Annotated in this window: 103 protein-coding genes and 1 riboswitch (1 of these 104 cut by a window edge); of the genes, 70 read left to right on the forward strand and 33 right to left on the reverse strand. The window is 49.3% G+C overall.

The window, feature by feature from the left end:
• On the forward strand, positions 1 to 314 hold the end of the coding sequence (locus MHH48_RS07350; protein ID WP_076322947.1) for a GntR family transcriptional regulator. 361 nt of this gene lie to the left of the window's left edge; only the last 314 of its 675 coding nucleotides appear in the window; its start codon lies beyond the left edge, outside the window; its stop codon occupies positions 312 to 314.
• A gap of 83 nt (positions 315 to 397) precedes the next feature.
• Here the strand turns inward: MHH48_RS07350 and MHH48_RS07355 are convergent, their stop codons facing one another.
• Entirely contained in the window at positions 398 to 1,171 is a 774-nt protein-coding gene (locus MHH48_RS07355) for a sporulation protein (RefSeq protein ID WP_076322948.1), read from the reverse strand.
• A gap of 25 nt (positions 1,172 to 1,196) precedes the next feature.
• On the opposite strand from MHH48_RS07355, the gene MHH48_RS07360 reads away from it, so the two are divergent.
• The 6 genes from MHH48_RS07360 to MHH48_RS07385 all read left to right on the forward strand — a co-directional run bounded on the left by MHH48_RS07360 (position 1,197) and on the right by MHH48_RS07385 (position 6,047).
• Complete coding sequence (locus MHH48_RS07360; protein ID WP_144023454.1) at positions 1,197 to 1,406, forward strand: hypothetical protein; 210 nt, start codon at positions 1,197 to 1,199, stop codon at positions 1,404 to 1,406.
• Entirely contained in the window at positions 1,403 to 3,001 is a 1,599-nt protein-coding gene (rlmD, locus tag MHH48_RS07365; protein ID WP_076322950.1) for a 23S rRNA (uracil(1939)-C(5))-methyltransferase RlmD, read from the forward strand. The genes MHH48_RS07360 and rlmD overlap by 4 nt, the downstream gene beginning before the upstream one ends.
• 75 nt (positions 3,002 to 3,076) lie before the next feature.
• Positions 3,077 to 3,634 (forward strand): DUF4256 domain-containing protein, encoded by a 558-nt coding sequence (locus MHH48_RS07370; RefSeq protein WP_076322951.1) that lies wholly within the window; start codon positions 3,077 to 3,079, stop codon positions 3,632 to 3,634.
• Between the two features lie 380 nt (positions 3,635 to 4,014).
• A complete protein-coding gene (locus MHH48_RS07375; protein ID WP_076322952.1) occupies positions 4,015 to 4,590 on the forward strand; it encodes a 50S ribosomal protein L25 in 576 nt (191 codons plus the stop codon).
• Positions 4,591 to 4,798: 208 nt separating this feature from the next.
• On the forward strand, positions 4,799 to 5,503 hold the full coding sequence (locus MHH48_RS07380; RefSeq protein WP_076322953.1) for a DNA alkylation repair protein: 705 nt from the start codon (positions 4,799 to 4,801) through the stop codon (positions 5,501 to 5,503).
• 142 nt (positions 5,504 to 5,645) lie between these two features.
• Positions 5,646 to 6,047 carry a DUF1801 domain-containing protein gene (locus MHH48_RS07385; RefSeq protein ID WP_076322954.1) on the forward strand — a complete coding sequence of 134 codons (402 nt, stop codon included), beginning with the start codon at positions 5,646 to 5,648 and terminating at the stop codon, positions 6,045 to 6,047.
• Between the two features lie 37 nt (positions 6,048 to 6,084).
• Here MHH48_RS07385 and MHH48_RS07390 read toward each other — a convergent pair whose 3' ends face one another.
• Positions 6,085 to 6,513 carry a GNAT family N-acetyltransferase gene (locus MHH48_RS07390; protein WP_076322955.1) on the reverse strand — a complete coding sequence of 143 codons (429 nt, stop codon included), beginning with the start codon at positions 6,511 to 6,513 and terminating at the stop codon, positions 6,085 to 6,087.
• Positions 6,514 to 6,860: 347 nt separating this feature from the next.
• Between MHH48_RS07390 and erm the strand changes: the two genes are divergently transcribed.
• From erm to MHH48_RS07425, 7 genes are all read left to right on the forward strand, one after another.
• Positions 6,861 to 7,727, forward strand: coding sequence for a 23S ribosomal RNA methyltransferase Erm (gene erm / locus MHH48_RS07395; protein WP_083659674.1), 867 nt, complete (start codon positions 6,861 to 6,863; stop codon positions 7,725 to 7,727).
• A gap of 128 nt (positions 7,728 to 7,855) precedes the next feature.
• A complete protein-coding gene (locus MHH48_RS07400) occupies positions 7,856 to 8,233 on the forward strand; it encodes a MerR family transcriptional regulator (RefSeq protein WP_076322957.1) in 378 nt (125 codons plus the stop codon).
• Positions 8,230 to 8,550 carry a thioredoxin family protein gene (locus tag MHH48_RS07405; protein ID WP_076322958.1) on the forward strand — a complete coding sequence of 107 codons (321 nt, stop codon included), beginning with the start codon at positions 8,230 to 8,232 and terminating at the stop codon, positions 8,548 to 8,550. Before MHH48_RS07400 ends, MHH48_RS07405 begins: the two co-directional genes overlap by 4 nt.
• Before the next feature lie 213 nt (positions 8,551 to 8,763).
• The gene (locus MHH48_RS07410; RefSeq protein WP_306024463.1) at positions 8,764 to 9,786 is read left to right on the forward strand and encodes an aminoglycoside phosphotransferase family protein; all 1,023 of its coding nucleotides are present in this window, start codon (positions 8,764 to 8,766) and stop codon (positions 9,784 to 9,786) included.
• A 297-nt stretch (positions 9,787 to 10,083) separates the two neighbouring features.
• Positions 10,084 to 10,470, forward strand: coding sequence for a MerR family transcriptional regulator (locus MHH48_RS07415; RefSeq protein ID WP_076322960.1), 387 nt, complete (start codon positions 10,084 to 10,086; stop codon positions 10,468 to 10,470).
• Entirely contained in the window at positions 10,457 to 11,197 is a 741-nt protein-coding gene (locus MHH48_RS07420; RefSeq protein ID WP_076322961.1) for an SDR family oxidoreductase, read from the forward strand. Before MHH48_RS07415 ends, MHH48_RS07420 begins: the two co-directional genes overlap by 14 nt.
• A gap of 150 nt (positions 11,198 to 11,347) precedes the next feature.
• Positions 11,348 to 13,276 (forward strand): PAS domain S-box protein, encoded by a 1,929-nt coding sequence (locus MHH48_RS07425; protein WP_076322962.1) that lies wholly within the window; start codon positions 11,348 to 11,350, stop codon positions 13,274 to 13,276.
• 380 nt (positions 13,277 to 13,656) lie between these two features.
• Here MHH48_RS07425 and MHH48_RS07430 read toward each other — a convergent pair whose 3' ends face one another.
• Positions 13,657 to 17,484, reverse strand: a complete 3,828-nt coding sequence (locus MHH48_RS07430; RefSeq protein WP_076322963.1) for a copper amine oxidase N-terminal domain-containing protein — start codon at positions 17,482 to 17,484, stop codon at positions 13,657 to 13,659.
• Between the two features lie 466 nt (positions 17,485 to 17,950).
• Here MHH48_RS07430 and MHH48_RS07435 point away from each other — a divergent pair, with 466 nt between their 5' ends.
• The 7 genes from MHH48_RS07435 to MHH48_RS07465 all read left to right on the forward strand — a co-directional run bounded on the left by MHH48_RS07435 (position 17,951) and on the right by MHH48_RS07465 (position 28,216).
• Positions 17,951 to 18,268, forward strand: coding sequence for a metalloregulator ArsR/SmtB family transcription factor (locus MHH48_RS07435; RefSeq protein ID WP_076323170.1), 318 nt, complete (start codon positions 17,951 to 17,953; stop codon positions 18,266 to 18,268).
• 65 nt (positions 18,269 to 18,333) lie between these two features.
• Positions 18,334 to 18,816: an SRPBCC family protein gene (locus MHH48_RS07440; RefSeq protein WP_076322965.1), complete on the forward strand. Its 483-nt coding sequence runs from the start codon at positions 18,334 to 18,336 to the stop codon at positions 18,814 to 18,816.
• A gap of 129 nt (positions 18,817 to 18,945) precedes the next feature.
• Positions 18,946 to 19,953 carry a C45 family peptidase gene (locus MHH48_RS07445; RefSeq protein WP_076322966.1) on the forward strand — a complete coding sequence of 336 codons (1,008 nt, stop codon included), beginning with the start codon at positions 18,946 to 18,948 and terminating at the stop codon, positions 19,951 to 19,953.
• Positions 19,954 to 20,325: 372 nt separating this feature from the next.
• Positions 20,326 to 21,027, forward strand: a complete 702-nt coding sequence (locus tag MHH48_RS07450; protein WP_076322967.1) for an ABC transporter ATP-binding protein — start codon at positions 20,326 to 20,328, stop codon at positions 21,025 to 21,027.
• Positions 21,028 to 21,040: 13 nt separating this feature from the next.
• Complete coding sequence (locus tag MHH48_RS07455; protein WP_256720550.1) at positions 21,041 to 24,355, forward strand: FtsX-like permease family protein; 3,315 nt, start codon at positions 21,041 to 21,043, stop codon at positions 24,353 to 24,355.
• 278 nt (positions 24,356 to 24,633) lie between these two features.
• Positions 24,634 to 26,376, forward strand: coding sequence for an ABC transporter ATP-binding protein (locus tag MHH48_RS07460; RefSeq protein ID WP_076322969.1), 1,743 nt, complete (start codon positions 24,634 to 24,636; stop codon positions 26,374 to 26,376).
• Positions 26,357 to 28,216, forward strand: coding sequence for an ABC transporter ATP-binding protein (locus MHH48_RS07465; RefSeq protein WP_076322970.1), 1,860 nt, complete (start codon positions 26,357 to 26,359; stop codon positions 28,214 to 28,216). The genes MHH48_RS07460 and MHH48_RS07465 overlap by 20 nt, the downstream gene beginning before the upstream one ends.
• A 232-nt stretch (positions 28,217 to 28,448) precedes the next feature.
• Here the strand turns inward: MHH48_RS07465 and MHH48_RS07470 are convergent, their stop codons facing one another.
• Positions 28,449 to 29,840 (reverse strand): MFS transporter, encoded by a 1,392-nt coding sequence (locus MHH48_RS07470; protein WP_076322971.1) that lies wholly within the window; start codon positions 29,838 to 29,840, stop codon positions 28,449 to 28,451.
• Between the two features lie 118 nt (positions 29,841 to 29,958).
• Between MHH48_RS07470 and MHH48_RS07475 the strand changes: the two genes are divergently transcribed.
• The 10 genes from MHH48_RS07475 (at position 29,959) to pepT (ending at position 40,389) form a co-directional block, all read left to right on the forward strand.
• Positions 29,959 to 30,870 carry a LysR family transcriptional regulator gene (locus MHH48_RS07475; RefSeq protein ID WP_076322972.1) on the forward strand — a complete coding sequence of 304 codons (912 nt, stop codon included), beginning with the start codon at positions 29,959 to 29,961 and terminating at the stop codon, positions 30,868 to 30,870.
• Positions 30,871 to 31,173: 303 nt separating this feature from the next.
• Entirely contained in the window at positions 31,174 to 31,950 is a 777-nt protein-coding gene (locus tag MHH48_RS07480) for an ABC-2 family transporter protein (RefSeq protein WP_076322973.1), read from the forward strand.
• Positions 31,947 to 32,747, forward strand: coding sequence for an ABC-2 family transporter protein (locus tag MHH48_RS07485; RefSeq protein ID WP_076322974.1), 801 nt, complete (start codon positions 31,947 to 31,949; stop codon positions 32,745 to 32,747). The genes MHH48_RS07480 and MHH48_RS07485 overlap by 4 nt, the downstream gene beginning before the upstream one ends.
• 16 nt (positions 32,748 to 32,763) lie before the next feature.
• Positions 32,764 to 33,750 (forward strand): ATP-binding cassette domain-containing protein, encoded by a 987-nt coding sequence (locus MHH48_RS07490; protein ID WP_076322975.1) that lies wholly within the window; start codon positions 32,764 to 32,766, stop codon positions 33,748 to 33,750.
• Positions 33,751 to 33,850: 100 nt separating this feature from the next.
• Complete coding sequence (locus MHH48_RS07495; RefSeq protein WP_076322976.1) at positions 33,851 to 34,351, forward strand: DUF3995 domain-containing protein; 501 nt, start codon at positions 33,851 to 33,853, stop codon at positions 34,349 to 34,351.
• 205 nt (positions 34,352 to 34,556) lie between these two features.
• Entirely contained in the window at positions 34,557 to 36,527 is a 1,971-nt protein-coding gene (locus tag MHH48_RS07500) for a tetratricopeptide repeat protein (RefSeq protein WP_076322977.1), read from the forward strand.
• Positions 36,528 to 36,669: 142 nt separating this feature from the next.
• The gene (locus tag MHH48_RS07505; protein WP_076323171.1) at positions 36,670 to 37,419 is read left to right on the forward strand and encodes a methionine ABC transporter ATP-binding protein; all 750 of its coding nucleotides are present in this window, start codon (positions 36,670 to 36,672) and stop codon (positions 37,417 to 37,419) included.
• Between the two features lie 4 nt (positions 37,420 to 37,423).
• Complete coding sequence (locus tag MHH48_RS07510) at positions 37,424 to 38,122, forward strand: methionine ABC transporter permease (RefSeq protein ID WP_076322978.1); 699 nt, start codon at positions 37,424 to 37,426, stop codon at positions 38,120 to 38,122.
• 54 nt (positions 38,123 to 38,176) lie between these two features.
• A complete protein-coding gene (locus tag MHH48_RS07515) occupies positions 38,177 to 39,013 on the forward strand; it encodes a MetQ/NlpA family ABC transporter substrate-binding protein (RefSeq protein WP_076322979.1) in 837 nt (278 codons plus the stop codon).
• 143 nt (positions 39,014 to 39,156) lie between these two features.
• Positions 39,157 to 40,389 (forward strand): peptidase T, encoded by a 1,233-nt coding sequence (gene pepT, locus MHH48_RS07520; protein ID WP_076322980.1) that lies wholly within the window; start codon positions 39,157 to 39,159, stop codon positions 40,387 to 40,389.
• Positions 40,390 to 40,486: 97 nt separating this feature from the next.
• Here the strand turns inward: pepT and MHH48_RS07525 are convergent, their stop codons facing one another.
• Positions 40,487 to 41,371 carry an AraC family transcriptional regulator gene (locus tag MHH48_RS07525; protein WP_076322981.1) on the reverse strand — a complete coding sequence of 295 codons (885 nt, stop codon included), beginning with the start codon at positions 41,369 to 41,371 and terminating at the stop codon, positions 40,487 to 40,489.
• A gap of 191 nt (positions 41,372 to 41,562) precedes the next feature.
• Between MHH48_RS07525 and MHH48_RS07530 the strand changes: the two genes are divergently transcribed.
• Positions 41,563 to 42,861: an alpha-glucosidase/alpha-galactosidase gene (locus MHH48_RS07530; protein ID WP_076322982.1), complete on the forward strand. Its 1,299-nt coding sequence runs from the start codon at positions 41,563 to 41,565 to the stop codon at positions 42,859 to 42,861.
• Between the two features lie 141 nt (positions 42,862 to 43,002).
• Here the strand turns inward: MHH48_RS07530 and MHH48_RS07535 are convergent, their stop codons facing one another.
• A complete protein-coding gene (locus tag MHH48_RS07535) occupies positions 43,003 to 44,310 on the reverse strand; it encodes a HAMP domain-containing sensor histidine kinase (protein WP_083659686.1) in 1,308 nt (435 codons plus the stop codon).
• A 189-nt stretch (positions 44,311 to 44,499) separates the two neighbouring features.
• Here MHH48_RS07535 and MHH48_RS07540 point away from each other — a divergent pair, with 189 nt between their 5' ends.
• From MHH48_RS07540 to ald, 12 genes are all read left to right on the forward strand, one after another.
• Entirely contained in the window at positions 44,500 to 46,323 is a 1,824-nt protein-coding gene (locus MHH48_RS07540) for an ABC transporter substrate-binding protein (RefSeq protein ID WP_076322983.1), read from the forward strand.
• A 103-nt stretch (positions 46,324 to 46,426) separates the two neighbouring features.
• Positions 46,427 to 47,437, forward strand: coding sequence for an ABC transporter permease (locus MHH48_RS07545; protein ID WP_076322984.1), 1,011 nt, complete (start codon positions 46,427 to 46,429; stop codon positions 47,435 to 47,437).
• A gap of 1 nt (position 47,438) precedes the next feature.
• Complete coding sequence (locus MHH48_RS07550; protein ID WP_076322985.1) at positions 47,439 to 48,275, forward strand: ABC transporter permease; 837 nt, start codon at positions 47,439 to 47,441, stop codon at positions 48,273 to 48,275.
• An 8-nt stretch (positions 48,276 to 48,283) separates the two neighbouring features.
• A complete protein-coding gene (locus MHH48_RS07555) occupies positions 48,284 to 49,294 on the forward strand; it encodes an ABC transporter ATP-binding protein (protein WP_076323173.1) in 1,011 nt (336 codons plus the stop codon).
• Complete coding sequence (locus MHH48_RS07560) at positions 49,281 to 50,081, forward strand: ABC transporter ATP-binding protein (RefSeq protein WP_076322986.1); 801 nt, start codon at positions 49,281 to 49,283, stop codon at positions 50,079 to 50,081. Before MHH48_RS07555 ends, MHH48_RS07560 begins: the two co-directional genes overlap by 14 nt.
• A 309-nt stretch (positions 50,082 to 50,390) precedes the next feature.
• Positions 50,391 to 52,793: a PAS domain S-box protein gene (locus tag MHH48_RS07565; RefSeq protein WP_256720553.1), complete on the forward strand. Its 2,403-nt coding sequence runs from the start codon at positions 50,391 to 50,393 to the stop codon at positions 52,791 to 52,793.
• A 57-nt stretch (positions 52,794 to 52,850) separates the two neighbouring features.
• Positions 52,851 to 53,516 (forward strand): response regulator transcription factor, encoded by a 666-nt coding sequence (locus MHH48_RS07570; RefSeq protein ID WP_076322988.1) that lies wholly within the window; start codon positions 52,851 to 52,853, stop codon positions 53,514 to 53,516.
• Between the two features lie 216 nt (positions 53,517 to 53,732).
• Positions 53,733 to 53,855, forward strand: a complete 123-nt coding sequence (locus MHH48_RS07575; protein WP_256720554.1) for a hypothetical protein — start codon at positions 53,733 to 53,735, stop codon at positions 53,853 to 53,855.
• Between the two features lie 6 nt (positions 53,856 to 53,861).
• On the forward strand, positions 53,862 to 55,859 hold the full coding sequence (locus MHH48_RS07580; RefSeq protein WP_179090638.1) for a methyl-accepting chemotaxis protein: 1,998 nt from the start codon (positions 53,862 to 53,864) through the stop codon (positions 55,857 to 55,859).
• A 199-nt stretch (positions 55,860 to 56,058) separates the two neighbouring features.
• Positions 56,059 to 56,979, forward strand: a complete 921-nt coding sequence (locus MHH48_RS07585) for an AraC family transcriptional regulator (RefSeq protein ID WP_076322989.1) — start codon at positions 56,059 to 56,061, stop codon at positions 56,977 to 56,979.
• A 107-nt stretch (positions 56,980 to 57,086) separates the two neighbouring features.
• Positions 57,087 to 58,586 (forward strand): alpha-glucosidase/alpha-galactosidase, encoded by a 1,500-nt coding sequence (locus tag MHH48_RS07590; RefSeq protein WP_076322990.1) that lies wholly within the window; start codon positions 57,087 to 57,089, stop codon positions 58,584 to 58,586.
• Between the two features lie 291 nt (positions 58,587 to 58,877).
• Positions 58,878 to 59,996 carry an alanine dehydrogenase gene (gene ald / locus MHH48_RS07595; RefSeq protein WP_076322991.1) on the forward strand — a complete coding sequence of 373 codons (1,119 nt, stop codon included), beginning with the start codon at positions 58,878 to 58,880 and terminating at the stop codon, positions 59,994 to 59,996.
• A 162-nt stretch (positions 59,997 to 60,158) separates the two neighbouring features.
• Here ald and MHH48_RS07600 read toward each other — a convergent pair whose 3' ends face one another.
• A complete protein-coding gene (locus tag MHH48_RS07600) occupies positions 60,159 to 60,851 on the reverse strand; it encodes a pseudouridine synthase (RefSeq protein ID WP_076322992.1) in 693 nt (230 codons plus the stop codon).
• Positions 60,852 to 61,113: 262 nt separating this feature from the next.
• On the reverse strand, positions 61,114 to 61,674 hold the full coding sequence (locus MHH48_RS07605) for a DUF1273 domain-containing protein (RefSeq protein ID WP_076322993.1): 561 nt from the start codon (positions 61,672 to 61,674) through the stop codon (positions 61,114 to 61,116).
• A 127-nt stretch (positions 61,675 to 61,801) separates the two neighbouring features.
• On the opposite strand from MHH48_RS07605, the gene MHH48_RS07610 reads away from it, so the two are divergent.
• Positions 61,802 to 62,671, forward strand: a complete 870-nt coding sequence (locus MHH48_RS07610; RefSeq protein WP_076322994.1) for a DUF6612 family protein — start codon at positions 61,802 to 61,804, stop codon at positions 62,669 to 62,671.
• A gap of 156 nt (positions 62,672 to 62,827) precedes the next feature.
• Here the strand turns inward: MHH48_RS07610 and MHH48_RS07615 are convergent, their stop codons facing one another.
• Together MHH48_RS07615 and MHH48_RS07620 are read right to left on the reverse strand one after the other, a co-directional pair.
• Entirely contained in the window at positions 62,828 to 63,808 is a 981-nt protein-coding gene (locus tag MHH48_RS07615) for a DUF4871 domain-containing protein (protein WP_076322995.1), read from the reverse strand.
• A complete protein-coding gene (locus MHH48_RS07620) occupies positions 63,805 to 64,323 on the reverse strand; it encodes a sigma-70 family RNA polymerase sigma factor (RefSeq protein WP_076322996.1) in 519 nt (172 codons plus the stop codon). The genes MHH48_RS07615 and MHH48_RS07620 overlap by 4 nt, the downstream gene beginning before the upstream one ends.
• 155 nt (positions 64,324 to 64,478) lie before the next feature.
• On the opposite strand from MHH48_RS07620, the gene MHH48_RS07625 reads away from it, so the two are divergent.
• Positions 64,479 to 64,982, forward strand: a complete 504-nt coding sequence (locus MHH48_RS07625) for a hypothetical protein (protein WP_076322997.1) — start codon at positions 64,479 to 64,481, stop codon at positions 64,980 to 64,982.
• A 46-nt stretch (positions 64,983 to 65,028) separates the two neighbouring features.
• The gene (locus MHH48_RS07630) at positions 65,029 to 65,544 is read left to right on the forward strand and encodes a mismatch-specific DNA-glycosylase (RefSeq protein WP_076322998.1); all 516 of its coding nucleotides are present in this window, start codon (positions 65,029 to 65,031) and stop codon (positions 65,542 to 65,544) included.
• Between the two features lie 221 nt (positions 65,545 to 65,765).
• Here MHH48_RS07630 and MHH48_RS07635 read toward each other — a convergent pair whose 3' ends face one another.
• Both MHH48_RS07635 and MHH48_RS07640 read right to left on the reverse strand, forming a co-directional pair.
• Positions 65,766 to 66,620 (reverse strand): 1,4-dihydroxy-6-naphthoate synthase, encoded by an 855-nt coding sequence (locus MHH48_RS07635; RefSeq protein WP_076322999.1) that lies wholly within the window; start codon positions 66,618 to 66,620, stop codon positions 65,766 to 65,768.
• Positions 66,617 to 67,327, reverse strand: coding sequence for a futalosine hydrolase (locus MHH48_RS07640; RefSeq protein WP_076323175.1), 711 nt, complete (start codon positions 67,325 to 67,327; stop codon positions 66,617 to 66,619). The genes MHH48_RS07635 and MHH48_RS07640 overlap by 4 nt, the downstream gene beginning before the upstream one ends.
• A gap of 187 nt (positions 67,328 to 67,514) precedes the next feature.
• Between MHH48_RS07640 and MHH48_RS07645 the strand changes: the two genes are divergently transcribed.
• The 4 genes from MHH48_RS07645 to MHH48_RS07660 all read left to right on the forward strand — a co-directional run bounded on the left by MHH48_RS07645 (position 67,515) and on the right by MHH48_RS07660 (position 72,484).
• On the forward strand, positions 67,515 to 68,114 hold the full coding sequence (locus MHH48_RS07645; protein WP_076323000.1) for a TetR/AcrR family transcriptional regulator: 600 nt from the start codon (positions 67,515 to 67,517) through the stop codon (positions 68,112 to 68,114).
• Between the two features lie 227 nt (positions 68,115 to 68,341).
• Entirely contained in the window at positions 68,342 to 69,349 is a 1,008-nt protein-coding gene (locus MHH48_RS07650; protein WP_076323001.1) for a substrate-binding domain-containing protein, read from the forward strand.
• On the forward strand, positions 69,339 to 71,273 hold the full coding sequence (locus MHH48_RS07655; RefSeq protein ID WP_076323176.1) for a sensor histidine kinase: 1,935 nt from the start codon (positions 69,339 to 69,341) through the stop codon (positions 71,271 to 71,273). The genes MHH48_RS07650 and MHH48_RS07655 overlap by 11 nt, the downstream gene beginning before the upstream one ends.
• Positions 71,270 to 72,484, forward strand: a complete 1,215-nt coding sequence (locus tag MHH48_RS07660) for a response regulator (protein WP_076323002.1) — start codon at positions 71,270 to 71,272, stop codon at positions 72,482 to 72,484. The genes MHH48_RS07655 and MHH48_RS07660 overlap by 4 nt, the downstream gene beginning before the upstream one ends.
• A gap of 252 nt (positions 72,485 to 72,736) precedes the next feature.
• On the opposite strand, the gene MHH48_RS07665 is transcribed toward MHH48_RS07660, so the two are convergent.
• Positions 72,737 to 72,871: a transposase gene (locus tag MHH48_RS07665; protein ID WP_256720555.1), complete on the reverse strand. Its 135-nt coding sequence runs from the start codon at positions 72,869 to 72,871 to the stop codon at positions 72,737 to 72,739.
• Positions 72,872 to 73,385: 514 nt separating this feature from the next.
• Here MHH48_RS07665 and chvE point away from each other — a divergent pair.
• Genes chvE through mmsB form a run of 3 tightly spaced genes read left to right on the forward strand, consistent with a single transcriptional unit; the run spans position 73,386 to position 77,215 of the window.
• Positions 73,386 to 74,471: a multiple monosaccharide ABC transporter substrate-binding protein gene (chvE, locus tag MHH48_RS07670; RefSeq protein ID WP_076323003.1), complete on the forward strand. Its 1,086-nt coding sequence runs from the start codon at positions 73,386 to 73,388 to the stop codon at positions 74,469 to 74,471.
• Positions 74,472 to 74,513: 42 nt separating this feature from the next.
• On the forward strand, positions 74,514 to 76,046 hold the full coding sequence (mmsA, locus tag MHH48_RS07675; RefSeq protein WP_076323004.1) for a multiple monosaccharide ABC transporter ATP-binding protein: 1,533 nt from the start codon (positions 74,514 to 74,516) through the stop codon (positions 76,044 to 76,046).
• 2 nt (positions 76,047 to 76,048) lie between these two features.
• On the forward strand, positions 76,049 to 77,215 hold the full coding sequence (gene mmsB / locus MHH48_RS07680) for a multiple monosaccharide ABC transporter permease (RefSeq protein ID WP_076323005.1): 1,167 nt from the start codon (positions 76,049 to 76,051) through the stop codon (positions 77,213 to 77,215).
• An 84-nt stretch (positions 77,216 to 77,299) separates the two neighbouring features.
• Here mmsB and MHH48_RS07685 read toward each other — a convergent pair whose 3' ends face one another.
• The 4 genes from MHH48_RS07685 to MHH48_RS07700 form a co-directional block, all read right to left on the reverse strand.
• On the reverse strand, positions 77,300 to 78,028 hold the full coding sequence (locus MHH48_RS07685) for a Tat pathway signal protein (protein ID WP_076323006.1): 729 nt from the start codon (positions 78,026 to 78,028) through the stop codon (positions 77,300 to 77,302).
• Positions 78,025 to 78,903: an ABC transporter ATP-binding protein gene (locus MHH48_RS07690; RefSeq protein WP_076323007.1), complete on the reverse strand. Its 879-nt coding sequence runs from the start codon at positions 78,901 to 78,903 to the stop codon at positions 78,025 to 78,027. The genes MHH48_RS07685 and MHH48_RS07690 overlap by 4 nt, the downstream gene beginning before the upstream one ends.
• The gene (locus MHH48_RS07695) at positions 78,893 to 79,279 is read right to left on the reverse strand and encodes a GntR family transcriptional regulator (RefSeq protein WP_071223518.1); all 387 of its coding nucleotides are present in this window, start codon (positions 79,277 to 79,279) and stop codon (positions 78,893 to 78,895) included. The genes MHH48_RS07690 and MHH48_RS07695 overlap by 11 nt, the downstream gene beginning before the upstream one ends.
• 400 nt (positions 79,280 to 79,679) lie before the next feature.
• Positions 79,680 to 80,267, reverse strand: coding sequence for a M15 family metallopeptidase (locus MHH48_RS07700; RefSeq protein WP_076323008.1), 588 nt, complete (start codon positions 80,265 to 80,267; stop codon positions 79,680 to 79,682).
• A 177-nt stretch (positions 80,268 to 80,444) separates the two neighbouring features.
• Here MHH48_RS07700 and MHH48_RS07705 point away from each other — a divergent pair, with 177 nt between their 5' ends.
• The 3 genes from MHH48_RS07705 (at position 80,445) to MHH48_RS07715 (ending at position 83,193) form a co-directional block, all read left to right on the forward strand.
• Complete coding sequence (locus tag MHH48_RS07705) at positions 80,445 to 80,972, forward strand: hypothetical protein (RefSeq protein WP_076323009.1); 528 nt, start codon at positions 80,445 to 80,447, stop codon at positions 80,970 to 80,972.
• A gap of 292 nt (positions 80,973 to 81,264) precedes the next feature.
• A complete protein-coding gene (locus tag MHH48_RS07710; RefSeq protein ID WP_076323010.1) occupies positions 81,265 to 82,134 on the forward strand; it encodes a MurR/RpiR family transcriptional regulator in 870 nt (289 codons plus the stop codon).
• Positions 82,135 to 82,239: 105 nt separating this feature from the next.
• Complete coding sequence (locus MHH48_RS07715; protein WP_076323011.1) at positions 82,240 to 83,193, forward strand: ROK family protein; 954 nt, start codon at positions 82,240 to 82,242, stop codon at positions 83,191 to 83,193.
• 359 nt (positions 83,194 to 83,552) lie between these two features.
• On the opposite strand, the gene MHH48_RS07720 is transcribed toward MHH48_RS07715, so the two are convergent.
• The 3 genes from MHH48_RS07720 to MHH48_RS07730 all read right to left on the reverse strand — a co-directional run bounded on the left by MHH48_RS07720 (position 83,553) and on the right by MHH48_RS07730 (position 86,658).
• Positions 83,553 to 84,734, reverse strand: coding sequence for a PatB family C-S lyase (locus MHH48_RS07720; RefSeq protein ID WP_076323013.1), 1,182 nt, complete (start codon positions 84,732 to 84,734; stop codon positions 83,553 to 83,555).
• Between the two features lie 33 nt (positions 84,735 to 84,767).
• Positions 84,768 to 85,691 carry an AEC family transporter gene (locus tag MHH48_RS07725; RefSeq protein WP_076323014.1) on the reverse strand — a complete coding sequence of 308 codons (924 nt, stop codon included), beginning with the start codon at positions 85,689 to 85,691 and terminating at the stop codon, positions 84,768 to 84,770.
• A 247-nt stretch (positions 85,692 to 85,938) separates the two neighbouring features.
• Positions 85,939 to 86,658 (reverse strand): 3-ketoacyl-ACP reductase, encoded by a 720-nt coding sequence (locus tag MHH48_RS07730; RefSeq protein WP_076323015.1) that lies wholly within the window; start codon positions 86,656 to 86,658, stop codon positions 85,939 to 85,941.
• 172 nt (positions 86,659 to 86,830) lie between these two features.
• Between MHH48_RS07730 and MHH48_RS07735 the strand changes: the two genes are divergently transcribed.
• Complete coding sequence (locus MHH48_RS07735; protein WP_076323016.1) at positions 86,831 to 88,963, forward strand: class I SAM-dependent methyltransferase; 2,133 nt, start codon at positions 86,831 to 86,833, stop codon at positions 88,961 to 88,963.
• A gap of 159 nt (positions 88,964 to 89,122) precedes the next feature.
• On the opposite strand, the gene MHH48_RS07740 is transcribed toward MHH48_RS07735, so the two are convergent.
• From MHH48_RS07740 to MHH48_RS07750, 3 genes are all read right to left on the reverse strand, one after another.
• Positions 89,123 to 89,845, reverse strand: a complete 723-nt coding sequence (locus MHH48_RS07740; RefSeq protein WP_076323017.1) for a peptidylprolyl isomerase — start codon at positions 89,843 to 89,845, stop codon at positions 89,123 to 89,125.
• A 275-nt stretch (positions 89,846 to 90,120) separates the two neighbouring features.
• Complete coding sequence (locus tag MHH48_RS07745; protein WP_076323018.1) at positions 90,121 to 90,513, reverse strand: hypothetical protein; 393 nt, start codon at positions 90,511 to 90,513, stop codon at positions 90,121 to 90,123.
• Positions 90,514 to 91,063: 550 nt separating this feature from the next.
• On the reverse strand, positions 91,064 to 91,768 hold the full coding sequence (locus tag MHH48_RS07750) for a hypothetical protein (protein WP_076323019.1): 705 nt from the start codon (positions 91,766 to 91,768) through the stop codon (positions 91,064 to 91,066).
• Positions 91,769 to 92,121: 353 nt separating this feature from the next.
• On the opposite strand from MHH48_RS07750, the gene MHH48_RS07755 reads away from it, so the two are divergent.
• From MHH48_RS07755 to MHH48_RS07765, 3 genes are all read left to right on the forward strand, one after another.
• Positions 92,122 to 93,573 (forward strand): SulP family inorganic anion transporter, encoded by a 1,452-nt coding sequence (locus MHH48_RS07755; RefSeq protein ID WP_076323020.1) that lies wholly within the window; start codon positions 92,122 to 92,124, stop codon positions 93,571 to 93,573.
• Between the two features lie 198 nt (positions 93,574 to 93,771).
• Entirely contained in the window at positions 93,772 to 95,688 is a 1,917-nt protein-coding gene (locus MHH48_RS07760) for a HAMP domain-containing sensor histidine kinase (protein WP_076323021.1), read from the forward strand.
• Positions 95,689 to 95,837: 149 nt separating this feature from the next.
• Positions 95,838 to 97,727: a sensor histidine kinase gene (locus tag MHH48_RS07765; protein ID WP_179090639.1), complete on the forward strand. Its 1,890-nt coding sequence runs from the start codon at positions 95,838 to 95,840 to the stop codon at positions 97,725 to 97,727.
• 92 nt (positions 97,728 to 97,819) lie between these two features.
• Here the strand turns inward: MHH48_RS07765 and MHH48_RS07770 are convergent, their stop codons facing one another.
• The gene (locus tag MHH48_RS07770) at positions 97,820 to 98,059 is read right to left on the reverse strand and encodes an NHLP leader peptide family RiPP precursor (RefSeq protein ID WP_076323022.1); all 240 of its coding nucleotides are present in this window, start codon (positions 98,057 to 98,059) and stop codon (positions 97,820 to 97,822) included.
• Positions 98,060 to 98,131: 72 nt separating this feature from the next.
• Entirely contained in the window at positions 98,132 to 99,085 is a 954-nt protein-coding gene (locus tag MHH48_RS07775; RefSeq protein WP_076323023.1) for a hypothetical protein, read from the reverse strand.
• Between the two features lie 236 nt (positions 99,086 to 99,321).
• Between MHH48_RS07775 and MHH48_RS07780 the strand changes: the two genes are divergently transcribed.
• Positions 99,322 to 99,984, forward strand: coding sequence for a general stress protein (locus tag MHH48_RS07780; RefSeq protein ID WP_076323024.1), 663 nt, complete (start codon positions 99,322 to 99,324; stop codon positions 99,982 to 99,984).
• Positions 99,985 to 100,437: 453 nt separating this feature from the next.
• Here the strand turns inward: MHH48_RS07780 and MHH48_RS07785 are convergent, their stop codons facing one another.
• Positions 100,438 to 101,547: a GNAT family N-acetyltransferase gene (locus MHH48_RS07785; RefSeq protein ID WP_076323025.1), complete on the reverse strand. Its 1,110-nt coding sequence runs from the start codon at positions 101,545 to 101,547 to the stop codon at positions 100,438 to 100,440.
• Positions 101,548 to 101,738: 191 nt separating this feature from the next.
• On the opposite strand from MHH48_RS07785, the gene MHH48_RS07790 reads away from it, so the two are divergent.
• The 3 genes from MHH48_RS07790 (at position 101,739) to MHH48_RS07800 (ending at position 104,971) form a co-directional block, all read left to right on the forward strand.
• Complete coding sequence (locus MHH48_RS07790; protein WP_076323026.1) at positions 101,739 to 103,187, forward strand: potassium/proton antiporter; 1,449 nt, start codon at positions 101,739 to 101,741, stop codon at positions 103,185 to 103,187.
• Positions 103,188 to 103,393: 206 nt separating this feature from the next.
• Positions 103,394 to 103,867 (forward strand): DNA starvation/stationary phase protection protein, encoded by a 474-nt coding sequence (locus MHH48_RS07795; RefSeq protein WP_076323027.1) that lies wholly within the window; start codon positions 103,394 to 103,396, stop codon positions 103,865 to 103,867.
• Positions 103,868 to 104,068: 201 nt separating this feature from the next.
• Complete coding sequence (locus MHH48_RS07800) at positions 104,069 to 104,971, forward strand: EcsC family protein (protein WP_076323028.1); 903 nt, start codon at positions 104,069 to 104,071, stop codon at positions 104,969 to 104,971.
• A 114-nt stretch (positions 104,972 to 105,085) separates the two neighbouring features.
• Here MHH48_RS07800 and queF read toward each other — a convergent pair whose 3' ends face one another.
• The 6 genes from queF to MHH48_RS07830 all read right to left on the reverse strand — a co-directional run bounded on the left by queF (position 105,086) and on the right by MHH48_RS07830 (position 109,093).
• Positions 105,086 to 105,583: a preQ(1) synthase gene (gene queF, locus MHH48_RS07805; RefSeq protein WP_009591586.1), complete on the reverse strand. Its 498-nt coding sequence runs from the start codon at positions 105,581 to 105,583 to the stop codon at positions 105,086 to 105,088.
• A 70-nt stretch (positions 105,584 to 105,653) separates the two neighbouring features.
• Positions 105,654 to 106,364, reverse strand: coding sequence for a 7-carboxy-7-deazaguanine synthase QueE (queE, locus tag MHH48_RS07810; RefSeq protein ID WP_256720566.1), 711 nt, complete (start codon positions 106,362 to 106,364; stop codon positions 105,654 to 105,656).
• A 73-nt stretch (positions 106,365 to 106,437) separates the two neighbouring features.
• A complete protein-coding gene (gene queD, locus MHH48_RS07815; protein ID WP_076323030.1) occupies positions 106,438 to 106,929 on the reverse strand; it encodes a 6-carboxytetrahydropterin synthase QueD in 492 nt (163 codons plus the stop codon).
• A complete protein-coding gene (gene queC / locus MHH48_RS07820; protein WP_076323031.1) occupies positions 106,926 to 107,603 on the reverse strand; it encodes a 7-cyano-7-deazaguanine synthase QueC in 678 nt (225 codons plus the stop codon). Before queC ends, queD begins: the two co-directional genes overlap by 4 nt.
• A gap of 134 nt (positions 107,604 to 107,737) precedes the next feature.
• Positions 107,738 to 107,769, reverse strand: a riboswitch (PreQ1 riboswitch).
• 111 nt (positions 107,770 to 107,880) lie between these two features.
• Positions 107,881 to 108,585, reverse strand: a complete 705-nt coding sequence (locus MHH48_RS07825) for an AIM24 family protein (protein ID WP_076323032.1) — start codon at positions 108,583 to 108,585, stop codon at positions 107,881 to 107,883.
• A gap of 55 nt (positions 108,586 to 108,640) precedes the next feature.
• Entirely contained in the window at positions 108,641 to 109,093 is a 453-nt protein-coding gene (locus MHH48_RS07830) for a hypothetical protein (RefSeq protein WP_076323033.1), read from the reverse strand.
• 220 nt (positions 109,094 to 109,313) lie between these two features.
• Between MHH48_RS07830 and MHH48_RS07835 the strand changes: the two genes are divergently transcribed.
• Positions 109,314 to 109,472 (forward strand): hypothetical protein, encoded by a 159-nt coding sequence (locus MHH48_RS07835; protein ID WP_179090640.1) that lies wholly within the window; start codon positions 109,314 to 109,316, stop codon positions 109,470 to 109,472.
• Positions 109,473 to 109,674: 202 nt separating this feature from the next.
• Positions 109,675 to 110,409 (forward strand): hypothetical protein, encoded by a 735-nt coding sequence (locus tag MHH48_RS07840; RefSeq protein WP_076323034.1) that lies wholly within the window; start codon positions 109,675 to 109,677, stop codon positions 110,407 to 110,409.
• Positions 110,410 to 110,528: 119 nt separating this feature from the next.
• Here the strand turns inward: MHH48_RS07840 and MHH48_RS07845 are convergent.
• Positions 110,529 to 111,886 (reverse strand): IS3 family transposase gene (locus MHH48_RS07845; protein ID WP_144023455.1). Its coding sequence is split into 2 segments (ribosomal slippage): positions 110,529 to 111,433 and positions 111,433 to 111,886, totalling 1,359 coding nucleotides; the frame shifts between segments, so codons are not numbered across the junction.
• Positions 111,887 to 112,153: 267 nt separating this feature from the next.
• Between MHH48_RS07845 and MHH48_RS07850 the strand changes: the two genes are divergently transcribed.
• The 3 genes from MHH48_RS07850 (at position 112,154) to MHH48_RS07860 (ending at position 114,815) form a co-directional block, all read left to right on the forward strand.
• A complete protein-coding gene (locus MHH48_RS07850; RefSeq protein ID WP_340390668.1) occupies positions 112,154 to 112,777 on the forward strand; it encodes a hypothetical protein in 624 nt (207 codons plus the stop codon).
• A gap of 114 nt (positions 112,778 to 112,891) precedes the next feature.
• A complete protein-coding gene (locus tag MHH48_RS07855; RefSeq protein ID WP_076323038.1) occupies positions 112,892 to 113,290 on the forward strand; it encodes an HTH domain-containing protein in 399 nt (132 codons plus the stop codon).
• A 325-nt stretch (positions 113,291 to 113,615) separates the two neighbouring features.
• Entirely contained in the window at positions 113,616 to 114,815 is a 1,200-nt protein-coding gene (locus tag MHH48_RS07860) for an S-layer homology domain-containing protein (RefSeq protein WP_076323039.1), read from the forward strand.
• Positions 114,816 to 115,343 lie beyond the last annotated feature (528 nt).

The following is a 115,343-nucleotide window of genomic DNA, read 5'->3' on the forward strand; positions in this document are numbered from 1 at the left end:
GCGCGGGCAACCATAATTTCTATAAGCTGTTTGAGCTGGACGAGGAGTTCCATCAAATTCTGTTTGAGGGTACGGGCAAAGAACGGACCTGGAAGATGCTGCAGCAATTGAATATTCATTTCAACCGTCTGCGGCTGCTTCGCCTGTCCAAGGATTCAAACTGGGAGCATATCATCTCGCAGCATAAGGAAATATATCAGCTGATCGTCCATAAACAAGCGGAGCAGGCCATGAACGTGATGGAGCGTCATCTGCGTCTTGTCGTTGTGGAGCAGGATATTTTACGCGAGAAGTACCCGCATTATTTTATTTGACAAGCGATATCATTCATTAAAAAACAATGACCCGCAGGAGTGTCACAGAGGAGCAAGCGACCTGCCTTGCGGGCCATTTTTCATTAAATCGATCTGCGGATGACACGGTCAAGCATTTGGGCCACGTGGGATGGACCTTGATCCAGATCCTGTTGATCCAGGGTTACCCAGGAATGCTGTTCATCCATATCGAGTGATCGCTGGAGCCAGCCTGAAACGCCTCTGCCTCTGCGGTCGACTTCGACCAGAATGGAAATGCCGTCCTGCTCCGGATAGAGGATCAATTCAAGCTCTGTGATATGGCCGGCATAGGAGGAGCCAGGATAAAATTCAATTTCTTGCACAAATGGAACACCCCGGCCTAATCTAGGATGATATTCGCATGTTGCTATTTTGAAGCTGAAGCCAAGGGCTTCCACGGCGTCAAACACAACGGATGCGTCCGCGTTCGGTTCAACGTCGATGAAATCACGATCCTTCGGATCGATGGCATTATCGATATCGAGTCCGGTATGGATCCATACCGGCTGCCGTGAAATGGTGAGCGGTGTTTCTAACGGCAGGGGAAAAGAGAATGGTATTTCCTGTTGATCGCCAGGCTTCAACGTGAGGCGGCTGGAGACATTGATTTTGGCAAGGGTATAGGATTCTATGTATTTCTTGTCGTCGCTTTCCTTGGTATATTCCGTCATCACTTTCAAGTAAATGCGGTCGACTGTCTGCTCTACGTTCCCTCCCTTAATGTGAATAATGCCGCGTACCTCTTCACCCGGATAATAGGAGGATTTCTCGAGATGCGTATCGATCTGGGCTGCTCCGATTCCTACACTGGCTAGCATTTTGTTGAAAAACGACATAAAAGATACCTCCATATGAGAATGTATGATAATGGAATTATACGCCGGGGGATCTCCTCTGGTTTCCGAATTGCAAAAATATTTTTTTGCGGTTTTACGCGGTGAAGATGTTGACGGCAAGGAAGCAGAAGAACACCGGCGAAATCGGGAAAAAGAACACGGCCCGTTAGCATTCGCAGGTTCGGCATGGTATATTGGACACGATACCATTAAGGATGGAGAAATCAAGGCATGAGTGAACAACGACGTTCTGGACAAGGAACCAAAAACAACAAATCAACGGCATACGGGAATAAGCCGGGTGAGCGGACTGCAGCGAACCAAGCTGGGGCCAAGCCGGCTTTTAAGCGTGAACATAGGAAGAACAAGGATTCGTTATTGTCTTCATCGTATTCGAAGGCGAAACCATCCGATAAACATAAGCAAGAAGTACGCGGGCCAAGGCCTTCATCTGGACGTGAGCACGCAGATGAGCTGCAAGCCGGTGACATTATAGTCGTTACGATCAAACGGCTTGGGATCAACGGCGAAGGAGTCGGCTATTACCGCCGCAAGGCAGTGTTTATTGACGGAGCGATCACGAACGAAGTCGTCAAAGCCGAGGTAAAAGAGGTCCAGCCTAAATTTATTAAGGCACAGCTGGTAGAAGTGGAGAAGCGTTCGCCTCACCGTATTGAGCCTCCTTGCCCGGTGTTTGGTATTTGCGGCGGATGCCAAATTCAGCATATCTCTTATGAGGGACAGTTGCATGCCAAGACGGATATCGTGCGTGAAGCATTCAGCCGATACGCAGGACGTGACGACGTGAAGTTTAAGCCGATTCTCGGCATGGAGCACCAATGGGATTACCGGAATAAAGCACAGCTGCAGCTGAAACGAAAGGGCCATGAAGTGATCGCAGGGCTCTATGAAGCGGACAGCCATACGATTGTGGACATTAGCGGTTGCCCGATTCAGCACCCGAAGGTGAATGACGCGGTGGAGAAGGTCAAATCCGTCCTCGAAGAATTGCGGATTCCGCTGCACAAAGAGAATGGAAACAAGGACGGCGTACGGACGATTGTGGTTCGCCACGGCTTCCAATCCGGGGAGATTCAGGTGACACTGGTCACGGCCGGAAGCAAGCTGCCAAGGCAGGACGATCTCGTTCGTCTGCTGCGCCTTACCATTCCGGAGGTGAGCGGGATTTCACTCAATATCAATCCGAAGAAAACCTCGCTCATCTTCGGAGACCGGACGATCTCGCTGTGGGGAGCCGAAAGCATGCAGGAATCGCTGAGCGACCTGCAATTCTCGCTGTCGCCCAGAGCGTTCTTCCAGCTGAATCCGCAGCAGACGGTCAAGCTGTATGAGTCGGTCCGGGGAGCAGCCGGATTGACGGGGAAGGAAACCGTCATCGACGCCTACTGCGGAACCGGTACGATCGGGCTGTGGCTTGCGCCTTATGCCCAGGAGGTGCGCGGGATCGAGGCGATCCCTGAAGCCGTCGAGGATGCCAAGGCCAATGCGCAGCGAAATGGACGTGCTAACGCGAGCTTTCACGTCGGCCAGGCAGAGGAACTGCTGCCGCGCTGGGTCAAGGAGGGCATGAAGCCGGACGTCATCATTGCCGACCCACCGCGCACCGGCCTGGACCCGCGCTTCTTGGAGACAGTGCTCCGCACCAAGCCGAAGCGGTTTGTGTACGTTTCTTGCAATCCTTCAACCCTGGCGAAAGATTGCAAGATTTTGCTGGAGGGCGGCTATGAGATCGAATGGGCGCAGCCGGTCGATATGTTCCCGCAGACAAGCCATGTGGAAGCGGTAACGTTGTTGGTGAGGAAAGAATAGATGAGATGTGATAGTGTTGCTTAAAGTTATACGGCGTGGTGGGTATCGTAATAATTGTATGAGGGGGAGTCTAACTTGGCAAAGGAATTGTCAACAGAACAACGTGAAGAACTACTCACAACATTGAAAGCTCGTTTTGAGAAAAACATGTACCGCCATATAGGCCTGGAATGGGATGACGTACAAGCAAAGCTCGTAGCAAATCCTGAAAAACTGTGGTCACTCCATGAAATGGAGATAACTGGCGGAGAGCCGGATGTTGTAGGTCATGACAACAAGACGGGCGAATACATTTTTTATGATTGTTCAGCTGAGAGTCCAAAAGGCCGCCGAAGTATTTGTTACGACCGTGAAGCGCTGGAATCAAGAAAAGAACACAAACCGAAGAATAGTGCTGTTGAAATGGCAACCGCTATGGGCATAGAGTTGCTATCGGAAGAACAATACCGGGAATTTCAAAAACTTGGAAATTTCGATTTGAAAACATCGAGCTGGGTGGTAACACCTGCCAGTATTAGAAAACTCGGCGGAGCCATTTTTTGTGATCGCCGCTATGACACTGTCTTCGTGTACCACAATGGAGCGGAATCATACTATGCTGCCAGGGGATTCCGTGGCTCGCTAAGGGTCTGAATTTTGAAGGGGTTTTCGATAAATGTACGGTAGGACAAAAAGATGAGATGTTTTGATGGAACTACACAGAGGGGCGGAAAGCTCCTCTTTTTCGTATAATCATAACCACTCGGAATTCCTTCCTGTAATGGCCCCCCCATACCACCGCGGTCGACAACCCCCCTTTTCTATGATATGGTAGCAAGTAATTAGGCATTTCGTTCCCATGGGACGAGGTGCCTTCTCGCATATATAAAAGCGTTTTACATTAAATGTCTATCTGGAGGTGATGCAATGGTGCTCCTACTTTCCCCGCTACGGGGGGAGAAATCCGTAGTTCATTATGGATGATTGATGGTGAGTACACCCAAAATAACGATAATCTGAGGAGTGTTGTTGAGATGAGAGTAAATTTACGAGCAGAAACGCGCGCCGCGATGAACAAAACCGGACTTAAGCAGCTTCGTCTTTCGGGGCGAATTCCGGCAATTGTATTTGGCACAGGGGAAGAGAATATGATGATTCAACTGTCCGCCAAAGAATTCGGCAAATGGGCAAGGAACGGCAAAGGAGGAATCCTTGAGCTTCGTTTTGACGATCGGGAGCCGCTTCCGGTTTTGCTGGAGTCGGTTCAGCGTGATCCAATCACTCGTGAATACATCCATGTCGACTTTTTACGTATTAATATAAATGAAGTTGTGCGCACGAGAGTGAATCTCGATTACATCGGTGCCGCCAAGGGAGCCAAACTTGGAGGAGTCGTCCAAATACAAAGCACGTTCATCGAGATTGAGTCCTTCCCGGACCGTATTCCTGCCACCATTCCTGTTGAAATCAGCGAACTGGAGATTGGGCATTCTTTACATGTCGGGGACCTTAAACTGCCTGACGGCGTCGTGCTGATCTCTTCGGCAAACGAACTGCTCGTGTCAGTGGTGACACCGAAAGTCCAGTTGGAAGAACCGGAGGCTATGTAACTTCTGCTGCCGGCGATTGCTTCCCGATATTCCATCGGGAAGTAATCGCCGTTTTTTTTTGCTTAAAACCTTGAACAGAATCCGGAACTTTCCATCAAGAGAGACTAGGCTTGGCCGTCATTATTATTGTACACTCAAGTCATGTGGAGTGCGGCCTGCCGCCTTACCCGGCAGTTGCATACTAAGCCAATGAAGGAAGTGTCGAACCATGAATGTGGAATCCGTAATGTCGGAGCTTGAAGCACTCGGCAAGGAACGGCTCAAGAAAATGTACCTGTCCAATGGGGCGCGTGAACCGCTCTTTGGCGTAGCAACAGGCGCCATGAAGCCGATTGCCAAGAAAATCAAAATCAATCAGCCTTTGGCTGAGCAGCTTTACGCCACCGGAAACTATGACGCCATGTACTTTGCCGGCATCATTGCAGACCCTAAAGGGATGACGGCAGCGGATTATGATCGTTGGATGGATACGGCCTATTTTTATATGCTGTCCGATTATGTGGTTGCCGTAACGTTGGCAGAGGCGGATATCGCGCAAGACGTTGCTGATCAATGGATCGCAAGCGGCGAAGAGCTTAGAATGTCGGCGGGGTGGAGCTGTTACTGCTGGCTGCTCGGAAGCAGACCCGATCGTGAGTTCCCGGAAAGTAAAATCTCGGCCATGCTCGAACTGGTGGAAAAGACCATCCATGAGTCTCCGGACCGAACGAAATCCGCGATGAATAATTTCATGTACACTGTAGCCGTATCTTATTTGCCGCTCCATGATAAGGCGGTTGAGACCGCAAAGGCCGTAGGACCGGTAGAGATGAAGCGGGGCGATAAGAGCAAGATCCTGAACGCTTCCGAAAATATTAGAAAAGAAGTCGAGAGAGGGAAGCTTGGTTTCAAACGCAAGTATGTGAGATGTTAAACCATTCGTTCGTTTTATTTGGCGAGGCAAGCGGGATTCTGACGGACGTTTCGATTGGTGTGCGATACAGGCGATAAACGGCTGGAAATGAACGCTGATCTCGTTTATGAAACCTATTAACCTGTGAAAGGGACGTTATTCCATGAAAGAGGATAAAATCGTTTACGGGTCGATCGACGAATATATTTCAAGCTGCACTCCCGAAGTTCAAAGCATTCTCCAGACATTAAGACAAGTGATCAAGGAGATGGCCCCGGAAGCGAAGGAAAAAATCAGCTATCAGATGCTGACCTTCGATTTTCACGGAAATTTGGTGCATTTTGCGGCATTTAAGAAGCATATCGGTTTTTACCCGGCCCCTAGCGGTATTGAGGCGTTCCAAGATGAGTTAAAGGAATATCATAAGTCCAAAGGTACCTTGCAATTTCCCATCGATAAGCCTTTGCCCTATGACCTGATACGCCGAATCGTTCAATATCGGGTCGAGCAAAACCTGCAAAAGGCAAACAGCAAATCAAAAGGGAAGAAGTCGGTGGAGAGCTGAGATGGAAGACCAGAGAAGGCGGTTTTACTGCCTTCTTTTAAAGTTCCTTTTTCAAATAGTAATGCGTATGCCGTCCGGCATTCTCGATCTTGCCATATACCTCATAACCCTGCTTGATGTAAAAATCCAAGGCTTGAAAGCTCAGTGTATCCAACTTTGCGAACTCGCATTGCTTCCCTATGGCTATTTTTTCCGCCTCGTTCAACAGCTTGGCTCCGTACCCCGATTTACGGTATGGTTCATCCACGAATAAGTAGTGGATCTCCAGCCAGTTCCAGCATATTTCCCCCACAATTCCACCCAAAATCTGACCGTCCGCATTCCTCAACAATAAATTGATTTCCTGGTACCGGCCTTTTAAGTCGTCTGGGAAGTGCTTGAGATTATACGCAATCATTTGGTTTCTTACGTAATTGTTATCGGCACTGTTTGATTCTACAGTTTCATTCGTAAAATAGATTTGCATATCGGTTTGCTCCTTCTAGTATGCCGGTTCACTGATATTCATTAGGATTCGGAACCATTGAACCCTATCTTCCTCAACATACCATACCCAGCCCATGGACCGACGGTAAAAAATCTTTTTAAAAGAATATGCCCGTGAGGCAGGGGAATGCCTATGCTATACTGTGGTTGTTATTTTATCCGTTTCATCTAAGGGAGGATTGTCCTAACATGTGTTGCATCGCATTCATACGTATTCGTTAATGAAGGTACAGAACATCTAAATCCATCCATTTTCATGTAAAAATGCGAAGGATTATTTGTGCTGTGCCTTTTTCATTACTATACGAATGAATGAGGTGCTTTTTTGTGTCCAAAAATAATAAAAATCATCGGGAAAAGTTGAAGAAACCGTCTAACTTTTCCGCGCAGCATTTATTAATCAGTAAACGGCTGATTCATGATATGATCGATTTGGCCCAGATCCGATCCACCGATACCGTTCTCGATATCGGAGCAGGGACAGGGGCATTAACCTTTCCGCTGGCAGAGAAGGCTGCACATGTGCTTGCGATCGAGACAGATCCGGCGTTTGTGGATAAACTGTTCAGCAAGATAAAAGATGGAAGCAACATTCGCGTCAAGCAGTCTGATTTCCTGGAGGTTCCTCTTCCGAAAAGTCCGTTTGCCGTCGTGGCGAATATTCCGTATTCGATCACCACGCCGATCATGGCGAGGCTGCTGGATTATCCCGGCGTGCCGCTGCAGCGAGCCGTGCTGCTTGTGGAAAAGGGTGCAGCCAAACGTTTTACGGCAGTTCCTGTTCAAGATCCGCGTATCTTAAGCTGGAGGATGCATTACGACATTCGGCTCGTGCGAACCATATCGCCTCAACATTTTGCGCCGCCTCCCAAAGTGGAGTCCGCTATTCTAGCTATCAACCGGAGGAAGAAGCCGCTCATTGCCACGCAGCATCAGCCGAAGTTTACAGCGCTGGCAGCCTACGGATTGCGGGACTCGAGGCTGCCGTTATTCGTGGCCCTGGCGGGCGTGTTCACGCCTCCCCAGATTACGAAGCTGGTCCGATTGCTGGGGGTGGATCGAGAGCTCCCCATCAGTAGGCTGAACGAAGAGCAGTGGGGAACTGTATTCCATACGATGCTCCAGCATGTGCCGTCAAGTCGTTGGCCCAAACTTTCTACAAGCTCCAAAGGCAAATCCAAGAAAAGAAAATAACATTCGATGGAGATCTCCGTCGTTTCTAATACGATCACTTTTAAAATATTCGCAGAATTTGCTTGACCCTGACACTAGTGTCAGGGTTTACAATGAAATCGAATCGTTCATCTAGGAGGCGTAGAAGCATGAAAATCGGAGAACTTGCAGCCCGTACCGGAGTCAGCATCCGTTCGCTTCGATACTACGAACAGCAAGGACTGCTTATGCCGGTTCGCAACGAGAACGGATACCGGGAGTATTCGAGCCTCGCAGAAGAACAGGTGCGTACTATCCAGTTGTATTTGAATCTGGGGTTGTCCACCGAGCAGATCGCTGGTTTCCTGCATTGCGTCTTGAAAAATAAAGAGGCGTTTTGCGCGGAGGTGTTCCCGATTTTCCGTCAAAAAATTGCCGAGATCGAGGCGCAAATTCACCAGCTGAATCATATCAAGATGAATCTGGAGGAACGCATGCAATCGATTCTGGATGAACGAGAATCGGAAGAAGCGGAGGAATGCAAATGAGTTTATCACAAATAGATGCAGCCAGCTTTCAAAGCGCGATTAAACAGAATGGAGTCACTCTTGTTGAATTTGGAGCCAAGTGGTGCCCGCCGTGCAAAGTGCTGCTTCCCATCCTGGATGAGCTGAGTCAGGAAGAAGCGGGTCGCCTGGATGTCTATCAGGTGGATTGTGACGAATCCCCGGAGCTTGCCGCTCAATTCGGCATTATGTCCATGCCGACGGTGATTGTGTTTCATAACGGAGAACCGGCAGACAAACTTATTGGACTTCGGCCTAAGAGTGCGTATCAAGCGGCGATAGGCCGTTATGTATCATAGAATTGAATAATCGATGAATGAGCGAAAACGCCTCTGATGTTTGATGACACAGAGGCGTTTTCTATTGATGTAGAGGGCATTATTCGCCGTGTATCGAATTCTTATATAGCAACCGTAACAAGCTGCTGAAGCTGTTTGGGATCATCTGGTGATAGGATTTTTTGTGAATAAATATATGTCTGGCAAGGCGCAGAAGCGAAAATTTTTAAGGAGGTGCTTCAATTGACAACAGAGATCTTTTTCTCAACGAACTCCATCGGTCATGTAACGAATGAGCAGCTTCAAGCTATGCTGAACAGACACCATCTAGGGAACCTCATTTCAGCTGAGAAAACGTCTGAGGGAGTAGGAAATCAGACGTTGTTCATTAACTCGAGCCAAGGAAGCTATGTATTAAAGGGAAATCCCCTTTATACAGGGCAGTTGGTTGAAGAGAAATTTTATACGGACTATTTGCAAGAGTATACATCACTGCCTTTATCGGCCCCATATCTGTTGGATGAATCCATCGATATATTCGGCTGGTGCTACGCGATCATGCCTCGTCTTCATGGCGTGCATATGAATGAACCACAACTTAGAGCAGGGCTTGGTGCAGCGGATCGAATAGATATTGCCTCTTCAGCAGCTAACATTTTAAATGAAATGCACGGCTGGAAAGTGGATCAGTATGGCGAGCTCGATCCGAAAACGCGAAGAATTCGCCCGTTTGAGGGATCTTATAAAGAGTGGCTCTACCATCGAATTCGGTTTTGGTTGCAGGATGCCAAACAATATTCCCAGATCACTCCAACCGATACGGAATGGGTGGAAGAGGTGCTGCGTGACTCGGCGGATGAGTTCGATAAGCATGGCTCACCCACTTTTGTTATGGGGGATTTTAAGGCGGAAAATATGCTGGTAGCGTATGATACGGCTTGTCAGGAGTGGCGAATCAGCGGCATTTTTGATTTTACAACCGGATATTTTGGGGATGGAACAGCGGATTTGCCTAAGATGGTGATTATGTACTGGGATTTCGAGGAACAGGAAGTAGCGCGGCATTTTATACAGATGTACTTGCAGGGCTCTGCAAATAAGGAAGGCTTTGTTGATCGATTTAGGGTACATATGCTCCATCAGCGTATATTGGATTGGGGATGTGCCAAAGCGATGGGTGCAGTCACTTGGGATCCGCAACTAACCTTTTCCGAATGGGCAAAAGATTATGTTTATGCCATGGACTACTTGAGATAGTGGGATTGCATCATGTACTGAGTAGAATAACTTGAACGATGTTGTCAGGTCTCGGATAAAGGACAGTGCAGTCTTTACAGACTTAAGCTCTGTTCTTTTTTTTAGATATCAGAAAGTATAAACTTCGAAGCATGGCCTACCTGATATCGCAAGAAAAACAACATCTAAACGCGGTCTGTCTTCTTTGAGAGTACGTCGATAGACGTTTTTCTTATATGCTTGTGGAATTCCGGATTGACCTTCACATGATGTGATGGTTTACAATGCGGTTAACCGAATGAGAAGGAGCTGCTGCGTGTGCATATTAGTGAATTGTCACGTAAAACGGGCGTAAGTTTGCGTTCCTTGCGTTATTACGAGGAGAAGGAGCTATTGTCTCCGGACCGTCAGGATAATGGCTATCGTGAATATAGGGAGACGGATATTGAGCGGGTTCGGCTGATCCAGATGTATTTTAGCCTGGGATTGACGGTGAAGGAGATTAGGGGCTTTTTCCAATGTGCGTTTGATGAGCAGCCCAAAATCGAATGTCTCCCGAATGCGGTTGAGGTAGGTAAACGGAAGCTGGATGAAATCCAGCTGCAGATCGAACTGCTGAAACAGGCGGAAATCCATTTGCAGGAGAACATTACGGCATGGGAAGCTATTTTAGACAAGGGGGGGCGGTGTAATGAACAAGGTTGATGGACAGGAAGTGAAGCGAGTGGCTGTCGTGACGGGGGGCAACCGCGGAATTGGAAAAGAGATTGCAAGACAGCTTGCTGCCAATGGACTTCATGTGGTCATTACATCCCGGGACGAAGAGAAGGGGAGGCTGGCTGTTCAAGAATTGCTTGCAGATGGGCTCCTTGTGAAGCTGTACGTGGCGGATGTCCATGAAATCAACGATGTGGCACGGATGATGGAGCGAATACAGTCAGATTACGGCCGCCTGGACGTGCTGGTGAACAATGCCGGGGTGATTTTAGACCGGGGGGTTTCTGTGCTGGATGTAGAGGAGTCGGTCGTGCACGCAACGCTGGAAACGAATTTTTTTGGTGTTTTGCGTATGACGCAGGCAGCGATTCCTTTGATGAAGCTGCATCATTACGGGCGCATCGTAAACATCTCTTCCGGTCTTGGAGCCTTCGAAGTGATACAGGGAGGATACGGTTTAAAAGGGTCATCCTCTGCTTACCGCATCTCCAAAACGATGCTGAATGCATTAACCTGCCTCGTGTCGCAGGACGTAGCCGGCACCGGGATAAAGGTAAACGCGGTTTGCCCGGGCCGGGTTCAGACCGACATGGGCGGTGCGGACGCTCCGCTAACCGTTGCCGAAGGGGCTGATACGGCTGTATGGCTGGCGACGATGGAGGATGATGGACCGAGCGGGGAGTATTTTCGTGAACGAGAGCGAATCGCTTGGTAATGTGGTGGGATTTTCACTATGCAGGGGATGACGTCTCTTGTTTGATTTACCGATATGACGCTGCTAATGATTAGCAGTATAAAAATACTCTGAAAAAGCCCCATTTCGAAGATGCTGATGTATAATAATCGGTATCAGGAGGTGCAGAGTATGAGTGATATCAACATTTTTGGCCATCAGGCTTTGTTTGAACATGTCTACAAAAGTGCTCCAATTGGCATTGCCCTGGTTACGATAGAAGGAAATTGGATCAGCGTAAATCCTGCGGCTTGCAAAATGTTTGGCTTCACGGAAGAAGAATTGATGTCACAGCCGGCAACCGATTATATTTATTCTGATTGCATTAACAATAAAGATAAATTGTATCAGTCTTTGGACGAGTCGTCCTCGACTATTGCGGTGGAAAAACAATTCGTACATAGAGACGGCCATGGCATCTGGGCATCGATGCATGTTTCTCTAGTTCGTGACGAAAAGGATCAAACCCCATTATTTTTCATTTCGCAAATTGTTGATATTACCCAGAGCAAGATAGCCGAGCGAAAGCTCCAAGAGAGTATTGAACGCTACACTTCGCTGAAGAAGTATAACCATGATGCGATCATCTCCTTCAATCTGGAGGGGAGGATCATTAACGGGAACCAGATGGCAGAGCAGTTGACTGGTTATAAGATTCCGGAATTAATTGGAACCAAGATCTCGAATTTGATCGGTGAACGTAACCTTACCCGCGTACTTTCTGTTTCAGCTGATTATGTTGCTGTCGAGAAGGGCATTAACGTCATCCATCACAAAGACGGACATACGGTTGAAGTGCTCGCTACACTGGCACCCATTGTCATTCATAACAAGAATGTGGGTTTTTACATCATTGCCAAGGACATGACGGAGCAGAAGAGGCTCATCATCGAGAAGGAAGCAGCCGAGAAGACAAATAAAGCCAAGAGCGAGTTTCTGGCGATGATGAGCCATGAGATCCGTACGCCGATGAATGGTGTTATCGGGATGACGGACCTGATACTTGAGACGGAGCTTGATGAGGAGCAGCGGGACTATGTACAGATCATTAAGAAAAGCGGGACAACCCTTCTGAACATCATCAATGATATTTTAGACTTTTCAAAAATCGAATCGGGCAGAACAGAGCTGGTGGAGGAAACATTTAACCTAAGAACGGCTTTGTCCGAGACATTGAACCTGATTCTTCCGAAGGCGCTGGAGAAAAATATTGAGGTGACCACTTCTGTAGCTTCTGACGTGCCGAATCAAGTGTATGGGGATGTGACGAAGCTGAGGCAGGTCTTAATGAACCTGCTTAGTAATGCCATTAAATTTACACCTAATGGCGCCGTCTCCATCTCTGTGCAGTGTGTCGAGAACCAAGGGAACTCGGCCCTTATCCAATTCTCCGTTATGGATACGGGCATAGGTGTGTCGAGTGAGAAGGTTGCGCAGCTATTTGAACCCTTTTATCAAGTGGACCATTATATGACCCGCAAGGTGGAAGGAACGGGACTGGGGCTGGCGATCTGTAAAAAACTCGTTCAGTTGATGGGCGGAGATATCTGGTATGAGAAGAATCAGAACCAGCCGGGGTCTGTCTTTACGTTTACGGTTGCTTTTTCGTTTGAGTCGAATGCTGGCAATAAACAGGAGAATGAGGCCGTTCACGAGAATCACTCCTTAGGAAACGATCTGAAAATTTTAATTGCCGAGGATAATGAGGTGAATCAGTTAGTCCTCAAGAAAATGATTGAGAAGCTGGGATACAATTCGACCACCGTCCAGAATGGACTTGAGGCGGTTGAAGCCCTCGAGCGTTACTCGTATGACATCGTGTTCATGGACATTCAGATGCCCTTCATGGATGGAACGGAAGCGGTCCGCGCCATAAAAGAATCGGCATCATCCGAAAAAGAGCCTTATATCGTGGCCGTCACGGCCCATGCGATCAAAGGCGATCGCGAGAAATATTTAGGGATGGGCATGGACGAGTATGTAAGCAAGCCTGTCAGCATGAATGTTATTTCGGCCATTATTGATAAGTTTCTGGCTGAGCGAAATATGTCTCAAGCCTAAACAGATGAAAACTCAAGTGATATCGCTTGAGTTTTTGTTTATTTCACTGCGGAATAAATATAGTAACCAAAACGTATGCAGTATATAGCTGCTCATCTTCCGACGCGTGTATGATGGCCCAGGGGGAAGAATGCATAACAGCCTGCGGGAATAATCCCGACAGGCTGTTAATGTTATAGGGTGTCCTAAGAGGCATTGCTGGTTACGCTGCTTTCGCTTTTCGTAAGATTATGATTCATGCAGTTAGTCAGAAAAGGGTTTGATGGGTGGATGGGGTAGAAAAGCTGTTGCTCCTGTCAAATCTGAACAGGAGCAACAGCTTTTGTTGAGAACTGATGCATTTGATGTTTTGATTGAAAACTTCTACACTATAACTCGCGTTATGGAGTTTTTGTAGGTAATTTCAAGATGTTAGATGGTTTAGAGAGCAGGGTAGTTGTCTGCACACTTGTTTGGTCTTTTAATTCCGATAAAACAAATACAGCGAATTCCGTATCACTTTGAATAACTTGATTTACCGCATCGATGTCGATAATTTCTGAGATGTCTTTACCCTTTGGTGTTATCGTTGCTTTTGCATTTTCTACCGCAGCAGCTTTCGTTGCTTTTGGAAGATCGAAGGTTGTGATTTCTTCTTTTGGCACAAACAACAATCGATAATGCTTGATGCTTGCCTCGTTGATCGCTTTCGTGAAATCGACTTGAAGCTTCCCGTCTTTATTCAAACTGGCTTTAACGGCCGAAGTTTGGAGTGGGGCAGGGATGGTGAAATTCTCGGATGCTGGAGATAAGCCGTTAGAATTTTGCGTTTTTCCATCCGCAACGACTAGAACGTTAACTTTATATTCCTTACCCTCTGATATGGGAACATTGTTCACGTCTTTCAAGTTGGTTAATTTTTGCACTATTTCGCTTTTTACTGGCTTAACTACAGTGTATTGACTGCTATCTGTTATTGCTTCAGCATCTTTTAAGATCAAGATTTTATCTTTATCTGAAGGAACAACCATGATTCGATATTCCTTAATCCCTGTAGTTGATCCCTTGAACTTGACAGCAACATCACTGGCATTGCCATTTCCGCTTACAATTTCTGCTTTTACAGTGGAGGGAATCTCCATAGGTGTTTCGTTTTTCAATGTTACTGAATTGGAAGCTTCTGAGAGCTTGTTTTTAATATTCCTGTTGTTGCTGACAGATAATACAAACACACGGTATGTTTGTTGATTAACAATTTGCTTTCCGAATGCATCAAGGGTTCCATCTATGAGTTTATCATTATAGTTAGCACCAGGAAAGACGGTAAGATAGCTTTCTGCTGCTAAACCATTAGCAACATCTAGATTAAATTTGCTTAAATCTGATTCATTTACAACGATGATTCGGTATTGACTAATGTTTTGTTCGTTTGCAGATTTGGTGAAGGATACTTTCAGGTCACTAGCGTTACCTCGGTCACCATCATCAATCACTCGAACATTATTTGCTTCTCCTACCTGACTTACTCCTTGCAACTTGATTTCGCCGGATGGAGCGGATAGAGCATCGCTGTAATTAGAGGATCTGTTGCTTACCGATAAGACATACACACGATAGCCTTGATCATTCCGAATCAGTTCACCGTCTGTGTCTCGGGCATCAGCGCCTAAATTTTGACTATAACTGTTCGCTTTATACACTTGTGTGTAATAACTGTTTGATTGTGCTTGGGATAATGTCAGATTCTTGGATGATTTGACTGCAAAAATGCGATAGTGATCAATATTACCTTCTCCGCTGGCATGGGAGAAAGTTACTTTCAGATCACTTCCGTTGCCTTCATTGCCCACAACCGCTGCCGTGACGTTCGTAGCTTTCCCAACTTCCGTCACGCCTTGAATCGTTACGTCACGAGAGACCGATGAAAGCGCCCTGCCGTAATTCGAGTAGCCTACCGACAAGACATACACGCGGTAGCTTGAACCTCTTTGAATGAGATCCCCGTCGCTGTCCCGAGTCGTGTTAGTCAAATCCCGAGTGATAGTGCCGCCGGTTTTGTAAACTGTGGTGAAATTCTTGTTGTCATAAGCTTGGGACACGGTCAGGCTCATGGAAGATTTTACAACGAGAATTCGGTAATGATCGATAAAGTTTTCGCCATTTGCTGGATTGAAGGAAACTTTCAGATCACTTCCGTTACCATTATTGCCATTAATGGACAAGGTTGGCGTGGAAACAGGGTTTACATTGCCCTGATTGTTGTTTCCAAGCGTAATCGATGAGTAATTGGATAATGCATTGTTATTGCCGCCCGAATATCCTACGGACAGGACGTATACGCGATAGCTGACACCATTGCGAATCAGCTCTCCATCGATATCACGGCTGTTGGAATTCAGGGTTTGAGTAATGTAGTTGCTGTTGTTATTCTTATTGATTTGAGTGTAATAATTGCTGTTGTTTAAGTTATTGGCTCTATTCAGATCAAAATAACTATCAGATGATTTTACAACGAATACCTGGTAATAGCTGATGTTAGAACGATCAGACGGCTGGGTGAATGACACCTGCAGATCGCGTCCGTCATTGTAGTTGTTCACGTCAGTGACGGACAGATTGGTAACTGCGCCCAGATTGGTGCTGGAACTCAAGATGATGGAGCTCGATGGAGCGGACAGCACGTTGTTATTGGAGTTATTGTAGTCCACGGCCATGACGAATACGCGATAGTACACACCGTTGCGAATCGTTGCTCCGTCTACGTCTCTAGCACCCGACGCCAGCGTCAAGTTGTTGATGTTATTCCCGGTTTTGTTGACTAGGGTGTAGTTGTAGCTGGACACAGCATTGGCTTTGCTCAAGTTGAAGCTGCTGTAATTGCTGTCCTTTACGACAAACACGCGATAAGAGTGAATGTTGGATTCGTTGGATACCTTGTTAAAGCTTACCCGAAGGTCGCGGCCATCACCATAATCGCTGATATCCGTCACTTGCGTAATGGATGGAACCGTTGCGGTTCCCGTGTTGAGCGTGATGGAAGACGAACCTGAAGACAGGTTGCTTGCAAGCACACTCTCGTTGCTGCTGACAGATAGGACAAACACAGTGTAAGCGACACCGCTGCGGATGAGCTCGTTTGAAGTATCGCGAGCAGAAGAACTCAGCGTCGTGGACAGCGTTGTATTCGTCGTACTGGTTTTGCTCACCGTCGTATAATTCTGGCTTGGGACGGATTTGGCTGCCGCCAGATTAAAGTTGGCAACATCCTTCGTTTTTACCGCAAATACGCGATAGTTGGTTACATTGCTCTCGTTCTGGGCACGCGTGAAGCTGACCTGCAGATCACGGCCATCGCCGTAGTCGCTCACATCGCTTGCCTTCACGTTGGTTGCTCCGTTCACCGAATTGGTGTTGGTCAGCGTCAACGACGGCGAAGCCGAGGAAAGGGCATATGTGCCGCCTGTGTTGCTAACTGCCAATACGTAAGCTTTATAAGACTGGTTATCGCGGATAAGATCATTATCCACATCCCTTGAACCCGACGTGAGGGTCAGAGTCTGATCCGAGCCGGACGGGTACACCGATGTGTAAGCTGCGGAGGACACGCGCTGTGCTTCTGATTGGTTTAACGTCTTGGACTGCTTCACAATCATCACGCGGTAATGCGAAATTAATGATTCGGTCGACGATTTGGAGAAGCTGACCTGCAGATCGCGGCCGTCGCCGGCGTTGCCGATGTCCCGAAGGGTCACATAATTCACCGGTACGATACCGGTATTATTTCCGCCGCCGCCTGAATTGTTCGTTGTTTTGACGGTGACCGTTTTCGTTTTGGAATTCCAGCCGATTTTTTGGCCGAGGGCTTCACTTACGAAGCGCACTGGAACCATGGTATTTCCTTTTAAGTTTTTCGCCGGAACATCCAGCGCTACCGTCTTGTTATTGATGGTGGCCGTCTTGGAGTTGATTTTTAGAATGACGGTTGTGCCATTCTTGGTCGCTGTGACGGTTTTCGTTTTTTGATTCCACTTGACCGATGCATCCAAGGCTTCGAAGATGGATCTCATCGGAAGCATGACGCGTCCTTGGATCATGATAGGTGCTTGAGGCGTATACAGCTTGACACCGTCAATCAAGACGCTGATGTTCACTGCCGCCTGTGCCTGCGATTGGAATGTCATGGGGATTAACAGTATAGCTGCTAGCAAGGCAGTCCATATTCTTTTCACACACTCAACCTCCTGAAATTTAGCTTTGTTATTATTTTCCTCTACAATATGACGCATTGGCCTTGAATAAAGTTTCAACTATAACATCGGCAATGCAAAAATATTTTTTAGTATCTGATCATAAAGAAGGGAAGAAACAGCAGAAGTTTGCTGTTTCTTCCCTTTATTGAAAGCAGTGTCCTGCAGGAATGGATAAGATGCCGGGATCGTTCGTTTTGATATTTCGGATGCAGGATGGGCATATGGGTTGATGGGAATTGGAATCAAAGTCCGAAGGGGGGCACCCAGCCACCGGGGATGGATAAAAATCATCGAGTACTTCCAGTCGGCGGGATTCTCGGGATGGCAGGCGTGAGGGAGCAGCGGCGGATAGGTTCAATATAAGGAAGGTGTTATGTTTGTTCAAAGATCGTGTTGTTTTTTATATAACTTTACAGAAATATAACTGTTTAGTAATATAATGAACATGTTGAACGATAACCTTTTTGAAGTATTGGCAGAACCGAACCGCAGGATGATATTGGACCACCTGCGCGTAAAAGAGTACACGGTGGGCGAGATGGTAGATCTCGTGCAGCTCAGTCAACCCGGCGTATCAAAGCATTTACGCATCTTGAGGGAGGCTGGTCTAGTCTCTCTGCGGAAAGAGGCTCAAAGGCATGTGTACAGCCTGAATGCCAAGCCTCTGGAGGAAATCCATGACTGGCTGGAGCCTTATCGTCAATTCTGGACGAACAAGCTGGATGATCTGGAGAGACTGCTGGATGAGGATGAAGCTCCTTGAACATCGGAATGTAATTTGATTGAAAGAACCCATGTTGAATAATACATTCTTGAGGAGGATGAAAAATGCTGGCAGTTGTACAGCAAGACGAGTTCGGAACGACCGTCCGATTTGAACGCCGTCTGAAGCATTCGGTTGAGAAGGCGTGGTCTTATCTGACGGATAATGGCAAGCTGACGCAGTGGTTTTCGGAGCTGAAGGTGGAAGATTTGCGCCAAGGCGGCAGAATTACATTTGACATGCAGGACGGAACGTTTGAAGAATTTGAAATTACGGATTATCGGGAATTTGCAGTATTGGAATACACGTGGGGAGAGGACCGGGTACGTTTTGAGCTGCATCCCAAGGCCGAAGGCTGTCGTCTGGTATTGATCGAGATGATAACGAAAATTACGGATCATACACCGAAGGATATTGCCGGTTGGGACGTATGTCTGGACGTCATTGGGGCTCTCCTGGATGGCAGGACGCTGGAGTCGCGCAAAGAGGCCTGGTCCGAAAAATATGAGCAATACGTTCAAGTATTTGAACAATTGCCCCGCGTATAATAATCTGCTCCTTCCTAGCATGTAAACAAGCCGGGTCGGAGCTTTTTTATTGGAAGATGGATGAATTGCATCTATAATCGGTTAAGGGATATATTCCCATATGGAAACCGCCGGGGTGGAGGGGTTAAAATGCCGGATTACACGGTACACATCATGCAGCTTAGAGAAGATAACTATCATAACGGACTTAAGCTGGGTCGTAGTCTGCGAAATCAACCGATATTGAAAGCATTCGAAGCAGTCACCAAACCGAATATCGACACGGAACAATTGAAGAGCATCTACAACGAGTTTGCCCCACAGCTGCTATCGGAGCTTGAAGGACTGGCGGAAGGCTTGGAAATGCCGTTTCCCAAAGCCGCCGCTCTCCTAGGGGGATACGATGTTCCAAAGATCGCGGCCATGGGCTGTTCGGCGATGATTACCCCTTCGTATTACGTAAGAAATTACGATTTTACGCCTGCGTTTTACGATGGTTATTTTACCGCGGCTCAACCCGAACAAGGCTTGGCGACCGTAGGTTATAATTTGCAGGCCATAGGTCGGCATGACGGGGTTAATGAAAAGGGACTTGCCGCCGGGCTGCACTTTGTGAGCTTTGACGGATACCGGACGGGCCTGTCGCCATGGGTCAGCGTTCGGATGATATTGGAATCATGCGCTACCTTAGAAGAAGCGTCTTATATGCTGCGCCATATTCCCCATGCGGCTTGCTATAACTTTTCAATAGGAGATGCACGAGGGAACATGGCCGTTGTCGAAGCAAGTCCGGATCAAGTCATTACCCGTGCGGGCTGGGAGGCGGCAATCGCCTGCGTTAACCATTACGAAGCGTTGACGGGTAAGAACAGGCCTTCCATCGAGCATTCCCTTGGGCGTAAACGTTACATTGATGGCCTGGATGCCACACAGTTGACCCAAACCGAAGCATTCGGTTTGTTTAAGGAGCGAGAGTCCCCGTTGTTTTTTACGGATTACGACGATTTGTTCGGAACGCTGCATACCTTTTCGTACGCCTTCGAAGAAGGAAGAGTCATGACTTCGCTTGCTCAGGGCAGTGCGCTTGATTTTTCGTTCAGGGATTGGGTCGAGGGCAAGGATATCCCGGCAGCGGAGCTGACCGGACATATCGATTGACTTTAAATCCATCAGAGAAGCGCTTCTTCGCAGGTGAAGAAGCGCTTTTTTTGTGCTGCTCGGGCTATTTGGAATTTGGAACATTCTGTGACATTGCCATCGCGGAGGCTGTTGCGTTTTCTTTGGCCGATTTGTTTATGCTACACTGGATTAAAGAACCATTTCATTGAATGAACGCTATAACAAGGAATCTAACAACGGAAAATGTACAGATACGAGGCATAGCACAATGATTGCGGCAGATGCCGAAGGACGTATCAATACACGTGAACAGCCCTACGCTAGAGCTCCGGTTAAGCCTCCATTTGGGTTACATAAGTTTACATAACGATTCAAGCCGAAATTGCAACCATGAGTTGGGAGTGGAGTAACATGGCTTTTGTGAGCATGAAGGATGAATATAAGCGCTACCGGATGGGAGAGACCACCATTGTAGCCAATGATGGAATCAACCTGGAGATCGAAAAAGGCGAGTTTGCGATCATAGTCGGTCCCAGCGGCGCAGGCAAATCCACGGTGCTGAATATATTGGGCGGCATGGATACCGCGGATGAGGGACAAGTGCTGGTGGATGGAACGGATATTGCCAGGTTTAACAGCAAGGAGTTGACCGGCTATCGGCGCAATGACGTCGGATTTGTGTTTCAATTTTATAACCTGGTTCCCAATCTGACGACCAAAGAAAATGTGGAACTGGCTTCGCAGATTTCTCCCCGGGCTTTGGACGCCGAACAAGTACTACGGGATGTCGGCCTTGGTAATCGTCTGAACAATTTTCCGGCACAGCTGTCCGGCGGGGAACAGCAGCGGGTAGCGATTGCCAGAGCACTCGCCAAGCAGCCGAAGCTGCTTCTCTGCGATGAACCCACGGGTGCGCTTGATTACCATACCGGAAAGCAGGTGTTGAAGCTGCTCCAAGACACCTGCCGCCATACCGGAACGACGGTTATCGTCATTACGCATAATTCTGCCCTGACGCCGATGGCGGATCGGGTCATCGAGATCAACAATGCCAAGGTCCGGAATATGGTTTTGAATCCGGCCCCCGTTTCTGTAGACAACATCGAGTGGTAGGGAGATACATATCATGAAGAAAAGAGCGCTGTGGACTGATATTTTCCGGGAAATATCGCGGACAAAAGCTCGGTTTCTGTCCATTTTTGCCATTATTATGCTCGGCGTCGGTTTTTTTGCGGGGATCAAAGGCACGGGTCCTGACATGCTGGATACAGCGGATCACTACTATAACGATTTTAAGCTGATGGATCTTAAGGTTCAGTCCACCTTGGGTCTCGAACAAAGCGATATCGAGAAGCTGAAGTTGGTTGCCGGAGTGGATGAGGTTCAACCTGGCTATAGCACAGACGTATTCCTCGGTGACAGCGGGCGGATCGCGAAGGTCCTCTCCTATGACCCAGGAAATAATCTGAATCAATATGTGCTTACAGAAGGCCGAATGCCGGAGGCCACAGGGGAAATCGTCATCGACGCAGGAGACCGCGGAAATGAATTTAAACTGGGGGATCAGATTACCTTTACCAATCCGAATCAGGAAGTCAACCTCAAGAAAAAGTTTGACCACCTAACTTACACGGTTGTGGGAAGAGCGAAGAGTCCGCTGCTCATCAGCAGCATGAGCCGGGGAACGAGCGGCATCGGCAAGGGGACAGCGGATGTGTTCGCCGTTATACCGGAGAAGGACTTTAAACTATCTGTATATACGGAAGCCTACCTGACCTTTCAAGACACCGCTGAATCAGCTCCCTATACGCCTGAGTATGACGAGAAGATCAAACGGCACAAAGAAGCGGTAGAACTGGCACTGGAGACCATGCCGCAGGAGCGGCTGACAGAGATTCGTGTCAACGGTCAGAAGAAGCTGGATGAGGCCATGGACAAAATCGAGGATGCCAAGAAACAGCTGGCCGAGGCGGAGCAGAAGTTAAATGATGCGAAGGTCAAGCTGAATGAAGGCGAGCAATCCTACCGCGATGGCGTCAACAAGCTTCAAACCGAGCTGGACCAGGGGCAAGCCAAGCTGGATTCCGCGGCCAAAAAGCTTGCCCAAGGCAGAGCGGAGCTGAAGCGGAATCGGCAGCAGTTGGAGCAAGGACAATCCCAGCTTAAGATGGGTCAAAGTCAACTGGATCAACAAAAGTCGGAGCTGGCACCAAAGCTGGTACAAGGACAGCAATTAGCGAAGGCGCTGCAGCAAATCTCCGGTTTAGATCCGGAGGGCATACCGGAAGAGCAGAGGCGAGAACTGCTCTCGGCGTCTCAGGCGGCCGATCCGAAACTAGGAGCAGCTACTGCGGGTTTTATGGAAGGCGCATTGGATGGCGCTGCTTTGCAAAAGGCTGTCAATGCGTTCCAGAGCGGTTTAAACGAAGCTTCCCTGCAGCTGGTTAACGCTCAGCAGAAGCTGCATGCAAGCCGAGCAGAGCTGAAAGAAGGACAAGCCAAGCTTCGGGAAGCCGAGCGTCAGCTTGTGCAGGGTGAAGCTTCGTTGAAGCAAGGAACGGAGGAGCTTGCTGCGGCTAAACAGGCAGGGGAAGCCAAGCTCGCGGATGCGAAAGCGGAGCTTATCGAAGGGCAGGAGGAGTACCAGGAGGGCCTAAAGAAATTTAATGAAGAAAAAGTAAAAGCTGAACGGGAAATCGCCGATGGCGAGAAGGAAGTGGCTGAGGGACAGAAGGAGCTGGATCAGCTCGAGCTGCCCAAAGTCTACGTTATGGACCGCAGCGTCAATCCGGGGTATACCGAGTACAGCGATAATGCAGACCGCTTATCTTCCATTGCAACGGCATTCCCGGTGTTCTTTTTCCTGATCGCCGCCCTCGTCAGCCTGACAACGATGACTCGGATGGTTGAGGAGCAGCGGCTGCAGATCGGAACCTTGAAAGCACTTGGATACAGCAACCGGGATGTGATGAAAAAATTTCTGGTCTATTCGACGCTGGCCAGTGTTGCGGCCTCAGCAGCCGGACTGGCTATCGGCTTCACCTTGTTTCCTGCCATTATCTATGATGCTTACGGCGCTTTATATAATCTGCCGGATGTGCGAACCCGTTTTTATCTCAGCTACAGCATTATCTCGATTGTCGTGGCTGTGCTCTGTACGACCATGACAGCTTATGTGGCAACGCGAGTGGAACTTCGAAGCAACGCTTCGGTCCTGATGCGTCCCAGAGCGCCTAAGAACGGATCCCGCATATGGCTGGAGCGAGTGCCTTGGGTGTGGAACCGACTCGGTTTTATTGGAAAAGTAACCGCCCGCAATCTGTTCCGCTACAAGCAGCGGATGTTTATGACTGTCTGCGGCGTTGCCGGTTGCACGGCTCTGATTCTGACCGGTTTCGGTCTCAAGGATTCCATCGGGGATATCGCGCCGCTGCAATACGGAAAGATCATGCAGCATCAAGCGACGGTTGTATTTCAAGACGATAACGGCGATAGCAGCATGCTGGAGGATTATAACAAGCGCATTGCGGATACGCCGGAGATTACGGGGATTTTGAATGTGACCCAAGAGGCGATGACCGCGACCGCCCCCGGGGTGAACGCCCAGGATGTGAGTTTGTTCGTGCCGCAATCGCCGGAGGAGATCGATTCCTTTATCGTCCTGAAATCCCGTGGGCAAGAGAAGAAACTGTCACTGACGGATGACGGTGCGATCATTACCGAGAAGCTCGCCAAGCTGTTTGATCTCAAGATCGGCAGTACTTTCACCGTCCAGAACAGCGACAACGATCCTTATGAGATACGTGTAGCCGGGATAACGGAGAACTATGCTATGCACTACGTCTATATGACGCCGCTGTATTACGAAGAGATTTTTGATGGGACGCCGGAAGTGAACAGTCAATTGCTGACGTATGACAACAATCACGATCCGGAGTGGGAGGACCAGCTTGGAGAAACGTTAACCGCAAGCCAGCGGGTGGCGATGGTCAGCTTCACGAGTGGAGTAAGCAATGCCTTTAGTGATACGATGGACAGCATGAACGTCGTGGTGGTTGTCCTGATAGTATCTGCAGCAGCGCTCGCGTTTGTCGTCCTGTACAATCTGACGAATATTAACGTATCTGAGCGGATACGGGAGCTGTCAACGATCAAGGTGCTTGGCTTCTATGATAAGGAAGTAACCATGTACATTTATCGCGAAAATATGATTCTGACCGTGCTGGGGATCATAGCGGGCAGTCTGGGAGGCGTGTTCCTGCACCGGTTCGTTCTCCTGACCGCGGAAGTGGACGCGATGATGTTCAGTCCCGCCATCCATGGAATCAGTTACGGCTATGCGGCACTGCTGACACTGTTGTTCTCGGCCATTGTCATGGCCTCCATGCATTACAAACTGAAGCGGATTGATATGATTGAAGCGCTGAAATCAGTGGAATAGATATATGTTTCAACAAGAGAGCCCTATTCGAGAGGAGACAATCCTGAAGAATGGGCTCTCTTTTTCATCTCCGGTGTACAGCTCCCTACACATGTCAACCATTGCGTTTTGAAATGTGAATTCCCGTGATATTTTTAATCAGCCGGTAAGTTATAGGAGAAAATATATTATAATAGACATATCCAGCTCTTGTACGAACTAATATTGCTACTACATGAAGACCAGTGGGTAATTGATGATAGAACATGATAAAGGTCTTCAGCCTCGGAGGAATGCATATGGGAATGGTCTTCTCGATCTTGAAAAAGTACCGCGTAGCAGCGATTGCGGCACTGGTCATGATGCTGATTGAGCTCACCGTTGAGCTGATTCAGCCGCTGCTCATCTCTAAAATCATTGACGACGGCATTCAGAAACAGGATTTGTCCGTCGTATGGATGTGGGGAGCCGTTTTAACTGGAAGCGCTATTATTGCCTTTATAGCGGGGATATCCAGCTCTTTTTTTGCGGCGCATACGAGTCAGGGACTCGGCTATGATCTGCGTGATCAGCTGTATGAAAAGGTGCAGTCCTTCTCCTATTCGGTTTTTAACCGGTTTGCTACCTCATCATTGATTACCAGACTTACGGGTGACGTCACCCAGATTCAGGATACGGTGTTCATGGGTTTACGGTTTATGACGCGTGTTCCGCTAGTTGTGCTGGGAAGCATTATCATGGCATTGGTCGTGAATGTGAAGCTGGGCATGCTGCTTGTCCTTACCGTGCCGTTGTTGTTTATTTTTATCGCTTGGATTATGAAGCGGGCAGCGGATGCGTTCCGCAATGTACAGCAGCGACTGGATGCGGTAAACGGCGTCATCCAGGAGAATTTGACCGGGATTCGGTTGATTCGCGTATTCGTACGCATGGGTCACGAGATTGAACGCTTTGCCCGTACCTCTGGCAAGCTGATGAGCACTACGATCTCGACCTTGCGATTAACGGAAACGACGATGCCGTTTATTCTTCTCATTATGAATGCCGGGATTATGGCGGTCCTGTGGTTTGGCCGCAAAGACATCGCGTCCGGCAGTGCCAGCGTCGGCGAAGTGGTTGCGGTAGTCAATTATTCCCTGCGCTGTATTGGCGCCATGTCCGCCCTGTCCTGGGTTGTCGTTGCCTTCTCCCGGGGGCGCGCTTCCGCCCAGCGGACGCAGGAAGTGTTAAAGACCGAAGAGGATGCAGCAAGCGCGGGTAAGGATAAAAATAAAAAGGTTGAAATTCAAGGGGGCGTGAAGTTCGAGCAAGTGAGCTTCAGCTACCCGGGCAGCGACATCGACGTGCTGACGGATATTTCCTTTGAAGCGAGGCCCGGAGAGCGGATCGCGATTATGGGAGCAACAGGTTCCGGCAAATCTTCGTTAGTACAGCTGATTCCACGGCTTTACGAGGAAGAGAAGGGGACCGTGCTCGTAGACGGAATGGATGCCGGATCGATCGATGAGGTGAATCTGCGCAGCAGCATCGGGTATGTGCCGCAGGAAGTGCTGCTCTTCTCCGGTACGGTCCGGGAGAACATTGCCTGGGGACGCGAGGATGCTTCCATGGAGGAAATTAAAGAAGCGGCGCGCAGAGCCCAAATCCATGATACCATCGAGCATTTGCCTAAGGGCTATGACACGATGCTGGGCCAGCGGGGAGTCAACTTGTCCGGTGGGCAGAAGCAGCGCTTGTCCATTGCACGAGCACTCGTACGAAAGCCCGCCATCCTTATTCTGGACGACAGCACCAGCGCCCTTGACGTCCGTACGGAAGGTGCTCTGCTGGATGCCCTGAAGGATTTGTCCTGCACGACGTTTTTGATCACGCAGAAGATCAGCTCGACCACTTCGGCTGATTTGATTCTGCTGCTGGATGATGGGCGTTTGATTGGAAAAGGGAACCACGACGCTTTGATGGAAAGTTCCGCTCTGTATCGACGCATCTATGAATCCCAATACGGAGAGGAGGCGCAGCAGCATGCTCAAGGCATTCACTGAACCGTTTCGTCATCCAAGACCGAAGATCGATCTTGGCAACAATAAGGATGGCGGCAAGGGCGGTAAGCCAAAAGCCAAGGCCAAAAACTGGTCGGCTACCCTCTCCAGAATATGGGCTTATCTTGCCCGCCGCAAAGGGAAGCTCGCACTTGTACTGCTGATGGTGATGTTCAGTTCGGGCCTGGCGCTGCTCGGTCCCTATCTGCTCGGCGTCGGGGTGGACAAATTTCTGGATGATGTACGTAATCCGGACAGCTCCATCGACTCGACCTGGTTGTATTTTCTCGTTGGCCTAGCCGCCGTCTATGTCCTTCAGGCTTTAACCACCTGGCTGCACAACGTCTGGATGATCGGCATCGCTCAAGAAACGGTGTACCGGATGCGGATGGATCTGTTCACGCATCTGCACAGGCTCCCGATACCGTTCTATGGCAAGCGCCAACAGGGTGAGATCATGAGCCGTCTGACAAACGATATCGAGAACGTGAGCTCAACGCTGAACAGCTCGGCCATTCAAATCTTCTCGAGCGCGCTGACCTTAATCGGCACGTTATCCGTCATGTTATGGCTTAGCCCCCTCCTTACGCTGCTAACCTTCCTGGTTGTGCCGCTGATGATGATGGGGATGCGCTGGATCACCCGACGGACAGGCCCCTTGTTCAAAGAGCGTCAACGCAACCTGGGGGATCTGAACGGGTATATTGAAGAAACGCTGTCAGGACAGCGGATTATTAAGGCTTTTTCCCAGGAAGAACGGGTTGTCCGCGAATTCGATGAGCGCAATCAACGGATTCGCCTTTCGGGCTTCTGGGCGCAGAGCATCTCAGGCTTTATTCCGAAACTGATGAACGGGCTCAACAACTTGAGCTTTGCGATCGTAGCGGGAATTGGCGGCATCATGGCGATCCAGGGACATATTACGATCGGCGTCATCATTATATTTGAGAGTTACGCGCGACAGTTTACGAGACCGCTGAACGATCTGGCGAACCAATGGAATACGCTGCTATCAGCCATCGCGGGTGCGGAACGCGTATTCGAAGTGCTGGATGAAGAGGTTGAAGCGAAGGATGAAGGGGCTGCTGTCACGCTGAAAAGCGTGGAGGGTGCGGTGAAGTTCGACAACGTATCGTTTTCTTATGAAAAAGACGGAGACACGCTGGAAGGAATCAGCTTTGAAGCGAAACCCGGCGAGATGATTGCGCTGGTCGGTCCGACCGGTGCAGGGAAAACGACCTTAATTCAGCTTCTCTCCCGGTTCTACGATCCGAACAGCGGAAGCATAACCCTCGACGGGCGGGATATTTCTTCGATTCGCAGGGAGAGCCTGCGCTCGCAGATGGCTTTTGTGCTGCAGGATTCCTTCCTCTTCCAGGGCACGATCCGGGAGAATATCCGCTTCGGACGGCTGGATGCCACCGATGAGGAAGTGGAAGAAGCCGCGAAGCTGGCCAATGCCCACTCGTTTATCGTGCGGATGAAGGACGGTTATGACAAGAAACTCAAGCCTGACGGCAGTGGCATCAGCCAAGGCCAGAAGCAGCTGCTAGCGATTGCGAGGGCGATTCTGGCCAACCCTTCCATGCTGGTGCTGGATGAAGCGACAAGCAGCATCGATACGGTAACGGAGATCAAGATCCAGGAAGGATTGCAGCGGTTAATGAAGGGAAGGACGAGCTTCGTGATTGCCCATCGTCTAAATACGATCCGCTCGGCGGACCGCATCCTGGTGCTGAAGGATGGGCGCCTGCTGGAGCAAGGCTCTCATGATGAACTGCTGAAGCAGGGAGGGTTCTACAGCGACCTGTATTACGGCCAGCTGAAACGAGCAGCTATGTAATATTGCACCAGTGCCAAGGTAGAGGAGTATACCATCAACGTCCAGCATCACTTTGCTGCCGCGGTTTCCGCAATGAGGTTTTACCCGGCATAGACTATGGTTGTCTGTTGAGGGCATCATGCCATATTGGAACACGCATTAAAATAGAATCAAAACCACCGGAGAGGCTTGAAGAAGCCTATTGTTACTCCGGTGGTTTTTCTATTGACCTGGTTAATCTGTTGTTCTCTCCTTACTTAGAAACTGGGGGTTGAACCTGCAGCTTACGCTGTCCCGCTCTGCCAAATTGCAGCATAAACAGCAGGAGAACTCCAGCTTGTAAGGCAAACAGGACGATATAGATGTTGCTGTAGGTGGAGGCTCCCTGGAACAGATTCAGCGGATTCCAGGAACTTCCGGCGCCAAGATCGACGGCTTTGCCGTATACCCCTGTGGCGATCGCACCTGACAGGAAGTTGAGCAGAGAGAACAATCCCATACCGACGCCGGTTTGTTCTTTGGGCAGCGACAAGGAAATCGTCTTGGAGAGCGAGATTTGCATAAACATTTGCCCCACATTGCCGAAGATCAGAAACAGCGCAATGAGGAATGGCGATATGCCCGCGAAGGTGGACAACAGAGCGAAACAGACCAGAAGCAGGGTGGACGCTATATAGAATAGATAACGTGTTCCCTTGGTATCCGCGAGCTTACCGCCTCTTCCGCCAAGCATGGCCGTGACGATGGCTCCCGGCACCATGACAAATCCGATCCACCCCGGAGCCAAACCGTTAATATTCGCCAACAGCTGTGGAGTTAGAAAGGGCAGGGCGTAACCGACACTCACGATGAATATGGCGAGCATTAGTCCGACTGAGTAGCTTTTGTTGCTGAATAAACGGGGCTGAACAAAAGGCACTTTAGCCGATCGAATGCGCAGGAGGAATAACAGGAACAACATGAAGCTGCCAAAACCATATATCCAGCTTCCCTGTGTCACCGCAAGGAGCAGCAGCGCAACCGTCCCTGCCAGAAGACCGCCGCCGAGCCAATCGATCCGTCCGCCCTGGCCTTGTTCATTGCCCAAATATTTGCGGTACAAGGGCAAGGTGACGAGGATCAACACCGGGATGCAGAAGAGCCATCTCCAGTGGAACACACTGACGATCAAAGCCGAGACCACCGGCCCAATTGCGCTTCCGATCGCGAGTCCGGTAGCGGTTATGCCAAGCGCGCGGCCCCGGCTTTCTGCCGGGAAGTAACGGACGGGTATGATCATGGCTGTTGCCGGAATGACGGCTGCCCCCGCAGCCTGAAGTATCCGGCCCAGCAGGACCATCCAGTAGGCTTGTGCCGATAAGCCTGTAATGGAACCGACAAAGAAGAGGAGCAAACCGAAGGTGAGCAGATTTTTGAGTTTATAGGTGTCAGCCAATTTTCCGTATATGACAGAGCCTATGGCATATATCAGCATGTAAATCGAAGATACCCAACTGACTTGGGCAAAGGAAAGCTGGAATTGCTTGCTGATTTCCGGAAGTACGATATTAAACATGGTTGCGCTCATCGATGAGAGAATCATTGTAAAAGCCAGAATGCGTATTAATTTTTCAGCCGATGGTGGTTGTTGCTGATGTTCGTTCATGTTATTTCCCCCTTTCCTTTGGTTACGATTTATTCTACAATCGATAGTTAATAAATAAAAATATATATTATGACATGCATTCATATACTTTAGGTTATCAATAAAGGAGGAAGATACCGTGGAACTGCTTCAGCTGCATTATTTTCAGACGGTGGCTAGAATGGAGCATATGACCAAAGCTGCAAAGGAACTTCGAATTGCCCAACCTGCGCTCAGCAAGACGATTGCCCGGTTGGAGGAAGATTTGGGAGTACAACTGTTTGATCGGCAGAATCGCCAAATCAAGCTCAATTCATTCGGAAAGGCTTTTTTGAAAAGCGTAGATACGGCACTTTCGGCCATTGAGGAAGGCAAGAGAGAGGTGTCGGATTTGGCAGGTATGGAGAGGGGAAGCATACGTATTGCAACGACGGCGCTAAGCCGGCTGTCCAGAGCACTGGGTGCTTTCCGCACACGGTATCCTGAAGTGAATTTCCGCATTGTCCAGATTGCGCCCGACTCGATGATGGAGATGGTTCAGATGTTGGAGAACGGAGAGGTCGATCTATGCTTTACCGCAGCAGCATTGGATGAAGACAACATTCGGGAGATCCCGGTCCTCCATGCCGAGGTGTTCTTGGCGGTGCCTCACGGTCATCGATTGGCGGGACGGACCAGCATAACCCTTCAGGAGGTAGCGGGGGAAGCATTCATCGAATACAAAGCAGGCCACCCGTTTCGAAAAATGAACGAGGAGTTCTGCCGTTTGGCCGGGATCAGCCGGAATGTCGTCTGTGAAGTGGATGAACCTGCAGCTTTGGCCAGCCTCGTATCCGCCGGACTTGGAGCGGCATTTGTACCCGGTTGCAAAGGGGATGAACAGCCATCCTTTGCGATGGTGCGCATCGAGAAGCCTTCCTGCTACCGCACCTTCACCGTAGCTTGGCTGGAGCGGCGATATCTGTCTAAGGCAGCAAGGGAGTTCCAGTCTTTCCTGATAGAGTATTTCGGCGAGTTTCAGGGGCCGATGAAGCATAGGGACGTGATCTGACAACGTGTACCAGCGTATATGATGATGACGTCGGAGCAATTTCATGCTCCAACAACGAAGTCTTCAAACTCCCTTGGTGGTTTCTTTCGAAACTGGCCTGGGAGGAGAAGGCTTCTTTCGTACTATCAGGTTAGCCAGAATCTTCTGGTTGACCTTTTTGTATGCCGAATCCCTTCACGATTTACCTTCCGAAAAAAGTCTTGCCTGAAATGGAACGTTCTGGTATGCTATTGTCCTTCTCTCATTTTCGCCTTGTCTGAAGTGGATGGGTCTGCCATCTAAAATGCTTATCGGAGGTGCTTCATGCTTTATTTTACATTGGCTTCCAAAGCCTATGCCCGCAATTTGCAGTACCGCGGCGCACACATGGTGCACAATATCGCCAGCGCGATGTTCGGCTTCATGTATGCCTGTATCTGGATCGGTCTCGGTGCAGACTACGCGCTCGGAGATTACGGAACGCAGGGAATGGTCGGTTATATCGCCTTTACGCAAGCTGCGCTCTGGGTTTCCAGTTTCGTCACGAATGGTCTCGGCATTCCCCAAGCCGTGCGAACCGGCCATATCTCTCTGGATTTGATGCGCCCCGTTCATTTGTTCAGTCATTTGATGGCCAAGGAATGGGGGCAAATCGCCTACCAATTCGTTTATAAATCGATCCCGATCTACCTGGTGTATTATTTTGCCTTCTCGCTGCATTTACCCGGAAAAGCATCTACCTTCCTCTATGTTGCTATTGCGCTTGCAGGTGCCGCCTACTTATCGATCTGCATCAACTATCTTATCGGCGCATCCGCATTATGGACAACGGAATCGTCTTGGTTGTATTGGGGCAACCATGCGATGATCAATCTTCTTGCAGGCTTCTTCATTCCGATTGAATGGCTGCCAGGCTGGCTTCAGACGCTGGCCTGGTGGTCGCCGTATCCTTATCTGCTCTATGTGCCGACTCGAATTTATCTGGGCTTTGATGACGTTTCCTATCTATGGGGTACGCTCCTATGGTGCGTGCTGCTCACGCTGGCTAGCCTGCTGGCAACAGGCTTCCTAAGACGGAAAGTGGAGGTGCAAGGAGGATGACCACAAGATCCTGGCTCTCTCTGTACGCGCTTCTGATCCGTACCAGCATCAAAAGCCGCATGCAGTACAAATTTAATTTTATCCTGGCTTCGTTTCTCGCCGCCTTGATTCAAATTTCCGAATTCCTTATGGTCGCTATCGTGCTCTACAAGTTTGGGGCCATACAGGGATGGTCCATGCATGAAATCGGGTATTTGTTTGCCGTGATGACCTTATCGAAGACGCTCTACCGGACGTTTGCGGATGAAGTGCACCATCTTGAACACTACCTGGTTAACGGTGAGCTTGATCAGCTGCTGACCCGTCCCATGCCGGTACTGCTGGCGCTCATGCCGCAGAAATTCCGGATTATGTTGGGGGAAGTGCTTCAGGGCGGTTTTCTGCTCTGGTGGTCGCTGCATGGCATGATGGCGGCAGGGCAAGTCGGATGGAGCGCGGTGCCACAATCGCTTTATATTATCGTCACGGGGGCCGTCATCCTGTTCTCAATCGGACTCGCTACCGCAACGTTCGGTTTTTGGACGACCCGGATCACCGAGCTTCAAAATATTACGGAGGACGCTGCCCGGACAGCAGCCCAGTATCCACTCACGCTGTATCCCAAATGGATGTCGTCGATCCTGCTGATCGTGGTTCCGGTCGGTTTAGTTAATTACATCCCGTCATTATACATACTGCGGGGCGAGCTCGGAGCCTGGGTGCTGCCTGCGTTGGCTGGAGCGGCTCTGGTATGCCTCTACTTAAGTCTAAAATTCTGGCAGTTTGGTTTGACCAAATATCAAAGTACAGGGAGCTAAAAGGAGGAACGCGTCAATGATTGAAGTCCACAACATACGCAAGGAATTCAAAACGCCGGTTGTGAAGGAGGGGCGCTTCTCCGGTGTGCGAACCCTGTTTACGAGAGAATATCGGACGAAGGAAGCCGTGAAGGGAATCAGCTTTCAAGTGGAGCAGGGGGAATTCGTCGGTTACATCGGACCAAATGGGGCCGGGAAATCCACAACCATCAAAATGCTGACCGGCATTCTCCACCCGACCTCGGGTCATGTATCCATCGGAGGCATGAATCCGCACAAGGAACGGCGCAGCGTCGTGAACAATCTGGGCGTCGTATTCGGTCAACGGAGCCAGCTGTGGTGGGATTTGCCGGTGAAGGATTCCTACGATATTTTGGCTAAAATGTACAGCGTGGATCAGACGGACAAGGAGCGCAGGCTCGGTCAGTTTGCTGAACTGCTGGATTTACAGGCGTTCTGGGAAACGCCTGTGCGTAAGCTGTCGCTCGGGCAGCGCATGCGCGCCGACCTCGCCGCCGCGATGCTGCATGATCCGGACGTGCTGTTCCTGGATGAGCCGACGATCGGCCTGGACGTGAACGCCAAGCGGAACATCCGCCATTTTCTTAAGCTGATCAACGAGCAATTCGGCAAGACCATACTGCTCACGACGCATGACATGGATGATATCGAACAGCTGTGCAATCGGGTGATGGTCATTAACAACGGCGAGCTGTCTTATGATGGAACGGTACAGTCTTTACGCGACACCATCGGGCTGCCTACCGTGATCACCGTCACTTTCCGCGGTCCTTTTGTTATTCCCGATCAATCTTTACGCGAAGGCGATCTTTCCGTCCCAATTCGGGTGACAAGCACGCTAGATAACACCGTCACCATTGAGGTGAACCGCCGCGAGATGAACACGCTTGATATTTTTAAAGAGCTGGGCCGCTGGGGCGAGCTGGATGATATCGATATGGAAGATCCCGATTTCGAAGATGTGATTCATAAGGTGTACTGAACAAAGTCGCGCAGGCTCCACCGCATATTTAAACGAAACTTAAACTTCAAGTCATCTAAATGCTCTTTTCGTTAAGTATGATGAGCTTGAGGTGATTGATATGAATAATTCAAGAATGAAAAAAGCCGGGTATACGGCTTGCATAGCCGCTGTTCTGTATGGCCTCCCCCATTATTGGTGGGGACTTGGCATCGGGTTTGCATTCCCGGGGGATTTCCAGGAAGCGCCTGATGAATTTTGGACGCACGTGATCGGTTACTGGGGAATGGGTACCCTGGCCTTATTGGCAGCCGTATTCGCGCTTGCTTTTGCCAGACCGTGGGGGTTACGCTTACCGAAATGGTTGCTAATTATACCTGCTGCCATCGGTTCTGTTTTGTTGTCATTATGGGGATTTACTTACTTCGTCATGCAGTATTTGTTAGCGGTCGGCCGAGTTCAGTCGGCCCCCATGTATGCCACTCAAGATGCAAGCCCCATGGCGGTGTGGGGATACTTCTGGTACGCACTCTTTCTGATCTGGGGAATTTCATTGGGTGCAGCAGCATACTATGCTGGAAAAGTCCGTAAGCAGAATAAAGGAAATCATTTCACTAAATAACGCATGTATTCCTTTTGATTGGACATTTTTGGTAACCTCGTACAATATAATAGGATACACACCTAAAGAGGAGCCTGCAGGGTTCCTCTTTAATTTGGGTGCAAATGGACATAGAGGAAGTATAATATAGAGATGAGAGGAAGGAATCCTCTGCTCTAATTATACGAGCCCAAGAATAACATCTACATACAAAGGATGAGCCACCATGAAGTTGATGAAGCGGATCTGGTTCCGTATCGGTAACCATTACAGGAAGAAGCGGGATTTTGAACAAGCCCTTAAATATATGAGAAAAGGCGAAAGTGCCATTACCAGTTTCAATGATAAGCTGCACTATGCGGAACTGCTGCACAACAGCGGCCATTCGGAAGAGGCCGTAGCTTATTTGGGGCGCGTGATCGATACGAGCGGAAGCCATCGCGCTTATGAGCGGCGCGCTCATATTTTGCGTGAGCTGAACCGGGAGCGCGAGGCCATTGAGGATCTAAATGAAGCGATTCGGTTGAATGCCGACAATTATATGAATTGGTATACCCGGGGGATTGCCTACAAGGATTTGAACCAATATGATGAGGCGATCCGGGATCTGAAGGAAAGCATCAAGAGAGAGGACGACAGCACGGTTATTTCGACTTACTATGAGCTGGGCATGACCTTCTATGAGAGCGGCAACCCGGCGGAGGCGGCGCACTATTTTCGCTTAAGCATCGAGAAGCCGGAACGCGCCATCCCGATGTATTATTACATGCTGTCCGTATCCCTGGATCTGATGGATCATGTGCAGGAAGCCGTGGGTGTGCTGCAGGAGGGGATCCAGCTGGCTGATCGGTATGAGGCGGAAGCGGATGGCGGATATGCGTTGTTCGCAGACAGCACCAATTACAGCTATGGCGCATTTCAGACGTTTCAGCGGCAAGTGCGGGAGGCGTATTCCTTTCGGAAGCCCATGGCGGACCTGTACGTGCAGCTTGGGGACATGGGACAGGCCGAACACTATTTATCGGAGGCCATCGAGCGGTATCCGGATTCATACGAGCTTTACTTAAAGAGAGCGGAGGTCTTCAACCGGTCTGATAACAAAAATGCAGCCAAAGCGGATTTGGAGTGGGCCATTGAAGCGGAGCCGGACGATTACCGTGCGTATTTCGACTTGGCTCGGATCTATCGCGAGGATGGCCTAGAAGAGCAAGCCTACGAGCTGATTTCGAAACTGTATGCAAGACAGCCGGACTCCCCGCTGGCCTGTTATTGGATGGCCGATTGTTACTACCGGCTGGGTCGTCAGGAGGAGGCGCTGGCGATCAATGACAAGCTGCTTAAGCTTGAGAATGATGATGCCCCCAACTATGTACAGCGCGCCGATATTTATATGGAGATGAATGATCTGCCGTCTGCGGAGCAGGCTCTGAAGGAAGCGGCTGCGCTCCAGGACGGGACCGAGATCCGCAACAAGCTGAGTTATGTGCTCTATCTTCAAGGACGTAACGAGGAAGCGCTGCTTGAGCTGCAGGAAGCGGTTAAGCAGGAGGAGTCCTTCTCCGAGCATCCGACTTATCTGGCGGCCAGTGGTCATATATATAAGGAGATGGGTATGTGGGACCTCGCTATCGACGCTTATTCCCAGGCGATTCAGGCGCATCCGTCGAATCCGAGATTTTACGAGTTTCGTGCGGTTTGCTTTGTGGAGACCGGACAGCTGGAACGGGGATTGGCGGACTGCGCTCAAGGGCTCAGCTTGAACCCGGGGCAAGTCAGCCTGTACAGCCTGCGAAGTGGAATCTATTATACGATGGCGGATTACGCACAGGCGAAGGAAGATACGCTGCAAGTGCTGGAGCTTTCACCGGGTCATCCGGGCGCTTATTTCAGACTGGGACAGATCTATTACAAGGATCAGGATGAGGATGCGGCATTAGCTGCTTTTGACGAGGTATTGAAGCTGGTTCCCGAGCATGCCGACAGTTATCTGTACAAAGCACATATCTATTACGGCCAGTTCGAGCATGAGGATGCCGTACAGGCCATCGTGAACTGGAGCTTGCATCTTCAGAAGGAGATGTCGCCAGCTGATAAAATCCAAGCCATCGAAGGCTTGGAGGGCTTTGAGGAGAGTTTGCTGAATAAGGCGGTAGAACGGTTAACGGGCATGTATGGGCATCAGCTTTATTTGTCCTGAGAACTTGCACTTTCTGGCAGCGAATAAGTGGTGTCACATTTTGTCCAAAATTGTGGTATGATTCAATAGTTGTTGCAGCATAACATGCTCGCAGGCTGTATAGCCAAGCGGGCTTTCTTCATGTGCAAGGAGGGGGATTATGATGATCTCACTGCAAGAGGTCAGTAAAAGCTTTGGCAGCGGCGGTGACCGTTATCAGGCGATAGACACTGTCTCTCTTCATATTGAGGAGGGAAGCATACACGGAATCATCGGCACGAGCGGAGCCGGGAAATCGACGCTGCTGCGCCTCATGAATGTACTGGAGCGACCGGATTCCGGCCGAGTCGTGGTGAATGGTCACGAGTTGACTTCGCTTGGCGGCAGGGAGCTTCGGGAGGCAAGAAGATCGATTGGCATGATCTTTCAGCTATTCCAACTGGTCAGCAACCGGACGGTATGGGGCAATGTGTCGATGCCGCTTGAGCTGGCGAAGGTACCGAAGGCCCAGCGGGCGAAGCGTGTCCTGGAGGTCCTGCGTTTTGTTGGGCTTGAGGATAAAGCGAAGTCGTATCCCGCTCAGCTAAGCGGCGGGCAGAAGCAGCGGGTAGCGATTGCCAGAGCGTTAGCCAATTCGCCGACCGTCCTGTTGTGCGATGAGCCGACCTCATCCCTGGATCCGCAGACAACTGCGGACATTCTGGAGGTGCTCCGGCATATCAACCGAACGCTGGGGGTAACCATCGTGATCGTTTCCCACGAGATGGACGTGGTGAACGGCATTTGCGACCATGTATCCGTAATGGAGAACGGGCGTCTGAGCAGAACGTACCGTAATCAGCTAAGCAATGGAGAGGCTTCTCGGGGTTCAGAATCTTCAACGGACGGTGCAGGGAAAGTGGGGGATTGTTAGTTCCATGAATGACATCATTTCATATTTGAGTGATTATTTTGCCTATGTTCTGCAATATCAGAATGAAATATGGCGGGCGATTGGCGAGACGTTCATCATGGTGGGCATATCGATTGCTGCCGCCATAATACTGGGTCTTCCGGTCGGAACACTTCTATTTTTGTGCCGAAAAGGCCAGCAGTATGAGAATCGCCTGTTATTCTCCATTCTGAATGCCCTGGTTAACGTCATACGCTCCTTCCCGTTCCTGCTTCTGGTTGTCATTATGATTCCGGTCACGAGGTGGATTGTCGGCACATCCCTCGGGACGCTGGCTGCTGCCGTACCTTTATCCGTCGTTGCGGTAGCTTACTATTCAAGACTGGTCGAGCAATCCTTGCTGGAGGTACCGAAGGAAGTGATGGAGGCTGCCGCTTCCATGGGGGCATCCACACTTCAGATGATATACAAATTCCTGTATGTGGAGGCCCGATCGGGCCTTGTGCTCGGGCTGACAACATCCACGATCAGCTTTATCTCGTACTCCACGGTGATGGGAATCGTGGGCGGGGGCGGCGTTGGGGATTTCGCGATCCGCTACGGGTACCAGCGATTTGAGGGAGAGCTGATGTCCTTTACGATCATCATTATGATCATTCTGGTACAGTCGATTCAGTTCGGCGGGAACCTGGCATCTAGATTGCTGGATAAGAGAAAAGTTTAATTATGTTTTTGAACGCATGTACACCAATTATATTTTACCTGGAGGTAACCTACGATGAATAAGAAATTAATGCTGCTGATGCTGACCCTCTTGCTGGTACTGGCAGGCTGCGGACAGCAATCTGCTAAGGACAAAGCTTCGGAGAGCGCTGCACCCGATACCACGAAAGAAGTTACATTAAAAGTCGCAACGCTCATTCCGCCAATGACCGAGGTGCTTGACCTAGTGAAGCCGATGCTGAAAGAAGAAGGCATCAATCTGGATATCCGGATCTTGTCCGATAACGTGCAGCCGAACAATGCGCTGGCCCATAAAGAGGTGGATGCAAATTTCTTCCAGCATGTACCGTACATGGAAGAATACAATGCGAACAACGGCTCGGAATTGGTTCCGGTCACGCCGATCTATAATGCCGTGTTTGGGGCTTACTCCAAAAAATATAAGACCATCGAAGAGCTTCCGGACGGTGCGACGATCGCGATTGCTAACGACCCTTCCAACATCGGCCGATCGCTGGTGATGTTCGAGAAGAACGGCCTGATTAAGCTGAAGGAAGGCGTTGGCATTAAAGCGACCCAGGCGGATATCGTGGAGAATCCGCACCAATACAAGTTCACCGAGGTTGATCTGCTCATGCTGGCCCGTACGCTCGACGACGTCGATATGGTTGCCATGACGCCAGCATACGCGAAACCGCTGGGGCTTACCCCTAAGAAAGATGCTCTCGTAACAGAAGGCAACGACTCCGATTTCACCATTACGCTGGTGGCTCGTAAAGATAATGTGGATTCCGAGCCGATCCAGAAGCTTGCCAAGGCGATGACCAGCCCGGAAGTAAAGAAGTTCTTCGAGGATAACTATTCCGAGAGTGTGCTGCCGGCTTTTGAATAAAGCGCGAATTTTAGGGTTCGCATTAACCGTTCTTCGAGGTTTTGGGGAACGGTTATTTTTTTGCTCGCGGCCAAATATGGTATACTCTTGATGGATTTGAGAGGTGCATCTTACATACCCATACGTATTGGAGTTGAGAATTTATGAAAAAAGAAGTAATCGACAGACTCATTACCTATGCACAAGTGGATACGCAGTCAGACGAGAACAGTAATACCTGCCCTTCGACACCGGGACAACTGACGCTGGGTCAACTGCTGGTGGACGAGCTGAAGGAAATTGGTATGCAGGACGTAACGATGGATGAGAATGGTTATGTGATGGCTACACTTCCGGCAAACTCGGATAAACCAATCCCGACCATCGGCTTTTTGGCACATATCGATACGGCTACCGATTTTACGGGTGCCGGTGTCAAGCCGCAGATCGTCGAACAATATGACGGACAAGACATCATTCTGAACAGGGCGCAGAATGTGGTGCTCTCCCCGCGGGATTTTCCGGAGCTGAATGGCTACAAGGGGCATACACTCATAACAACGGATGGCACCACCTTGCTTGGAGCTGACGATAAAGCGGGAATTGCCGAGATTATGACGGCGATGGCGTATTTGATTCAACACCCGGAACTGAAGCATGGTAAAATCCGGGTTGCTTTTACGCCGGACGAGGAGATCGGGAGAGGACCGCACAAATTCGACGTGGAGGCCTTTGGGGCCAAGTATGCGTATACGATGGATGGCGGACCGCTCGGGGAGCTTCAATACGAAAGCTTTAATGCGGCAGCGGCGCTTGTCACCTGCAAAGGGAAGAATGTCCATCCCGGAACGGCCAAAGGTAAAATGGTCAACGCGGCGAAAATCGCCATGGAGCTGAACAGCTTGCTCCCTGCGGAAGAAGCGCCTGAGCATACGGAAGGGTATGAAGGCTTCTATCATCTTTCCTCCATTGAGGGCGATGTGGAGCTGACCGAGCTCCGTTATATTATCCGCGATCATGACCGGGAGCTGTTCGAAGGAAGAAAGGCCAAGCTGGCCTCCATCGTAGAAGAGCTTCAAAACAAGTATGGAGCCGAGCGGATCATCCTTCAGATGAAAGATCAATATTACAATATGCGCGAAAAAATCGAGCCGGTCAAAGAAGTGGTTGACATCGCCCAGACAGCCATGGAGAAGCTGGGAATCACGCCGATTATCGAACCGATTCGTGGGGGCACCGACGGTTCTCAACTGTCGTACATGGGCCTGCCGACACCCAATATTTTCACGGGCGGGGAGAACTACCACGGGCGGTATGAGTATGTATCCGCCGACAATATGGTATTGGCCGTTCAAACAATTATTGAGATCGTGCAGCTGTATGAGGCGCGGGCTTAAGTTAAATCGTTTCAAAAAGAGCTGCCGGCAGGAGTGCCGGCGGCTTTTTCGTCTGCTCTTGTTCGACCCACACACTACGTCCTTGCCCGTATATAAATCATGCTTTATTAGAGCTTTTCTCCAGACTGTATTTAAACTCGCTTGGGGTCGTGCCTGTCCATTTGCGGAACTGCTTGGAGAAATAGAGTGCATCATTGAAACCGACAGAGGAGGCAATCTCATGAATGGAGAAGGAGGATTTCATGAGCGACTTGGCTTTTTCGATACGTACCTTCATGAGATACTGCATGGGTGACAGGCCAGTATGCTGTTTGAACATTTTGGACAGATGTGCCCGGTGATAACCAAGTGTCTTGGCCATCTGATCAATGGACAGCTGTTGGTGATACTGGGTCGAGATCCAGCGCTCGGTCTGCCTTACGCCTCGCTCGATATCAGGCACGTCATTGGAGTTCGACGGAAGATGCTCACGGTTTAACATCGCCAGCTTATGGAGCAGCAATCGGAGCCATCCGGAAGCCTGGAGATCCTCAAGCCAAGGGTGATCCGATCGGTTAAAGCCCAGACGGAGATGACGGTACATCTCGACCAGGGAGCTTAACTCAGCTTCATCCGTACAGTGGATAATTGGTTTAGCCGGCGTAACACCCATGTCGGCCAGCAGCATCTTGGTGCCTTTTTCTTGTAAAGCTACCCAGTTATAGTGCCAGGGATTCCGATCATCAGCTTCATAGCTGAAAAGAACACCGGGAAGGATCACGAAGGTATCGCCTGCCTGGCAATGATGTACGATGCCGGCACATTCAAATATGCCTTGGCCTGTCAAGACGGTATGAATGAGGCAGTAATCATGAATGATCGGACCTATTTTGTGGCGCGGTACGGGAGTCCCCTCACCGCTGAACAGGATGTTCAGATCATGACCGCCCGGCGAAGGATTCATACCAATCGTGTACAGTGTATGGTCCGGCAAAATGGACATGCGTTAGTCCTCCTTAAACGTGTGCGATATCAATCGATGAAGTGGATACTGTGTTAGGGTTAGCTTACCTAATGATACAACAAATGTCCATATCGCCCTTGTTTTGCTCCATATTCAAAAAAGACCGATTATCATATAGTTAGTCTTGAGAAAGCGTATTAATTCATGGAGCTTAGGGAGGGAATTTATTGATGTCTAAGATTACATTTATCGGAGCAGGAAGTACCGTATTTGCCAAGAACGTTCTGGGGGATTGCATGCAGACACCAGCTTTGCAGGGATTTGAACTTGCTTTGTATGATATTGACCCGATCCGTTTGAAAGACTCGGAGAACATGCTGAATAATATTAAGAAAACCAGCGGCAGCACCTGTGTCGTCAAATCATACAGTGATCGCAAGGAAGCCCTTCGTGGAGCAAAATATGTCATCAATGCCATCCAGGTCGGAGGATACGATCCGTGTACGATTACGGATTTTGAAATTCCGAAGAAGTATGGACTCAGACAGACAATTGCCGATACCGTGGGGATTGGTGGGATTTTCCGTAATCTCCGTACCATCCCGGCCATGCTGGATTTTGCGGCCGATATGAGGGAAGTTTGCCCACAGGCGCTGTTCTTGAATTATACGAACCCGATGGCGGTGCTGACCAATGCCATGAACACGCTGGGCGGCGTGCAAACAGTAGGTCTGTGCCACAGCGTACAGGCTTGCATTCCGCATCTGTTCGATAATCTGGGGATGGATAAGGAAGGCGTGCAGGCTAAAATCGCTGGCATCAACCATATGGCATGGCTGCTTGAGGTAACGAAGGATGGCGTGGACCTGTATCCGGAAATTAAGAAGCGCGCGGCCGAGAAGCAGAAGGAGAAACATCATGATATGGTTCGTCTCGAGATGATGCTGAACTTCGGTTACTACATCACGGAGTCATCCGAGCATAACGCTGAATACCATCCGTATTTCATTAAGCGCAACTATCCGGAGCTGATCGAGCGCTTTAACATCCCGCTGGATGAATATCCACGTCGCTGTGTGAACCAAATCGAGGGGTGGAAAGCGATGCGCGAGGATCTGGTCAACAACCAGGATCTGATGCACAACCGTTCCCATGAATATGCCTCCTACATTTTAGAAGCGATTGAGACCAATGTGCCGTTCAAAATCGGGGGCAACGTAATGAATACGGGGCTGATTACGAATCTTCCGAAGGAAGCCTGCGTTGAGGTTCCGTGTCTGGTCGATGCCAGCGGCGTAACCCCGACCTATGTCGGTGATCTGCCTCCGCAATGTGCCGCACTGAACCGCACCAATATCAATACCCAACTGCTAACGCTGGAAGCGGCAGCAACCGGCAAGAAGGAGCATATCTATCATGCAGCGATGCTCGACCCGCATACGGCTGCTGAGTTGTCCATCGATGACATCAAGAGCCTGTGCGACGACCTGATCGAGGCGCATGGAGACTGGCTCCCTAAATACCAATAAGGCTGATACAGCTTAAGCAAAAATAACAGAAGTTTTGCAGCAAAAGAAATTGTATAACTGCAAGCACAATAAAAGAGAGAGACGCTCTGGTAACAACAGGGGCGTCTCTCTTTTTCGTTAAAGGACTTCGTGCGTCATCGCCTACGGATTCAGATTCGCACGCGGGAGCGTGATGAGAAACACCGTCCCTGATCGTGGCGAGCTCCGTACCGAGACACTCCCATTCATGGCGCGAATGGCTTGATAGGAGAAGGTGAGCCCAAGTCCGGTGCCACTCATTTTAGTGGAATAGTAGATCGAACCAAGACGGCTCAATTGCTCGGGAGTCATGCCGATCCCGTTATCCTTAATTTCGATGGACACCTGCTCTGCTTCTTCATAGATGGTGATGTCGACCGTGCCTCTGTCGACGTCTTTACTGGCCTCAATCGCATTCTTAATAAAGTTGACCAACAGCTGCTTGAGCTCCGCCGGACTGCCTAAAATGTGGATGGGGAGCGAAGGGTAGTCAGCGCTGAGGGTCACGTTGCTCATATTAGCATATGAAGTCATGAGCTCGACGACCGACTTGATCTGGGCGGAGAGCTCGATTCTTTGCTGAAACGGCAAGTGAGGTTTGCTGATGGAGAGGTATTCGGACAAGATTTGCTCGGTCCGGCGGATTTCCTCCATGCTGATTTCCAGAAAACGTTCGGTTTTTTCCTGAGGAAACGTACCGCTCTTAATCAATTGCAGGAATCCAAGCACGGTGGTCAGCGGATTGCGGACCTCATGGGCAAGGGATGCAGCGACATGATTGACGGCTTCGGCTTTCTCATTTTGGATATATCGCAGATAAAGTTCTTTGTCGGATACGGATTTGTTAAACAGAGTAACGAGAAGCCATATCCCAAGCGAGTTATGAACAGGCATAGCAAAAATATTAAATATGATGTAATTCGTGATGTAGTCGGGTTTGGTTATATAGAGTACCAGGAGCGGAAGGACAGAGAAGCTGATACCGGCTATAAAAATGATCCATAATTTGTGTTTGCTTCGGTGATACAGGAATGACAGCAGAATCGACAGCGGAAAAGTGAAGATCAAAATAATGATGGCGTCGATCATGCCGGCTCCGCCAATGTACAGCCGATAAATTAGAAATTCCACAAGCAGGATTATCCCTGTCGTGAACCCTCCAAATAACATGCCGAAGAACATAATGACATACCGTACGTCAAAGATCACCCCACTTTGAACAGTCGAAGCAAAGGTCATGGACAACAGCATGCACAGCGAACAAATGACAATGATGAAATTACGGGAATAGTTGACTGTCAGTTTTCTGTAATAGATGTTGTATGCGACAAAAGGCATCAACGCAAACAATAGCTGCAGCAGAACATCTTTAATCACAGGCAGTAGGCCCACCCCTTTGAAGGATATCGAATCGTTCGCTAGATTAACCATGTCATTCAAGTTCGACGTCCATTTGGAAAAATCCTTGAAGCTTGAATAAAAACAACAAAATTTATTCGTACTCAGATTGTAGGGAAGAACATATAAATCCATCAAGAAAGCGCTTGCAGACAACCGATGTTTGACTCGGATACTCAGCACTTAAGTGAGAACACATTTCCATGAATGGAGGGTTCACAAGTGAAGCTGAAAACAGTTTTGAGACCCATGTTCATTCTATTGTTGGCCGCGTCTTTTTTTGTCGCCGGATGCCAAAGCGTAACGCCGCCACCGACAGCATCAGATCCGCCGCCGCCTAAAGAAGATGTAAAGACACCCGGAGGCAGTGATGAGCCAGCACCGCAGGGCGATGCGAAAGCGACGCCGAGAAATGAAACGCTTTACGTGAACGGTTTGCAATGGGGGGCACCTACGAATTTTAACCTGCTTAGCGGAAACCCGGCGTTTCCGATTAATTACGGAAACTCCAGGGAACTCGTCTATGAAACCTTGTTTATGGTCAATCAGCTGACAGGCGAGTTAGAGCCGCTGCTGGGTACCAAGTATGAATGGACCGACGATCTGACCCTGAAGATTGAACTGAACAAGGATGCCAAATGGAGCGACGGCAAGCCGTTCACTTCCGATGATGTCGTCTATACCTACCAGCTCGGCAAAAAGTATGACATCAACTGGAGCAGCTTCTGGACCTACATCGAGGACGTAACGGCAGACGGAGCGCAAACGGTGAACATCAAGCTGAATAAAGACAATCCGAACAAATTGACGGTGCTCGACAGCATCGAGGTCATGCCGATGCTGCCTAAACATGTATGGGAAGAGGTCGAGAAGAAAGCCAATAACGACCTTGCCACCATTCGTAAAGAAGTCAACGAGGACCCGATCGGAACAGGACCTTACAAAATGTATTTTTACAATGATCAGAAGATCACGATTGTACGGGACGATAACTACTGGGGTCAGGCACTCTTTGGCAAGCTGCCGGCTCCAAAATATATCACCCATGTCATCTATAAAGACAATGCAGCGGGCGATTTGGCATTCAAGAGCGGTCAGGTAGACGTATCGCAGCAGTTTATTCCGCAGGTATGGAAAATGTGGGAGGGCGGGGCTCCGGTTAAAACCTACATCAAAGACGCTCCGTATTATGTGCCAGGCTCCATGCCATCGATCTTCTTCAACTTGTCGAAGGAAGGACTCAACAATGCGGATGTCCGAAGAGCGATCGCCATGGCGATTGATTACGGCAAAATTTCGGAGCTGGCCATCAGCGGCTACTCGGCTCCAATGGAGCCGTCGTTGACGTTGAATACGGAGGCCGAAGCGAAATATGTAGACCAGGCGGCTATCAAACCGCTCCAATGGACAACGGACGTAGATGCGGCCAATGCACTCCTCGATTCCATCGGCGCCGCGAAGGGGAAAGACGGAATCCGCGTCCTGAACGGAACCCGCCTCGGCCCGTTTGAAATCGAATGTCCATACGGCTGGTCGGATTGGAATGCGGCGCTTGAGATTGTCGCTCAGAACGCGAAGGCAATTGGTATCGAGATTCGAACCAAATTCCCGGAAGCGCCGGTATGGACCAATGATTTACAGACCGGTAAGTTCGATATCATCATGAACACGCCTGCTGGCGGGGTCAGCCCAAGCCAGCCGTGGAACCGCGCCATGACCATCATGTACTCCAAGGGCGTTGCGCCAATGGGCGAAATGGCATTCTACAACTGGGGCCGGTATAAGAACGATCAAGCAGATGCCATCATTGAGAAGATTCCAACCATCACGGACGAGGCTGAATTGAAAGCGCTCTACACCGAATTGACCCAAATCTGGTTGAAGGAGATCCCATCGGTTCCGCTCATGTATCGTCCATGGGTATTCGATACGGTCAATGAATCTGTATGGAAGGGATTTCCGACCGAAGGGGACGGCAGCAACATCCCGCCTCAAATTTCGATGGATGGAGCTGGCATCAAGTCGCTGTATCAGATTCATAACTGATGGATATAACGCAATGAACCAAGACCTATATTGGCGGATTTGCACCCCTGATATAGGTCTCTTTTCCACCAAATTCAGGGTGTGATCCTTGGGGGTGAACTGCTTGAGCGTTTACGGAAAATATATCGTCAAGAAGTTCTTCTGGTACTTTCTGACGCTGGTGATTGCGGTCACGCTGAATTTCCTGTTGCCTCGGATGATTGAGGGAAATCCGGTGAGCATGATTGTGTCTGAGATGACGCAGGGGATGACCGACAGCGATACGATCAAACGGGTCTATGAGACGTTTCTCGTTGAGTTCGGAATCGACAAGCCTTTATGGGAACAGTTCATCATCTATCTGAAAAATTTGGCGACCGGTAACCTGGGCACTTCATTCGGGCTCTATCCGAAACCGGTAACGGAGATTCTGGCCTCAGCAGTTCCCTGGACGATCGGGCTCCAGCTTCCGGCCATCCTGGTTGGCTGGATCATCGGCAACGTGCTGGGCGCCGTGGCGGCCTACCGAAAAGGCGTGTTCGATAAAGTGATATTCCCGGTGGCCTTGTTCGTGAATTCCATTCCGTTCTTTACCCTAGCCATTATTATGCTGTATGTGTTCGCCCTGTCCCTGAACTGGTTTCCGCTGCATGGGGGCTACGATTATCAGATGGTGCCGTCACTCAGTTTTGAATTCTTCGCTTCCGTACTTCGGCATCACACGCTTCCGTTTCTATCGATCGTGCTGGTTACGATTGGCGGCCAAGCCATTGGCATGCGGGAGATGTCCATCTATGAGCTGAATTCGGATTATGTGCTGTACAGCAAGCTTCTCGGAATACGGGATTCCAAAATCGCGAGGTATGTATTCCGGAATGCGATGCTGCCCCAGATCACGGGATTGGCGTTATCCATCGGTACGATGGTAGGCGGTTCGCTGATTTGTGAGATCGTATTCAGTTATCCGGGAATCGGAACCTGGATGTTCACGGCGATCCGTCAGCTGGATTATCCGTTAATATCGGGCTGCACCCTCTTGATCGCCCTGGCTGTGCTGCTGGCCAACTTTACGATTGACCTAATCTACGGCTGGATTGATCCAAGAATTAAGGCCGCTCAGATGGAGGATCAATAATATGAACAGTTCCTTTCGCATATTGATCAAATCGCCAAAGTTTATGTTCGGAGCCTGCATGCTGCTGGCTATGATCGGCGTGGTGCTGATCTACCCGCTCTTTAACCGCAATGACCCGCTGGAGATGATCGCCCTGGCGTACCAGCCGCCGGATTCGAAGCTGCTGCTGGGGTCGGATAACTTCGGCAGGGATTTATTTCTGGAACTGATCTACGGCATTCGGACCTCTTTGCAGGTGGGCCTCATTGCCGGCGTATTTGCTACCGTGATCGGTCTTGTGATCGGTTTAGCTTCAGGTTACATCGGAGGCATGATCGATAATCTGCTGACCGCGATCACCAACATCTTCATCGTGATTCCTTCCTTTGTCATCCTCATTCTGATCTCGGTAAGCATCGATTCGCGCAGCTCATTTGTCACGGCGGTCATCATCGGCATTACCAGCTGGCCCTGGACGGCCAGGGCCGTGCGTGCGCAGACATCCTCGCTCCGCAACCGGGATCACGTGAATATCGCGAAAATATCCGGGTACAGCACGCCGCGCATTATCATCTCGGAGATTTTGCCGTACATCGCTTCCTATGTTGTCATGGCCTTCGTGCTGCAGACGGCATCGGGCATTCTGTCCGAGGCTTCCATCTCGATGCTGGGGCTGGGACCGTATAACACGATCTCCCTTGGCATCATCATGAACTGGGCGCTCGTATTTGAAGCACCGGTTGCTGGCGCTTGGTGGGCCTTCATTCCGGCGGCGATCTCCATCGCCATCATCACCTTCTCCTTGTACATGATGAACACCGGCATGGATGAAATATTCAATCCGAAGATTAGGAGCTGATGGGTGTTGTGAGCACAAATATACTGGAAGTTAACGAATTGAAAACCTATTACCGTACCCGGTTGAAGGAGCATGTATATGCCGTAGACGGCGTGAGCTTCTCACTCGAGAAGGGGAAGACGCTTGGCATTGCCGGTGAATCCGGCTGCGGCAAATCGACTCTTGCGCTCAGCCTGATGGGATTCTATTTTCCACCACTTCATTTTGGCAGCGGCTCGATTGTCATCAACGGTACGGACATTATGAAGCTTGGCAAGGAACAGCTCCGTTCCCAGGTGTCGGGAAGAGAGATTTCGTATATCCCGCAAGCAGCTATGAATGCCCTGAATCCTACGCTCAAAATCATTCATTTTGTCGAGGATATTATGAAGGAGCATCGCCCTGAACTGAACAAGAAGCAGGTGTGGGATATGGCGGCGGAACGGTTCGAAACCTTGAATTTGTCGACCAAGGTACTGAACTCCTATCCGAACGAGCTGTCAGGCGGCATGAAGCAGCGGACGGTTATCGCAATCTCCACCATTCTGAATCCCAAAGTGCTGATTGCGGACGAACCGACCTCAGCGCTGGACGTAACCTCGCAGAAAGCGGTGATCAAGCTGCTGAAGAGTCTGCTGGATCGGGGCTATATTCAGTCTCTGGTATTCATCACGCACGAGCTGCCGCTGCTTTATCACGTAACGGATGACATCATCGTCATGTATGCAGGGGAGATCGTGGAGCGCGGTACCGCAGAGCAAATGATTTTTGACCCGATACACCCATATACAAAAAAGCTGATGGGTTCCATCATTGTGCCCGAGGAAGGTATGAAAGGCCATAAGCTGGCCGCCATCCCGGGGACCCCGCCTAATTTGAAGAACGTGCCGGAGGGCTGCCGGTTCGCGGATCGCTGTTCCTATGTGCAAGACGCCTGCCGAAAGGGAAAGATTGTGAGCCAGACCGTGGAGGATCGAATGTATCGCTGCATCGTAGAACCGGGTGTGCTTAAGGAGTGGTATGCGAATGAAGAAGAATGATGTCCTGATTCGGGGAGAGCATCTTACCAAGGTATTCGGTTACGGAAAGCAGAAGACAACCGCCGTGGAGGATGTCAGCTTTACCTTCCATGAAGGCGAAATCATATCGATTGTCGGCGAGAGCGGAAGCGGCAAAACGACACTGGCCAAAATGATCATGGGCCTGCTGAAGGAGAGCAGCGGTAAGATTGAGTATATGGGCAAGCCAAGACAATTGAATCGGCACAGAGACCGCAAGCGTTATTGGAAAAACATCCAGGCGATCTTCCAGGACCCGTTCTCTTCGTTCAATCTGTTCTACAAAGTCGAGAAGCTGCTGCTCGACTGCATCAAGCTGCAGGGTGATAAACTGTCGAAGGAGGAGCAATTCCGCAAAATGAAGGAAGCGTGCTCCTTCGTCAATCTGAAATTTGAAGAGCTGCATAATAAATACCCGTTCGAACTGTCCGGCGGGCAAATGCAGCGCCTGATGATTGCCCGGATCTTCATGCTTCATCCGAAGCTGTTGATTGCGGATGAACCGACCTCCATGGTTGACGCATGCTCACGATCCACGATACTGGATATGCTCTTGAAGCTGCGGGATGAGAACAACATGACAATTATTTTCATTACCCATGACGTAGGGCTTGCTTATTATGTAAGCGATACGCTGTATATTATGGAACAGGGGAAAGTTGTGGAGCGGGGACCAGCGGAAGAGGTGATCTTGAATCCGCAGCATCCTTATACCCAGCAGTTAATTTCAGATGTGCCCAAGATCCACTCCGAGTGGGATTTGGCATGAGCGATGTGTACGATGGAAATGTCATGATGGAAATGCCCGAAGCGAAACGCCGCTTTGGGCTTTATTTTGTTTAGAGCCCCTTTTGCTTCGTTTATTTTCGTGGATATGACACTCCGAATCGTTACGCAAAATTTCTCTGTACTTGATCTTCGCATTTGTGAAGGATCTGCCGATAAATGATATGGCTGCCATTTGCTTCATCCCGCAGTTCGCATTCGGTATACCGCAAAGCATCTGACGTGACTGCGTGTATGCTTCATAAGGAGACCATCAAACATCATGTGTATTTACTTCTTAGGGGCAACCATCTTGGTATTAGTCGCCCTCACCATCACATTCTGGATTTTCTTGTTCAAAAGCGCATATCAGCGAAAGTTAAACCATCAGGCCTTGGATACGGCCGAAGGCAGATTCCGACTGCTTGATGATATGCTGCTTACGCTTGATGTTGGCATTTGGTCATACGATTTCGGCACAAGGAGTATCCAAAATACTTCTTTGGCTTTTCATAAAATTACAGGTTATTCACATCGTGATTTCACGGACGGTCTTTCCTGGGAAGAGCTGATCCATCCAGAGGATATGACGTTGTTTCGATCATTGGTCGACAGAACTCGACAAGGTGAGACCGTTCATACTGAATTCCGGATTATTCATGCAGAGGGCGATGTTCGCTGGGTCCAAGTGAAGATGATTCCGATGATGAATGAATCCGGGCAAATGATCCGTACAGATGGTATTGCCGTTGATATTAGCACACGTTTCCGCATGGAGGAGGCGCTGTATGATATTACGGAGTGCAAGAAGATGGAGCAAGCGCTCAAGGAAAGCATGAACCGGTATCGCAGGCTGGTAGAGCTATCTCCTATTGCCATTGCCGTTTGTAAGGACCGCAAGCTGATGTATGTAAATCCCGCTGGACTTCGGATCATTGGAGCGGCTGGGCCTGAGAACATCCTGGGTACCGATCCTTGGGACTGGGTGCTGGATCCCTACGAGGAGTGGGAACGCAAACGGCTCATGCAGCTTATTCGATCAGGGCAGGTCGTTCCCGAGGAATTATCCATAAAGCGGGTTGACGGAGAGCGGGTCGATGTCGTGACAACGGCCTTGTATGATGCGGAATCTGACGCGATTGAGATTTTCTTCGAGGATATCACCGCCCGCAAATCCGCGGAACGGGCCCTTATGGAAAGCGACCGAATCAACCGTCATATCCTGGATATCGCTCCTGTTGCGATGTTCCTGCACTCCGATTTTTCTTATGTTTATGCGAATCCCGCGGGCCTTTCCTTATTGGGTATAGCGGATATCGTACAATTAGCGGGAACTTCACTCCAGGACGTAATCCCCTCGGATCAGGTCGAGTTCGTGATTGCAGAGGTTGAGCATGTGTACGAAAGCGGGAATACCTCGGAGCTCACCGGGAACAAACTGGTCCAACTGGATGGAACGATCATCGATATAGAGGCAATTACGACACCTATCCCTTATATAGGTCATAACACGGCGCTTACCATTATTCGCGATGTTACGCAGCAGAAGCAGGCTGAACGGGAGCGCATTGCGGCAGAAAGGCTAGTTCGGGAGAGCGAGGACCGTTATTTTAGGCTGCAAATGAGCCTGGATCAATTCTCTTCCGACCTTTTTGGGATGGTGAAGATCAGTGAATTGAACGCCCGTATCGTGCGGGAAATCAAGAAGGTGCTGGTGGCGGATCGGGTGAGCCTCATCCAGATCAACCACCACAGCCTGCATATCAAAATCCAAGGGGGCCATAAAGTTCTGCCGCAAGGTGTGCTTCATGCGATCCATACATGCGGTCCCGAGCATATTCCATTCTGTAAACTGTTTGAGATGTCCGACGGATATTTTGTCAAGATTGGAGAAATGAACGGGGATAGCAGCATTGTCTGCATTGGCGGAGAGGTTCCCTTGCTAATGATTCAGGCCAAAAAAATATGGCTGGAGACCATTACGCGCTATGCAAGTGTCCTGTACGATAACTTCCGCGTCATTGAGGATTTGACGAGGGAGCTGGAGAAGCTGGATTCATCCCAGCAGATCATGCCCTTGTGGCTGCTGCGACTGATGCTGCATTTATCTGAAAATGAGCGGAAGCGATTGTCCCAAGATCTTCACGATGCTGCGCTCCAGGAACAGATTATATGGTATAGGAAATTAAATCAGATTACATCGGATCATGAGCTGCCGGAGCAACTTCGCCCACAGCTGGAGGAAATCGAGCAGGGGCTTCTGGATGTCATATATCAGATTCGAATTACGTGCAACGAGCTTCGCCCCCCGCTGCTCAAGGAGGAGGGTTTGGAACGTTCGCTGGAGGCATTGTTTGAATTTACCCAGCTCCGCACCAATTATTCTATACAGTTCGACTGCTCGAACTTCGATGATGATATCAGTGACGATCACTTGATCGGACTGTACAGAATTGTCCAGGAGCTGCTAGCCAATGCCACGAAGCATTCCAACGCGACCGAGGTAAAGCTCCGTTTGTCCACTCATTGTGATGAAGTCAATCTTAGCTATGAAGATAACGGGATTGGGATCGATTTGAACCAGAAACCGGATCAATTCAATCATATGGGGATCGGCGGCATGAAGGAAAGGGTGAGAAGCATGAACGGTAAAATCCAGTTCGACTCATCGAAGAGCGGGGGGACGGCTGTCTATATATCCATAACAGCAAAGTAAACATTCCACCGGCAGTGAAGTAATCAAGATACCAGATTGAAGGAGCCATGAGTGACCATGATCGAAATTTTATTAGTGGATGACCATCCCTCGGTAATGGAGGGAACCAAGGTGCTGCTTGAGCAGGAAAAGGATATGTTCGTGAAGCTTGCGAATACGCCGGAGCAGGCGCTGGAGCTGGTGAGAACGTTGCATTTTGACGTAATGCTGATTGATATGCATATGCCGGGCATGAGCGGAATTGATTTGGCCAAGCAGATCCTCCTAATCGTTCCGAACGCGGTGATGCTGGTTTATACGGGTTTTGAAGTCAGCAATCATTTTAATTTGATTATGGAGGCCGGACTGGCTGGTTTTGTCTCGAAAACGTCGGGCAAAGAGCAGTTGGTAACGGCTGTTCGATGTGCGCTGCGAGGGGAAGTAGTTCTGCCGTTAACACTTGTGAAGCAGCTCCGGCGTGTTACCGCAAATGGTCCGGAACGGACAGCAGGGGCGCCGGCAGCCCAGTCTATAACCGATAAAGAATATAGTATTCTCAAGGAAATCGCTCGCGGAAAGAGTAACAAGGAGATTGCGGGAATGGTGATCATGAGCCAGCGTTCACTGGAGTACTGCTTAACCAATCTGTTTCAAAAGTTGAATGTGAAGTCACGCATAGAAGCTGCACTGAAGGCAAAGCAGATGGGAATCCTCTCGGATTCGGATTTTGTTCAGCTGGGCTGACCGGCTAGCTCTCTTTAACGTTTCAGATCATAAAGTATGTTTACCTCGACATGACACGAGAAAGATTCGCCGTTATTCGACAATATCCGCAAGGTGATCCGCAAAATTCTTGCGTGAGCACGCAAGAGAATTTCGGTTACGAACGGTAAGTAAGTGTATATGCTTATGTTACTGGATGGATGTAGTCTGTAAGTAGGAAGGGTGGTAACCTGCGGCATGACAAAGGACCTATTTGAATATGGTGTCGATGACCTCTTGTCACCGGAAGAGATTGAGGAAGTTTTGGCGCAGCTTGAAGAAGAGTGGAATGAATTTAACAGCCGGAAGAAGCGAGGGTGACTCATAATGAAACGATTGAAGTCTTTGAAATCTCTGTTTGCAATGAAACTCCAGAGTCGTATGCTGTTTATTATTTTGGGGTCGATTACGATTTTTCTAGCTGGCATGATGACGTATATCAGTATGACTACAACGGAGGAAGCTCTGGATTCGGCCAAGACGCTTGCGGTGACAACGAGTGAGAAGATTGGCACGCTGGTACAAGCAGAGCTTGACGATGTCATGAGCTCCGCACGTACATTAGCTGTAAGCTTTGTTGGAATGAAAGGGACCGATACCACGAATCGCGCAGCCGTTAATGAAATACTGAGAAGAAATCTGGAAGACAATCCGTCCTGGAAAGGGATCTGGACCTTATGGGAGCCGGATGCCTTTGATGGCCGGGACAACGAATACAGAAACAAACAGGGCAGTGATCAAACGGGGCGATTGATGTCCTACTGGGCAAGAACGGAATCCGGCCTGGAACGCTCCGTAATCGAGGATTACGAGCACGAAGGGGAAGGTGACTTCTATCTCCTGGCGAAGAACAGCGGAAAAGAAATCATTATGGATCCGTACGTCTTCAAAGTAGGCAACGAAGATGTCATGATGACATCGCTCGTTGTTCCGATTATCGATAACGGAAAGACTGTCGGCGTGGTTGGCGTCGATATTTCCCTGGCACATTTGCAAAGCGTAATGGAGCAATTCCGATTGTTCGACACTGGGTATGCGCATATTTTTTCGAATACCGGCGTGATCGTAACGTCGCCGGAGGACGGGGTGATGGGGCAGACGTTGGAGGAGGCCTATCCTGGCAAGACGGTTCCCCTTATCCTTGATGCGATTCGGGAAGGAGATGTCTATACTGAGGAAGATTCCGAGCTGTACAAGCTGTATACCCCGATTAAGACCGGATTGACCGAAACGCCATGGTCTGCTGCTATCATTATCCCGATGGATGAGATTACGGCAAATTCGGATGCGTTGATTATCTCCATTATCGTTGCCGGACTGACCACTCTGGTGGCCATGGCGGCTGTCGTGGTCCTGTTAACGAGATCCATCGTGAAACCATTGGGCATTTCCGTTTCCATCGGAGAGTTCATGTCGAAGGGAGACTTCACGCAGGAGGTGCCTGCGGCTTATCTCCGCAGAGCCGATGAAATCGGCACGTTGTCCAGAGTATTCGCGCAGCTGCTGGAGAGCATGAGGGAGATGATCGGCAAAGTGAACCTGAACGCATCATCGGTAGCCGCCGCTTCACAGCAGCTATCGGCTGGTGCCGAGGAACTTGCGGTTGGAAGCAGCAGTCAGGCTGAATCCGTGCAAACGGTCAGTGAATTGTTCCATGAATGGTCAAATGCCATCAATTCTGTTGCGAGCGATGCATCAGCAGCATCCGAGCTTGTAAACCAGACCTCCGGCATTGCAACGGAAGGCAGCGGTATCGTCCAGCAGTCGGTGGAAGGCATGAATCGGGTACGAGAGCAGGTTGCCAAACTCGAAGCTGATTCCCAGCGGATTGGCGAGATTATCGAGGTGATTGACGATATCGCCAAGCAGACCAATCTGCTTGCCCTTAATGCCACGATCGAGGCTGCCCGCGCCGGCGATCAAGGAAGAGGCTTCGCTGTGGTGGCGGATGAAGTGCGCAAGCTAGCTGAACGTAGCGGAGGAGCGACGAAGCAGATCGCCGATATCATCAAGGGCATGCAGAAGAATACGGCTGATAGCGTGGAGGCGGTGAATCTAGGCGTCATCCACACGGAAAAAGCCGGTGAAGCCTTTGCCTACATTACAAGTATGGTGAATGAGTCTGCCGGTAAAGTAATGGATATTGCAGCTGCCAGCGAGGAGCAGGCAGCCCAGGCTGCCGAGGTGGCGACCGCAATTGAAACCATATCTTCGTCGACGGAGGAAACGGCGGCTACAAGCGAGGAATCGGCTGCAACGGCACAATCGCTTGCCGAGCTTGCTGAAGAGTTAAACCATACCGTATCGGCCTTCAAAATCTCGTAGCACCACTGGCATATTGATGATAAGCTTGGCCTAAGGGCCAGGCTTTTTTATATATAAAGTTACGATTTATGTACGCTGTGAGATTTTAATACACCTATAACTACTCTTAAACGCGGTCTGTCTTCTGTGAAGTACGTCGATAGAAGTTTTTGTCCATAAATCATGCTGCACGGCTCGGACGAAGGGAGGAACATGTGTTGTGAATGGCAGCTTGTTTCAGCAGATGTTAGAAGAGGGAGATTATGTCCCGCGCTTTTACGCCTATTACTATAAGCAGTGGATAGATTATGAAATGCCATACCATCAGCATGACTCAACCGAGATTATGTATATGATCCAAGGGGTGTGCCGGATTGACGTGAAGGTAGGCGATAAGGAAAAGAGCATCACGCTGAAAAAAGGGGAGTTTATGGTACTGGATGCCGATGTTCCGCATCGGTTAATCGTTGAGCAGGCGGTCTCCTGCCGAATGCTGAATGTGGAATTCGGGTTTATGGAAAATGAAGGGAGGACGCTTTCTCTCGGGCAGATTGCAGGTGAGGAGCAAGAGGTGTCTTTTCTCCTGAATCGGCCGTTTCCCTACTTGGTGCTAGCGGATCAGGAGGAGGTATATCCGGTGCTGCGGAGCCTCGTGCTTGAACTCGATCAGAGAGGGACGGAGGGTAGAATGATGACGCATATGCTGTTTATTCAGCTGCTTGTCTGTATCGCCCGTCTGTATGAAGAAAGGGAACGCAGCGAAGTGCAGCAGAGCGAGTTCTATATTAAACGAAGCGTCGATTTCTTGCATCAGAACTATGATCGCCATATTCAGGTAAAGGACGTTGCCGCCGAGGTGAATCTGCATCCCGGCTACTTGCATCGGGTATTCCGCAGAGGGACGGGCAGGACAATAACGGAGTATCTGACCATGATTCGAATGGAAAAGGCCAAAATGCTGCTGGAGCAGACGGATATCCCCATAGATGAAATATCGGACTATGTGGGTGTTGGCAGCAGGCAATATTTTCATATGTTGTTCAAGAAGAATACGGGAACCACGCCGGTGGAATATCGGCTGCGGAAGGATCGGAATGCCTGGAAATACGGTGATCAGAATGCCAGATCAGATAAGAAGTGAGGATTTTTGACTCGGAAGAGTCCAAGAGGTCATGATTTTGATAACGCTTTCTACCACTCGATTGCTACAATAACTACAATCTAATCTGCAGCTGGGGAGTGGATAGAATGTCATTTAAGGTTGCTTTTATCGGCGCGGGCAGCATCGGCTTTACCCGGGGAATTCTGCGTGACTTGTTGACTGTACCGGAATTTAGGGATATTGAGGTCTCTTTCACCGATATCAGTCAGCATAACCTGGATATGGTCACGGAATTGTGTCAGCGGGACATTACCGAGAACGGACTGTCGATTGCGATCCAGTCCACCACGGATCGAAGACAAGCCCTGCAGGGTGCAAAATATGTCATCTGCACCATTCGCGTGGGCGGACTGGAGGCATTCCGTACGGATGTGGACATTCCGCTGAAATATGGCATCGATCAATGCGTGGGCGACACGCTCTGTGCAGGCGGCATTATGTATGGCCAGCGGGGAATCCCTGAGATGTTGAACATTTGCCAGGATATTCGCGAAGTGTGCGCACCAGATGTACTGCTGCTGAACTACTCGAATCCCATGGCTATGCTGACATGGGCATGCAATCAGTATGGCGGCGTGCGGACGATTGGATTATGCCATGGCGTACAGCATGGGCATCACCAAATCGCCGAGGTTTATGGCTTGAAGAAACAGGAAGTCGATATTGTCTGTGCCGGCATTAATCATCAAACCTGGTATATTCAAGCCTCACATCAAGGCAAGGACTTGACGGCTGGACTGCTGGAAGCGTTCGAACGGCATCCGGAGTATAGCAGGACAGAGAAGGTTCGCATCGATATGCTGCGGCGTTTCGGATACTACAGCACCGAATCCAACGGCCATCTAAGCGAATATGTTCCTTGGTACCGTAAACGGGCGGAGGAAATTACGGAGTGGATTGACCTCAGCAGTTGGATAAACGGAGAGACAGGCGGATATTTGCGAGTCTGTACCGAGGGACGCAACTGGTTCGAGACTGATTTCCCGAACTGGATGCAAGATCCGGCTATGGAGTACACGCCGGAGCACCGGGGAGAGGAGCATGGCTCCTACATTATTGAAGGCTTGGAAACCGGCCGGGTATACCGGGGGCATTTTAATGTGGTGAATGAGGGCATTATCGCTAATCTGCCGAATGATGCAATCATTGAGGCGCCGGGTTACGTAGACCGCAACGGCATTTCCATGCCGCATGTAGGGAATTTGCCGTTAGGGCCGGCTGCGGTGTGTGGCGTAAGCATATCCGTTCAACGGCTGGCGGTCGAAGCGGCGGTTCATGGAGATGACAAGCTGCTTCGTCAGGCATTTATGATGGATCCGCTGGTTGGAGCGGTATGTAATCCGAAGGAAATCTGGCAGCTGGTCGATGAAATGCTGGTAGCCGGTGAAGCGTGGCTTCCTCAGTATGCGGTTTCGATCACTGAAGCGAAAGCACGTCTAATATCAGACAATCTGATCCCCACCCGTCCGTATGAAGGAGCAGCCAGACTCAAGGTGAAGACGGTGGAGGAGATGCAGCTCGATCGGGAGAAGGCGAACAAAAACGCAGGTGAATCCGACAAAGGGAAGGATCGCGAAAAAGTTTAAGCTGGTTGCACAATAACGAAGGGATATAACAACAGAAGCACTTAGAGTTTTCATGAATGCGCATGATTGAAACACTTTGGCGAGGACGGTATAACGGACAAAAATCCGTTATAATCCCTCTGCCAGAAGTGTTTTTTTCTGCATGCAGTTCATCTTTTATCTGCATATACTACGGATACATAGAGATAAATTCGGATGGACAATCCCTGACCTTAGACAGGTACACAGTTTGGGTAAAAATGGTTACAATTCAATTAGATAGGCAAAATTCACTATTAAGGAGGCATGGGGATGATAATTGGGGTTCCCAAAGAAATCAAAAATAACGAAAGTCGTGTAGGCATGACGCCGGGTACGGTTGTCAGTTTTAGAAATGCCGGACACGAAGTGCTTGTACAATCCGGGGCTGGTCTTGGGATCGGTTTTACGGATGAAGCTTACAGAGCGGCTGGAGCCAAAGTGGTTGCATCGGCTGCAGAAGCGTGGAAAGCCGAGATGGTTGTGAAGGTAAAGGAACCCCTGCAGGAGGAATATGAATACTTTCAAGAGGATATGATTCTATACACTTATCTGCACCTGGCCCCCGAGCCGGAACTGACCAAGGCGCTGGTTGACCGTAAGGTGAGTGCCGTTGCTTATGAAACGATACAATTGACGGATGGCAGCCTGCCGCTGTTGACACCGATGAGTGAAGTGGCAGGAAGAATGTCCATCCAAATCGGAGCGCATTTCCTGGAAAAAGCGCATGGCGGCAAGGGAGTTCTTCTAAGTGGCGTACCCGGGGTCGCACCAGGTAAGGTTGCCGTTATCGGCGGCGGTATCGTCGGCACCAATGCGGCAAGAATTGCGCTGGGTCTCGGTGCGGACGTCAGCATCCTCGATATTAATCCTGGCCGACTTCGTCAACTGGATGATCTGTTCCAAGGGCGGGTCAAAACGATTATGTCCGATCCGTATCACATTGCGGAAACGGTGAAGGCCGCTGACCTTGTCGTGGGCGCGGTATTGATCCCCGGTGCGCGGGCCCCGCGCCTCGTAACGGAAGAGATGGTAAAAGAGATGAGTCCGGGATCCGTCATCGTGGATGTGGCGATTGATCAAGGGGGCTCCATCGAGACGATTGACCGGATCACCACGCATGACAACCCGACCTACGAAAAGCATGGTGTTATTCATTATGCTGTAGCCAACATGCCGGGCGCCGTAGCCAGAACCTCCACCATGGCATTGACCAATGTAACGGCACCCTATGGACTGAGAATAGCAAGTAAAGGACTTCGGTCTGCCGCGCGTCATGATCAAGCACTTGCCAAGGGCATTAATGTCATCGACGGCAAGGTAACCTACGAAGCGGTTGCGACGGCCCATGGGTATGCTTATACCAGCATTGACGATTATTTGCTGGCATAGAAATAATATGTTTTAAGCATGTAGAGCCATTTTTCAAATTTGACACGATACCGGGGTTTATGAAGTAAACCTTAGGAGTGGCTTTCCTTGGCCGGCGTGGACAAAGTTGAAAAATGGCTTTTGTATGTTGCCTTACTGTTCCTACCACGAGTTCGCCTTCGCCTAGTTCAACATGAACAGGAGGTTATGTAGTTCGGCTTCCTGCAAATGCCTCCATTTCCCCCGTTCCAGTTGATCCAGTGTAATATTCATAATCCGAATACGCTCCAGCTTCAGCACTCTGTACCCCAAGGCTTTACACATTCTGCGGATTTGCAAATTAAGGCCCTGTGTCAAAATAATACGAAATACATCTTCGCTTTGCCTATAGACCTTGCATGGTTTGGTTATGACGTCCAGGATTTCAACACCTTGAGACATCGCTTGCATAAATTCGTCCGTAACGGGTTTGTCCACAGTCACCACATATTCTTTCTCATGATGATGTTCTGAACGCATCATTTTGTTCACAATATCTCCGTCGTTCGTAAGTAAAATCAAACCTTCAGAGGCTTTATCCAGCCTTCCAATGGCAAAAATGCGCGATGGATAGTTAACAAACTGAATAATGTTTCCCGCGACATGTTCTGCTGCCGTACAGACAATACCGATAGGTTTATTGAGAGCCAGGTAAACCGCTTCCCTATCCTGATGAGGAATTTCCTTCCCATCTATTAACACAATATCGTGCAGTTCAACGTCCGCCCCTTTTTCACACACCTTGCCATTGATCGTGATGCGTCCGGCTGCAATCAATCGGTTGGTTTCTCTGCGCGAGAAAACTCCCGTTTCGCTTATATATTTGTTAATTCGCATGCTCCACCGCTTCTCATGTGTAATATTGCCACAGGTTCATTTGTTAGTTGATATTCTCTTTTCCTTGATTTTTGCGGAATGTTGCATAAAATGATTAATTTCGATAATCCATCAGAGAGGCAGACTTATGTCGAAAATATTTCCTTTAAGCTGACGTCTCTTTCAGGTTCTTCACATTGCTCCTCTGGCGGTTCTAGCTGGGGAGATTCGCCAGCAGGGAACTCTTCTGGCGGATCGAAGTGGTAACCGGGGAGCAGCAAGCCTAGTAAAAATCCTGCGACATGTTCTCTTCGTCTGCAACAGCCTGTATCTCCTCCGAGCCGATGCTGATGAAGCGGTAACCGTCCGCTGTCTGCTTCTTCAGCGCACGTTCTTTGATGAACTTGGGGCTGGCTTCGCCGCCATCTTCGTCATACACGAGCAGAATGCCATCGGTCTTGCGGAGTAACAGATCGTCTCTGGCCGTAAATTGCCACGGCCCCTGATAGGGGCTCTTGCTGACAGGCGCATAGAAGTCTACCCCCTTCATCAATTCCTGAAAATAAGCTTTTTTATCGTCGTTCCATTGCGCCTCGGGATTCTGATAGGCGGTCAGAATAGAGCATCTCAGGTGAGGGTATTGGGACTTTAGTTCTATAGCTGCTTCAACGGCCCACAGGTCCACGCCATACTGACCGGGCGTGATAACCCACTGAAGACCTTCCTCGAGCAGCGGAATCAAGCGGTTGGCAATCGCTTGACGTATATAAGGAATGCCTTGGTGTTTGTTGTTGTAAATACCGAGTTCATGAGCTCGATATCCGGTAACAAGAATGTTTTCCAATTGTGCACACTCCCTGACAAAGAATAGGTCTAGTGTACCGTTTTCTGAAAAATTGATCAATATTTGTCGCAAATCGTATAGAATGGGATGAGTAATCTTGGAATACATATTTTAGGAGGAAATTCGATTGAAGAAGTGGACAGCAGTATTACTAGGGGCAATTTTGGTAATGAGCATGACAGCATGCGGAAAGGACAACAAAGCAGCAGACGACGCCGCAACACCGCCAGCAGCGGAACAAGGGACGAGCGAGACGCCGCCTGCTAAAGAAGAACCGAAGAAGGATGCTCTTCCAACTGCTGACGAGCTTCTTCAGAAGTCGGCTGAAGCTTCTAAGAATTTGAAGAGTTTTGCGATGAAAGCCGATGTTAAACAGCATATCGTAGTTGAAGGCGAAGAGAAGCAGGAGCAAGATGTTAATATGGCGCTTGATTCGGAACTTACGCTCGAGCCGGTGGAGATGATGCAGAACATCGTGATGGATTCTCCGGAAGGCAAGATCGAGATGAAGCAGTATATAACAGAAGACGGTATCTACATGCTTATGGATGGCCAATGGATGCAGGTTCCGAAGGAATCGGAGCAGGAGATCCGCGACAGCCTGGATCCGAGCAGTGCAAGTCCGGAGCAGCAGTTAGAGCAGTTCAAGACTCTCGCTAAGGACTTCAAAGTAACGGAGGACGGAGACTCATACGTTCTGACGGCGGATGTCTCCGGCGACAATCTGAAGGAGCTTGCCAAGTCCATGATGAGCCAAGCGGGCAACGATCCGCAGATGGAAGCCATGATGGATCAAATGGATATCAAGAGCATCCATATTGTTTATGGCGTACAGAAGGAATCTTACCTGCCTGTAACAACCGATTTGGACATGGTAATGGCAATGGAAGCCGAAGGTCAGAAGGTATCCTTGGATATGAAAATGAAGAGTACTTACTCCAAGCATAACGAAATCAGCAAGATCGAAGTGCCGAAGGAAGCATTGAACGCGGAATAATGCTGTTTGGCTGATGAAATAAGCGGAATATGAAATTTTTGATATTCCACAATGAACAGGCTGCCCCGGTTCTGTAGATGCCTACAGACCGGGGCAGCCTTATTTGATGAACTTCAGTCTCGGATAGTAGTTCTGATAGGTTAGGGTAGTGAAAGCTTAGTCCTGAGGTTTATCGACTTCCACAATGACGCTGCCAAACAGCTGACCGTTAATGGAGACCATAATACGCCACAGTCCTGGCGAAGGCAGCGACATGGAGGTTGGTATCGCTGCATCAGCACCGTTTATCGAGGAAGGCCGTAACCCGGCAACCTCAAAGACATCGATGATCTCGGTCGTGTTTCTTTTTATCGCCGTAATGTGCAAGTCACCCGTTAATTCCTCGGCACGCCCCCAGAAATGCCACATGTATTTATTGGGTTTATCTGCAATTAAAGGAGGATGGATAAAACCCAAACGACCTTCCACGCCGGTCATAGCATAATTACCGGATCTAAAACTCGGACTCGGCTCCCAGCTGCTGTCCGGCACATCGACCACGATATCGCCGTATTTCTCCTGATCCACCATCACGTCGAATCGCCATAACCCGGAGAGCGGCAGGGCAAAGCGGGAAGAGACCCGGGTGAAGTTATCGTAAGCCATATCGGAGGTAATCTCCGTCTCGACAAACTCTTCAAGGGTAGTTCCCGTATCCCGGTGTACGGCGGTTATGTGGATCGTTTTCCCTTCAAGCTCTTGGACCGGGGTTAGCAGATTCCACCAGGCACCGGCCGGAGAGCCCGCGGCATAATCCCCACCCGGAAATGCCTGAAGTTTATCCACCCCATCCTCCGTGTATACGCTGCGGGGAGTCCACTTGGCAGCATATCCCAAGCCCTGGATCGGGATCATCCGTTGAAGCGCAGGGGACTCGCGCCATCCCCATACCGCCGCTATTAGAAGAATCATGAATGCACTTGCGGTTATACGCAGACGAGCTGGTGATTTCCGCTTTTTTCGACCCTTCTTTACAGAGCCGTTAGCAGCGCTGTTCATTACACTGGATTTCATCTTCTCGGTGAACATCGGCTCGTTGAATGGAGAAGAAGCGAGTTCCTGTATCCAATCGGGCGGCAGCTCTTGTTCGGTCTTCACTGGACATCCTCTCCTTTCAACAGCTTCTCCATTCGGGCGCGAGCCCGGTGCAGTCTGGATTTGATCGTTCCTTCGGATATGCCGAGCAGCTCCGCCATTTCTTTTCGCGGCAGCTGGTAATGGGATTCAAGGATGAGCACCTCGCGGTATTTGGGTGGCAGCTCCATCACGTATTTCCAAATCTGCGATACGGCAGCAGCATCCATAAACTCTTTTTCCGCAGAGGGTTCAGTCTGCTTGGAGGTTACCCAGCCGGTTAAAGACACCCTCGTCATAAAGGAAGATTTGAGATAGTTCAGGGAAAGGTTGCGGGTGATGGTTAACAGCCATGTTTTTACAGAACTTCGGCCCTGAAACTCATTCCAGTGCTTAAATGCACTCAAGAATACGTCCTGGCTGATATCATCAGCCGCATCTTTGCGTTTTGTTAGGAAGAACGCATAGTTCCACACGTCCTGGCCGAAGGACTCCATTAAATCGCTCAGCACCGTACTTGCTTCATTTACGGCCACCATTTGTTTCAGGTACTCCAATCACATCACCTCAAATATTAGACAATTGAACATAGGATTGGTTCCCAGATTCCCCCCAAAAAATTGAAACAATTTAACGTGCAAATCGTTGTAATGAGTAACAGGTATGCAAGGAATCGAGGAAGGGGAGAAGGCGTATGCATTTATATTTCAAGGATAACTTTTTTAGCTCGGGTATAACAGATATTATGGATAGGGAAGGCAGTGTAATAGGAAGCCTGGATTTGAAGAGTGCTTTCGGTTCCTCGCTGGACGTGTATAACGCTACGGGAGATCCGGTATGCAGCGGCTCGTTTCGTTTCTTCTCCAACAAGTGGCATATCGTGAGCGGCAGCGGGGAAGAGCTGGGCGTGCTGCGTATGCGTATGAGCTTTTTCACGAAAAAATTTGAATACAACGCGGGATCGCGGGGCGTATATGAGATCACTTCGCCTGCTTTTTCCAATGAATATGAAATAATGGATGGTACCGGAAGGGGAATCGCCCATTTTTCCCGTATTAGCGGCTGGCTTCAGGCCGGAGCCTATCTGCTGGAGAATGAGAGCGACGTCCTTGGAGATTGGGAGCTCGTGACCGTGGTAATGGGCATTCACCAAATACGCAAACGCAACAACAGTGCTGCCGCATCGAGCTCTCATTAAGTTTTAGGGGTTAACCCAGAATAAGACGATGATAGGAGGAGTCAGAATGAACGAAGTCAGCGATCATCTCGATTATGGATTGACTGTTGTTTTTATCGGATTTAATCCTAGTTTGCGATCGGGGGAGGTCGGACATCATTATGCCAACCCCCGCAACAATTTTTGGAGGATTCTGCATAAATCCGGGTTGACCCCTCGCTTATATGATGCCTCGGAGGATGGGGAATTGCTTAAACTGGGGTATGGGTTTACCAATATTGTGGCCAGGCCTACACGGGGGGCCGAAGACATTACCCGCGAAGAGTACAAACTCGGAAGAGAAACGCTGCGGGAGAAGCTGGCGGAGTACAGACCGGAGGTTGCTTGCTTTGTCGGCAAGGGCGTGTACACCGAATTTAGCGGTAAAGCAAAAGCGGATTGGGGAATTCAGCAGGACTCCGTCGTGGACGGCGTTCATGAGTTTGTTGCTCCTTCTTCCAGTGGACTGGTACGAATGCCCATGGATGAGATTATCGAAATTTATCGACGATTGCATGATTTTATATCGAGGCATGAGTTCTGAACAGAGGAGTTGGACAAGAACGATTCATGAGGATCATGAAAAAGAGGAGCGTCCAGGAGACCCGATTTGTCGGACTCCTGGACGCTCCTCTTTGAACATAGAATACATAAGCTTTCAGCGGAAGCTAAATCTTCTGATTACCGCAAGAAAACTCTATTTGTAGTTTTTCTTCTATTGAAAGTACATCCATTGAGAATATATTTTAGGGTCAGGTCGCCATATTATGGACGCTTCAACAGTGCAGGATCGATGCGCGGCACAAGCCCTTCATCGGCTGCGCGGTTCAGCAGGGCGGAAATTGCTGCATAGCCGTCTTCGCCCAGCTCCGCGGTAAATGGATTGACATATAAGTCAATGTGGGCATTGGCGACGTCCGGGTCCATTTCCTGTGCGTGCCGGAGGACATAATCCCGGGATTCCCCGGGATGTTCCCAGGCGTATTCGACCGAGGAGCGGATCCAGCTCGAGATGCTGGCCAAATCCAGCGACCTTCGGGCCACGATCGCTCCCAGCGGGATCGGCAGATTCGTATCGGTTTCCCACCAGCTGCCGAGATCGGTCATCAGCTTCAATCCGTAGGACGGGTACGTGAATCGCGCTTCGTGAATGACCAGTCCGGCATCGATGGCACCGTCGCGGACAGCCGGCATGATCTGGTCAAACGGCATCACCACGATTTCGCCGAGTCCTCCGGGTACGATCTGTGCGGCCCACAGGCGAAACAACAGATAAGCCGTGGAGCGCTCGCTCGGAACGGCTACCCGCCGGCCGGACAGCGCAGCCGGACTGTCCGGGGTCTTTCCGTCCGTCAGCTTGTCCGCCGTCAGAACGAGAGGCCCGCAACCGCGGCCGAGCGCTCCCCCGCAGGGCAGCAGGGCGTATTCATCCAGCACCCAGGGCAGCGCGGCATAGGATATTTTCAAGATGTCATGTTCTCGATCTTCGGCTGCCCAATGATTGGTGATATCGATATCCGCATAGGATACATCAAGCTCGGGAGCACCGGGAATAAGACCATGAACCCAGGCATGAAAGACAAATGTGTCGTTGGGGCAAGGGGAAAAAGCGATTTTCATCGTAACACCTCCGGTAGTAATGAACTTGCGGTCTCAAGCGCCTGCAGCGCCTCCTTGATCTTCCATGCGCCGCGGTCCCGCGGACCGACCTGATTGGATATGGAACGGATTTCAAGCACGGGCACACCGGCTGCATCGGCAGCGGTCGCCACGCCGAATCCCTCCATCGCCTCGGCAGCGGCGTCCGGCACCCGATGGAGTAGGCGTGCGGCCGTAGCTGCTGTTCCTGTCGTGGTGGAGACCGTCAGGACGGGCCCGAGGGTTACGGCTGCGCCAGCAATCTTTAAGGCCTCCGCAAGTTTGCGGGCAGAAGCTGGATCTGCCTGCACCCGATCCATTCCGAAGCCAAGCTCCTGGACGCTGCTGAAGCCGTCTTCGGTTTCAGAACCGAGATCAGCGGCAATGATGGTGTCCGCAATGACGATGGAGCTAACCTCAGCCTGGCCGGCAAATCCTCCGGCGATACCTGCGCTGACAACGAAATCATAGGTGCCTTGAATCAGCTGGCGGGCAGTCGCAGCAGCGGTAGCCGCGGGACCGACTCCACCCGCGATGACATCAAATCCATGTGCGCGCTTAAGCCCGCGTTGCACGGCCTCTTTTTCGGCATCGACTGCCGTAACAATAAGCACGCGCTTGGAAGACGGGGCTGGCAAGTTATGTGACTCGGTCATATCCACCGAGTTGGATTGGGTATGTTTCTGCATGTTATTAATCTCCTTATTGGCTGTAACGATAAACATCGTTATCCTTTTACGTTATAACGTTCTTGATGCGATGTAAAGTCTCGTGCATGCTAAGACTGGACTTTATGTGTAGCAGTAACTTTCCGATATAGAGTATAATGAACGGTAACTTACATACATCATGATTAGATTCGGAGGTTGGATAGCTTTGCGTAAGAAGGGTGCGAACGGACAAGAAAGCCGGGCTAGACTACTGATTGTCGCTGCCAATGAATTTGCAAAGTCAGGATACCATCAGACCAAGATCAGCACCATCGTTTCCCGGGCTGGATTGACGCAGCCGTCATTCTATTTGTATTTTGAAAGCAAAGAAGCCGTTTTCAAGGAGTTGGTGGAGAAATTTCGCTCTGAGCTCAAGATCCTGCTCGAGGGAAGCAGATTGGAAAGCGGAATTGATGAGGAGCATGTAACCGGTCGTTTGCAGAGCGTGCTGACGGGGTTGTTCGCGTTTCTTGGCAAAGATTCGGACCTGACACAAATTGGTTTTTTCATTGGGGATGACGCTGTCATCGTAAAGTCTGAAATGGTAGCCATGATTGAGCAAAATCTGAAAGCTGAGCAGCGGGACGGGTACTTTGACGGAGATTCCGATATGCACATCGTTGCGGAGTGCTTGGTTGGCGTCATTGAAAGACTAACCTCACAGCAGCTTCTGACAGGCAAGCGGACTCCTGAGGATCTTGCGCGTCACGTGGTAAGTTTATTTATGCACGGCATCAGCATTTATCCGGCTAAGCGGGCTACATAAGGCAATGAAATTTAATGTATAAAAATAAAGATAATTAAAATATCAGAAGCAGGCAGTGATATGGTTAGGGTTAACCGTGGACGGCCTGTTTTTTGCTGTTGACCAGAGCCGAATTCCAGCAAGGGTTTGATCTTTTTCAAAGAATTGCAGTATATTCATTATACGTTATGTAACCGATTGCAACTGGAAATGGCGAACGAAGGATCAAGGAATCGGGGGTTTTAATCATGAAGAAGATGATGCTGGTGTACGGTGCGCTTCTATTGGCTTTTCTTACCTATGTGTTCATGTACAGACTGGAGGACAAGCGTTCTTCTGCTTGGGAGGAAGGTGGCCTGCACGGCAGCATTGGGGAGAATTATGTCATGGTGACTTTTCAATCCGGCATGGAATATTGGAAAAATATTTTAAAGGGCTTCGAGGATGGAGGGGATGCTCTGGGCGTAACTGTCGATTACCGAGGCTCTACACAATATGACGTGGAGGAACAGATCACCGTTCTGGAACAAGTGATTGCCAAAAAACCTGCCGGTATCGCCTTGTCGGCCATCGATTCCAAAGCGCTGACGTCGACAATTAATAAAGCCGTGGAAGCTGGAATACCCGTCGTGCTGTTCGATGCGGATGCACCTGACAGTAAGGCCTATTCTTTCCTGGCGACCAATAATTACAACGCTGGCGTTGCGGCCGCGGACAAAATGGCGCAGCTTCTCGGCCGAGAAGGGGAGATCGGGATTGTTACCCAGCCCGGGCAGCAGAATCATGATGACCGTTCCGAAGGCTTCAGGGACACTTTGGCACAGCGATATCCGGGCATGTCCGTGGTGGAGATCAGGGAAGGTAAAGGGGATACCCTCGTTGCCAAAGAGGCTGCTGCAGACCTGCTGGACAAGCACCCGGATCTCAAAGGGATCTTCGTAACGGAGGCCAGTGGCGGAATGGGCGTGGCGGATGCTGTTATCGGCGCGAATAAAGCGAATCGGATTACCATCATCGGATTCGATACAAATAAAGGGACGCTGGACCGGATTTCCGATGGAACCATCGCGGCAACGATCGCTCAGGGGACGTGGAACATGGGCTATTGGTCGCTGCAGTATTTATTTCATCTGCATCATGGTCTTACCGTACCGGCCCCGACGCTCGGCAATGACGTGTCTCCACTTCCGACAAGGGTGGACACCGGGATCTCGATTGTGACCCGAGAGAATGTGAATGATTATTATGCAAAATAGAATCAGAGCGGAATCCTGGCGCGAAGGCATCTCGCGGTGGCTGCGGTTCGGGGATTTACCGCTGAGATACAAGCTGGTCATCTTGTTCCTTATGGTTGGCATCCTGCCTTCAATCGCGCTGGGCGTCCTCGTCAATTGGACGGTTAACCGCATTGTGGATCAGCAGGTAACCTCGAACACCATTCAATTGATCGGAAAGGTCAATCAGACCTTGGACAATGATATGGAGAATCTCCAGAACATTACGTATTTGATCGGATTTGACCCGCGCACGGAGCGATTTCTGCAAGGGGAAATCCAAGGGGATAAGCCGGCCGCAGGAACCGAAGATACGGGTAATTCCGGCCTGCAGTCGTTCTCGGTGAAGCAGGACAATGAGGAAAATTATGAGATTAAGCGGTATCTTCAAGGCTTCACGACGCTGTACCCGGAAATCGCCTCCATTCTTCTGGTCAATCGCGACGGGGAATACATCAGTAACGAAATGTATGCGCGCGGTCCCGCCAGCTTGACGGAGGAAGCTTGGTACCTTGAGGCTGCTTCAAATGAAGGAATCTTTACAGTGCTCGGGCATCCGGCAGATCGTAACGTCACCACCCATGTTCATTATGGCAACGAGGAGTTGGTGTCGGTCGTTCGCTCGTTTGTGAATCCGAATACGAGGGAAGTAACCGGAGCGGTATTGATCGATTTGAAGCTGCGGGCGGTTGCGAGAGCGGTCCGGGATGTCACGCTTGGAAAAAGCGGATATTTGATGGTGGCCGAACCCGGCGGCTCTAGCATCTATAAGCCGGAGGATTCCATCATTCCGTCCATACCGCCTTCGTGGTTTCCGGAAGAGGACAGCGGTGCTTTCATCCGTGAGTCGAACGGAGAGCGGCTGCAATTGATATACGGCACCTCCTCCTTTACCGGCTGGCGGACGATCGGCGTATTTCCAACCAGCGAATCGGTGTATGAGGTCCGAGAGATTCGATTTTATATGATTTGTTTCTTGTTTGTGGTGTGCTTGTTTGGCATAGCTGCATCCTACACGCTTTCGCAGTCGATATCCAGACCGATCTGGCAACTCATGTCCTTCATGCAAAAAGCAGAATCCGGGGATTTGACGACCCGTTACTGGGGAAACCGTCAGGATGAGGTGGGCATGCTTGGACGCAGCTTTAACCGCATGCTTCTGCAGATCCGCAAGTTGATGAAGCTGAGCGAGCTCCGGGAGAAGCAGAAGCGCGAAGCGGAGCTGCGCAGCCTACAGGCCCACATTAAGCCGCATTTTCTGTACAACACACTGGATACGATCCATTGGATGGCCCGCAAGAAAGGGGCGGACGATGTATCGGATCTGGTGGAATCCTTGTCGAGGCTGTTTCGGATCGGACTCAGCAAAGGGGATGATATCATCTCCATGTCCGACGAATGGATGCATATCAGCAGCTACCTGCAGATACAGAAGACGCGTTACCGCGACAGGCTGCAGGTTGAGATGGAGCTTTCGCCTGAGGCTGAGAAATTATACGTGCTGAAGCTCCTTCTGCAGCCGGTAGTGGAAAACGCGATATACCACGGCATTAAGGCCCGGAGAGGACCGGGGCGAATCTGGATCAAAGCTGATGTCGAGGGGAATGTGCTGGTGCTTGCTGTACAAGACGACGGGGCAGGTATGTCCAAGGAGCAGCTGGAGACGCTTCGCAATCAGCTTGCCGATCCGGTAACGGCCATGGAGACGACTCCGGGAGAAAGGGTAGGCGAAAGTCGCAGCTATGGCATGCTGAATGTGCAGGCACGCATCAAGCTAACGTTCGGCGATGAGTACGGAATCGCAATTGACAGTATAGAGAACGAGGGAACCACGGTAATGATTACGCATCCGCTGCTGCATACCGCCCCTTCGTCCTCCAATCATGATGGGAGAGACAGGCTATGAACAAAGCGTATCAAGTCCTGATTGCTGACGATGAGCCGATTATCCGTGAAGGAATTCGGGATGCGGTGGATTGGGAGGCTCTTGGCATGGAGGTGGCTGCTGAAGCGGAGGATGGCGAGGAAGCGCTGGAGCTTGCGCTCAGCCGGCCGATCGACATTATGCTGGTCGATATGAATATGCCGTTCCTGGACGGCATCGGGCTTATGAAGCGTATGAAGGAAGAACGTCCCGAATGCCGGTTCGTCATTATTACTGGCCATGACGAATTTGCGTATGCGCAGGAAGCGATCCGGCTCGGGGTTAAGGATTATATATTAAAGCCGGTGAATGCGGATCACCTGATTCGAGTGCTTGGAAGCGTAAGGGATGAACTGAATGACCGGCAAATCCAGGAGAGTTATCTGAAGAAGGCCTCCGAGCAAATCGAGAAGAATATTCCGCTGCTGCGGGAACGATTCTGCTTGGAATGGATGCATGGCCTGCTGGATGAGGAGGAGGCGCTGGAGCAGCTGGAGTTTCTCGGGCTTCCTCCTAGTAAGCCTACTCAGGTCGGCATCGCCAGATGGCCGGAGATGACGGCTCCGCAGCCTTTGATGAAGGAAAGCGACCGGCAGCTGTATCTGTTCGCGATGGAGAATATCATTTCCGAGCTGATCCATCCCGCTCCTTGTGTTTTGTTCCGTGATCATACAGGATGGATTGGCATCTGTTTATGGGGTGAGACGGATGTGGAAATCGCAGCCGATGCCGAGCAATCCATTCAGAAGTACTTGAAGCTGACTGTCAACGTTCATATGGAGTTTGTATCGGAAGGAGCGGGGGCGGTTGCTGCAGCCTATGAGGCCTGCCGGGATGGGGTGTTTAAGGATGCGCAGCTGTCTCCGTTAGTACGGCGGGCCCGGCAGCTCATCCAGGAGCAGTATGCCGTTCGGGAGCTGACGCTGGAATCGTTTGCCCAGGCGCTGCAGGTTTCGCCAGTCTATCTGAGCCGAACGCTAAAGAAAGAACTGGGCACGTCCTTTATTACACTTATGACCCAGACGCGGATTCAAAAGGCGATTCAGCTGCTTAATTCCACCGATCTGAGTATCCTCGACATCGCGGAGCGGGTGGGATATGACAGCCAGCATTATTTCAGCACGGCTTTTAAAAAAGTAATGGGGGTATCACCGAACCGGTACCGCAAAGGGGCGACGGTTCAGGAAGAGTAGGCGGTGTGCGAGGATCATGACGGGGACATCCCGAACCTTTGCCATTTCCTGCTGAGTCTCATATTTTTGCAAATGCGGGAGCAGATCTTTGCGGAGTGAGTGTATCGCTTTTTTCAGTGGTTTGTCCTTGGGCCGGGATTGCAGTTTCGCCTCCAATTGCTGTACAGGTCTGGACCTTCTCCTGGGCGAAACTGAAGCACGCTAGTGAAGATCTTCTCCAGTACGTCTTTTATACGCTCGGAACGAAAGCGATTAGTGGTGCGAAAAATCCGGATGCTGTCTCCCGGCAATCCACATGAACATGACATTCTCGCGGACGGCATTGGCGATCTGACGAGAAGAGTAGATCCGTTGTGTGTAATCGTAGACGTTGACTTTGGTGAGCATCTTGGGATGGTAGCTGTCTAGACTGCCGCCGGGGTTGCCCCATGGTATATTGAATGTACAAAAGAAACCGTTCCTTTCGTAAATGGTTTGGGTAGCACCTCCATTTTACCGAAGAACGGTTTCTTTGCGTCTAAAAAAGTAGGCAGTCCGCACGGCGTAGCGGAGAGGACGAATCGATTCCGGACAAGCGACAGCGATGGTAGGAACGATTCGTACATGGAGCGTCTTCTAACAGGAACAAGGGGGCCTCCCGCAAGATCTAAGATCTTTTGGGACTCCCCCTTTTGGATGCCGGCAACCGCTTGGGGCATGGTGTGACTAAGCCGGAAAGTTAAGCAGCCAATGTACACTCGCGTAAAACCCAAACAACAAAAGTATGAAAATTATAAAAAAGGTTGTTTTCGTGGAAAGACCCCTACACCCGATGGGATGTATCCTTTTTAGTACAGAGAGGCTTTTCGAACCTTCGGTTGTAAGCGCTCTCGATTCCATTTTTCGGAAAGGGGAACTACCGATGAAGAGAGGATTGCCAGGATTGCTGATCGCGGTGCTGCTCTTGGCCCTGACGGCCTGCAACCTCGCCGAAAGCAAAACCGGCGATGCTGACAAGGGGTATGTCGGCCTTGCGATGCCAACCAAATCATCCGAGCGCTGGGTGGCTGACGGGAAGAACATGGAGCGGCTGTTTCAGGAAAAAGGATATAAAACCGACCTTCAATTTGCTGAGGACGTGATTGAAAACCAGATTTCGCAAATCGAGAACATGATTACGAAAGGGGTCGACGTCATCGTCATCGCTTCAATTGATGGAAATACGCTAACCGACGTGATCAAGAAGGCTCATGATCAGGGAATTAAGGTTATTGCCTACGATCGGTTGATCTGCAATACCGAGCATTTGAGTTATTATGCTACGTTCGACAACTTTCAGGTCGGCGTTCAACAAGCCTCTTATATTGAAGAGAAGCTCGGCTTGAAGGAAGGGAAGGGGCCGTTCAATATCGAGCTGTTCGGTGGATCGCCGGACGATAACAATGCTTACTTTTTCTATGACGGCGCGATGTCCGTTCTGAAGCCTTACATGGATTCGGGCAAGCTTGTGGTTCGGAGCAAGCAGACCACGATGGCCCAGATTGCGACCCTGCGCTGGGACGGGGCCTTGGCCCAGTCGCGGATGGATAACCTGATCAGCGCCAACTATTCCAGCGAAAATCTGGATGCGGTACTGTCTCCCTATGACGGGATCAGTATCGGCATTATCTCTTCGCTCAAGGGTGTGGGTTATGGGACGGCAGGTAAGCCCCTGCCGATCATTACTGGTCAGGATGCGGAGCTTGCCTCCATTAAATCGATCGTAGCCGGTGAGCAAACCCAGACGGTGTTCAAGGATACACGCCAGCTCGCCGAACAGGCAGTCAAGATGGCGGAGAGCGTGCTGAAGGGAGAAGAAGCCGAGGTCAACGATACCGAATCGTACGATAACGGCATCAAGGTCGTGCCTGCCTATCTGCTCCCTCCTGTATCCGTAGATGCTTCCAACGTGGAGAAAGAGGTTGTGAAGACGGGCTATTACTCCAAGGAAGAAATCGGATTGAAATAGTCTTAAGGCAGCGAACATGAAACGATAGGAAGGTGAAGCCAGATGTCAGAGTACATTCTCGAAATGCGGAACATTACGAAAGCGTTTCCCGGGGTGAAGGCGCTGGATAACGTGAATTTGAAAGTTCGCGAAGGTGAAATCCATTCCCTGTGCGGGGAGAACGGAGCGGGCAAATCCACGTTGATGAAAGTGCTGAGCGGCGTGTATCCACACGGCTCCTATGAGGGAGATATTTTGTTCAAAGGCAGCGTCTGCGAATTTAAAAATATCAAGCAAAGCGAAGATCTGGGCATCGTCATCATCCATCAGGAGCTTGCGTTGATCCCTTATCTGTCGATTGCCGAGAACATTTACTTGGGGAACGAGCGTGCCGAGAAGGGCATTATGAACTGGAATGAGACGATGATGGGTGCCAAAGCGCTGCTGGATAAGGTGGGACTCAGCGAGAATCCGAACACACAGGTCGGCAGCATCGGCGTCGGCAAGCAGCAGCTGGTCGAAATTGCAAAGGCCTTATCCAAGAAGGTGAAGCTGCTTATTTTGGACGAACCGACGGCGGCGCTCAATGAGGACGATAGCGAGAATTTGCTGGAGCTGATGCTGGAATTCAAGAAACAGGGAATCTCCTGCATCCTAATCTCCCATAAATTGAACGAGGTCTCAAAGGTATCGGATTCCATTACGATTCTTCGTGACGGTCAAACCATCGAAACGCTGGATATGAGAGGCGGCGAGGTGAACGAGGATCGGATCATCCGCGGCATGGTCGGCCGGGATTTGACGAACCGCTATCCGGAGCGGACACCGAAGATCGGGGAAGTCATTCTGGAGATTAAGGATTGGACGGTATATCACGAGCTGCAAGCAGGCCGCAAAGTGATTGACAACGTGAGCATGGATATACGCCGGGGGGAAGTCGTGGGCATTGCCGGGCTGATGGGTTCCGGCCGGACTGAGCTTGCGATGAGTATTTTCGGTAAGGCTTACGGCCGGAATATTACCGGAACGCTGCGCAAAGACGGGAAGGAAATCCGGAATCAATCCATTACCGAAGCCATTGATAACGGCTTAGCTTACGTGACCGAGGACCGTAAGGAATACGGGTTGATCCTCATGGACGATATCAAGCGCAACATCTCGCTTACCGGACTGTCCAAGCTTGCGAGGAACATGGTCATTGATGATAAGGAAGAAATACTCGTGGCGGAGGACATGCGGAAGAAGCTCAAGATCAAAACGCCGAACATTCTCCAGAAGGCGGGAAACCTCAGCGGGGGGAATCAGCAGAAGGTCGTCCTAAGTAAATGGATTTATGCCGAGCCGGACATTCTGATCCTGGATGAGCCGACGCGGGGGATTGACGTTGGGGCCAAATACGAGATATACGCGATCATTAACCAGCTGGCGGATGAGGGGAAGGGCGTGCTTGTCATTTCCTCGGAGCTGCCGGAGATTATAGGGATCTGCGACCGGATTTATGTCATGAGCGCGGGACGGATAACCGGTGAGGTTAGCAGAGAGCAGGCTTCGCAGGAAACCCTGATGAGATACATGACCAAGAACGGAGGGGCTTAAGCATGGAAACACTCAAAAAAATGTTCAAAAACAACATCCGCCAATACGGGATGATCATCGCCCTTGTTGTCATTATGATATTTTTCCAGATCATTACGGGCGGGCTGCTGCTGGAGCCGATCAACATCACAAACCTGATTCTCCAGAACAGCTATATCCTCGTACTTGCTATCGGCATGGTGCTTGTCATTATTACGGGCCATATTGATTTGTCGGTCGGTTCGGTAGCTGCTTTCGTCGGTGCAGTGGCCGCGATTATGATGGTGGATATGCAGCTGCATCCGGTCATTGCGGTGATCGTGTCTCTGATCGTCGGGGGCCTGATCGGTGCTTGGCAGGGATTCTGGGTGGCTTATGTAAGGATACCGGCCTTTATTGTAACGCTTGCGGGAATGCTGTTGTTCCGTGGTCTAACCATGATTGTGCTGGAAGGTCAATCGATTGCGCCTTTTCCTTCAGGCTTCCAGAAACTGAGCTCCGGCTTTATTCCGGATTTCGGTAACACCGGCACCAATCTAATTGCGATTCTGGCTGGGATCGTCTTTACGGTTATTTTCCTGATCAATGAGCTTCGCGAGCGAAAATCGCATAAAAAATACAACTTCGAAGTATTGCCAAACGGCTTGTTCCTTTTGAAGCTTATACTTATCGCGGCGGTGATCAATGCCTTTACGTTCATGCTGGCCAGTTATGCCGGCCTGCCGAACATTCTGATTCTGCTATTGGTGTTGATCATCATCTATTCCTTCGTGATGAACAAAACCGTGATGGGCCGTCATATTTATGCGCTTGGCGGCAACGAGAAAGCGGCGGCTCTGTCCGGCGTGAAAACCAAGAAGGTCACGTTCTGGGTATTCGTCAACATGGGTGTGATGGCAGCGATCTCCGGGTTGATCTTTGCCGCCCGCTTGAACGCGGCGACGCCAAGAGCTGGCACGAACTTTGAGCTGGATGCCATCGCGGCGAGCTTCATTGGCGGCGCTTCGGCTACCGGCGGGATCGGTACGGTCTTTGGTGCCATCATCGGCGGTCTCGTCATGGGCGTGCTCAATAACGGGATGTCGCTTGTAGGTCTTGGCATCGACTGGCAGCAAGGAATCAAAGGTCTGGTTCTGCTCGCAGCGGTAGCCTTCGATATTTACAATAAAAAGAAGAGCAGTGCTGCTTAATTTAAAACGATGTAAATGATAAATGGCTGACTCCGGGGTAGATCTGTTGCTCCCCTTGGATCAGCCATTTATTTTGCGTATATATTACATTTTAATCGTAACTCTTCGGGTTATCAGTCGAATCAGAATAAGTGTAATCAGGATGACGGCCACGGAGCCTGCAAGAGAAACCGGCAGCGTGACGGAAAAGGCTGTCGTGACTGGCAGCCACTGTTCCCATATGGATGCCAGCTCAAATTGCCACAATGCATCCATGAAGCCGATTAACACGAGGGCTACGGCGATCCACCCCAAGCCGCGAATCCAGCCAAACCGGTAAAATCCGGATCCGATCATCCACCCCATCAGATAATAGATAAAGATTTGGACGCCGTAGGAGGCAAGCATCAGCAGCCAGCTGTTATCAAACTCCTGCATCAGCGGGGTGCTGCCTGCATCATGGGATGTAACCATCCCGATGATCCAATTGCCTAGACCCACCACGACTGGGAAGGCCAATGACAGATAGACGGCAGCCACAGCGGCTCCATTGAAGAAATCCTTACGGGTTACTCCATGTCTTACATAGTAGCTAAGGAAGCCATAAGCGGAAATAATACCGATTACCAGCATGAAGCCCTTGGTTGAGCGGTAAGTGATAGAGAAGAAGTCCTCCTCTGCGATTCCTTCGCGAACATTGACACCAATGCTGTTACCGATGCCGACTCCAAAATATATCAGCAGCACAATAAATAGAAATCCCAAGGCCCAGCTGCCTTGCTGAAGAAACATGTCCGTCGATACTCTCGTTACGGCCGATGACGTCTTTTTCATGCGGAATATTCCTCCCCCGTCAGATGGATAAACAAGTCCTGGAGCGAGATCGGCCCGATCTCAAGTCCTGCCCGATGCGCGGCTAACTGAGTTTCCTCGCTTAATTCTCCATAGACCATGACGGCTTTGGTAGAACCGAGCTGCTGCACGTTGAGCACCTTCATGCCCTTGATGAATTCATCTACCTTAGCCGCCGGGCCTGTAATGGATACACCTCGGGATGTAAGGCTTTCATAATCGTCTTGAAGCACGAACTGGCCTTTGTGAATGATAATGACTTCTTCAAACAGATAATCCATCTCCGAAACCAGGTGGGTGGAGAGAATGAATGTACGGGGATGGCGCTCCTGATCTTCTAGCAGTTCCCGGTAAAAAATTTCGCGTGCCGGCGCATCCATGCCGAGATAAACCTCATCCAATATGGTCACCGGCGAGCGGCTGGCAAGCCCGATGCATACGTTAAAAGCGGATTGCATCCCTTTGGAAAGCTGCTTCAGCTGTTTATCCAAAGGCAAATTGAATTTGCGTGCGAGCTCAAGCGCATATCCGGTATCGAAATGGGGCCGGTGCCTGGCTATGGATTCAATTGCTGCCTTGACCTTGTCCGAGTCGTCTTTATAGTCGATATCGTAGATGAAGGAGACTTCCTTCATGATTTTGGCATTTTCGAACGGCTGCTCACCGCCGACCGTAACCGATCCCGATGAGGGTTCGCGAAATGAAGCAAGAACAGACAGAAGCGAGGTTTTGCCTGCTCCATTCCGCCCCAGGAGACCATAAATTTTGCCGGCCGGGAGATGGAGCGAAACATTGCGGACGGCTTCGAGGTCACCGTATACCACCGATAGGCGGTCAAACTGAACATCAAGATTCATGGACGTCACTTCCTTTTAACTGGGTTATGATTTGAAAAAGCTCATCCGTGGATAATCCGAGTTTATCTGCTTCCTGTACCATAGGCACCACATAATGTTCCGCAAATGCACTCTTTCGGGTCTGGAGCAGCATTTCCTTGGCCCCTTCTGCAACAAACATGCCGACACCTCGCTTTTTATAGATGAGTCCGGAATCAACCAGCAGGTTGATGCCCTTTAACACCGTGATGTGATTGATTTTGTAAAATTGGGAGAGCTGCGTCGTGGAAGGAACCTGTTCACCTTCAAGCAGTAGATCATTCACGATCTGGTCCTCGATCTTCTCCTTGATCTGGATGAACAGGGGCTTATTATCTGGATGCACGGTACCGCTCAATAAGAATCACCGCCTTACCTTCATGTCCTGTTAAGGTTATATACTTATATATATGACTATATAACCAAAAGGTGAATCGATTGTCAAGCATTTGGTTGGTTGTCGCAAATCCATTAACACGCATTTCCAAAAAACAACGTCAAAAAGGCCGACCAGAAGGATCTGGTCGACCTTGATCTAAACGCTGATGCGTAAGTCATTATCTTGCGTATAACTAAAGTATGCGAACCTCGATGCTCAATAAAAGATGATGCGTAATACCGAAATTGCAGTAATTCTTACGGACTCAGAATACGTTATTTCGTTAAAAATAGACTCTCTTCTCACCATAACAGACAGGGGAGCTCTTATTTACGGTTAAAAGCGGAGGTAAACTATATTTACAAATTGCTATAGCCGTTCACTTTTCTTCCAAAGTCTCGGAAGCGTCCATGGGAGGGAGCTTTCCACGTTTCAAATCACGGATCGTCAGTCCGAAATCGATCTGTAGATGCGGATAATCCGGGAAGTTGGCCCAATCACCGCCCCACTGGAAGCCTAAATCTTTGGCAATTTCCACAACTTCCATCCAGTCGGCCTTGCCGTTTCCGTTCCCGTCATATTCCATATCCCAGATGATGCTTCCATCCTTTAGTCTTAGCGCAAAATCAATCGCAAGTCCATAGTTGTGAAGGGATTCTCCTGCCTTGGCATACGTCACGATGTCGCCCTCGGTGCTGCGACCCTGATTGTAGATGCGGGTCTGCTCTTCATGACTGCGGTAACCGTCCGTTATGATGATCGCGATTCCTTTTTTCTTGGTTAGACGGACAAGCTCGTTCTTTTGCTGCAATACATACGGGTGGAGCTGGGAGACTTTAGGGGCTTCTTTACTATTAAAATCAAGATCGTTGATGAATCCCGGTATGGAGGTTTGCAGCTGCATATAAAATATGGCGAGTAATAAGGCAGCAATTAAGAAAAGTGTCGTTTTTTTGCGTTTGATCATGCGAACTCTTTAATCTACCTACTTTCATATAATGGCTTACTCTATTATATCGGCATCCCGCCTCGGATTCCAACAGAGGGGACTTCCTGACCAGATATCGACATGAATAGCAATCCATGGTTTATCGCATCCTATTCATTAAAATGGTCGCTATCCGAAAAAAAAGGGGGGATTGCAATGAGCAATATTCAAAATATGTCGATGAGGCTCAACCAGCTATCAAGCGAATTGACTACGGCAGCGCAAAACGGGGGAATGAACGAAGTCGGGATGATCGTGAGCCAGCTCAGCCAGATCCAAGCTGAACTTCAAAGCGCCCAGGCTGCAGTTTCGCCTGAAACTTCTGCTGCTGTCCGTCAGGAACTGGTGAATTGCCGGATGGTTTTGCATGGGATGATGAATACGGTGCAGGATATCCGAACCGCTACGGCGGAGCAGTACCGCCAAGTGCTGGGCGAGAACAAAACGGCATTCGAGCAAATGGACGAGACTGCGCAGCAGAGCGAGTACGCCGAAGCCTATCAACATCGTCAGCTGTTCCAGCAGATGGACCAAGTCAGCCAGCAGCTTCATCAGTTGGATGGTTCGATGCTGGATGCAGGTTATCAGATGGAGCGGGGACAGGTGACCGGCGACAGTCTGAATGGAGCGGTATCGATTGAGGGGCTGACTTCAGGTACAGACGAAACCGGAAGCATGATGTAAGACTGCTCGATCGGAGGATCGAAACAGGATAACAGTTAACTACAATAATCGAAGCTGCAGATCCGATTCACAGGATGCTGACAGCTTCTTTTTTTAAGAGATTTGAACGTATAAATACCAGATGCTTACCTTCTGTATCTAGCACGAAAACCTTCTGCTAGTATGAAGTCTGTCCTTAGAGAAACTGCGTCAATATCCGTTTTTTTAGTGATTGAAAGAAAACTCCTTTTTAATATATAATTAAGGAGAAAATATTCTTTTTACGCCTGTTAGAGGAAACGAGGGATGTGGAATGGCAAGAGTTGGCCCAAGACTGAATCATTCTAACACGTTGTTGATGATATCGAGCATTTATTCTTCCCTGACCAAGACGGAGAAAAAAGTGGCTGATTACGTGAAAAGCTACCCTGAGGAAACCGTGCTCGCTACCGTAACGGATTTGTCTGAGAAGGCAGGGGTCGGCGAGACATCCGTCATTCGATTCTGCCGCAAGCTGGGGTTTCGGGGATTTCATGAATTCAAGCTGTCCGTTGCACAGGATTTGGTGGATCGTCCTCCATCCGTAGTGGATACCGCTATCGATGAGCAGGATGACATGATGACGGTGGCCCGCAAGCTGACGATTCAGCATGAAATTTTACTTAAGAATACGCTGGATCTGGTTAACGCCGACAATCTAAAGATGGCGGTGGATAAGCTGCTGGCCGCAAACAAAGTGTATGTCTATGGCGTGGGTTCTTCAGGCATAACCGCACTGGATTTGCATTATCAGCTGATGAGACTGGGGCTTAATGTGGAAGCGCACCGGGATTCGCATATTATTGCCATGTCCGCTTCCTTGGTCAAGAAGGGCGATCTCGTATTCGCCATTTCCACTTCCGGCAGCACGCGAGACCTGGTGGATCCGGTGAAGGAAGCGAAACAGAATGGAGCGGACGTCATCTGTTTGACCGGACATCTCCGTTCCCCGATTGTTACATACGCGGATACAGTTCTCCCTGTATCTTCCAGGGAAATGCCGACAGAGGGCGGAGCGCTGGCAACAAAGTTCATGCAGACGTATATGTTGAACATTCTTACAACGCTCTTAACGATGAAAAAAGAGGATGCCTCGAAGTCGTTGGAGAAAACCGCGAGGTCCGTTGTGGATAAGCTGTATTAGTGAATCGATCCTTGGGAATCGATACACATTTGTTCATCTTAGGGCGGGGGCACGGGATGAATCGATCTTCCATTTTATTGATTACGAAGGGAGTGTTTACATACTATGAGTTACGCGATCGGTGTTGATATTGGGGGGACGAAAGTCCAGTTTGCAGTCATTGATCGAGAAGGAAAGATCATAAACCGGCATCTGATGCCTACCGAGGCGAACAAAGGGCCGGAGCAGCTTATGAACAAAGTCCTGCTTGGCATCGACATGATGATGGAATCCGCCGGTTCAGAGGAAGAGGTGCAAGGTATCGGTATCGGCAGCGCAGGCCAAATTGATTTTCGGGAAGGGACCGTTCTATACGCGGGAGATACGTTGCCAGGTTGGACGGGGATGGAGATTAAACGAAAGGTATCCGAACGTTACGATACCCGGGTGCATGTTGACAATGATGTTAATGTTATAGCCATTGCCGAGAAAATGTACGGCGTTGGCAAGGATTGTGATAACTTTGTGTGCCTTGCTCTTGGTACGGGGATTGGCGGTGCCGTTATCGAATCAGGGCGTCTTCTTCGAGGGGTCTTTGGCGGGGCAGCGGAGCTTGGCCATGTCAGTATTGACATCAACGGTCCTCGCTGCAGCTGCGGAAATAACGGCTGTATTGAGCTGTATGCTTCAGGCAGCGGCATTGCCAGATTAGGGCTTGAGATGCAGAAGAGTGAAAGCGCTTCATATGATTGGGAACCTAATGCCCGGGATATTGTTAAGGCCTGGCACCGGGATGATCCGTCGGCCACGGAGGTGATGCGGGTTGTTTTCCGAGCACTGGGAGCGGCTGTTGCCGGTTATATTCATGCATTTAATCCGGAGGTAGTGGTGATTGGCGGGGGAGTGGCGGAATCGGGTCCTCGTTTTTTGCAGGCGCTCGATCAGGAGGTCGATGTCCGGACTTCTTCGTATATGAGAAGTTGCTGCAGGATTATGCCTGCTAACTTTGGCAGTGATGCAGGTGTCATAGGCGCAGCTGCTCAAGTGTGGCATTACGGTGAGATGGATTCTATGTTGTAAGTAATATAGGAGAATTATTCCTTCAAAAATCAGGTAGAGGATTAGTGGTGTCTTGTCAGGCTTATGAGGGTGAACCGTTGTTTGGGCCACAGCATATGGTTGAAATGGCGAATGGGCCGTACTGGAGGGGCCATAGGTATAAGGGCCTCATGAACGGCAGAGATGCCTTTGCCGTTCATGAGGCCGGCGCTGACACTGTAGCTATGGACGGGACACGGAGACCGAGACCGGATGGGAAACTACTGAAGAGGTAGTGGGCGAACGAGGGTTCCAACTAAGGCAGTTTTGCATCGTCTTAAAAAAGCAATAAAAGGAGCGGCGCGTTTAGCCCGGCTCCTTTTATTAATTGAGTTTGTTACTTATGCTTTCCGCCATTCCTCGATCGCTTTATGTAGGCGAGACAACGCCTCCTGAACGGTAGCGCGTGTGCAGGCCAGGTTCATGCGCATGAAACCTTCGCCTTCCTTGCCGAAGGCTGCTCCGCTGTTTAAACCAAGCTTCGCCTCATGAACCAGGAAGCGGTTTAACTCCTCGTGGGACATGCCCATCCCGCGGAAATCAATCCACAGCAGGTAAGTAGCTTCCGGGATAACCACCTTAAGCTCGGGCAGATGCTCCTGGGCGAAATTCGAAACCAGCTCCATGTTCTCGCGGATATAAACCAGAAGTTCATCCAGCCATGGTCCGCCTTCACGGTAAGCGGCCTCGGTGGCGGCGGCACCCATCGGTGTAATGGAGCCAATGGCGTAACGGTTCAGTATTTTGCGGAACTTGCTGCGCAGCTGCGCATTCGAGATGATGATGTTCGCCGTATTCAGACCGGCGATATTAAACGTCTTGCTTGGTGCGGTGCAGATGATGGAACGCTCGGCAGCATCCTTGGACAGAGCGGCGAATGGCGTATGCGCACCAGATTCAAACACCAGATCTGCATGGATTTCATCGGATACAACAAGCACATCGTATTGCTGACAGAGGGAGGCCAGACGATCCAATTCCGTTCTAGTCCACACCCGGCCTACCGGGTTGTGCGGACTGCACAGAATGATCATTTTGACGTTGCCGGTAGAAAAACTCTTCTCCAAATCCTCGAAATCCATCGAGTAATCTCCGTCCTCACTTCGAAGCAGCGGATTATGCACGAGCTCACGACCATGGTCCTGAACGACGCTATAGAATGGCGGATAGACCGGCGTCTGGATGACAACTTGATCTCCCGGCTCGGTGAACGCATCCACAATAAGGCTGAGTGCCGGAACGACACCCGGACAGAATTGAATCCACTCCTGCTGGATACTCCAGTTGTGGCGTTTCTTCATCCAGTCGCAAATCGCTTCACGGTAAGAGTCGGACGGGAACGTATACCCGAATACACCATGCTCCACCCGTTGATGGAGCGCCTTTACAACGGCGGATGGCGCGGCAAAATCCATGTCGGCCACCCACATTGGAAGCGCGTCTGGCACGCCGAAGATGGTGGGAACATTATCCCACTTCTGACAGTCGGTACAGTTTCGGTCTATTGCAAGATCAAAATTCATATGTAAATTCCTCCTAGTAGAGATGAGTTAGCGCTAAGCTACAAATTTAGCTAATGTGATTAAGCCGGTAATCGTAATTACGTTTAGTATGGTCGATATAAGGACAGTTTGTGCAGCAAAATCCGGCTCATTCTGATATTCTTCCGCCAAGATGGATGAATTTACGCCAACCGGCATGCCTGAAGCAATGATGAGTGCTTGAGCCGGGATGCCCTTTAAGCCGAGCAGCAGCACGATCAGAATGCCGATGGCCGGCGCGACCAGGAGACGCAGCAGCACGCTGAGGTAGACATCGAGCCGGCGCAGGCGGAGCGGATATTTGATGATCTGTGCGCCGAGCGTCAGCAGGGCGATCGCCACCATGGACTGATCCGCATACATCAGCGGCTGTGAGATAAAGACCGGAAGCGGCAACGCCAGGGCATGCAGCACTATGCCGATGACGAGGGCATAGGGAACGGGCATTTTCAGGAATCCGATGATGGCCTGTTTGTATAGTCCTTCTGTCTTGGCCCCTTGAATGGAAATAACTCCGTACGTGAACGTAAGGAGGCTCTGAAAAGACATGATGAGCGCTTGCACCGAGCCGGCCATCGGATCACCCTTGAAGGCGAGATCATTGATCGGAAGGCCGTAGTTTCCCGAATTATCGAGCAGAAGGCTGTTGGTAAAAGCTGCTCTCATCCCCCGATTGAACTTACGCTGCTTGGCAACCAGCATGCTGATCAGGTAGAGGACGCCGATATAGAGCGCATAGAATAAGGCCACCATGCCCAGCAGCTGCGGTGACATTTTGGACTCGTACATACTCATAAATACGGCTGCAGGCGTAATGTAGTAAAAGTTAATTTTAGCGAGTGTGTACAAATCGAGTTTAAAGGCATATTGCATAATAATGCCAAAGCCTATCAGGACAAAGATGGGAAGTACCACTTCAAGTAAAATGTCGGCGATCATGCTGTTGTCATCTTCTTTCCATGAGTGTAGCTTAAGGTAAATATCTGGCTGTCGTATGACGCCATGTCATTATATCATGACAAAGGATAGTTGACACTTGATTCCGTATGGAAAAAAGAACAATTGTCGCTGGCCACAACCAATCGCTTTACACCTGGGCTGCACGCAAAAAGGGTGTTCCCTTGGCCGACGCCCAGGGGAACACCCTTGGATGGTTATAGCAATAGTAGCGTCTGTTGACGCATCATTATTGCGGGTTGGTTGTCCAAATTCCGGCGGTTTTGACAAATACACGCTGCGGCAGCTTCAGTGCAGCGAGCACAAGCTCAGCTACGTCTTCCGGCTGCAGCATCCGGTCCTCGTCCCCGATATTCAGGCCGGCATTGACGGCAAGATCCGTGTTAACGGTGCTTGGGGTCAGAGCGGTTACGCGAATGTTGTGTTTGCGAACCTCCTGCAGCACGGCTTCGGTCAGTCCCATAACGGCAAATTTAGAAGCGTTATAGGCAGAGCCTGTGGCGAATCCACGCTCTCCGGCCGTAGAAGAGATGTTGATGATATCACCCTTGTTATGCTCGATCATGCCCGGCAGTGCCGCGCGCGTCATGTAGTACGTTCCCATCAGGTTCACGTCGACGATACGTTTCCAGGCTTCAGGTTCCATCTCCAGCAGATTGCCGAATTGGGCAATGCCCGCATTGTTGATTAGAATGTCCACCGAGCCCAGCTCCATGTTTACCGCTGCAAAAGCAGCCTCTGCCTCGCTCTGTACGGAAACGTCGGCAACTGCGGCCACGGCTCTGACGCCATATTGTTCAGCAACCAGGGCGCTCAGCAGTTCCAGATCAGCTGCCGTACGGGCGACAAGCCCGACGTGCACACCTTCCTTGGCAAGCGCGATCGCCAGGGCGCGTCCAATCCCTTTACCTGCACCCGTGATGAGGGCTGTTTTATTTTTCAGGCTCATGTACACTCACTCCTTCACATCAATAAAAAAATATGGTTTCGTTGACCAGTATACCCTGTAGCATCGGCTATTACCAAATGCTTGCGATCCATCGACAGGAATTTGTTATAATCGTAGCAGCGAAAAAACATAACCGTGTTCATTATAATTTCAGGAAGTGGAGGAACAACCTATGCTGCACGCGCTGGACATCATAACCGCTTTTCGGCAGGGGGATGAAGCGGCTGCCAAGAGGCATCCATGGTTAATGAAACTGGTATCGGCCGAAGAACGAATCGTGAATCTGGAACGAATTACGTCCATCGGCCAATTATCTCATGCCAACCCCGTGCTGGATTATGTAGAACGCACACTGAAGATACTGGATTCGCTCCCTGTCTCCTATTGGATCAAAGAATTGCTGGAAGAAGTACTGGTATGGGCGGAAACGGCCAAGGGCGGAACCATGCGGGAACGCCTCCGCTGGCAGCAGTCGGGCATCAACTTGTTCCTTCATAATATCGGGTCCGCCCAGTTATACGAGAGACATATTCGGGACGGTAATGGAACCCTGCCTCCGCATGAAGAGATGGTACACACACTCATACTTACCCATGGACTGCTTGGGCAACACATTCGGGGGGAAGTCGCTTTCGAGGAAAATTTGCCGCTGCATAAGCTTACGGAGGAAGGACGGCTGACCGCAGATGAGTTGATCCGGCTGCTAATCCCTTTGAATCACTGCATCATCGGTGGTGTATCGGAAGAGCTTTGGCATTCCGTTCAGGAAGAAATAACGCAGCTTATTCGCAATCTTGCCGAAGGGACCGTACCGGATCGATGGACTTATGAGGAGAGGCTGCGCCGTCTCCGGTCCGTTTCGATTGCCCGGGGAGAAGACTTCGATAAGCAGCTTCAAGGGATTCGTGAGCAGTGTGATCTGTCAGCTGCCCTGCATGGATTTCAGGATATGACGCTCTGGTATGTGGAGGCTGCCCTGCAGGATTTCTCGTTGGAGGAGTTCATGAAGGTTCTTTTGCTTGCTCTCCATTCGGAGAAGCAGAGCCCGGCTCAGCAAGTTGCGGAGGGGCAGCGAGATCAGCTGCTACCGGATTCGGTGAGTCACTTAAGCTTTGAGCCGCTGATGAATGATATGTATTACGATTATAAAGGCGTCAAGAAGCTGAACGTATATAAGAAGAGAATGATTGAGCAATATTTGCGCCAAACGGATTGGACGACTTGCCTTCACGGGCCGGTGATGGCCAACCCGCATCTGAGCCATCGGATCGAACGGAAGCCGGAGCTACCGGATACGGTATTCTTTACTTTCGAATTCTCGCAAGCGGCGGAGAAATTAATTGAATTTTGCATCGAAGCGGAGAAGTCGCCGCTCTATGAGAAAGCGGTCCTGCTCCTGTTTGACCTGTTCGGCCTGCGCCGGGACGCCTACGACAGGTTTCATAACGAAGAGAGTTATTTGAGTGATATGAACAGCACGGGAGATTACAAAAAAGTGATTCTGGATTATATTACGGGAACGGCGGTGCTGGATATCGGTCCCGGGGGCGGCGTGCTGCTTGACCTGATCGAGGAACGGCTGCCGCATGTGCGTCCGGTTGGGATTGATATCTCCTCGAACGTGATTGAAGCGCTGGAGAAACGCAAACGTTTGGAGCACAAAGCATGGGAAGTGATGAAGGGGGATGCGCTGAATCTCAGGGACTACGTGGAGCCGGGAAGTGTCGATACGGTCATCTTCTCCTCGATCTTGCATGAGTTGTATTCTTATATTGAGATGGACGGAACCCGCTTCAATATGGCCACTGTAGAGGCCGCGCTGACAAGTGCCTACGAAGTACTCGCACCCGGTGGCCGCATCATTATCCGTGACGGGATTATGACTGAGCCCGGGGACACCTGGAGAAGGATTCGCTTCCTGAAGGCGGATGGGCTGGAATGGCTGACCCGGTATGCCTCCGATTTCAAGGGCCGGGTCATAACATACGAGCAGCTGTCCGAGACGGAAGTGCGCATGCCTATAAACGATGCAATGGAGTTCCTGTATACCTATACTTGGGGGGACGAGGCCTATGTGCATGAGGTGCAGGAGCAGTTTGGCTACTTTACGCCTACGCAGTATGCGGAATGTATACGCAGGACGCTAGGTCCTGAAGCGATCATAAGCGTGCAGCAGCATTATTTGCAGGAAGGATATGCCGAGGCATTGGCTGATCGCATCGAATTCATGGATGAAGATGGGAATCCGGTGACGCTGCCTGACAGCACTTGCTTGTACGTCATCGAGAAGCCTGCCCATACCTAGAAGAGAGGAATAACAGGCTGTACTTAAAAAAAGAGGACCTGCACGCTCGTTTTAAGCGTACGGGTCCTTGTTCGTTAGTTGTCGTTTAATCTGTACACAAGTGGTCCGCAATGTGTTCCATTGCTAGAATTCGCGACGTAGTCCTAATCTGAAGAGATGCTATTCCTGCTTCTTGGGGTCCGGATAATCCTTACCGAGCGTATCAACCGTCACTTTCTTCATGACGGGCACCTCAAGCGGCTTGTCCATCTGATCCCGCTCCAAGCCCACGATCTCCTCAGCCGTTTCCATCCCCTCAATCACCTTACCGAAGGATGCGTACTGTGCATCCAGGGAAGGAGCATCCGCAACCATGATAAAGAATTGCGATCCGGCGGAGTTTGGATCCTGTGCGCGGGCCATCGATAATACGCCTGTCGTATGCTTTAGGTCATTCTGAAAGCCGTTGGACGTAAATTCGCCGGGAATAGCGTAGCCAGGTCCCCCCGTTCCGTTACCGTCAGGGTCGCCTCCCTGAATCATGAAGCCGGGGATGACACGGTGAAAGCCTGTCCCGTCATAGAATCCTTGTTCCACCAGGGAGATGAAATTGTTCACGGTATTCGGCGCAACCTCTGGATAAAGCTCCAGCTTTATCGTTTTGCCGTTCTCCATCTCAATCGTGACAATAGGATGGCTGGCGTTCGGGTCCGGCACATTCTGCTTAACCTCGGGCTCCTTCGGGGGTTCCGTTTCGGGTGCTGTTGCCCCGTTTGTCGAACCTGTTCCGCCGCCTGAGCCGCTTTCGGATCCCTTGTCATTCTGACCACATGCCGTCATCACAAGCAGCAGCCCAATGATGACAAATAGGGCGGGCATCCAGCGTGTTCTGCGTTTCAACATCATTGATTCCTCCTGTGTTATTCCTTATCAAGCCTTAAGTATTTAATCTGTATCATATTTTATCACAGGTTGGACAAGTACTGAAAATCGAAAAAGATGAGTATACATATCTAAAGCTTCCATCGAAGTAATCTCACAGAAGATAGACCGCGTATAGAGGATGTTTTCCTTGCGATGATCGAGTCGGTTCAGCTTCTCGTTCTATTTTCAAAAAATAAGCCTCCGGACTTGTAGCAAGTCTGGAAGCTTAAGGGAAGGAAAACTTTGAACTGTCTCTACTTCGCCGGAAATATGCCCTCCACTTTGTTTAGAGGGAGCAGAATCCGGGAACGGTTCTTATCCTTGGCAAGCAATTCAATAAAATCGGCTCCGATTCTGACCAGACGGATCCGGTTAAAGGCACCACGGGTAGGGAAGGTGGTCCGCACACCTACCAGCATCGTTTTGCCCGGCGGCTTGACATCAAATACCCGAACCGAGTTGAGACTGGACGGTATAAAGAGCTCGCCATGTACCTTGATGAAATTTTTCGGAAATACCCGCTGTAAACGTCCGGGTTCTAAACCGGTGTTCGGTGCGTTGACTTCAACCAGATGACCGGTTAAAGTGGCCAGTCGCTGCTGGAGCGTGATTTTATGTCCGCAGGGATGGAGCGGCAATCCTTTCATATTCAGCATCATCCTTCCAGGGTCGTATAGTGTAGTGTATGTTGGAAGGTATGACATGGGTGAACGTAGAGGTTCACATTTCCGGCGTGAAGGATCAGGAAGATGAAGAGTTTCCGCGGTTGCTCGTTTCACTGCCATCCGGCTTCTCGTGTTTAATGCTGCCTTGGTATCGGGATACTGTCCGGATATGAATCTTCGACAAACAGACCAAAATCCTCATCAATATCGCGTTCGGTCACTAAACGTTGATTCTCGTCAGAATGCTTCTTCATCGGCGGTTCCTCCTAGTGAATCTAGTCTTTGAAATGGTTGGCTAGTATAAGAACTGATAGCTCGACCCATACTGTTTTACTATAAAGATGTTGTATGGGAGGCATAGGCATGGAAAGAAAGGGAAACATATTAACAGCACTCATATGGGGTACCTTGATCGGCATCTTGCTGTGGATGTCATTTCTCGGCTGGCTGGATATCATATTCGGAAAATAGACGATCGTACCCATACTAGTATAAGACCCGCCTTCCTATTGGAGAGGCGGGTCTTGCAGGTTTAGTCGTCTCCGCCATGGCTGCCGTTTAGTAGATCGATACCGTGCATCTGCTCCGTCGGCGGGGCAGCGGGGTCCACCGGGCTATTGGCCGCAATAGCGTCCGCATCCGGTACATCCTCCAGCGGCTGGTACTCATCTTCTCCGGACGGGTAATCTTTAAAAATGTCCTGGTTTAAAAACGCAGTCCCGCTGCCGGTTAATGATGCGTCTGCTGCAAGCCGCCGCTCCGTATCGCCGGAGTATTGGCCGATAATTTCGTCTCCGGGACGAGAAGGGGGTTCGCCTTCGACGGCCCGCCATTCCCGATCCGTTACATCATCTGCGACATCGCGAATGTAGGTTTCATCGACTGGTCGATCCCCCTCTATCCGGTCTGCTTCTGCCTGCTCTGAGGGTGAAGAGGAAAAGGTTCTCTCGTCGGCAATGGTCCACTGCTCGGGATCAGCACCGGTAGCTTCCCATGCATCGATGGCGCTGTGATCCGGGTCCATACGCTCCTCCGGTTTTGCATCCGCAGGTGCCGCTTCATTCAGATCATACGCGATATGGTCCGCATCTTCGCTGCTTAGGCTTTGCTCCGTGTAGGTGTTGACGTCTCTCAGATCATCTTGCGGAATCATCTCCGTATCCTCAACTCTCCGCTTAGCCTCGAATTCCAAATATGTCAAGTCTGCCAGCGTATTCCGATTGTTTTCGTCGCGCATATTGACCATCTCCTTCTATGATTTCAAATACATTTCAAAATACAACAGGTTTCTATACTTCGACTTTACCCGCTGAAGCAAGAATGAATCTCGGGTACGTTCAGGCGATGATGAACCATACAAGTTCTATCTTTCCCTGTCATTTGCAGCATTATGAAAATTTTAAAACAGGAAAAATGGACGAAATTCAAAACAAACGGGAGAAAATGTATGATTTCGTGGAATAGGTCCGCTAAATAGATAATGAAATTTTGAAATGATCCCGTTATAATCGAAAAAGTGACTATCGGACCGGGACAATCCTGAGAGAGGATTGTCAATCAACAACAATAGGACAGGAAGTGATTAGGACTTTGTTTCAATGGATTAAACAAGGCTTCTTTGGCAACTCACGCAGAGATATTTTGTCAGGATTGACGGTAGCGTTCGCTCTCATACCGGAAGCGATCGCATTCTCTATCATGGCGGGTGTCGATCCCATGGTCGGACTCTATGCTTCTTTTGTGATTGCTGTCAGTATTTCATTTTTCGGCGGACGTCCCGGTATGATCTCCGCAGCGACAGGGGCCATGGCATCATTAATGGGACCGCTCGTGGCGATGCACGGGATTGAGTATTTGTATGCGGCAACGATTCTTACAGGAATCTTGCAATTGTTGATGGGGGCGCTCAAATTCGGACGGTTTATTACGTTTGTCCCCCAGTCGGTCATCACCGGATTCGTGAACTCGCTAGCCATCATTATTTTTCTGGCCCAGCTTCCGAATTTCAAGGGTGAATCGTGGCCGATGTACTTGATGGTCATCGGAACGCTGCTCATCATCTATTTGCTGCCGCTGGTTACCAAAGCGATTCCCTCGGCGCTTGTTGCCATCATCGTAATGACGATCATAGCGGTGTGGTTCAAGGCTCCTGTGCAAACGGTGGGGGACATGGGCAACATTACGCAGGCTCTTCCGTTCTTCCACATTCCGAATGTAACCATCAGTTTGGATATGATCATGACGATATTGCCTATTTCTCTAGCTCTTGCTGTCGTCGGGATGACGGAATCGCTGCTGACGGCGTCGCTAGTCGATGAGCTGACGGATACCGGCAGCGACAAGAACCGCGAAATCCGCGGTCAGGGTGTTTCCAACGTGATCACAGGATTCTTCGGCGGCATGGCCGGTTGCGCTATGATCGGACAGACGGTGATTAATGTGAAATCAGGCGGTCGCACCCGGTTATCAACCCTGGTGTCTGGTGTGTTCCTGCTGTTTCTCATCATTGTGCTCGGCGACGTCGTGAAACAAATTCCGATGGCAGCGCTTGTCGGGGTCATGTTTATGGTTTCCATCGGTACGTTTGAATGGGGATCGCTTCGCACACTTCACCGTGTTCCGCTGGGTGACGCCATTGTCATGCTGGCAACGGTGATCATCGTGGTGGCAACGCATAATCTGGCCATCGGGGTCATGACCGGTATTATGTTAAGCGCGTTGAATTTCGGCTGGAAAATGGCAAAAATCCAGGCCATACCGCATGTGCAGCCAAACGGTACGAAGGTATATGAAATCCGGGGGCCGTTATTTTTCGGTACAATGATGTATTTTATAAACCTGTTTGACGTGAATGAGGACCCTGAGCATGTCGTGATTGATTTTTCCAAATCCCATGTATGGGATCAGTCAGCCACGAATGCCATTTCCAAGGTATTGAATAAGTACAAGGAAGCGGGTAAAGCCATTACACTCGTGGGGTTGAACGATGAAAGTCAGCGGATGGTTGATAAAGTCGGCCTTGCTTCAAGCTCCACACACTAGAAACGAAAAGGGATTGCTTTTTAGCCTTAGGGTTAAGAGCGATCCCTTTTTATTTTGCCTTTATGTAATAAAAATTTTACAAACGGAACAGACGTTTCATGTTATATTGATTGTAAATGAACACGAAGTTTGTCGAATCAGCCGGACGGTGAAGATGCGGACTTTTATTGACTATAGACGGTTAGAGGTGCTGACTAGATGAAGGATATGCCCAAATACATATTCCTGCTTCTGCTGGTAGTGCCGCTGCTGCTGCTTATATCGATCATATCACCGGGAAAATCGGAAGCAAAGAATGCTCAAACCGTGATACCCGATTGGCAGTTTATGTGGGATGACGAACAACAGGATGTTGTTTCGCCGGTCAACCTGCAGGGAAGAAGTTGGTTGGCGGGAATACCAGACAAGACGGGACCCCCAAAGTCAGATGGGGTGTATTCAGCATGGAATCGTTTTACTTTGCCCGCTCTCCCTTGGAAGCATTCGGCCATCATGATTGCCCGCATTAAGGGACAGGATGTTTTGGCTTTTTTGGATAATGAACAGGTGTATGAAGCCAAGCGAGACTATATGTATACGAGTCATTCTCTTCTGCTTCCGATCCATCCGGATGATGCTGGCAAGACCGTTTATATATGGACAAACGGCGTCAGGGATATGACGTTAGGCATCGATGGCGATATTATACTTGGCGAATATGAGCATCTGCGTGGAAGCTTTATTAAGAATGACCTGGAAGATTTCATATTGGGCAGCTCGTTTCTGTTTATTGCGGTGGTCATGTTTTTCTGTTGCTTGTTCCTTCCGAAGCATACGGTATCCAGTTGGCTGTCGCTTAGTGTGATTATTCTGGCAAGCGGGGCTATGCTTATTACGTATTCGCCGTTCCTATACACCTTCTATGGAGACCTGGGCAACGTGTGGGTCGCGGTGTTTGATATTTCACTCTTTGCCGTGCTGCCGGCGCTGTATTACTATTTTGAGAAAATATATGGTTCCGGACCCTATCGAGTCATTCGCTACTGCCGAAGATTTCAAATAGCCTACTCCATAATGTGCCTGATATTTCTAGTTGCCCAGGTGGTCAGCGATCATTCATTTCACGAGATTTACTATCTTGTTTCGGTGAAGATCTTGGGCATTCTGATTATCCTGCAGATGCTGCTGCTTGTCGGTACCACGATTCTGTATGCTTCCAAGCGGAATAAGGACGCTTATATCTTTTCTGTTGGTTTCGGGATGATGGCGTTAGCAGCGCTCGGAGATCTGCTGGCCTTTTATTACCATGACGGACAATATCATTTCTTTCTATGGAAATGGGGCATCATCGGACTGATTGTCTCTCTGATCGTCATGCTAGGGCGTAAATTCGTCCGCAGCCATGAGCAAGTGCTGCAGTATTCCAGGAAGCTAGAGATGTTTAATAATGAACTTCAGCGATCGGAGAAAATGGAGATTATCAGCGAGCTGGCCGCCTCGGTTGCACACGAGGTTCGCAATCCGCTGCAAGTGACGCGCGGCTTCATGCAGCTTCTGGCACAGAACTCCAAGCAGGCGGAGAAGGAGTATTTTGGACTGGCGCTGAAGGAGCTGGACCGGGCTTCGGGGATCATCACGGATTTCCTCACGTTTGCTAAGCCTGAATTGGAGAATGAGGTCAAGCTGAATGTGTATGAGGAGCTGAAGCATGTGAAAGGCATCCTGCTGCCGCTGGCCAATCTTAGCGGGGGCACGATCGAGCTGGATGTCGCGAAGGAATTATACATGACCGGTAATTCTTCCAAACTTAAACAAGCAATGATTAATATCGTCAAGAACAGTATAGAGGCACTGGATGGAGAAGGGGGTATTCGCATATGGGCCTATGCCAAGGGTGAAGAAGTGGTCATTCACATCAAAGATGACGGCATCGGAATGGATGCTGCGGATCTTGAGAGACTGGGTGAGGCGTACTTCTCCAATAAGTCCAAAGGGACGGGGCTCGGCTTGATGGTCACCTTTCGAATCATCGAAGCGATGCATGGCACCATTCATTTTGTTAGTGAAAAAGGAAGCGGGACAGAGGCTATTATCCGCTTTCCGGCCGTACCTGCTTTGCAGGAGGGGGAAGTATAAATTTAAGAGGGATGCCGTAACGGTATCTCTCTTTGTTATATCTTTAATAGAAAATTTTATCATTTTTCCGAATATTAGAAGGTGGAAGGTTTTGTTGCATCGAATAACACAGTAAGAGTTTCACTCATTATAATGTTTGAGGTGCGTCAATGAGGTCTGGATGGATAATCGCTGTGTTCCTGATCATCGTTTTTACTTTAAGCCAGGGGTTTCCCAGGCTTGTCTTTGCCACCGAAGAAACGGCAGCTCGTGCAGCGATTAAGGAGTGGAGAATCCTCTGGTCGGAATCCCGAGGGATTCCGGAGAGCGTGCCCGTCCACATCAATGACTGGATGGAAACTTCGGCCGGTGATTCGAAGCCTTTTAAGCCGCATACCAAGGCATCCGCGTGGATTTATATGAGGATTCCCGAGATCGCCTCTACTTCCCCTGGCATTTTGATTGATAAGCTCCACGGGCAGAAGGTTGCGGTTTATGCGGACCATGAGAAGATTTACGAATCTACCCGAACGTACAATTATGAGCTTAATTACATTTTGCTTCCTCTGCATCAGGATATGCTCGGCAAGGATCTTCACATCTGGCTGGAGACCGCTAGGGATCATGTGACAATTGAAGGGAAAATCCTCGTCGGCGATTATCAAGACATGTTTAATCGGTTTGTTAAGTCGAATTTGATGGACATCATTCTCGGTAGCGCCTTCATATTTATCGCATTGGTGATGTTGATCTGCGCTATTTTTCTGAACAGAAAATATTTGATCGCTGTATTATCCTTATCTTTAATTATTTTATCTGTAGGCATCCTGGTGTTTACATACTCCCCGTTTCTTTATACGATTTTTAATCAATATGGCAATATGTATACTCACTTATATGACATCTCATTATTTATCTTACTTCCTTCGTTCAGTCTCTTTTTTGAAAAAATCTTCGGGCCCGGCTGGAAGGGTTCGATGCGTAAACTCCGCAAGTTCCAGATCGTCTACTCGCTGTTTTGCGGGCTGTTTCTGATTGCTAATCAATGGGGTTCGAATCAATGGTTCGACCTGTATTATTTCTTCTCCGTTCATGTCATGGGTGTTGTGATGATCGTTCAATTTGTATTGCTGGTCGGAAGCTCCATGTATTATGCCGTTAAGGGAAATAAGGACGCTGTTATTTTTAATGCAGGCTTTGCGGTATTCGCTGTTGTAGGCTTAAGTGAGCTGCTGCAATTTTTCCTCACTCGGGGCAGCTATAACCTCTTCCTTTGGAAATGGGGGATTGTCAGCTTTATTATCGCCCTGATTGTCATTCTCGGACGGCATTTTGCCAAAAATCACGAACGGATTCTTCAATACTCCAAGGAGCTTGAGATGTTCAACAATGAACTGCAGCGTTCGGAGAAAATGGAGATTATCAGTGAGCTAGCAGCATCGGTTGCGCACGAGGTTCGTAACCCGCTGCAAGTAACGCGGGGTTTCCTGCAGCTTCTCACCGGAAAAGCCCAAGCTGCTGAACGCGAATATTTAGATTTGGCTCTGGTGGAGCTGGACCGTGCTTCCGGCATTATTACGGATTTCTTAACCTTTGCCAAACCGGAATTCGGCAAAGACACCGTGCTTCGAGTTTCGGAGGAGTTTAAGCATATTGAAGGCATACTAGGCCCGCTTGCACACCTCCAAGGAGGCAAGATCACCGTAGATATTCCGGAGGATATTACCATTCGGGGGAATTCCTCGAAATTCAAGCAGGCTTTTATCAACATTGTTAAGAATAGCATCGAGGCGCTGGGCGAAGAGGGATTGGTCCATATCCGCTGCTATCGCCAGCAAGACCAGGTATATATTCATGTTGTGGATAATGGCGAAGGGATGGGGCCCGATGTGTTGGCACGGCTGGGAGAGCCTTATTTCTCCAACAAAACGAAGGGGACGGGGCTTGGCCTGATGGTGACCTTCCGCATTATCGAGGCGATGGATGGAGACATTTATTTTACGAGTAAAAAAGGAGTGGGGACGGATGCCGTCATTACGCTTCCCGCAGCTGGCGAATAATTCGCTAAGCTGCGGCAGCGATGACGGTTATCGTCCCCACTCTTTGTACCGATTACTTCTATTTATGAAATGTCCACGCTGTTATGTAGTCTTTACCAGATGGCTCTTTCTTTGGCTTCTGACTTGATCACGCCTGATGGATTCGGAGGAATGACCAGATACAGCTCGTTAGGGTTCTCTTCAAGCGTTCGAATCTCGATGTGGTCGGGAATCCGTACCCCAAGAACTTCCTTGATGGCGTATTTCGGATCGCTGAGCAATTTTGCCTTAAAGCTAGGATCCTCCCAAGCTTTCTGAATCAATTGTGTTTGAAAGATGGCTTCTGTCGTCATAAGAATCACCCTTTCAAATAAATTGGTTATTTTTTACTCTTAAAGAATACCATGGAACAAATATAAAATCTATTATTTTTTGCTTAGAATAGACAAATAATAGTTTAACCCGCCATAAGAAAGCGTTTCTTTGCTGTTTTCGATATGATTCGCTTCGGTTTGAAGCTCATCCACCAACGTTTGATGAAAGGAGATGAGATGGGGGGCATCTATATCTATCGATAAGAGATGAGTATGGGTCGCTGCGGCAATGTCTGCATAGGGCTTCATCATGTTGTTGATATAGATGGCTTCTTGAACTTCGGGCAGCGTCAGATTCGCGCCATGTGGTCGTCCCAATTCCGATTTAATGAGAGACAGCAGGCAGTTGTAGCTGCCATCCGCAAGATCCTGCTTCCAATCGGTCCAATCGTCCATCATCTGCAAGGTCAGCAGAACCTGGTTCATCACATCATTCGTTCGTGGAATGAGGCTTGCTTGATCAGATAACAGCAGTGCGGCAGTGCTTCCGAGCTTTACGGGAGCTGCCTTTTTTGCAATCATGGCCCTGTTGTGCTTAAAGTAATCGTCCCGGGTTTCGTGGAGGACGCCTTCAGACCATTCATGCGTGTAGTTTTTGAAATAAGACCAGAAGTCGGAATTCGCTGGAAAGTAGGGCTGATAGGATGTGAGAAACTCGTAATACAGCAGGTTGGCAAGTGCGAGATGGTGTTTAGGATCTATGGGAGACTGACTGTCATAGGGCGAGTCCATGATGTCATCTTGAATGAAGTAGTACAACATGCCGATAATGTTGGCCGCTGAGAGGTGACGGTATACATCGGCGGGGAGTGAGGTCAGTTCTTTCATCCAGAAGGGAAGCAGATAACAAATGTAATTTTTGGAACTGTCCTGCTCGAACACGTCAAACTTTCTCAAGTATGAAAGACCGATTTCATTCAAGGGAGCAGGGAGCTCGGAAAGCCTTGCTTCGCAGGCTGAGAATGCGGCAGCAAGATCGTCCTCGAATGGCTTGAACCAGTTCATGGAATCACCAACCTATTCTATTTTTAAGGAACCAAGTGCTTACTTGCTATATTAACATGAATCATCATAAAGTTAAATATTACCAGCTGCATTGAATGGGGTATTATGGGATTTTTGATGCTGTGGCGGGTTCTTTTGCAGGCGGTACATCGGTTTTCTTGTTTGATTATGGCGACTGACGTTTAAGTTAGGGGTGTACAGCGATAAACCGAAAATGACCACGAGGAGGAATTCATATGACTCAGAAAATTGTAGGAGCTTTTCGGACGGAGCAGGAAGCAACCCGGGCCATTGAGGAACTAAAGCAGCAAGGTTTCAGAGCCGATGAAATCTCGGTTATTGCCAAGGATCGCGGTGAATCTTCTCATATTCAGGACGAGACCGGCACCAAGGCACCTGAGGGCTTGGCATCCGGAGCGGCCACAGGCGGTGTGTTAGGCGGTGTAACCGGATTGCTGGCCGGTTTAGGTGCATTGGCCATTCCGGGCATTGGTCCGATCATCGCGGCTGGTCCGATCGCGGCAACACTTACGGGAGCAGCCGTAGGCGCTGGGGCGGGCGGATTGGTTGGTGGTTTGATCGGCCTCGGAATTCCGGAAGAGCAAGCAGAGGAATATGGGGGCTATGTGGATGAAGGCCATATTCTGGTCATGGTGGATGCAGATGAAACGAATGGTGGCCGGGTATATGATATATTCCGCAGCAATAGCGCCATTAATGAACATCATTACCGTGAAGAAGGCATTTATAGCGGTACCGGTGCGCCGATAGACTCACGCTCTGAAGCAGCGGTTGCTACCGAGAATGCAGTTCCAGACCCTAACCTATATCAAGGTTATGGTGATGGTAATGGCGGTGCCATAAGTCCGGATCGGGATGAGATTTTGAAGAGACGATAAGGTTATTTGTAAAAATATGGATTAACAATAACAAACCGCCCGGGATGAACCGGGCGGTTTGTTCATGCGCGTTAATGTGTGTTTACCGCTTATTGCGCTGTCTCTGCGCTCCCCTCGGCCCGTAACCGGGACCGCCAGGTCCGTGCCCTTGTCCAGGAAATCCGTGGCCACCGGGGTATCCCGGATAAAATGGAGGATACGGATAGACCGGATAGTAAGGTGGATAGTATGGATAAGGATAGAACGGGTATCCAGGAAAAGCCCTGGAATACCAAGGCTTGTTAGGGATTGAAGGCCTCTTTTAGGATGATGACTCAAGCCATGCACCTCTTTCTATCAGATAGGTTATTTCATCCTATGTGAAAGCGGAGCTGAAATCTAGCAAATAAAAAGGTGCAAATGACCTCTCCGCTAAGGGGAAGGATCAAATGCACCTTCAGTGTCCACCTAAAGTCAAATATACTGAAGACCTGCTGTGTACGGGAGAGGAATAGGATCAAAGGTTACGCTTCCGTTTGCCCGATAAGATGATTCCGGATCAAACAGGAGCGAGAGCAACCCCTCATCATCCAGTTCCAATACTTCATTGTTCAGGGTTATACGGTAAGGACCATGTTCGCCATCTGCCTGAATCAGCCCCTCAGGCAGCACAGGAGCCAACTGGCGAAGCAGTTCCGGGCCGCTAACCAAATAAACGGTCCCCTCATTCTGAATATATTCAGGCATGACGCCGGTAGATTGGATTAATGCTGCCAGCTCTTTATCCTGCCAAGGCAGCGGAACCGTTAGCTCTGAAAGGTTGAAGGACGAGATCGCCTCGGCTATGACCAGTGCCGCCGCTTCAGGGCTTCCCCCCCATTCTACAAGGGTAGACTCTCTCGAAGGAGTCATCACAACTCCGGGTACCGCGATGATGGCAAATGCGGTCAGCACGCCGTCTTCTTCGGCGACAAGCACCTGCTGCTCAAGGCGGATCACGTTGGAGTAGGCGCTTGCATCTAGCAGCTTGTTAAGCTCCGAAGCCGTGGTGACATAACCGGCTTCCCGCTGCTCCATTAGCCTTTGAAGGTGGAATAGATCCTGCGGCTGCATCGCCCGAATGCGCACTTGTTTTCCCGTCACCGTCCGCAAGGGCTCAATGGCGCCCTGGTCAAGTTGGAACCGGAATGCACGGCCGAACAAACGGCTGCCTGCCCGGGTGTACAGGGATCTGCCGCCGGAAATGAGGATTAAGGATGCCCCAGAAGCTTCCCCATGACGGATACACTGTTCCAGGAGACTGCCTGCGAGTCGCTGACCCCGGTAATCCGGATCCGTACATACGGAGCCGATGGAATAGACATTTAACCTTGCACCGCGTGTTTGAATGGTAAATGGTACGAATCCCATGAATGAGACGAGTTTGTCTTGATCCCAGGCGCCGTAGGAATGGCTGATTCCCGGCGAGAATATTGGAGGAAAGGATACCCCCATAGAAGGCTGTTCCGGCTGCTTCAGAAAAATACGGTTGGACAGCTCAACAGCTTGATGCAGTTGATCGCTTTTCATAATAGAAATGTTCACTCGATTGACGCCTCCCCTATGTATGTCGCTTGTTACCAGTATAAAGTCTTTGGGTGTGGAATTTCCAGTAAACGTTTGCAACTTCTTTGTTTGTCCGGCTTCGTCGTAATCCGTTCTTGAAGAAGCACTTGTTGTGTGCGAGGAAGGGTTAGTTTTCGGGTAATATAACTTACGAATCTGACACCGGAGGGATGAGCTTGCCAAGTTTTGTTGATTCCATGATTTTATTATGCGGCGCTTTGCTTCTGACAGGCGTACTCACCACCAAGTTTTCTTCTCGCTTCGGCATGCCCGCCCTGGTGCTGTTTATTGCCATCGGGATGATTCTCAGCCGCTTCATTTATTACGATAATGCGGAGCTCACCCAGCTGGTCGGGATATTTGCGCTGATTGTTATATTGTTTCAAGGCGGGATGCAGACCGATTTCAAAGAAATCAAGCCGGTTTTGGGGACGGCGATTTCGCTTGCCACGATAGGTGTCTTGCTGACAACGGTTGTTGTCGGAATCTGCGCCGCATTCATTCTGGATATTTCGTTACAAGAGGGGCTGTTAATTGGTGCGATCGTTGGTTCGACGGACGCGGCGGCCGTTTTCTCGGTTCTCGGCGGAACGAATCTGAAGAAGCGGATTCGAATGACGCTGGAGGCTGAATCCGGAAGCAATGATCCGATGGCGGTGTTTCTAACCGTGTCCTTAATCGAATGGATCGAACACCCGAAATTACATTTGATCGGTCTTATTTTTTCCTTCGTGAAGGAGATGGGATTGGGCCTGGTTGTCGGTGTTCTTATTGGAATGCTGGCTGTATATGTGATCAATCGCATCAATTTCGATTCCTCGGGTTTATATCCCGTGACGGCATTGGGATTCGCCGTACTGACTTATGCCGCTGCCGCGTGGCTTGGTGCCAGCGGTTTGCTGGCCGTATACGTTATGGCTTTGCTGCTTGGCAACACCGAGCTGACGTACCGCAAGACAATTCAAGCATTTAACCAAGGTTTTGCATGGATGATGCAGATCGTCATGTTTGTGCTACTCGGGCTCCTTGTTTTCCCGAACGAGCTGTCGGAGGTCGTATGGCAAGGACTGTTATTGTCTTTGATTCTCATATTAATTGCCAGGCCGATCGGCGTGTTCAGCAGCCTGTTGTTCACCAAATTTGCCATGCGGGAGAAAATATTAATTTCATGGGCGGGCCTTCGCGGGGCCGTTCCGATCGTCCTGGCTACATATCCCGTTCTGGCGGGCATCAGGCATGGAGAATTGTTTTTTAATGTCGTGTTCTTTGTTGTGTTGACCTCAGCGGTGATCCAAGGCACTACGATCTCTCCGCTTACGCAAAAGCTTTCGCTGGTGGAGAAGGATAAAGCCAAAGCACCGACTTTATTAGAGTTAATGGCTCTTGGACAAGCGGATTCCGAGATCAACCACGTTCTGGTGGATGGAGATTTGCCCATTGTCGGCAAGGAGATTCAGCAGCTGAATCTGCCAGATGATATCCTCTTTACGGCTATTATTCGGGAGAAGCGTATCATTACGCCTAAGGGGAGTACGGTCATTGAGGCAGGGGACACTATATATGTGATGAATCCAAAGCAAAAGCGGAAGGAAATGAAAACGATCCTGGGCTTGTCCTAGGGTTCTTCACGGCCGGAGAGATATGATGCCTGTCATTGCAGTTGATCTTAAAAATAAATTAGGATAGGTATAAATAGGAGGTAATTTCTTCATCCTATCTTCATCTGATGAGTTTCGATTTCCTTTGCAAAAGAGACAAGAATCTGTTATGATTAATACAAGGATTTAGAATAAGTCTAAATACAATATTAAAGGAGACGATATAAATGAGTAACTTAACCCAACAAGCACAAGGAACAACAACCGAAGAACTTCTACAAATTTTGAACACGCAGGTAGCCAACTGGAGTTTGCTTGGTGTGAAGCTTCACCACTATCACTGGTATGTAAAAGGTCATCAGTTCTACGTGCTGCACGAGAAATTCGAGGAACTGTACAACACAGCAGCGAGTTATGTGGATGAACTGGCAGAGCGGATGCTGGCCATTGGCGGTAAACCGGCAGCCAGCATGGCGCAATATTTGAAGCTGTCCACGCTGCAGGAGGTTTCCAATGAGAATACGGCTGAACAGATGGTCGGACAGCTGGTTTCGGATTTCGAGCAGCTTGCCAACGAACTGAAGGCGGGCATCGAAGCCGCGGATCAAGAAGGGGACGACGCTACATCCGATCTGTTGACCGGCATGGTCAGCAATGTACAGAAGCATTCCTGGATGCTGAATGCCTTCTTGGGAAAATAAATTTCACATCTGTATGCTTGCCGTCTCATGACGGATTGTGGAAATAAAAGAGAGAGATCGACCTCATGGGGGTTGATCTCTTTTTTTATTAACCTTATGAGTGATGTTATAAGATTAAATTTAAAATTTATTGCGTCTTTCTTCCATGCCCTGCGTATACAGTTTATAGTTATTTTTTAATTGCGGATAGGAGTAATGAGGATGACCGAGATGGAATCACGACAACAGCTGGAGTCGCAGCTTCAAGAGATTTTGAAATGGGAGAAAGAGCAGAAGGACGTCATGTTCTGGGAGAAGCTCGGAAGAATTCCTTTTATGCTGCTGGATCGCCTCACGCCCAAGGCTGTTCAAGAGAAAATCGGAAGTGCCTTGAATGAGGTAGGCGGATTTATTCAGAGCGGCGGGAAACATCTGGTTCGCGAGAAGTCGGTTATGAAGGTTCTGGCGCGAACAGCGGGATTGGACGGTCCAAACCCGGTTTCCGGCCATTCCGTCAAGTCCGCTCAGGAGGAATACATGGAAGATGAGAACGGAGAGGAGGAGGCTGCTTCCGGGCTTACCTTGGCATTTGCCGCGAAGCTACCGCTCCAAGTCATGGATAGCGCAGCGGATACGCTAACCGTAAAACGCGTCAAATTCGCCGCAGCGCAAGGAGCAGCAACGGGAATCGGGGGCATATTTACGATTGCGGCCGATCTGCCGATGGTGCTCGGTCAATCGCTTAAGGTGCTGCAGGAGATGGCGCTTTGTTACGGGTATGATCCAAACGATCCCCGCGAGCGGGTGTTTATCGTGAAGTGCTTGCAGTTTGCATCCGCCGATATCGTGGGGAAAAAAGCGGTGCTTGAGGAGCTCGCCAGTTTTGATGATGAACAAGTGACGGAGCAGGTATTCTCGCAGCTGCAGGGCTGGCGTGAGGTCGTTCAGTCGTATACCGATAACTTCGGGATGAAGAAGTTGTTTCAGCTGATTCCGATTGCTGGGATTGTATTCGGTTCAATCAGCAACAAGGGGACGATCAGCGATGTGGCTGCAGCGGGGAAAATGCTGTACAAGAAGCGGCGCCTAAATTACCGACTTAGGAATATGGAATACCCTATGTAATCGTTTATTCCTCTTGTTGAAATGATAAAAAGGGTTATCCGCCATGCGGGCAACCCTTTTTATCATCATTATGGAAAATGGGACTGACGTATTCAGGAAAAAGGCTTCAGCTTCCTAGCGGTTGTCCACCTTTTCCGGATACAGGTCATGGTTCATCAGACGGTTCGCGGCGATCTCCTCGTATTTGGTTCCCGGACGACCGTAATTGCAATACGGATCGATGGAAATGCCACCCCGCGGGGTAAATTTGCCCCATACTTCGATATATCTTGGATCCATCAGTTTGATGAGGTCATTCATGATGATATTGACGCAGTCCTCATGAAAATCCCCGTGGTTACGGAAGCTGAACAGGTACAGCTTCAAGGATTTGCTCTCCACCATCTTAATGTCCGGAATGTAGCTGATGTAAATGGTCGCAAAGTCCGGCTGGCCTGTGATCGGGCACAAGCTTGTAAATTCGGGACAGTTGAATTTGACGAAGTAATCCCGGTAGGGATGCTTGTTGTCAAAGCTCTCCAGAATGCCGGGATCATATTCAAACGTGTATTTCGTGCCTTGGTTGCCAAGCAGGGTGACGTCTTCCATTTCTTCTTTTTGTCTTCCAGCCATATAGGTGTAGCTCCTTTATAAATATATTAATAAATGCTCAATCAGGTGTAGCGTATTTTTAGGACAACCGTCACACTCCGCGTTTATTGCCCCAGACCAGCGTGTGCAATTGCGGCAAGACACGCACATCGTTCAACCGATCGGATCGCATGACGGCATCGACAAGCAACTCGTACCGATCCAGCAAATGGGAGACCAGCGAAGTGGTATCACCCGTACCTACATCGGGATTACCGGTCTGCAAGTAAAACGGCACATTCGGGTATCGTTCATGGACTGTTTCCGCATAGCTCAAGTCCTTATCGTCAAACACGACAACCTTGAGGCTGAAGGATCTGCCGGGTGCCCGAGCGGACAGCCGGGAGACGATATCATCGAGCTTGCCCCAGTCCGTATCCATACCCGAGCTTGGTGGCTTGGGGGAGATGGTGACTTCATCGATATCATTCAGCCAATCCTGCCAGCGTGAACCTTGGGTCTCCACGGCAACGGTAATTCCGTGTCGGTGCAGCTCATCCACCAGCGTGCCGAGCTGGGAGAGAAGAGCGGGATTGCCGCCGGACAGGGTGACATGATCGAAGCGTTCTCCGCCCAGCCGGTACAGTTCTTGCCAAATCTCATCTGCACTCATGCGCGAAATGGTGTCCTTGGCGGACCCGTCCCACGTAAATGCGGAATCGCACCAGGAGCAGCGATAGTCGCAGCCCGCCGTACGAACGAACATCGTCTTGCGGCCAACGACCATGCCTTCACCTTGAACGGTAGGACCAAAAATCTCCATCACGGGAATCGGACGGTCCACCGCGATGACAGGGGAGGAGGCACTTGAATCGTTCTCATGCTTTACATGCACATTATTCATCGATCATCCACTCCCGTCTGACCTCAGCGTAGCTGGTCGGCGTCTCGAACAGGCGAACGAATTCGGTTCGTGTGCCTTGTCGCTCGTGCGACTCTTTGCTGCGGAGGGCTTCCTCCATTTTTTCAAACAGCCAGACCACCATGTTTTCCGCTGTTGTGTTCATTGGCGGCAGGGTTTCGTTCAAGTAACGGTGATCCAGATAAGGTTCGATATCCGTTTTCCAGCAATCTTTAATGTCCCCGAAATCCACGGTAATGCCGACTTCATTGGGAATACCGCTGATACCGAAGACCACTTTGTACGTGTGGCCGTGGAGGTTCTTGCATTTTCCCTCATAGCAATGCAGATGATGGGCAGCATCAAAGGTAAACTCTTTGGAGACAAGTACCCGTTTTCGGTGGTAACGCAGGCTTCCGGCATCGATGTCTTCGCCAAGCTTCTGCAGTTGCTCTACAATGCGGAAAGCCCCGGGCTCGCGGCTCATACCAGGCGCCCCCCTTCAGACACACGGTTACGTCGCTGCATATAGTTGTCGAGCCCCGCTTTTCTCAGCTTGCATGCAGGACATTCCCCGCAGCCGTCTCCCTTGATGCCGTTGTAGCAGGTTAACGTATGGTCGCGAACGTATTCGAGTGCATTCATCTGGTCGGCGAGCTCCCAGGTTTCCGACTTGTCGAGCCACATGAGCGGTGTGTGAATGACAAACGGGTAATCCATGGCCAGATTCAGCGTAACGTTGAGCGATTTGATGAAGCTGTCCCGGCAATCGGGATAACCGCTGAAATCCGTTTCGCATACGCCCGTGATCAGATGTTTTGCGCCGATGCCCTTGGCCAGTACAGCAGCAAAGCTGAGGAACAGCAGGTTTCGTCCCTCCACAAACGTAGTAGGCAAACCGTCGCCTTCGGCAATTTCGATATCGCTGCGCGTTAACGCATTCGGCGACAACTGATTAAGCAGGCTCATATCAAGCACTGTTTGCTTCACGCCTTGTTCCTTGGCGATGTGTGCCGCGCATTCTATTTCAAGCTTATGGCGTTGGCCATAATCGAAGGTGACGGTTTCGACTTCGGCGAAGCGTTCCTTCGCCCAGAACAGGCAGGTGGTGCTGTCTTGACCACCGCTGAAAACAACGACCGCTTTTTCATTTTTAAGCATAAAAAAACCTCTCATCCTTCATAATTTAAGAACAGCCGAAAGGGCTGAATCTCTAGAAGAAAGAGAAGTTCATTGAACTGAATCCGTAAAAAAACAAGCCTTATTCTTAGGGTGTAACACCGAATAAGACACGATAGTTTTTTATAGAGGGAGTTCACGAACCTCTCCCACACACCGCGATAGGCGTATGGATTGTCTTCTGTTTGTCCTTGTGACCGCAGTGGGTGTTATATCCAGCATACAGTCTGATTACGCCCTCCATTATAACACGGCCCGATTATTTGATAAACACTCCGCCAAAGGGAATTGCTTCCCGCAGAAAACGCTTGATGATGCCCTCGTCATTTAATTCGTCCACGAGCCGCTGATTCTGGCGTCCTGCTTGAAATAACACATAACCGTCACCGGTCAGCTTCCAGTGATAGTTCATATGCTGGCTGGCGAGATGATTGCCATATACGGTCAGGTCCAGCTTGGCCGCTTCGGGATAGGCGATGATGCTCCCGGCGTCCACATACAATGGCTCGGTAGGATGCAGCTTGACTTTGCATACGGGACCCTGGGTCAAAATCCCGATACTGCCATTTCCCGAAAACTTCATCTTAATGGCGTCTCGCGTGACCAGCATGTTTTTGATCTTAAGGATTCGTGTCTGCATCGTAACATGTTTAGTATAAAAGAAAACATGCCGAAAATCATAGAGCATGTCCTGTTCGCCTTCCAGCTGAATTTCATGCATATTGAAGCCTGGGGGGAGCGCAGCCGTAAATTGACTAGGCCCCGTAATATCGGCACGAATCAGTTTTTTCTTGCGGTATATGCCTTTTACGTTCATGAGACGGTCGCTGCGTCCGGAGGAGGGACCCCGATAGGCAACGATTTGCTCAGGATGAAGGACGTGGGCTGTGTCCCCTTCAGTCAGGGAGAACGTGACCGCTTGTCCTGCTCCGCTGCCGGCTGCATCTTCCATTCGAATAATCATGGCCGCGCCTCCTTTTGCCTGGGTTGAATGGTGGGGATCTGGATCAGAGCTTGTCCTATTTAGATCGGTTCGTTCGGCGCATGCCGAATCGCAGGGCACGAATGATCACAAAATAACCGGCAGCCAATGCCACGGCGGTGATCGCCACGGTCTTTAAACGTTCCGCCCCGCGATTTCGTGCGGCTTCAGCCTCCTGAAGCTGGCTTACCATTTGGGTTAATTGTTGGTTCTGCTCCGCAAGATTGGAGTTCTGTTCCGCCAGGGTTAGATTTTGCTGCTGCAGCCGTTCGGAAGCGATCATGGCTTTATCAAGTTCCTGCAGGGCTTGGTTATAGTTGTTCTTGAGCTGGTTTATTTCATCGGGCAGTCCGGAGAACTGCTGGATATCATCATACATATTGTTAAAGTAATTGGCGCTGGCGGTCCGTCCACCGGCCGGCAGCGCGACCCCCGCCACCAGCAATATGAGAGAAAGTTGAATTAGCTTGGATTTTGTCGGCTTATGCAAGAGGGATCACCACCATTCGATTATTTATAGTAAATACGAATTAGATTCCGACAGGTTTCTATTAATATATATTACCCACATTTGCGGTGGAAGTGAATCTATTAGCAGGCCAAGTTGTTTAACTTGCTCATGTAAAGGGTAATGTATGTAAGTAAGCGCCTATCAAGCCATCCCCTGCGAATTATCATAAATGAAAAGTAGATAAAAGGAGATTTTGATCATGATGAAAGATAACAACGTGAAGAAAATTATGATTACAGTGAATGGAAAACCCGTGGGCAACGGATTATTAATTGATAAAGTAACGTACGCTCCTATTCAAGGCATACCAAGACATATAGGGAATACTAAGCCCGTTTCGGCAGCAGAAATAGGTTAATAGACTTTTATATGAAAACACAGCCTCTAAAATCCGGAGAATGCCTCCGGTTTTTTTGCGTTAAAAAACAGAGAATTCGTCTGAATAAATATGACGATTCATGGAAGATTTCATTACAAATTCATACAATTTTCCTTTATACTAGGTTGTAACATGAACCAATATACATAAACCATAATATGTGAGAAGGGGTTTTGAAGAAATGGCATTTTGTACACATTGCGGCAAGAAATTAACGGAAGGCGTCGCACATCAATGCGTTGACGACATCGCAGCGAATTCTATGAAATACACGGCGTCAGCGGCGGAGCCGGGACCAGAGCGTACAGCGTCCTCATCATTTGCAGCTTCAGATGCCAAGACTGCCTCAACCATTCAAGTCGATGGGCAGGTCCTGAAGAACTTATTGAAAAATCCGATGAGTGCTTTGAACATGCGGGGAGATCAGACTGGTTTAATCTACGGTCTCATCGGGATGGCTTCCAGTATCATCGGCTTTTGGTCGTTCGGCCTTGGCTTTAAGCAGCTTATCTATTCCGGCTTGGGCATGATGTCGGCCGTGTTAAGTAATTTCGGCATGGGGAGCCGGGCGCTTTTAATGGGGTTGTTCTCAACCGTTATTTTATTGGGTTCCTTCTGGTTTACGGGCAATATGGTTACGAAGCAGAAGCTTGACATAAAGGAATTCATTGCGAAGATCGGCTCTTTTCAGCTGCCATTCGGAGCGGCGCTTATCGTAAGTGGATTGATCAGTTTCATGTCGTTAAAGCTGGCATCCCTCATCCTTGTATTTGCTTTAATGACGGGATTGGCAGCGAACTGCGCAGCTGTTATCGAATTGTACCGCATTGGATCAAGCCAATGGATTAAATTTATAGGGATTGCTTTAGGCATTTATGTTTTATTCCTTGCGATTGTACAGACCGTTTTATTGTAGGAATAAGTCAATTTCAAGGTAGTAAAAGGCTTCCTTAGCCGACATCTGACAAAAATCTGCATATCTAAAAGACCGCAGCTGCTATGAAGTGACCCCATAAAGTTAGACATATTATTTTATTAGGCAACTTGTTGGGCATGAGTTCGGTACTGTACCGGACTCATGCCTTTTAGTTTTGCTTTAATACGCTTGTGATTGTAATAATCGATATATGTAGAGAGCTCTTGTTTAAACTGCTCAATACTTTCAAATTCTTTTATATATAGAAATTCAGATTTCATGATGCCAAAAAAGTTCTCGATGACGGCGTTGTCGTAACAGTTACCCTTACGGGACATACTTTGCTTGACACCGCGTTCTTTGAGGGCATGACGATACTGTTTCATCTGGTAGTGCCAGCCTTGGTCCGAATGAATCAGAAGCGTATCTTCATCCGCTAGTCGATTGAATGCTTGATCTAACATTGTTGAAACAAGGGAATAGATGGGTCTTGAACCGATCGTATACGTAATAATCTCCCCATTATAAAGATCTAACATGGGAGATAAATATAGTTTTTCTCCAAATAATTTAAACTCTGTTATATCCGTTACCCACTTCTCATTTGGCTTTTCCGCGAGGAAGTTACGCTCTAGAATGTTTGGTGCAATCTTGCCAATCAAACCTTTATATGAACGATATTTCTTCATGCGTACCAGACACTTCAATCCCAACACGTTCATCAAACGCTGCACCTTCTTATGATTTACATGGTGACCGCGGTTTACTAACTCATCTCGAATACGGCGATAACCGTAACGCCCCTGATGTTCCTCGTAAATCGCTTGAATAACGTCCTTTAACTCAGAATCTTTGTCCGGCATACCGAATGTATTCACCCAGTAGTAATACGTGCTACGCGGGATATCTGCGAGCTGCAGAAGTGCTTTCACCGAAATTTCGTTCCTTAGTTCATAGACTACTTGCGCTTTGTCTTGTTTGGTGATTTTTCCTTGTTTTGAACTAAGGTGTTCAACTTTTTTAAATAAGCATTCTCCATACGCAAAAGTTCTATCTCTTTTTGTAAAGCCTCTACAGACCCCTCTACAGGCTTTTGATCATTCAGTTGTTTTGGATCCTTTCTCATGGATGAACGCCCCTTTTTCTTTGGTTGTAGGGCGTCTATTCCGTGTAATTCTAAGCTTCTTTGCCAGCTTAGAATGGTACTATGACTGGCAATATTAAATACTGCAGCTGTCTCTCTAATAGACGTCCCGTGTTCTTTCATATGATTAAGTACGTCTAGTTTATCCTGTACGGAATACGGTGTATAGCGCTTTTTAAAGACCTCTTCACCATGGTGCTCATATTGTCTAATCCAATGTAATAGGACAGTATGATGAAGTCCTATTGATTTCGCAATCGATTTCATGCTTTCTGATCCATTTTGATAACGTATAACCGCTTGTAATTTTTCGTCCGGACTAAAATTAGCCATAGAAAAAACTGCACCTCCAATGTTAGATGGTGTCTAACAATTGGGGTGCAGTTCACTAGGGCTGTGGTCTTTTTTTGTCGAATTAATAATAGGAACATATGTTCCATGACAGTAAGATGTCCATCTGTATTGGTACATTATTAGAAGAAGAGGAAAGAGGTGGATGTATTGCAGTCTGGCTTGTTTTCGGATTTTACATGGAGCCACAGCCATGTATTCGCTGGGGGCACTAGTCAGGTCTTTCTGCTGATCGAGTGGAGGGCTGGTGTGTTAAAGCAAAAAACGCAGTTCCATGGCTTTAATCAGTGCATGGCTGAAGATGTCCAGCTACACCTACAATTAGGGGAACGCGTTCAAGTGGAGCGTATGTATGGATGCCAAGGTGAGATATTGAATGATCGTAACATTTCGTTGTCTTTAGGCTCTTTGTCGGAAGGGAGATCCAAACAGTTGGTTCTTGAGCTAAGTGTCGGAGCTAGGCAATCGGGGGTGTATCCCATGATTACCGCTCTATGGACATATATGGATGTACAGAAGCGGAAGGTGGTTTTGCAGCCATCCCGAACGATTCCGCTTCAATTCAGCAATCATACGGCATTGAAATACCGAAGGGCAGATTATCGCGTTGAGAAGGTGCTGAAATTATACCAGAATGCTTCCATTCTGGAGCAGGCTAGAGGAGAGCTGGAACGGGGAAAGCTGGCTCAAGGGGAAGAAATGATTCGTAGACAGGCAGATGAGATGCTTTTATACGCAATCCGATTTCGAGACGCGGATTATTTGAAGGAGGCAGAGACCCTTTATCAACTAATTGGTTTGTATCTGGATACATATCGGCAATTATCTTCTGAAAATGCGAATAGGAAGAGGGACTTTAGACTTAAAAATTAACTAGGAATGAAGAATCTGTATATAAAAAAGGAAAAATGATTTCAGGGTCGAATGTACTATTTAGCAGTCAAACAAAATATGTCTAATTTACTAGAAAGATAGGGAGAATGCCATATGACAGACCGACTGATCCGACTAATGAGAATCATTACCCTTGTACAAGCAAGACCAGGTATACTGGCTCGCGAGCTTGCCGAACGTTGTGGAACCAGCGAAAGAACCATTTATCGGGATATGGATGCCCTCAGCGCCATGCATATTCCCATCACACACCAAGGTCGAGGCCGAGGCTACACATTTATCGGGCATTTTGCAATGTACCCGCTTGGTTTAACGGAAGAGGAGGTACAGGCGCTATTTAAACTGTTGACCATATTGGAACAAATCAAGCCGATGCTGCCCGATGAATTTGAAAGCGCTTATGAGAAGGTATTGGCTGCTGTATATAAGCAAAGCGCGGAAAAAGCTGAAATTCAGGCCGGGGACCGGGATGAATCTTCAACCGGTTTATAACGGTTCCACTACATGTAACAATTAAACCTCGAACGAAAGGACACATGTTCATGTGACTATCGTCGAGGTTTTTATCAGTTTATGAGGAATTAACCACTGTCATGTGGAGATGCGAATGTAGTAGTGAATTAGAATCAGGATAGGAATATTATACCAAAATAGATGATTATATGATAATATAACTATAATTTCTCTCATCCATCCAAAAATGTAATTGATGTGCAATTATGAGAGACGGCGGTAGATGTCCCTAAGCAAGGGCGTAGGAAGGAGATATGGAGCAATGGCATAGGTTTTATTCCACAACTTGTATAGGAGGATATTCATGAAGAAGATCTCGATCAGTGTATTTACGGCATTGTCCCTGTTTGTCGGAAGCTTCTATCTGAACACGGTGGAGGCAGCGCAAGAGAGCAACGCAGACAAAATGGCGGAGTCTCGTGAGACGAAGACGAGCTATTTTACGGATATTCAAGGCCACTGGGCCCAGACGGCTATTCAAGATGCAATACAACGAGGTTATGTCGATGGTTATCCGGATAAAAGATTCCTGCCTAACAAACAGGTAACTCGAGCGGAATTTATGAAAATGGCGGTTTCAGCTATGGATATTGAGGTGGCTTCCTTAAGTTCAGGTTCCTGGTATGCTCCTTACGTGGCTGCCGCAGAATCGGCAGGAATTTATAAGGCCGGCGATTTCGGAAACAGTAACTTGACGGAACGAATGACGCGTGAAGAGATGGCTAAGCTAGCGGTAAAAGCGCTGGGATATAAGAATGTGGAGGACAAGCAGTGGATGTATCTTGCATCCAAGGATGGCATCATATCTGGGACCGCGCCGGGTGTAATATCGCCTACTGGCACTACGACAAGAGCTCAAGCCATTGCGGTAATAGAGCGTTTGCTTCAGGTAAAGAGCGGCAAGACGCTCCCCGTTGATAAATATGCCGTAGCTGCGGCTGAAGTGTATTGGCATAAGACGAATATTTTCTCGGTGGCACCAGAGATTTTTAATGGGCCGGATAATCACAATAAAAATTTCGGGATTGATTCATGGAAAATATCTAAGTTACGATTTGGAGCACAGGATGGGTCCGTTGTAGCGCAAGTAGATGAACTAATAGCTATTGATTGGAACGACCCAAAAGATCCGAATCGTAAACTTCTTCCGAGTAAAGAGAAGCTGGTTTGGAAGTTTGGTTCGAAAGAAAATGTATTCAGCAATGATCTCCAAGCCTATGTTATTGTATTGAAGTCACATTTGCCGGTAAATAAAAAACCTAAGTCCTACCCAATTAATCAATTAAATCTAGCGATCTTGGGATATAACGGTCAACCAACTGGAAAGCTATTGAATATGGCTTCTCTTGTTGAATCCAAAGATCCAAAAAGATATGTTAATGGCCTAGTCATCCCGAAAACTGGATTTAGCACAGATGGAAACATAAGAGTCTTGGTAGAAACAATCTCGGCGGGAGCTCCAATCTATCAGAGTACTCTATCTAAGTCAAAGCTTATTCGATAGGTAATTCAACATGATTAAGAATAACTCTATCAATAAAATAACGGTTTTTTTTCTTTTATTGTCTATTGTGTCTATCTACATTCCTCCAATTGAATCTGTGGATGCTGCTGAAACTACTCAGAATATCACGTATGATTTTGTAACAAATTCTGACGATTATGAATATAGCGGACTTTTATTTTCATCAAAGAAGGAGTTAGAGACAACAAGAATTAGTGTAAACGCACCTGCAGGAAAAATAATAAAAAAACTAGAGTGGATAAATAAAAGTACAAATAACCCGATCAGATCAGTCAAGGGATTCACAGCTGGTTCTACGACATGGGCTGGGAAGGATTCTCTTAGTGGAACAAGATTAAAGGTTTCATCCTTAGATAATACCAATTATGGTGGCGTATATTACTGGGATAGATGGTCAGTAACAGATGCAGGTCATGATTTTGGTCAGTTATGGAAGGCATCAAGTACCAATGGTACTATCATGGATAATAAAAACTGTAATGGATTTGTAGAAAAAGAAACAATTCA

The sequence above is a fragment of the Paenibacillus sp. FSL F4-0100 genome (genome assembly GCF_037993005.1).
Taxonomy (GTDB): Bacteria; Bacillota; Bacilli; order Paenibacillales; family Paenibacillaceae; genus Paenibacillus_AQ.

Bases quoted from the DNA above. Each gene is read 5' to 3' on its own strand.
- MHH48_RS07720 (WP_076323013.1), bottom strand. From the start codon at position 84,734: ATGAATTTTGATCTTGCAATAGACCGAAACTGTACCGACTGTCAGAAG.
- MHH48_RS07855 (WP_076323038.1), top strand. From the start codon at position 112,892: ATGACAGACCGACTGATCCGACTAATGAGAATCATTACCCTTGTACAA.
- MHH48_RS07690 (WP_076323007.1), bottom strand. From the start codon at position 78,903: ATGAATCTTGATGTTCAGTTTGACCGCCTATCGGTGGTATACGGTGAC.
- MHH48_RS07765 (WP_179090639.1), top strand. From the start codon at position 95,838: ATGAGGTCTGGATGGATAATCGCTGTGTTCCTGATCATCGTTTTTACT.
- MHH48_RS07550 (WP_076322985.1), top strand. From the start codon at position 47,439: ATGAACAGTTCCTTTCGCATATTGATCAAATCGCCAAAGTTTATGTTC.
- MHH48_RS07660 (WP_076323002.1), top strand. From the start codon at position 71,270: ATGAACAAAGCGTATCAAGTCCTGATTGCTGACGATGAGCCGATTATC.
- MHH48_RS07655 (WP_076323176.1), top strand. From the start codon at position 69,339: ATGCAAAATAGAATCAGAGCGGAATCCTGGCGCGAAGGCATCTCGCGG.
- MHH48_RS07355 (WP_076322948.1), bottom strand. From the start codon at position 1,171: ATGTCGTTTTTCAACAAAATGCTAGCCAGTGTAGGAATCGGAGCAGCC.
- MHH48_RS07420 (WP_076322961.1), top strand. From the start codon at position 10,457: ATGAACAAGGTTGATGGACAGGAAGTGAAGCGAGTGGCTGTCGTGACG.
- MHH48_RS07730 (WP_076323015.1), bottom strand. From the start codon at position 86,658: ATGAGCCTGAAAAATAAAACAGCCCTCATCACGGGTGCAGGTAAAGGG.
- MHH48_RS07580 (WP_179090638.1), top strand. From the start codon at position 53,862: ATGAAACGATTGAAGTCTTTGAAATCTCTGTTTGCAATGAAACTCCAG.
- MHH48_RS07715 (WP_076323011.1), top strand. From the start codon at position 82,240: ATGAGTTACGCGATCGGTGTTGATATTGGGGGGACGAAAGTCCAGTTT.
- ald (WP_076322991.1), top strand. From the start codon at position 58,878: ATGATAATTGGGGTTCCCAAAGAAATCAAAAATAACGAAAGTCGTGTA.
- queF (WP_009591586.1), bottom strand. From the start codon at position 105,583: ATGGCTGGAAGACAAAAAGAAGAAATGGAAGACGTCACCCTGCTTGGC.
- MHH48_RS07625 (WP_076322997.1), top strand. From the start codon at position 64,479: ATGCATTTATATTTCAAGGATAACTTTTTTAGCTCGGGTATAACAGAT.
- queC (WP_076323031.1), bottom strand. From the start codon at position 107,603: ATGCTTAAAAATGAAAAAGCGGTCGTTGTTTTCAGCGGTGGTCAAGAC.
- MHH48_RS07560 (WP_076322986.1), top strand. From the start codon at position 49,281: ATGAAGAAGAATGATGTCCTGATTCGGGGAGAGCATCTTACCAAGGTA.
- MHH48_RS07650 (WP_076323001.1), top strand. From the start codon at position 68,342: ATGAAGAAGATGATGCTGGTGTACGGTGCGCTTCTATTGGCTTTTCTT.
- MHH48_RS07775 (WP_076323023.1), bottom strand. From the start codon at position 99,085: ATGAACTGGTTCAAGCCATTCGAGGACGATCTTGCTGCCGCATTCTCA.
- MHH48_RS07360 (WP_144023454.1), top strand. From the start codon at position 1,197: ATGATAATGGAATTATACGCCGGGGGATCTCCTCTGGTTTCCGAATTG.
- MHH48_RS07620 (WP_076322996.1), bottom strand. From the start codon at position 64,323: ATGGTGGCCGTAAATGAAGCAAGTACGGTGCTGAGCGATTTAATGGAG.
- MHH48_RS07485 (WP_076322974.1), top strand. From the start codon at position 31,947: ATGACCACAAGATCCTGGCTCTCTCTGTACGCGCTTCTGATCCGTACC.
- MHH48_RS07735 (WP_076323016.1), top strand. From the start codon at position 86,831: ATGCTGCACGCGCTGGACATCATAACCGCTTTTCGGCAGGGGGATGAA.
- MHH48_RS07800 (WP_076323028.1), top strand. From the start codon at position 104,069: ATGACCGAGATGGAATCACGACAACAGCTGGAGTCGCAGCTTCAAGAG.
- MHH48_RS07495 (WP_076322976.1), top strand. From the start codon at position 33,851: ATGAATAATTCAAGAATGAAAAAAGCCGGGTATACGGCTTGCATAGCC.
- MHH48_RS07705 (WP_076323009.1), top strand. From the start codon at position 80,445: ATGAGCAATATTCAAAATATGTCGATGAGGCTCAACCAGCTATCAAGC.
- MHH48_RS07825 (WP_076323032.1), bottom strand. From the start codon at position 108,585: ATGATTATTCGAATGGAAGATGCAGCCGGCAGCGGAGCAGGACAAGCG.
- MHH48_RS07575 (WP_256720554.1), top strand. From the start codon at position 53,733: ATGACAAAGGACCTATTTGAATATGGTGTCGATGACCTCTTGTCACCG.
- MHH48_RS07375 (WP_076322952.1), top strand. From the start codon at position 4,015: ATGAGAGTAAATTTACGAGCAGAAACGCGCGCCGCGATGAACAAAACC.
- MHH48_RS07480 (WP_076322973.1), top strand. From the start codon at position 31,174: ATGCTTTATTTTACATTGGCTTCCAAAGCCTATGCCCGCAATTTGCAG.
- MHH48_RS07600 (WP_076322992.1), bottom strand. From the start codon at position 60,851: ATGCGAATTAACAAATATATAAGCGAAACGGGAGTTTTCTCGCGCAGA.
- MHH48_RS07570 (WP_076322988.1), top strand. From the start codon at position 52,851: ATGATCGAAATTTTATTAGTGGATGACCATCCCTCGGTAATGGAGGGA.
- MHH48_RS07750 (WP_076323019.1), bottom strand. From the start codon at position 91,768: ATGCGCGACGAAAACAATCGGAATACGCTGGCAGACTTGACATATTTG.
- MHH48_RS07505 (WP_076323171.1), top strand. From the start codon at position 36,670: ATGATCTCACTGCAAGAGGTCAGTAAAAGCTTTGGCAGCGGCGGTGAC.
- MHH48_RS07590 (WP_076322990.1), top strand. From the start codon at position 57,087: ATGTCATTTAAGGTTGCTTTTATCGGCGCGGGCAGCATCGGCTTTACC.
- MHH48_RS07515 (WP_076322979.1), top strand. From the start codon at position 38,177: ATGAATAAGAAATTAATGCTGCTGATGCTGACCCTCTTGCTGGTACTG.
- MHH48_RS07630 (WP_076322998.1), top strand. From the start codon at position 65,029: ATGAACGAAGTCAGCGATCATCTCGATTATGGATTGACTGTTGTTTTT.
- MHH48_RS07665 (WP_256720555.1), bottom strand. From the start codon at position 72,871: ATGCTCACCAAAGTCAACGTCTACGATTACACACAACGGATCTACTCT.
- chvE (WP_076323003.1), top strand. From the start codon at position 73,386: ATGAAGAGAGGATTGCCAGGATTGCTGATCGCGGTGCTGCTCTTGGCC.
- mmsB (WP_076323005.1), top strand. From the start codon at position 76,049: ATGGAAACACTCAAAAAAATGTTCAAAAACAACATCCGCCAATACGGG.
- MHH48_RS07840 (WP_076323034.1), top strand. From the start codon at position 109,675: ATGGCATTTTGTACACATTGCGGCAAGAAATTAACGGAAGGCGTCGCA.
- MHH48_RS07725 (WP_076323014.1), bottom strand. From the start codon at position 85,691: ATGATCGCCGACATTTTACTTGAAGTGGTACTTCCCATCTTTGTCCTG.
- MHH48_RS07490 (WP_076322975.1), top strand. From the start codon at position 32,764: ATGATTGAAGTCCACAACATACGCAAGGAATTCAAAACGCCGGTTGTG.
- MHH48_RS07530 (WP_076322982.1), top strand. From the start codon at position 41,563: ATGTCTAAGATTACATTTATCGGAGCAGGAAGTACCGTATTTGCCAAG.
- MHH48_RS07400 (WP_076322957.1), top strand. From the start codon at position 7,856: ATGAAAATCGGAGAACTTGCAGCCCGTACCGGAGTCAGCATCCGTTCG.
- MHH48_RS07425 (WP_076322962.1), top strand. From the start codon at position 11,348: ATGAGTGATATCAACATTTTTGGCCATCAGGCTTTGTTTGAACATGTC.
- queE (WP_256720566.1), bottom strand. From the start codon at position 106,364: ATGGAGATTTTTGGTCCTACCGTTCAAGGTGAAGGCATGGTCGTTGGC.
- mmsA (WP_076323004.1), top strand. From the start codon at position 74,514: ATGTCAGAGTACATTCTCGAAATGCGGAACATTACGAAAGCGTTTCCC.
- MHH48_RS07535 (WP_083659686.1), bottom strand. From the start codon at position 44,310: ATGGTTAATCTAGCGAACGATTCGATATCCTTCAAAGGGGTGGGCCTA.
- MHH48_RS07455 (WP_256720550.1), top strand. From the start codon at position 21,041: ATGAAGAAAAGAGCGCTGTGGACTGATATTTTCCGGGAAATATCGCGG.
- MHH48_RS07700 (WP_076323008.1), bottom strand. From the start codon at position 80,267: ATGATCAAACGCAAAAAAACGACACTTTTCTTAATTGCTGCCTTATTA.
- rlmD (WP_076322950.1), top strand. From the start codon at position 1,403: ATGAGTGAACAACGACGTTCTGGACAAGGAACCAAAAACAACAAATCA.
- MHH48_RS07440 (WP_076322965.1), top strand. From the start codon at position 18,334: ATGCTGGCAGTTGTACAGCAAGACGAGTTCGGAACGACCGTCCGATTT.
- MHH48_RS07380 (WP_076322953.1), top strand. From the start codon at position 4,799: ATGAATGTGGAATCCGTAATGTCGGAGCTTGAAGCACTCGGCAAGGAA.
- MHH48_RS07835 (WP_179090640.1), top strand. From the start codon at position 109,314: ATGATGAAAGATAACAACGTGAAGAAAATTATGATTACAGTGAATGGA.
- MHH48_RS07790 (WP_076323026.1), top strand. From the start codon at position 101,739: ATGAGCTTGCCAAGTTTTGTTGATTCCATGATTTTATTATGCGGCGCT.
- MHH48_RS07465 (WP_076322970.1), top strand. From the start codon at position 26,357: ATGCTCAAGGCATTCACTGAACCGTTTCGTCATCCAAGACCGAAGATC.
- MHH48_RS07525 (WP_076322981.1), bottom strand. From the start codon at position 41,371: ATGTCCATTTTGCCGGACCATACACTGTACACGATTGGTATGAATCCT.
- MHH48_RS07385 (WP_076322954.1), top strand. From the start codon at position 5,646: ATGAAAGAGGATAAAATCGTTTACGGGTCGATCGACGAATATATTTCA.
- MHH48_RS07500 (WP_076322977.1), top strand. From the start codon at position 34,557: ATGAAGTTGATGAAGCGGATCTGGTTCCGTATCGGTAACCATTACAGG.
- MHH48_RS07710 (WP_076323010.1), top strand. From the start codon at position 81,265: ATGGCAAGAGTTGGCCCAAGACTGAATCATTCTAACACGTTGTTGATG.
- MHH48_RS07390 (WP_076322955.1), bottom strand. From the start codon at position 6,513: ATGCAAATCTATTTTACGAATGAAACTGTAGAATCAAACAGTGCCGAT.
- MHH48_RS07445 (WP_076322966.1), top strand. From the start codon at position 18,946: ATGCCGGATTACACGGTACACATCATGCAGCTTAGAGAAGATAACTAT.
- MHH48_RS07635 (WP_076322999.1), bottom strand. From the start codon at position 66,620: ATGAAAATCGCTTTTTCCCCTTGCCCCAACGACACATTTGTCTTTCAT.
- MHH48_RS07460 (WP_076322969.1), top strand. From the start codon at position 24,634: ATGGGAATGGTCTTCTCGATCTTGAAAAAGTACCGCGTAGCAGCGATT.
- MHH48_RS07405 (WP_076322958.1), top strand. From the start codon at position 8,230: ATGAGTTTATCACAAATAGATGCAGCCAGCTTTCAAAGCGCGATTAAA.
- MHH48_RS07760 (WP_076323021.1), top strand. From the start codon at position 93,772: ATGAAGGATATGCCCAAATACATATTCCTGCTTCTGCTGGTAGTGCCG.
- MHH48_RS07745 (WP_076323018.1), bottom strand. From the start codon at position 90,513: ATGAAAGGATTGCCGCTCCATCCCTGCGGACATAAAATCACGCTCCAG.
- MHH48_RS07435 (WP_076323170.1), top strand. From the start codon at position 17,951: ATGTTGAACGATAACCTTTTTGAAGTATTGGCAGAACCGAACCGCAGG.
- pepT (WP_076322980.1), top strand. From the start codon at position 39,157: ATGAAAAAAGAAGTAATCGACAGACTCATTACCTATGCACAAGTGGAT.
- MHH48_RS07740 (WP_076323017.1), bottom strand. From the start codon at position 89,845: ATGTTGAAACGCAGAACACGCTGGATGCCCGCCCTATTTGTCATCATT.
- MHH48_RS07470 (WP_076322971.1), bottom strand. From the start codon at position 29,840: ATGAACGAACATCAGCAACAACCACCATCGGCTGAAAAATTAATACGC.
- queD (WP_076323030.1), bottom strand. From the start codon at position 106,929: ATGAGCCGCGAGCCCGGGGCTTTCCGCATTGTAGAGCAACTGCAGAAG.
- MHH48_RS07780 (WP_076323024.1), top strand. From the start codon at position 99,322: ATGACTCAGAAAATTGTAGGAGCTTTTCGGACGGAGCAGGAAGCAACC.
- MHH48_RS07450 (WP_076322967.1), top strand. From the start codon at position 20,326: ATGGCTTTTGTGAGCATGAAGGATGAATATAAGCGCTACCGGATGGGA.
- MHH48_RS07510 (WP_076322978.1), top strand. From the start codon at position 37,424: ATGAATGACATCATTTCATATTTGAGTGATTATTTTGCCTATGTTCTG.
- MHH48_RS07685 (WP_076323006.1), bottom strand. From the start codon at position 78,028: ATGAAAAAGACGTCATCGGCCGTAACGAGAGTATCGACGGACATGTTT.
- MHH48_RS07770 (WP_076323022.1), bottom strand. From the start codon at position 98,059: ATGACGACAGAAGCCATCTTTCAAACACAATTGATTCAGAAAGCTTGG.
- MHH48_RS07640 (WP_076323175.1), bottom strand. From the start codon at position 67,327: ATGCAGAAACATACCCAATCCAACTCGGTGGATATGACCGAGTCACAT.
- MHH48_RS07860 (WP_076323039.1), top strand. From the start codon at position 113,616: ATGAAGAAGATCTCGATCAGTGTATTTACGGCATTGTCCCTGTTTGTC.
- MHH48_RS07795 (WP_076323027.1), top strand. From the start codon at position 103,394: ATGAGTAACTTAACCCAACAAGCACAAGGAACAACAACCGAAGAACTT.